The sequence below is a fragment of the Amaricoccus sp. W119 genome (assembly GCF_047275745.1).
Classification (GTDB): Bacteria; Pseudomonadota; Alphaproteobacteria; order Rhodobacterales; family Rhodobacteraceae; genus Amaricoccus.
In genome coordinates, this window is sequence record NZ_JBKQWU010000001.1 from 112,517 (window position 1) to 223,333 (window position 110,817).

Annotated in this window: 107 protein-coding genes, 2 tRNA genes and 1 pseudogene (2 of these 110 only partly in view); 53 read left to right on the forward strand and 57 right to left on the reverse strand. The window is 68.7% G+C overall.

Annotated features, from left to right (window positions below; translation table 11 throughout):
* Nucleotides 1–918 carry the 5' portion of a cysteine synthase A gene (gene cysK / locus ACLJK8_RS00520; RefSeq protein ID WP_413147997.1) on the reverse strand. 168 nt of this gene lie to the left of the window's left edge, so the window shows 918 of its 1,086 coding nt (coding positions 1–918); its start codon is at nt 916–918; the stop codon falls past the left edge of the window.
* A gap of 230 nt (nt 919–1,148) precedes the next feature.
* Between cysK and ACLJK8_RS00525 the strand changes: the two genes are divergently transcribed.
* The gene (locus ACLJK8_RS00525; RefSeq protein ID WP_413147998.1) at nt 1,149–2,138 is read left to right on the forward strand and encodes a glutathione S-transferase family protein; all 990 of its coding nucleotides are present in this window, start codon (nt 1,149–1,151) and stop codon (nt 2,136–2,138) included.
* Between the two features lie 15 nt (nt 2,139–2,153).
* Here ACLJK8_RS00525 and ACLJK8_RS00530 read toward each other — a convergent pair whose 3' ends face one another.
* The 4 genes from ACLJK8_RS00530 to tsaD are packed head-to-tail and all read right to left on the reverse strand — an operon-like array spanning nt 2,154 to nt 4,941.
* Nucleotides 2,154–2,573: an EVE domain-containing protein gene (locus ACLJK8_RS00530; RefSeq protein WP_413148253.1), complete on the reverse strand. Its 420-nt coding sequence runs from the start codon at nt 2,571–2,573 to the stop codon at nt 2,154–2,156.
* The gene (locus ACLJK8_RS00535) at nt 2,573–2,845 is read right to left on the reverse strand and encodes a YciI family protein (protein WP_413147999.1); all 273 of its coding nucleotides are present in this window, start codon (nt 2,843–2,845) and stop codon (nt 2,573–2,575) included. Before ACLJK8_RS00535 ends, ACLJK8_RS00530 begins: the two co-directional genes overlap by 1 nt.
* Nucleotides 2,846–2,866: 21 nt before the next feature.
* On the reverse strand, nt 2,867–3,844 hold the full coding sequence (locus tag ACLJK8_RS00540; protein ID WP_413148000.1) for an NAD(P)H-dependent glycerol-3-phosphate dehydrogenase: 978 nt from the start codon (nt 3,842–3,844) through the stop codon (nt 2,867–2,869).
* Nucleotides 3,841–4,941 (reverse strand): tRNA (adenosine(37)-N6)-threonylcarbamoyltransferase complex transferase subunit TsaD, encoded by a 1,101-nt coding sequence (gene tsaD / locus ACLJK8_RS00545; RefSeq protein WP_413148001.1) that lies wholly within the window; start codon nt 4,939–4,941, stop codon nt 3,841–3,843. The genes ACLJK8_RS00540 and tsaD overlap by 4 nt, the downstream gene beginning before the upstream one ends.
* A gap of 132 nt (nt 4,942–5,073) precedes the next feature.
* Between tsaD and ACLJK8_RS00550 the strand changes: the two genes are divergently transcribed.
* The 3 genes from ACLJK8_RS00550 (at nt 5,074) to ACLJK8_RS00560 (ending at nt 9,124) form a co-directional block, all read left to right on the forward strand.
* Complete coding sequence (locus tag ACLJK8_RS00550; RefSeq protein ID WP_413148002.1) at nt 5,074–5,835, forward strand: uroporphyrinogen-III synthase; 762 nt, start codon at nt 5,074–5,076, stop codon at nt 5,833–5,835.
* Between the two features lie 98 nt (nt 5,836–5,933).
* Nucleotides 5,934–7,649, forward strand: coding sequence for a mitofilin family membrane protein (locus ACLJK8_RS00555; protein ID WP_413148003.1), 1,716 nt, complete (start codon nt 5,934–5,936; stop codon nt 7,647–7,649).
* A gap of 17 nt (nt 7,650–7,666) precedes the next feature.
* Entirely contained in the window at nt 7,667–9,124 is a 1,458-nt protein-coding gene (locus ACLJK8_RS00560) for a heme biosynthesis protein HemY (RefSeq protein ID WP_413148004.1), read from the forward strand.
* Nucleotides 9,125–9,252: 128 nt separating this feature from the next.
* Here ACLJK8_RS00560 and ACLJK8_RS00565 read toward each other — a convergent pair whose 3' ends face one another.
* The 4 genes from ACLJK8_RS00565 to ACLJK8_RS00580 form a co-directional block, all read right to left on the reverse strand.
* Complete coding sequence (locus ACLJK8_RS00565; protein ID WP_413148005.1) at nt 9,253–9,675, reverse strand: hypothetical protein; 423 nt, start codon at nt 9,673–9,675, stop codon at nt 9,253–9,255.
* Entirely contained in the window at nt 9,672–10,298 is a 627-nt protein-coding gene (locus tag ACLJK8_RS00570) for a DUF5671 domain-containing protein (RefSeq protein ID WP_413148006.1), read from the reverse strand. The genes ACLJK8_RS00565 and ACLJK8_RS00570 overlap by 4 nt, the downstream gene beginning before the upstream one ends.
* 5 nt (nt 10,299–10,303) lie before the next feature.
* Complete coding sequence (locus ACLJK8_RS00575; protein WP_413148007.1) at nt 10,304–10,594, reverse strand: DUF1244 domain-containing protein; 291 nt, start codon at nt 10,592–10,594, stop codon at nt 10,304–10,306.
* Between the two features lie 72 nt (nt 10,595–10,666).
* Nucleotides 10,667–11,425, reverse strand: a complete 759-nt coding sequence (locus tag ACLJK8_RS00580; RefSeq protein ID WP_413148008.1) for an N-formylglutamate amidohydrolase — start codon at nt 11,423–11,425, stop codon at nt 10,667–10,669.
* 169 nt (nt 11,426–11,594) lie between these two features.
* On the opposite strand from ACLJK8_RS00580, the gene pyk reads away from it, so the two are divergent.
* Nucleotides 11,595–13,052: a pyruvate kinase gene (gene pyk, locus ACLJK8_RS00585; protein WP_413148009.1), complete on the forward strand. Its 1,458-nt coding sequence runs from the start codon at nt 11,595–11,597 to the stop codon at nt 13,050–13,052.
* Between the two features lie 72 nt (nt 13,053–13,124).
* On the opposite strand, the gene betC is transcribed toward pyk, so the two are convergent.
* Both betC and choX read right to left on the reverse strand, forming a co-directional pair.
* A complete protein-coding gene (betC, locus tag ACLJK8_RS00590; RefSeq protein ID WP_413148010.1) occupies nt 13,125–14,648 on the reverse strand; it encodes a choline-sulfatase in 1,524 nt (507 codons plus the stop codon).
* A gap of 10 nt (nt 14,649–14,658) precedes the next feature.
* Nucleotides 14,659–15,597, reverse strand: coding sequence for a choline ABC transporter substrate-binding protein (choX, locus tag ACLJK8_RS00595; protein ID WP_413148011.1), 939 nt, complete (start codon nt 15,595–15,597; stop codon nt 14,659–14,661).
* Nucleotides 15,598–15,850: 253 nt separating this feature from the next.
* Here choX and ACLJK8_RS00600 point away from each other — a divergent pair, with 253 nt between their 5' ends.
* The 8 genes from ACLJK8_RS00600 to ACLJK8_RS00635 all read left to right on the forward strand — a co-directional run bounded on the left by ACLJK8_RS00600 (nt 15,851) and on the right by ACLJK8_RS00635 (nt 21,442).
* Nucleotides 15,851–16,828: an ABC transporter ATP-binding protein gene (locus tag ACLJK8_RS00600; RefSeq protein ID WP_413148012.1), complete on the forward strand. Its 978-nt coding sequence runs from the start codon at nt 15,851–15,853 to the stop codon at nt 16,826–16,828.
* Nucleotides 16,825–17,586 carry an ABC transporter permease gene (locus tag ACLJK8_RS00605; protein WP_413148013.1) on the forward strand — a complete coding sequence of 254 codons (762 nt, stop codon included), beginning with the start codon at nt 16,825–16,827 and terminating at the stop codon, nt 17,584–17,586. Before ACLJK8_RS00600 ends, ACLJK8_RS00605 begins: the two co-directional genes overlap by 4 nt.
* Before the next feature lie 107 nt (nt 17,587–17,693).
* Nucleotides 17,694–18,908 (forward strand): MFS transporter, encoded by a 1,215-nt coding sequence (locus tag ACLJK8_RS00610; protein WP_413148014.1) that lies wholly within the window; start codon nt 17,694–17,696, stop codon nt 18,906–18,908.
* Nucleotides 18,909–18,934: 26 nt separating this feature from the next.
* Entirely contained in the window at nt 18,935–19,354 is a 420-nt protein-coding gene (locus ACLJK8_RS00615) for a PaaI family thioesterase (protein WP_413148015.1), read from the forward strand.
* Nucleotides 19,355–19,356: 2 nt separating this feature from the next.
* Nucleotides 19,357–19,539 carry a hypothetical protein gene (locus ACLJK8_RS00620; RefSeq protein ID WP_413148016.1) on the forward strand — a complete coding sequence of 61 codons (183 nt, stop codon included), beginning with the start codon at nt 19,357–19,359 and terminating at the stop codon, nt 19,537–19,539.
* 187 nt (nt 19,540–19,726) lie between these two features.
* Nucleotides 19,727–20,191 (forward strand): 50S ribosomal protein L13, encoded by a 465-nt coding sequence (gene rplM / locus ACLJK8_RS00625; RefSeq protein WP_413148017.1) that lies wholly within the window; start codon nt 19,727–19,729, stop codon nt 20,189–20,191.
* Between the two features lie 2 nt (nt 20,192–20,193).
* Nucleotides 20,194–20,679, forward strand: coding sequence for a 30S ribosomal protein S9 (rpsI, locus tag ACLJK8_RS00630; protein WP_413148018.1), 486 nt, complete (start codon nt 20,194–20,196; stop codon nt 20,677–20,679).
* 70 nt (nt 20,680–20,749) lie between these two features.
* The gene (locus ACLJK8_RS00635; RefSeq protein ID WP_413148019.1) at nt 20,750–21,442 is read left to right on the forward strand and encodes an aspartate/glutamate racemase family protein; all 693 of its coding nucleotides are present in this window, start codon (nt 20,750–20,752) and stop codon (nt 21,440–21,442) included.
* Nucleotides 21,443–21,477: 35 nt separating this feature from the next.
* Here ACLJK8_RS00635 and ACLJK8_RS00640 read toward each other — a convergent pair whose 3' ends face one another.
* The 4 genes from ACLJK8_RS00640 to ACLJK8_RS00655 all read right to left on the reverse strand — a co-directional run bounded on the left by ACLJK8_RS00640 (nt 21,478) and on the right by ACLJK8_RS00655 (nt 26,415).
* Nucleotides 21,478–22,332, reverse strand: coding sequence for a D-amino-acid transaminase (locus tag ACLJK8_RS00640; protein ID WP_413148020.1), 855 nt, complete (start codon nt 22,330–22,332; stop codon nt 21,478–21,480).
* 46 nt (nt 22,333–22,378) lie between these two features.
* Nucleotides 22,379–23,344 (reverse strand): N-acetyl-D-Glu racemase DgcA, encoded by a 966-nt coding sequence (dgcA, locus tag ACLJK8_RS00645; protein ID WP_413148021.1) that lies wholly within the window; start codon nt 23,342–23,344, stop codon nt 22,379–22,381.
* Nucleotides 23,341–24,336, reverse strand: a complete 996-nt coding sequence (dgcN, locus tag ACLJK8_RS00650; protein ID WP_413148022.1) for an N-acetyltransferase DgcN — start codon at nt 24,334–24,336, stop codon at nt 23,341–23,343. Before dgcN ends, dgcA begins: the two co-directional genes overlap by 4 nt.
* Before the next feature lie 111 nt (nt 24,337–24,447).
* Nucleotides 24,448–26,415, reverse strand: coding sequence for a transglycosylase SLT domain-containing protein (locus tag ACLJK8_RS00655; RefSeq protein ID WP_413148023.1), 1,968 nt, complete (start codon nt 26,413–26,415; stop codon nt 24,448–24,450).
* A gap of 229 nt (nt 26,416–26,644) precedes the next feature.
* Between ACLJK8_RS00655 and dapA the strand changes: the two genes are divergently transcribed.
* The gene (gene dapA / locus ACLJK8_RS00660) at nt 26,645–27,520 is read left to right on the forward strand and encodes a 4-hydroxy-tetrahydrodipicolinate synthase (protein ID WP_413148024.1); all 876 of its coding nucleotides are present in this window, start codon (nt 26,645–26,647) and stop codon (nt 27,518–27,520) included.
* A 229-nt stretch (nt 27,521–27,749) separates the two neighbouring features.
* On the forward strand, nt 27,750–28,223 hold the full coding sequence (gene smpB / locus ACLJK8_RS00665; protein ID WP_413148025.1) for an SsrA-binding protein SmpB: 474 nt from the start codon (nt 27,750–27,752) through the stop codon (nt 28,221–28,223).
* Between the two features lie 48 nt (nt 28,224–28,271).
* On the opposite strand, the gene ACLJK8_RS00670 is transcribed toward smpB, so the two are convergent.
* The 13 genes from ACLJK8_RS00670 to ahcY form a co-directional block, all read right to left on the reverse strand.
* The gene (locus ACLJK8_RS00670) at nt 28,272–28,709 is read right to left on the reverse strand and encodes a hypothetical protein (RefSeq protein ID WP_413148026.1); all 438 of its coding nucleotides are present in this window, start codon (nt 28,707–28,709) and stop codon (nt 28,272–28,274) included.
* Between the two features lie 3 nt (nt 28,710–28,712).
* Nucleotides 28,713–29,039: a glycine zipper domain-containing protein gene (locus ACLJK8_RS00675; RefSeq protein ID WP_413148027.1), complete on the reverse strand. Its 327-nt coding sequence runs from the start codon at nt 29,037–29,039 to the stop codon at nt 28,713–28,715.
* 117 nt (nt 29,040–29,156) lie between these two features.
* Complete coding sequence (gene xylA, locus ACLJK8_RS00680; RefSeq protein WP_413148028.1) at nt 29,157–30,464, reverse strand: xylose isomerase; 1,308 nt, start codon at nt 30,462–30,464, stop codon at nt 29,157–29,159.
* Nucleotides 30,465–30,467: 3 nt separating this feature from the next.
* A complete protein-coding gene (xylB, locus tag ACLJK8_RS00685) occupies nt 30,468–31,910 on the reverse strand; it encodes a xylulokinase (RefSeq protein WP_413148029.1) in 1,443 nt (480 codons plus the stop codon).
* Nucleotides 31,911–31,935: 25 nt separating this feature from the next.
* Nucleotides 31,936–32,670 (reverse strand): ATP-binding cassette domain-containing protein, encoded by a 735-nt coding sequence (locus tag ACLJK8_RS00690; protein ID WP_413148255.1) that lies wholly within the window; start codon nt 32,668–32,670, stop codon nt 31,936–31,938.
* 38 nt (nt 32,671–32,708) lie between these two features.
* On the reverse strand, nt 32,709–33,971 hold the full coding sequence (locus ACLJK8_RS00695; RefSeq protein WP_413148030.1) for a sugar ABC transporter permease: 1,263 nt from the start codon (nt 33,969–33,971) through the stop codon (nt 32,709–32,711).
* A gap of 106 nt (nt 33,972–34,077) precedes the next feature.
* On the reverse strand, nt 34,078–35,043 hold the full coding sequence (gene xylF / locus ACLJK8_RS00700) for a D-xylose ABC transporter substrate-binding protein (protein WP_413148256.1): 966 nt from the start codon (nt 35,041–35,043) through the stop codon (nt 34,078–34,080).
* 298 nt (nt 35,044–35,341) lie between these two features.
* Entirely contained in the window at nt 35,342–36,463 is a 1,122-nt protein-coding gene (locus ACLJK8_RS00705; RefSeq protein ID WP_413148031.1) for a TAXI family TRAP transporter solute-binding subunit, read from the reverse strand.
* 125 nt (nt 36,464–36,588) lie between these two features.
* Nucleotides 36,589–37,074 (reverse strand): bacterioferritin, encoded by a 486-nt coding sequence (gene bfr, locus ACLJK8_RS00710; protein ID WP_413148032.1) that lies wholly within the window; start codon nt 37,072–37,074, stop codon nt 36,589–36,591.
* A gap of 131 nt (nt 37,075–37,205) precedes the next feature.
* Nucleotides 37,206–37,454, reverse strand: coding sequence for a bacterioferritin-associated ferredoxin (locus ACLJK8_RS00715; protein WP_413148033.1), 249 nt, complete (start codon nt 37,452–37,454; stop codon nt 37,206–37,208).
* A 251-nt stretch (nt 37,455–37,705) separates the two neighbouring features.
* The gene (hemA, locus tag ACLJK8_RS00720; RefSeq protein WP_413148034.1) at nt 37,706–38,920 is read right to left on the reverse strand and encodes a 5-aminolevulinate synthase; all 1,215 of its coding nucleotides are present in this window, start codon (nt 38,918–38,920) and stop codon (nt 37,706–37,708) included.
* Between the two features lie 277 nt (nt 38,921–39,197).
* Nucleotides 39,198–40,166: a DUF808 domain-containing protein gene (locus ACLJK8_RS00725; RefSeq protein ID WP_413148035.1), complete on the reverse strand. Its 969-nt coding sequence runs from the start codon at nt 40,164–40,166 to the stop codon at nt 39,198–39,200.
* Between the two features lie 521 nt (nt 40,167–40,687).
* Nucleotides 40,688–42,079: an adenosylhomocysteinase gene (gene ahcY, locus ACLJK8_RS00730; RefSeq protein ID WP_413148036.1), complete on the reverse strand. Its 1,392-nt coding sequence runs from the start codon at nt 42,077–42,079 to the stop codon at nt 40,688–40,690.
* Between the two features lie 176 nt (nt 42,080–42,255).
* Between ahcY and ACLJK8_RS00735 the strand changes: the two genes are divergently transcribed.
* From ACLJK8_RS00735 to ACLJK8_RS00755, 5 genes are all read left to right on the forward strand, one after another.
* Nucleotides 42,256–43,224, forward strand: coding sequence for a glycosyltransferase family 8 protein (locus ACLJK8_RS00735; protein WP_413148037.1), 969 nt, complete (start codon nt 42,256–42,258; stop codon nt 43,222–43,224).
* Nucleotides 43,225–43,319: 95 nt separating this feature from the next.
* The gene (locus ACLJK8_RS00740) at nt 43,320–43,919 is read left to right on the forward strand and encodes an HD domain-containing protein (RefSeq protein WP_413148039.1); all 600 of its coding nucleotides are present in this window, start codon (nt 43,320–43,322) and stop codon (nt 43,917–43,919) included.
* Between the two features lie 175 nt (nt 43,920–44,094).
* Entirely contained in the window at nt 44,095–44,997 is a 903-nt protein-coding gene (locus ACLJK8_RS00745; RefSeq protein ID WP_413148040.1) for a tetratricopeptide repeat protein, read from the forward strand.
* Between the two features lie 20 nt (nt 44,998–45,017).
* Complete coding sequence (locus tag ACLJK8_RS00750) at nt 45,018–45,686, forward strand: LON peptidase substrate-binding domain-containing protein (protein ID WP_413148041.1); 669 nt, start codon at nt 45,018–45,020, stop codon at nt 45,684–45,686.
* A gap of 104 nt (nt 45,687–45,790) precedes the next feature.
* Nucleotides 45,791–45,991 (forward strand): Trm112 family protein, encoded by a 201-nt coding sequence (locus ACLJK8_RS00755; RefSeq protein ID WP_413148258.1) that lies wholly within the window; start codon nt 45,791–45,793, stop codon nt 45,989–45,991.
* A 60-nt stretch (nt 45,992–46,051) separates the two neighbouring features.
* Here ACLJK8_RS00755 and hemE read toward each other — a convergent pair whose 3' ends face one another.
* Nucleotides 46,052–47,083, reverse strand: a complete 1,032-nt coding sequence (gene hemE, locus ACLJK8_RS00760) for a uroporphyrinogen decarboxylase (RefSeq protein ID WP_413148042.1) — start codon at nt 47,081–47,083, stop codon at nt 46,052–46,054.
* A 134-nt stretch (nt 47,084–47,217) separates the two neighbouring features.
* On the opposite strand from hemE, the gene hemC reads away from it, so the two are divergent.
* Entirely contained in the window at nt 47,218–48,180 is a 963-nt protein-coding gene (gene hemC / locus ACLJK8_RS00765) for a hydroxymethylbilane synthase (RefSeq protein WP_413148043.1), read from the forward strand.
* A 21-nt stretch (nt 48,181–48,201) separates the two neighbouring features.
* Here the strand turns inward: hemC and idi are convergent, their stop codons facing one another.
* The 11 genes from idi to ACLJK8_RS00820 all read right to left on the reverse strand — a co-directional run bounded on the left by idi (nt 48,202) and on the right by ACLJK8_RS00820 (nt 57,703).
* Complete coding sequence (idi, locus tag ACLJK8_RS00770; RefSeq protein ID WP_413148044.1) at nt 48,202–48,723, reverse strand: isopentenyl-diphosphate Delta-isomerase; 522 nt, start codon at nt 48,721–48,723, stop codon at nt 48,202–48,204.
* 92 nt (nt 48,724–48,815) lie between these two features.
* A tRNA-Glu gene (locus tag ACLJK8_RS00775) sits at nt 48,816–48,890 on the reverse strand.
* Between the two features lie 36 nt (nt 48,891–48,926).
* A tRNA-Glu gene (locus tag ACLJK8_RS00780) sits at nt 48,927–49,001 on the reverse strand.
* Nucleotides 49,002–49,080: 79 nt separating this feature from the next.
* A complete protein-coding gene (gene recJ / locus ACLJK8_RS00785) occupies nt 49,081–50,898 on the reverse strand; it encodes a single-stranded-DNA-specific exonuclease RecJ (RefSeq protein ID WP_413148045.1) in 1,818 nt (605 codons plus the stop codon).
* Nucleotides 50,895–51,362, reverse strand: a complete 468-nt coding sequence (locus tag ACLJK8_RS00790) for a hypothetical protein (RefSeq protein ID WP_413148046.1) — start codon at nt 51,360–51,362, stop codon at nt 50,895–50,897. The genes recJ and ACLJK8_RS00790 overlap by 4 nt, the downstream gene beginning before the upstream one ends.
* Entirely contained in the window at nt 51,362–52,327 is a 966-nt protein-coding gene (glpX, locus tag ACLJK8_RS00795; protein ID WP_413148047.1) for a class II fructose-bisphosphatase, read from the reverse strand. The genes ACLJK8_RS00790 and glpX overlap by 1 nt, the downstream gene beginning before the upstream one ends.
* A gap of 84 nt (nt 52,328–52,411) precedes the next feature.
* The gene (locus ACLJK8_RS00800) at nt 52,412–53,698 is read right to left on the reverse strand and encodes a homoserine dehydrogenase (RefSeq protein WP_413148048.1); all 1,287 of its coding nucleotides are present in this window, start codon (nt 53,696–53,698) and stop codon (nt 52,412–52,414) included.
* Between the two features lie 94 nt (nt 53,699–53,792).
* A complete protein-coding gene (ppk2, locus tag ACLJK8_RS00805) occupies nt 53,793–54,689 on the reverse strand; it encodes a polyphosphate kinase 2 (protein ID WP_413148050.1) in 897 nt (298 codons plus the stop codon).
* A gap of 170 nt (nt 54,690–54,859) precedes the next feature.
* Nucleotides 54,860–55,198, reverse strand: a complete 339-nt coding sequence (locus ACLJK8_RS00810) for a hypothetical protein (protein WP_413148051.1) — start codon at nt 55,196–55,198, stop codon at nt 54,860–54,862.
* Entirely contained in the window at nt 55,195–56,430 is a 1,236-nt protein-coding gene (locus tag ACLJK8_RS00815) for an LL-diaminopimelate aminotransferase (RefSeq protein ID WP_413148052.1), read from the reverse strand. The genes ACLJK8_RS00810 and ACLJK8_RS00815 overlap by 4 nt, the downstream gene beginning before the upstream one ends.
* Before the next feature lie 133 nt (nt 56,431–56,563).
* Nucleotides 56,564–57,703: an alginate lyase family protein gene (locus tag ACLJK8_RS00820; protein WP_413148053.1), complete on the reverse strand. Its 1,140-nt coding sequence runs from the start codon at nt 57,701–57,703 to the stop codon at nt 56,564–56,566.
* A gap of 225 nt (nt 57,704–57,928) precedes the next feature.
* Here ACLJK8_RS00820 and murI point away from each other — a divergent pair, with 225 nt between their 5' ends.
* The 11 genes from murI to ACLJK8_RS00875 all read left to right on the forward strand — a co-directional run bounded on the left by murI (nt 57,929) and on the right by ACLJK8_RS00875 (nt 69,758).
* Nucleotides 57,929–58,744 (forward strand): glutamate racemase, encoded by an 816-nt coding sequence (gene murI, locus ACLJK8_RS00825; RefSeq protein ID WP_413148054.1) that lies wholly within the window; start codon nt 57,929–57,931, stop codon nt 58,742–58,744.
* A 94-nt stretch (nt 58,745–58,838) separates the two neighbouring features.
* Nucleotides 58,839–59,870 carry an N-acetyl-gamma-glutamyl-phosphate reductase gene (gene argC / locus ACLJK8_RS00830; RefSeq protein WP_413148055.1) on the forward strand — a complete coding sequence of 344 codons (1,032 nt, stop codon included), beginning with the start codon at nt 58,839–58,841 and terminating at the stop codon, nt 59,868–59,870.
* 13 nt (nt 59,871–59,883) lie between these two features.
* Entirely contained in the window at nt 59,884–60,741 is an 858-nt protein-coding gene (locus ACLJK8_RS00835) for a YihY/virulence factor BrkB family protein (protein WP_413148056.1), read from the forward strand.
* 24 nt (nt 60,742–60,765) lie between these two features.
* A complete protein-coding gene (ccmE, locus tag ACLJK8_RS00840; RefSeq protein WP_413148057.1) occupies nt 60,766–61,227 on the forward strand; it encodes a cytochrome c maturation protein CcmE in 462 nt (153 codons plus the stop codon).
* A gap of 63 nt (nt 61,228–61,290) precedes the next feature.
* Nucleotides 61,291–61,884, forward strand: coding sequence for a DUF1697 domain-containing protein (locus ACLJK8_RS00845; RefSeq protein WP_413148058.1), 594 nt, complete (start codon nt 61,291–61,293; stop codon nt 61,882–61,884).
* Between the two features lie 142 nt (nt 61,885–62,026).
* Nucleotides 62,027–62,632 carry a holin-associated N-acetylmuramidase gene (locus ACLJK8_RS00850; RefSeq protein WP_413148059.1) on the forward strand — a complete coding sequence of 202 codons (606 nt, stop codon included), beginning with the start codon at nt 62,027–62,029 and terminating at the stop codon, nt 62,630–62,632.
* On the forward strand, nt 62,623–63,258 hold the full coding sequence (locus tag ACLJK8_RS00855; RefSeq protein WP_413148060.1) for a holin family protein: 636 nt from the start codon (nt 62,623–62,625) through the stop codon (nt 63,256–63,258). The genes ACLJK8_RS00850 and ACLJK8_RS00855 overlap by 10 nt, the downstream gene beginning before the upstream one ends.
* Before the next feature lie 115 nt (nt 63,259–63,373).
* Nucleotides 63,374–65,353 (forward strand): heme lyase CcmF/NrfE family subunit, encoded by a 1,980-nt coding sequence (locus ACLJK8_RS00860; protein ID WP_413148061.1) that lies wholly within the window; start codon nt 63,374–63,376, stop codon nt 65,351–65,353.
* A gap of 5 nt (nt 65,354–65,358) precedes the next feature.
* Complete coding sequence (locus tag ACLJK8_RS00865; protein ID WP_413148260.1) at nt 65,359–65,814, forward strand: cytochrome c-type biogenesis protein; 456 nt, start codon at nt 65,359–65,361, stop codon at nt 65,812–65,814.
* Nucleotides 65,815–65,954: 140 nt separating this feature from the next.
* A complete protein-coding gene (locus tag ACLJK8_RS00870; protein WP_413148062.1) occupies nt 65,955–68,804 on the forward strand; it encodes a bifunctional [glutamine synthetase] adenylyltransferase/[glutamine synthetase]-adenylyl-L-tyrosine phosphorylase in 2,850 nt (949 codons plus the stop codon).
* Between the two features lie 51 nt (nt 68,805–68,855).
* Nucleotides 68,856–69,758, forward strand: a complete 903-nt coding sequence (locus ACLJK8_RS00875; protein WP_413148063.1) for a histone deacetylase — start codon at nt 68,856–68,858, stop codon at nt 69,756–69,758.
* 48 nt (nt 69,759–69,806) lie between these two features.
* Here ACLJK8_RS00875 and parC read toward each other — a convergent pair whose 3' ends face one another.
* Together parC and ACLJK8_RS00885 are read right to left on the reverse strand one after the other, a co-directional pair.
* Nucleotides 69,807–72,065: a DNA topoisomerase IV subunit A gene (gene parC, locus ACLJK8_RS00880; protein WP_413148064.1), complete on the reverse strand. Its 2,259-nt coding sequence runs from the start codon at nt 72,063–72,065 to the stop codon at nt 69,807–69,809.
* 88 nt (nt 72,066–72,153) lie between these two features.
* The gene (locus ACLJK8_RS00885) at nt 72,154–73,167 is read right to left on the reverse strand and encodes an ATP-grasp fold amidoligase family protein (RefSeq protein ID WP_413148065.1); all 1,014 of its coding nucleotides are present in this window, start codon (nt 73,165–73,167) and stop codon (nt 72,154–72,156) included.
* A 254-nt stretch (nt 73,168–73,421) separates the two neighbouring features.
* On the opposite strand from ACLJK8_RS00885, the gene ACLJK8_RS00890 reads away from it, so the two are divergent.
* From ACLJK8_RS00890 to ACLJK8_RS00970, 17 genes and pseudogenes are all read left to right on the forward strand, one after another.
* Nucleotides 73,422–74,291: an SDR family NAD(P)-dependent oxidoreductase gene (locus ACLJK8_RS00890; protein ID WP_413148066.1), complete on the forward strand. Its 870-nt coding sequence runs from the start codon at nt 73,422–73,424 to the stop codon at nt 74,289–74,291.
* 72 nt (nt 74,292–74,363) lie between these two features.
* A complete protein-coding gene (locus ACLJK8_RS00895; protein ID WP_413148067.1) occupies nt 74,364–74,567 on the forward strand; it encodes a twin transmembrane helix small protein in 204 nt (67 codons plus the stop codon).
* A gap of 3 nt (nt 74,568–74,570) precedes the next feature.
* Nucleotides 74,571–75,155 carry a cob(I)yrinic acid a,c-diamide adenosyltransferase gene (locus tag ACLJK8_RS00900; protein ID WP_413148068.1) on the forward strand — a complete coding sequence of 195 codons (585 nt, stop codon included), beginning with the start codon at nt 74,571–74,573 and terminating at the stop codon, nt 75,153–75,155.
* A gap of 148 nt (nt 75,156–75,303) precedes the next feature.
* Nucleotides 75,304–75,969, forward strand: coding sequence for a PAQR family membrane homeostasis protein TrhA (gene trhA, locus ACLJK8_RS00905; protein WP_413148070.1), 666 nt, complete (start codon nt 75,304–75,306; stop codon nt 75,967–75,969).
* A gap of 330 nt (nt 75,970–76,299) precedes the next feature.
* A pseudogene (locus ACLJK8_RS00910) lies at nt 76,300–76,674 on the forward strand (electron transfer flavoprotein subunit beta/FixA family protein); the annotation flags it as partial.
* Nucleotides 76,675–76,684: 10 nt separating this feature from the next.
* Nucleotides 76,685–77,638 (forward strand): MFS transporter, encoded by a 954-nt coding sequence (locus tag ACLJK8_RS00915; protein ID WP_413148261.1) that lies wholly within the window; start codon nt 76,685–76,687, stop codon nt 77,636–77,638.
* Nucleotides 77,639–77,703: 65 nt separating this feature from the next.
* Nucleotides 77,704–78,462 carry an electron transfer flavoprotein subunit beta/FixA family protein gene (locus ACLJK8_RS00920; RefSeq protein WP_413148262.1) on the forward strand — a complete coding sequence of 253 codons (759 nt, stop codon included), beginning with the start codon at nt 77,704–77,706 and terminating at the stop codon, nt 78,460–78,462.
* On the forward strand, nt 78,462–79,388 hold the full coding sequence (locus ACLJK8_RS00925) for an electron transfer flavoprotein subunit alpha/FixB family protein (protein ID WP_413148072.1): 927 nt from the start codon (nt 78,462–78,464) through the stop codon (nt 79,386–79,388). Before ACLJK8_RS00920 ends, ACLJK8_RS00925 begins: the two co-directional genes overlap by 1 nt.
* Before the next feature lie 338 nt (nt 79,389–79,726).
* Nucleotides 79,727–80,980, forward strand: a complete 1,254-nt coding sequence (locus ACLJK8_RS00930; RefSeq protein WP_413148074.1) for an ABC transporter substrate-binding protein — start codon at nt 79,727–79,729, stop codon at nt 80,978–80,980.
* Nucleotides 80,981–81,097: 117 nt separating this feature from the next.
* Nucleotides 81,098–81,979: a carbohydrate ABC transporter permease gene (locus ACLJK8_RS00935; protein ID WP_413148075.1), complete on the forward strand. Its 882-nt coding sequence runs from the start codon at nt 81,098–81,100 to the stop codon at nt 81,977–81,979.
* Entirely contained in the window at nt 81,976–82,869 is an 894-nt protein-coding gene (locus ACLJK8_RS00940) for a carbohydrate ABC transporter permease (RefSeq protein WP_413148076.1), read from the forward strand. The genes ACLJK8_RS00935 and ACLJK8_RS00940 overlap by 4 nt, the downstream gene beginning before the upstream one ends.
* A 5-nt stretch (nt 82,870–82,874) precedes the next feature.
* Nucleotides 82,875–83,465 (forward strand): DUF624 domain-containing protein, encoded by a 591-nt coding sequence (locus tag ACLJK8_RS00945; protein WP_413148077.1) that lies wholly within the window; start codon nt 82,875–82,877, stop codon nt 83,463–83,465.
* Nucleotides 83,465–84,550, forward strand: coding sequence for an ABC transporter ATP-binding protein (locus ACLJK8_RS00950; RefSeq protein ID WP_413148078.1), 1,086 nt, complete (start codon nt 83,465–83,467; stop codon nt 84,548–84,550). The genes ACLJK8_RS00945 and ACLJK8_RS00950 overlap by 1 nt, the downstream gene beginning before the upstream one ends.
* A gap of 19 nt (nt 84,551–84,569) precedes the next feature.
* Nucleotides 84,570–87,038 (forward strand): glycosyl hydrolase 2 galactose-binding domain-containing protein, encoded by a 2,469-nt coding sequence (locus ACLJK8_RS00955; RefSeq protein WP_413148079.1) that lies wholly within the window; start codon nt 84,570–84,572, stop codon nt 87,036–87,038.
* A 2-nt stretch (nt 87,039–87,040) separates the two neighbouring features.
* Nucleotides 87,041–88,057 carry a LacI family DNA-binding transcriptional regulator gene (locus ACLJK8_RS00960; protein WP_413148080.1) on the forward strand — a complete coding sequence of 339 codons (1,017 nt, stop codon included), beginning with the start codon at nt 87,041–87,043 and terminating at the stop codon, nt 88,055–88,057.
* Entirely contained in the window at nt 88,054–88,728 is a 675-nt protein-coding gene (locus ACLJK8_RS00965) for a D-lyxose/D-mannose family sugar isomerase (protein WP_413148081.1), read from the forward strand. The genes ACLJK8_RS00960 and ACLJK8_RS00965 overlap by 4 nt, the downstream gene beginning before the upstream one ends.
* Nucleotides 88,729–88,943: 215 nt before the next feature.
* On the forward strand, nt 88,944–90,617 hold the full coding sequence (locus ACLJK8_RS00970; protein ID WP_413148082.1) for a pentapeptide repeat-containing protein: 1,674 nt from the start codon (nt 88,944–88,946) through the stop codon (nt 90,615–90,617).
* Here the strand turns inward: ACLJK8_RS00970 and aspS are convergent.
* The 3 genes from aspS to ACLJK8_RS00985 form a co-directional block, all read right to left on the reverse strand.
* A complete protein-coding gene (gene aspS / locus ACLJK8_RS00975; RefSeq protein ID WP_413148083.1) occupies nt 90,580–92,361 on the reverse strand; it encodes an aspartate--tRNA ligase in 1,782 nt (593 codons plus the stop codon). The two genes, ACLJK8_RS00970 and aspS, sit on opposite strands and share 38 nt — an antisense overlap.
* 107 nt (nt 92,362–92,468) lie before the next feature.
* Nucleotides 92,469–93,092 (reverse strand): aminotransferase class IV family protein, encoded by a 624-nt coding sequence (locus ACLJK8_RS00980; RefSeq protein WP_413148084.1) that lies wholly within the window; start codon nt 93,090–93,092, stop codon nt 92,469–92,471.
* Nucleotides 93,089–94,207 carry an aminodeoxychorismate synthase component I gene (locus ACLJK8_RS00985; protein ID WP_413148263.1) on the reverse strand — a complete coding sequence of 373 codons (1,119 nt, stop codon included), beginning with the start codon at nt 94,205–94,207 and terminating at the stop codon, nt 93,089–93,091. Before ACLJK8_RS00985 ends, ACLJK8_RS00980 begins: the two co-directional genes overlap by 4 nt.
* Nucleotides 94,208–94,545: 338 nt before the next feature.
* Here ACLJK8_RS00985 and ACLJK8_RS00990 point away from each other — a divergent pair, with 338 nt between their 5' ends.
* Together ACLJK8_RS00990 and carB are read left to right on the forward strand one after the other, a co-directional pair.
* Nucleotides 94,546–95,382 carry an EamA family transporter gene (locus ACLJK8_RS00990; protein WP_413148085.1) on the forward strand — a complete coding sequence of 279 codons (837 nt, stop codon included), beginning with the start codon at nt 94,546–94,548 and terminating at the stop codon, nt 95,380–95,382.
* 117 nt (nt 95,383–95,499) lie between these two features.
* A complete protein-coding gene (gene carB, locus ACLJK8_RS00995; protein WP_413148086.1) occupies nt 95,500–98,799 on the forward strand; it encodes a carbamoyl-phosphate synthase large subunit in 3,300 nt (1,099 codons plus the stop codon).
* Between the two features lie 34 nt (nt 98,800–98,833).
* On the opposite strand, the gene ACLJK8_RS01000 is transcribed toward carB, so the two are convergent.
* Both ACLJK8_RS01000 and ACLJK8_RS01005 read right to left on the reverse strand, forming a co-directional pair.
* Nucleotides 98,834–99,466: a hypothetical protein gene (locus ACLJK8_RS01000; RefSeq protein WP_413148088.1), complete on the reverse strand. Its 633-nt coding sequence runs from the start codon at nt 99,464–99,466 to the stop codon at nt 98,834–98,836.
* Between the two features lie 23 nt (nt 99,467–99,489).
* A complete protein-coding gene (locus ACLJK8_RS01005; protein ID WP_413148089.1) occupies nt 99,490–99,768 on the reverse strand; it encodes a BrnA antitoxin family protein in 279 nt (92 codons plus the stop codon).
* 164 nt (nt 99,769–99,932) lie between these two features.
* On the opposite strand from ACLJK8_RS01005, the gene ACLJK8_RS01010 reads away from it, so the two are divergent.
* Both ACLJK8_RS01010 and ACLJK8_RS01015 read left to right on the forward strand, forming a co-directional pair.
* Complete coding sequence (locus tag ACLJK8_RS01010) at nt 99,933–100,424, forward strand: hypothetical protein (protein WP_413148090.1); 492 nt, start codon at nt 99,933–99,935, stop codon at nt 100,422–100,424.
* Between the two features lie 132 nt (nt 100,425–100,556).
* A complete protein-coding gene (locus ACLJK8_RS01015) occupies nt 100,557–101,051 on the forward strand; it encodes a cell wall hydrolase (RefSeq protein ID WP_413148091.1) in 495 nt (164 codons plus the stop codon).
* A 34-nt stretch (nt 101,052–101,085) separates the two neighbouring features.
* Here the strand turns inward: ACLJK8_RS01015 and ACLJK8_RS01020 are convergent, their stop codons facing one another.
* The 10 genes from ACLJK8_RS01020 to pcaG all read right to left on the reverse strand — a co-directional run.
* Nucleotides 101,086–101,517 (reverse strand): universal stress protein, encoded by a 432-nt coding sequence (locus ACLJK8_RS01020; RefSeq protein WP_413148092.1) that lies wholly within the window; start codon nt 101,515–101,517, stop codon nt 101,086–101,088.
* 218 nt (nt 101,518–101,735) lie between these two features.
* A complete protein-coding gene (locus tag ACLJK8_RS01025) occupies nt 101,736–102,200 on the reverse strand; it encodes an Hsp20 family protein (RefSeq protein WP_413148094.1) in 465 nt (154 codons plus the stop codon).
* A 153-nt stretch (nt 102,201–102,353) separates the two neighbouring features.
* Nucleotides 102,354–103,163 carry a trypsin-like serine peptidase gene (locus tag ACLJK8_RS01030; protein WP_413148095.1) on the reverse strand — a complete coding sequence of 270 codons (810 nt, stop codon included), beginning with the start codon at nt 103,161–103,163 and terminating at the stop codon, nt 102,354–102,356.
* Nucleotides 103,160–104,446, reverse strand: a complete 1,287-nt coding sequence (glcF, locus tag ACLJK8_RS01035; protein ID WP_413148096.1) for a glycolate oxidase subunit GlcF — start codon at nt 104,444–104,446, stop codon at nt 103,160–103,162. The genes ACLJK8_RS01030 and glcF overlap by 4 nt, the downstream gene beginning before the upstream one ends.
* 1 nt (nt 104,447) lies before the next feature.
* Nucleotides 104,448–105,614: an FAD-binding protein gene (locus ACLJK8_RS01040; RefSeq protein ID WP_413148097.1), complete on the reverse strand. Its 1,167-nt coding sequence runs from the start codon at nt 105,612–105,614 to the stop codon at nt 104,448–104,450.
* A gap of 2 nt (nt 105,615–105,616) precedes the next feature.
* Nucleotides 105,617–107,050 carry an FAD-linked oxidase C-terminal domain-containing protein gene (locus ACLJK8_RS01045; protein ID WP_413148098.1) on the reverse strand — a complete coding sequence of 478 codons (1,434 nt, stop codon included), beginning with the start codon at nt 107,048–107,050 and terminating at the stop codon, nt 105,617–105,619.
* Between the two features lie 213 nt (nt 107,051–107,263).
* On the reverse strand, nt 107,264–107,737 hold the full coding sequence (locus ACLJK8_RS01050; protein ID WP_413148099.1) for a hypothetical protein: 474 nt from the start codon (nt 107,735–107,737) through the stop codon (nt 107,264–107,266).
* Between the two features lie 475 nt (nt 107,738–108,212).
* The gene (locus ACLJK8_RS01055; protein WP_413148100.1) at nt 108,213–109,523 is read right to left on the reverse strand and encodes an adenylosuccinate lyase family protein; all 1,311 of its coding nucleotides are present in this window, start codon (nt 109,521–109,523) and stop codon (nt 108,213–108,215) included.
* Complete coding sequence (locus ACLJK8_RS01060) at nt 109,523–110,359, reverse strand: 3-keto-5-aminohexanoate cleavage protein (protein ID WP_413148101.1); 837 nt, start codon at nt 110,357–110,359, stop codon at nt 109,523–109,525. Before ACLJK8_RS01060 ends, ACLJK8_RS01055 begins: the two co-directional genes overlap by 1 nt.
* A protein-coding gene (pcaG, locus tag ACLJK8_RS01065; RefSeq protein WP_413148102.1) for a protocatechuate 3,4-dioxygenase subunit alpha crosses the window boundary here: on the reverse strand, nt 110,352–110,817 show its 3' portion. It continues 161 nt past the right edge of the window; the window shows 466 of its 627 coding nt (coding positions 162–627); its start codon lies off the right edge, out of view; its stop codon occupies nt 110,352–110,354. Before pcaG ends, ACLJK8_RS01060 begins: the two co-directional genes overlap by 8 nt.

Genomic DNA, 110,817 nt, shown 5'->3' on the forward strand with positions numbered 1-110,817 from the left:
CACGGCGACGGTGGAGCCGCCAGAGACTCCGGTGCAGATCCCCTCCTCGGCCGCGAGACGCCGCGCGACCGCGATCCCCTCCGGCCCCGGCACCGGGATCAGATCGTCGTAGCCCTTGTTGTCGATCGCCTCCTGCAGGACGAGGGGGATGAAATCCGGCGTCCAGCCCTGGATAGGATGCGGCTCGAAGGCGGGGTGGCTCACCGCCGGGCCGCCATCCTCGCCCCGCTCCTGCGGCGTGCCGGAACTCACCAGCGCGGCGTTGGCGGGTTCCGAGAGGATGATCTTCGTATCCGGCCGGTCGCGGCGCAGCACGCGCGAGACGCCCGCCACCGTGCCGCCGGTGCCGTAGCCGGTCACGAAATAGTCGAGCCGGCTGCCGGCGAAGTCGCCGATGATCTCGCGCGCGGTGGTGTTCTCGTGGATGAGCGCGTTGGCCTCGTTCTCGAACTGGCGGGCATAGAACCAGCCGTTGGCATCGGCGAGTTCCTTCGCCTTCATGTACATGCCGAAGCCCTTCTGGGCCTTGGGTGTCAGGATCACCTTGGCGCCGAAGTAGCGCATCATCTGCCGCCGTTCGACCGAGAAGGTCTCGACCATGGTCACGACCAGCGGATAGCCCTTGGCGGCGCAGACCATCGCGAGGCCGATCCCGGTATTGCCGCTCGTCGCCTCGACGACGGTCTGGCCCGGCCTGAGCTGGCCGCTCCGCTCGGCTTCCTCGATGATGCTGACGGCGAGCCGGTCCTTGACCGAGGCGCCCGGGTTGAAGAATTCCCCCTTCACATACATCGTCACATGCTCGGGAGCGATCCGGTTCAGCCGCACGCAGGGCGTGTCGCCGATCGTATCGACGATGCTGTCGTAGAGCCGCCCGCGCCCGGACGTGGTCCGCGAAGCCTTGTCCACCGTCGTCATGCATGTCCTCCAGCGTAATTCGACGAATGCCGCGTGACGCGGCCTTGTCGGGAGCGCGGATCCTAGCATCATCCGCCGCCGCGACCAGAGCGGAGCGCCGCCTCCGGGGTCGGCGACTCGATAAACCGGGGCGGAAGACCGGAAGCCGGGAAACAATGCGGCCACGGCGCCGCGTCTTATCCCGCCCGGCCGCCAGCCTAGATGAAGGAGAGGTGACCGGAGGTGGCGAGATGGGACTGCTCCAGGACGGAAAATGGGTCGATCAGTGGTATGACACCGCCGCCACCGGAGGGCGGTTCGAGCGGCAGCCGACGGCCTGGCGGAACTGGGTGACGCCGGACGGCGCGCCCGGTCCGAGCGGCGCGGGCGGGTTCGCCGCCGAGAGCGGGCGCTATCACCTCTATGTCTCGCTCGCCTGCCCCTGGGCGCATCGCACGCTGATCTTCCGGGCGCTGAAGGGCCTCACGGAGCATATCAGCGTCGATGTGGTGCATCCGGTGATGGGCGAGGACGGCTGGACCTTCGCGACCGATTTCCCCGGCGCCACCGGCGACCGTCTCGGCGGCCATGCCTTCCTGCGCGATGTCTATCTCGCCGCCGATCCGGAGGCTTCGGGCCGTGTCACCGTGCCGATTCTCTGGGACAGGCAGCGCGGCACGATCGTCTCGAACGAATCCGCCGAGATCATCCGGATGCTCAATTCCGCCTTCGACGGGATCACCGGCGACCGCGCGGATTTCCGGCCGCCCGCGCTCCGCGACGAGATCGATTCGGTCAACGCGCGGGTCTATGACGGGGTCAACAACGGCGTCTACCGCGCCGGGTTCGCGACCACGCAAGCCGCCTATGCCGAGGCGGCGGGGATCGTGTTCGAGACGCTCGACTGGCTCGAGGACCGTCTCGCCACGCGCCGCTACCTGCTCGGCGACGCGCTGACCGAGGCCGACTGGCGGCTCGTCACCACGCTCTTCCGCTTCGACGCGGTCTATCACGGGCATTTCAAGTGCAACCGGCGCCAGATCGCGAGCTATCCGAACCTCTGGGCCTATGCGCGCGAACTCTACCAGATGCCGGGGATCGCCGAGACGGTCGATCTCGGCCATATCACCACGCATTATTACGTGAGCCACGGGACGATCAATCCGACCGGCATCGTTCCGGTCGGCCCCGATCTCGACTGGACCGCGCCGCATGGGCGCGAGCGGCTGGCGGCGGCCTGAACGGCCGCCCGGCGCTCAGCCCTCGTAGCCGCCCAGTTCGCAGATCACCGCCCATTCGGCCTCGGTCACCGGCTGGACCGAGAGGCGGCTGTTGTTGACCAGCACCATCTCGCTCAGCCGTTCGTCCGACTTGCAGGTGTCGAGCGTCACGGCGCGCGGCATCGGCGCGACCGCGCGAATATCGACGCATTCCCAGCGCGCATCCTCGGTCGAGCTGTCGTGATGCGCCTCGGCGATCACCTCGACGACGCCGACGATCGCCTTGGCATTCTGCGAATGGTAGAAGAAGCCGAGGTCGCCGACCTTCATCTCGCGCATGTTGTTGCGCGCCTGATAGTTGCGGACCCCGTCCCATTCCTGACCCTCGGCGCCCCTGGCGACCTGATCCTCCCAGGACCAGGTCTCGGCCTCCGATTTGAAGAGCCAGTGGCGCATCAGCCGATCACCTTCTTCCACGGCCGGATCACGACCTGCGCGAAGAGCCCGGCGCCGGCATAGGGGTCATTCGCGGCCCAGGCCTCGGCGGCGGCGAGGTCGGGCACGTCGAGGATCACCAGCGAACCCGCCATGTTGCCATCCGCGTCCAGCAGCGGCCCGGCCTGTGTCACGACCCCGGTGGTCGCGATATAGGCGAGATGCGCCTCGCGCGTCGCCTTGCGGATCTCGAGCCCGCCGGGCTTGTCGTCGCAGATCAGGGCATAGAGCATCGGTTGATTCCTCCAAAGGTTTCATTCGTCGCGCAACGGCCGGGACAGGAGCGCGTCCATCGCGCCGTCGATCGTGAGCCGGCCTTCGAGCACATCGGCCACGGCGGCGGCGATCGGCATCTCGACGCCGTGCCGAGCGCTCAGCGTGCAGGCCGCCCGCGCCGTCGCCACGCCCTCGACGGTGCCGCCGGGCCGGGCCGCGCCCGCGCCCATCGCCTTGCCGAGCGCGAAGTTCCGCGACTGCGTCGAATTGCAGGTGAGCGACAGGTCTCCCAGGCCCGAGAGCCCCGCCAGCGTCTCCGCCCGCGCGCCGAGCGCGACGCCGAGCCGGGTCATCTCGGCGAAGCCGCGCGTCATCAGGGCCGCCCGCGCCGAATGGCCGAGCCCCGCGCCCTCGGCCATGCCGCAGGCGATCGCGATCACGTTCTTCAACGCCCCGCCGATCTGCGCGCCGATGACATCATCGGTCAGATAGAGCCGCAGCCGCCGCGCCGCGAGCCGGGCCTGCAGCGACTGGCCCAGCGCGGCATCGGCGCAGGCGAGCGTCAGCGCGCTCGGCAGGTTGCGCGCGATCTCGCCTGCGAAGCCCGGACCCGTCAGCGCCGCGAGTCGCGCGGCGATCTTGGCCTCGGGCAGCGTATCGGCGGCGATCTCGGTCTGGAGCCGGAGCGTGCCCGCGTCGATCCCCTTGGCGCAGAGCACGAGCGGGACCGGCGGCAGATCCGCGCCGCGTTCCGCGAGAAATGCGCCGGTGTTCTGGGCCGAAACGACGATCAGGAGTACCCGGGCATGGGCGACGCGGCCGATATCGGCGGTGCAGGCGACCCCGTCGGGCAGGACCACGCCCGGCAGCCGGTCCGGATCGCCGCGGTTCGCGTCGAGCGCGGCCATCCGCGCCGGATCGCGGCCCCAGAGCGTCACCCGCCGACCTTCGAAGCCGTGAACGGCGGCGAGCGCCATGCCGAAGGCGCCTGCGCCGAGAACCGCGATCCGACTCATGCCTTGGCTCCCTTGCGCCCCGAGCCGAGCATCGGCGCGGCATCCATATCGAGCGGCCAGCGCGGCCGCGCGGAGAGATCGAGCGCGTCCGGGCCGCGCAGCGCCATCGCCTCCGCCGCCGCCCAGGCGATCATCGCGCCATTGTCGGTGCAGAGCGCCAGCGGCGGCGCGACCCAGCCGAACCCTTCGGCCTCCGCGACGCCCCGGAGCGCCGCGCGGATCGTGCCATTCGCCGCGACCCCGCCCGCGACCGCCAGCGTCGGACGCGCGACGGCGTGCCGTTCGCGGAATTCGGCGCAGGCGCGGCGGGTCTTCTCGGCCAGCGTCTCCGCGACCGCGGCCTGGAAACTCGCGCAGAGATCGGCGCGCTCGGCCCGCGTGATCCCGCCCCGCGCCTCCGCGAGCTTGTCGCGCGCCCGCCGCGCGGCGGTCTTGAGGCCGGAGAAGGAGAGATCGCAACCCGGCCGGTCGAGCAGCGGCCTCGGCAGTGCGAAAGCTGCCGGATCTCCCGCGCGCGCCTCGGCCTCCACCCGCGGCCCGCCCGGCTGGCCGAGGCCGAGCAGTTTCGCGATCTTGTCGAAGGCCTCGCCCGGCGCGTCGTCGATCGTACCACCGAGCCGCGTGAAACTCCCCGGCCCCTCGACGATCAGGAACTGGCAATGCCCGCCCGAGACCAGCAGCGCGAGATAGGGAAATTCCACCGGATCGGTCAGCCGCGGCGTCAGGGCGTGGCCCGCGAGATGGTTGACCCCATAGATCGGCAGCCCGGTCGCCGCGGCCAGCCCCTTGGCGAACATGACCCCCGACAGCACCCCGCCGATCAGCCCCGGACCGGCCGTGACCGCGATCGCGTCGATATCGCCGAGGCTGAGCCCGGCGGCGTCGAGCGTCGCCTCGGTCACGAGGTCGAGCCGCTCGGCATGGGCGCGGGCGGCGATCTCGGGCACCACGCCACCGAAATCGGCGTGCAGCGCGTCCTGCCCCTCGACGCGCGCTGCGAGGATCTCGGCCACGGGCACCCCCGGCCGGGCGCGAATCACCGCCGCCGCCGTGTCGTCGCAGCTGCTTTCGAGCCCGAGGATGATCCGTGCGTCCATTAACCTCTCCCGGACGCCCCGCGTTGCGCGCGCCCTGCCCGGCGGGTACCACTCCGGACGGGGGCGACGCAACGGCGTGCCTGTCGCGGGATGGTTCGCGCGAAGGTGTCGTGGAAACGGGGAAGGCGCGGAATGGGGCGAGGGATGGTGCTGCTTCTGACCCGCCCGGAGCGCCAGTCCGCCGCCTTCGCCCGGGCGCTGGAGGCGGCGCTGCCCGGCCGGTTCGAGATCCTGACGGCGCCGATGACCCGGATCGCGCCGACCGACGCCGCGCTCGATCTCGACGGCGCCTCGGGGCTCCTGTTCACCTCGGCCAATGGCGTCGAGCAATTCGTCGCGCGGGGGGTGAAGACGGACCTGCCGGCCTATTGCGTCGGCGCGATGACGGCGGCGGCGGCGCGCGCCGCGGGCCTGCGGGCCATGAGCGCCGACGGCGACGTGACGGCGCTCGCGGCTCTCGCCCGGGCGGAGCATCGCGAAGGGGACGGGCCGCTCGTCCATATCCGGGGCCGCCACGCGGCGGGCGATCTCGTGGGCCGGCTCACGGCGGCCGGGATTCCGGCGCGGGCGGCGGAGATCTACACCCAGACGACGCGGCCGCTCGGGCCCGAGGCGGCGGCGGGCTTCGCCGCGCACGAAATCGCCGTGGTCACGCATTTTTCTCCCCGCTCGGCGGCGGCGCTCGCGGCCGAGGTCGCATCGGGCGGATGGTCGCTCGATGGCGTCGCCTCGGTCGCGCTCAGCCCGGCGGCGGACGCCGCCTTCGCCGGCGTCGCGCCCGCGCGCCGGATCATCGCGGCGGAGCCGAGCCGGGCGGGCATGATCGCGGCGCTCGCCGAGGTCCGGCGCGGGGGCCCGAAACAGACCTCGGACACGGAACCCAACGAGGGGTAGGCCGCTTGTCGGCCGGATGGCCTTTGCCTAGTATCCCCGGCGGACCCCCCGCCGGCGTGGCTGGCGGGGTCGGAGCGAGCAAGGGTGGAATGAGAGCCATGGCCAACAGAAAGACCGGTTCGACGGGGAAGGACAGCGCAGGGCCTCGGGACGAACCGGTCAGCGAACCACCGCGCGGCTACTCGATCTACAGTGAGAAGGCCGAGAGGCAGGCCGCGGCCGACAACGCGCCGCTCGGAGACGCGGGTGCGCCCCCCGAACCGCGCGGCGAAGGTCCCGGCGACGTTTCCGGCGACCTTTCCGGCGGCGCGCCTTCCGCCGACCCGACTCCGTCCGGCTCGCCCTTCGCCAGCTCTCCCGAGCCGCGGGCGCCCGACCGTCCGCTTTTCGCGGATGCCGACGGGCCGGTCACGCCGATGACCCCCGAGGAAGCCGCCCGGGAGGCATCGGAAGACGCCGAACTTCTCGGAGCGGTCGATGACTCGGACGTGCGCGAGAAGAGCGGCGGGCCGAGGGAGACGACAACCGGCGTCGATGCCCGGCCGGATACCGATCGGGATGCGGGCCTGGAACCGGCAGGGACCGGAGAGAAGCCGATGCCCGAGACAGTGGCCGCCCGCCCCGCGCCGCGACCGAGGCCCGAGCCAGAGCCCAGGCGGGAGGCCGCGTACACCGCCCCGCCCCCGCGAAACGATCGCGCACCCGCGCGTTCGGGAAGCTGGGCCGGCCGCCTCCTGACCGCGCTCCTGCTGCTTCTGATCGGCGCCGGCCTCGCACTCTGGTTCGGCCCCCGGCTCGCGCCCAACCTCCCCGCGCCGATCGCGGAATTCCTCCGGCCCGCCGGCGCCGAGACCGAGGCGCGGATGGCGGAGCTCGAACAGGCCGTGACCGACCTCCGGGCGGAGCTCGCGAACCGTCCGGCCGGCGTGACCGAGGATCAGGTAAGCTCGGCCGTGGCGACCGAAACGGGCCGCATCGACGGCGAGATCACCGCGCTCCGCGACCAGATCGGCGCGGGCGCCGAGGTGCCCGAACGGCTCGCGCGCGTCGAATCGGCGGTCGAGGGCGCCCAGGCCGAGATGACGGCGCTCAGGGACCAGCTCGGGACCAGCGGCGCCGGGGTCGCGGCTTCGCCCGACCTCGATGTCTATCAGGGCGAACTCGACGGGCTCAGGGCCGAGATGGGCACGCTCTCCGACCAGGTCGCCGGGCTCCGCGATCGCGTCGATCAGGTAGGCGCGGAAGCCCGGCGGCAGATCGAGACGGCGCAGGAAACGGTCGCCACGGTTCAGGAGGAGGCGAATCAGGCGGTCGACACCGCCGCGCGCCAGGCCGATGTCGCGGCCGTCGGCGCCGCGATCGCCGCCGGCCAGCCCTTCGCCGAACCGCTCGGCCGCCTCGCCGGGATGCCCGATGTCACGATACCGGCGGGCCTGACAGCGGCGGCGGAGAGCGGCGTTCCCTCGCTTCCCGCGCTCCGCGACAGTTTCCCGGAGGCCGCGCACGCGGCGATCCGGGCGAGCATCGTCGCCGCCGCGGGCGACGGGATGGCCGATCGCGCCCTCGCCCTCGTGCGGTCGCAGTTCGCCACCCGCTCGCTGACACCCGAGGAGGGGAACAGCCCCAATGCGATCGTGTCGCGGATGGGCGACAGGCTCGGCGACGACGATCTCGCCGGCGCCCTCGCCGAATCCGAGGCGCTGCCGAGCGAGGCGCAGGCCGCGATGGGCGACTGGCTCGCCCAGGCCAGGCTCCGTGTCGATGCCAATGCCGGGCTGACCGAGTTGCAGTCCGCCACCCCAGCCACGAACTGACGCGAGGCCGCCCCAAAATGCTCTGGTCCATTCTCAAGGTCATCATCTTCGTCGCCATCGCGGTCTGCCTCGCCTATGGCGCGAGCTACCTGCTCGAAACGCCGGGCGAGGTGCGTTTCGCCTTCGGCAATTACGAGGTGCTGCTCTCGCCGCTCGGCTTCGTGATCGCCCTCGCGGTGGTGCTGCTCGCGGCGTTCCTCCTGATGAAGCTGATCGGTCTCCTCGTCGCCATCATGCGCTTCCTGCTCGGCGACGAGACCGCGCTCAGCCGCTATTTCGCCCGGAGCCGCCAGCGCCGCGGCCTCGACGCGCTCACCGATGCGATGAACGCCCTCGCCTCCGACGATGCGAAGGGCGCGATGAAGTACTCGGCCAAGGCCGAAAGGCTGCTTGCCCGGCCCGATCTGACGCAGATCATGGTCGCCCGCTCGGCCGAGCTTGGCGGCGACAAGGTGAAGGCGCGCACCTACTACAAGGAGATGCTCGCCAACCCGCGCAGCCGCTTCGCCGGTGTCGAGGGCCTGATGCGTCAGGAGCTCGCGGCGGGTGATACCGCGACGGCGCTCGAACTCGCGAAGAAGGCCTTCGCGATCCGCCCCGACAGCCCGAGCATCCTGCGCCAGCTCTTCGATCTGCAATCGCAGCGCGAGGACTGGTCGGGCGCGCGCGCGACGCTGACGGCGGCGACCCAGGCGAAGCTCCTGCCCCGCGACGTCACGGTGCGGCGCGACGCGGTGCTGTCGCTCGCCGATGCCCGCGCCCTGATCGCGAAGGGCGACACCGGCCGGGGCGGCGAGGCCGCGCTGCAGGCCAACAAGCTCGCGCCGACGCTCGTCCCCGCCGCCGCCCTCGCCTCCGCGGTCCATGTCGAGCGCGGCTCGAAGCGCAAGGCCGTGAAGGCGCTGACCACGGCCTGGGCCACCAATCCGCATCCGGATCTCGCCGCCGCCTTCGCGGCCATCGAGCCGGCCGAGACGCCGGCCCACCGCAGGAAGCGGTTCGATACCCTGATCGCAGCCAAGCCGGACGATGTCGAAAGCCATCTGCTGAAGGCCGAGCTCGCCCTCGCGGACGAGGACTTCCCGGCGGCGCGCAAGGCCATGGGCACGGTCGCCGAGACCGACCCGACGACGCGGAGCCTCGCGATCATGGCAGCGGTCGAGCGCGGAACCGGCGCGCCGGACGCGGTGGTGAGCGGCTGGCTCACCAAGGCGCTCTCCGCCTCGCGCGGGCCGCAGTGGACCTGCGAGAAGTGCAACCACGTCCATTCGCAGTGGATGCCGATCTGCGAGAACTGCGGCGCCTTCGACACGCTGGCCTGGAAACCGGCCGCGCATGCCGAGGACGCCTCGCTCTCGCAATCGGCGATGCTGCCGCTCATCATCGGGGTCGGGGACAGCCCCCCCGAGGCGGAGCTCGAGACGGTGAAGCCGATCCGGGACCCGAAGGACGAGGCGAAGGTGGTCGACGCCTGAGCACGCGAACCCGGCTTCCGCGCGCGGAGGCCGGGGCAAGCAGGCCCGCGGGAGACCGGGGCGGACGTTGGCCCCGGCACGGCTTGCCTCAACGCCGCGTATCCCGGCGCGGCCCGTCGCGGCTCTGCTTACCTCAACGCGGCGGTGACGCAGCCGGTGCTGGCGTCGAACGGCGGCCAGCCGCGGGTCCAGGCACGCGACCGGTCTTCCAGTTCACCGCAGACCCGGGCCGTGCGCGCGTCGCTCCAGGTGATCGCGTAGGCCGCGCCGGAGGAAGGGTCGCGCAGATCCGCCGCGTCGTCCGGCGAGAGGCAGGCCGGAGAGATCTCCGCGAGATCCGCGGGCTGCGCCGGGCTCGCCTCCGCGTCGCCCTGACAGATCAGCGCCCGGGCGATCTCGCGCATGTCGGAGAGCCGGTCCGCGTCGCGGCGGTCGCGCCGGCCCGAGCCGGGCCCGCCGATCAGGGACAGCGAGGCGGCGAGCACCGCGGCGCAGACGATACCGGTGACCGCCACCGCGACGCGCGCCCGGTTCAGTCCCGAGAGGCTCATTCCGCGTCCTCCCGCCGCCCGGCGCCGTAATAGGCGAAGATCGCCCCGGCGATGATGCCGACCGAGGCCGCCTTCAGCAGGAACGTGGGCGTCAGATCGCCGCCGAGGAACCCCGCGATCACCGCGACGCCGTTGCCGAGCAGCGTGGTGGCGGCGAGAAACAGCGCCCCCCAGGTCAGCCAGCGCCCGACCGCGCCGCGCCGCTGGCCGGGATCGCGTTCGGCGTCGCGCGCGAGGCCGAGACTCGTAAGCGCCCAGACCGGATAGGCGATGACCAGTCCCGCGATGGCCCAGCGGAGCGCGGCGCCATCGGCGAGATCGGGGTCGAGCGGGTCGGGCAGCCAGCGGTCGATCAATCCGAAGACGAGCAGGTTGAGGTTCACGGCGAGCATGCCGAGCGCGAAGAACATGAGCCCGTGGCGGAAGGCGTCGCGGGCCGAGACGACCGCGCGCGGCCGCGGCACCGGTGGCAGACCGGGCGCGTCGATCCATGCATGGAGCGCGGCCTCGATCTCACCCTCGCTCCAGCCCGCCTCGCGCAACGCCGAGGCGATCGCCGGACGCGACCCGCCCCGGCTCAGCGCCTCGCGCGCATAGGCGGTCAGGGCGTCGGGCGCGCGCATGGCACTCACGAATGCCCGGACTGGAACTTCGCCTTCGCTTCCGGGCTGGCCTCGGTCTGGTGGCGTTCCACCCATTCGGAATAGGGCATGCCGTAGAAGATCTCGCGCGCGGTCTCCTTGGACATCTCGATGCCCTTCTCGGCCGCGGCTTCCTGGTACCACCGGCTGAGGCAGTTGCGGCAGAAGCCTGCGAGGTTCATGAGGTCGATGTTCTGCGCGTCGGTGCGCGCGCGCAGGTGATCGCGCAAGGCGCGGAACGCCGCCGCCTCGAGCTCGATCCGGGTCTGATCGTCCATGATGGTCGCCCTCCGTCCTGTCGAGGCGGGACCATGCGCCTCGCGCGCCGCGGGGGCAAGGGCCGGGGCCGGCTAAGCGATCCCGGCTGAGGAACCCACGATGTCGCCCAGGATCGGTGCCAGCCGGGCCGCCCAGGCCTCCTGTTCCTCCTCCGCGGCGATCAGATCCTGGCGCAGTTCGATCAGCACATGGCGCAGGCCGCGCATCGTGCCGTGGCGGAACATCGTGTCGCCTTCAAGCGCCCCGCGATAGGGTTCGTTATCGCCCACCGCGATGTCGCCCTCCGCCTCCAGCCGCGCGATCAGAGGCTCCGCCATCCGGCGGTCGCGGTCCCAGAGCACGCCGACATGCCACGGCCTGGACGGCCGCGCCCTGAGCCGGGGCGTGAAGGAGTGGATCGAGATCAGCGCCGGCTCGCGGCCGTCGGCGATCATCGCATCGATCTCGGCGGTGATCGCCTGGTGATACGGTCGGTGCCAGGCATCGAGCCGCCGTTCGCGTTCCGCCTGATCGGCGTGGCGATTCCCCGGAATGATCGTCCCGTCATAGAGCCGCATCAGGAGCGTCGGATCGTATTCGCCGCGATTCGGATCGATCACCAGCCGCGAGAAGCGGGTGAGCAGCGCCGGCGCCCCGAGGCGCCGCGCCAGACCGAGCGCGACGCCGCGCGCGCCGATGTCATAGGCGATGTGCCGCTCCATCTCGGCGGCGGGCAGACCGAGATCGCCACCGGCGACCGAGGGCGGAACGCGATTGGTCGCGTGATCGCAAAGCACCAAGATCGGTGCCCGGCCGGCACCGTTCACACGTTCAAAGGCGGGGTCCTGCATTCGGTTTCCGGTTCTGGAGGTGATGCGCGGTGTCGGACCGGGCGGCATTTTCGTTTCGGTTTCAACCGTCACGAAACTTTTTCCTTTTCGCGCGTTTTTTTTCGTTTATCCTCGGCCGCGTTCAGTTATAAGGGAGCCACTCACCCAACGGGATGTGGATGGCTTTCGCATGAACACGCTCCGCCGGCAGCGCAATGTCAAGATCGTTGCAACACTCGGACCCGCGTCCGACACCTACGAGATGATCAAGAGCCTCTGGCTCGCAGGGGCGGACGTGTTCCGCCTCAACATGAGCCACGGGACGCAGGAGGATATCGCCCGGCGTCACGGCATGATCCGCGAGCTCGAGAAGGAGCTCGGCCGGCCGATCGGCATTCTCGCCGACCTGCAGGGTCCGAAGCTCCGCTGCGGTGTCTTCGCGAACGGGCCGGTGCTGCTCCAGGAAGGGCAGAAGTTCCGCTTCGATCTCGATCCGGCCGAGGGCGACGAGAACCGCGTCTGCCTGCCGCATGAGGAGATCTTCGCGGCGCTGGAGCCCGGATCGACGCTTCTCGTCAATGACGGCAAGATCCGGCTCCGCGTCAGCGACTGCGCCGCCGATTATGCGAATACCATCGTCGAGGTCGGGGGCGAGATCTCGAACCGCAAGGGCGTGAACGTGCCCGACGTGGTGCTGCCGCTCGCCGCGCTCTCCGAGAAGGACCGCAGCGACCTCGAATTCGCCTGCGCGCTCGGCATCGACTGGCTGGCGCTCTCCTTCGTGCAACGCGCCCGCGATGTCTACGAGGCGCGGGAACTGGCCGACGGCCGGGCCGCGATTCTGTCGAAGATCGAGAAGCCGGCGGCGGTCAAGGCCTTCGCCGAGATCCTGGAGGCGTCGGACGGCATCATGGTCGCGCGCGGCGACCTCGGCGTCGAGCTCCCCGTTCACGAGGTTCCGCCCATCCAGAAGCGGCTGACCCGCGGCTGCCGCGCGGTCGGCAAGCCGGTGATCGTCGCGACGCAGATGATGGAGAGCATGATCACGGCGCCCGTCCCGACCCGCGCCGAGGTCTCCGATGTCGCGGCGGCGATCTACGAGGGCGCGGACGCGGTGATGCTGTCGGCGGAAAGCGCCTCGGGCGACTATCCGATCGACGCCGTGCGCACGATGAACAACGTCGCGATCTCGGTCGAGAGCGACCCGACCTATCGCCAGATCATCGAGGCCCAGCGCGTGCCGTTCCGCCAGCGCGTCGCCGACGCCATCACCGTGGCGGCGCGCGAGGTGGCCGAGACGACCCATGTCGCGGCGATCTGCTGTTTCTCGCATTCCGGCACCACGGCGCTCCTGACCGCGCGCGAACGGCCGCGGGTTCCGATCATCGCGCTGACCCCGCTGATCGGAACCGCCCGGCGGCTGGTGCTGAGCTGGGGCGTGCATTGCGTGATCACCGAGTCGGTGGACCGGTTCAAGGGCGCCGTGGTCAACGCGGCGCGGGCGGCGCGCGACGACGGTTTCGCGACCGAGGACGACAAGATCGTCGTCACCGCCGGCATCCCCTTCGGCAAGCCGGGCACGACCAACATCCTGCGCGTCGCGCCCTGCAACGAGCAGGCGATCTTCGAGGGCGGCGCCGAGGACTGAGAACGGGCCAGGGTGGGCGCTTCGCTCACCCACCCCTCCTTCGCACCCCCGGCGCGGGGCATATCGCCCGCCTCAGCCCAGCAGCGCGCCGTCCGCGTCCCGCGGGCCGCGCTGGCTTTCCTCGACCACATTGAGATCCATGTGGTTGCGCATGAAGGCCTGCGAGGCATCCGTGCGCGGCTGGAACTCCCACGGGAAATGCACCCCCTCCCGCGAGGCGGCGTAGACGAGCCGGCGGCGCGCCTGGCTTGCCCGGACCTCCGCGTCGAGACGCGACAGGTTCCAGCGATCCCGCGCGAGCGCGGTCAGCCGGGCCAGCGTTTCGGCATGGTCGGGATCGCCGGCGAGATCGCGGAGCTCCGCCGGGTCCGCCTCGAGATCGTAAAGCAGCGGCGGGTCGGCCTCGCAGAGAATGAGCTTGAAGCGGCCATCCCTCAGGCAGACGAGCGGCGCGACCGAGCCCTCGGCCGCGTATTCGAGCGGCACCGGCCCGCGGTCGAGGCTCTCACCCCGAAGCGCCGGGGAAAGATCCACCCCGTCGCAGTCGAGCGGCGCCGCGTCCGCGAGCGCGGTGAGCGTCGGTGCGACATCGAGCGCCGAGACCGGCGTCTCGATCCGGCGGGGGAGAATGCCCGGCCCCGCGAAGAAGAGCGGCACCCGCGCCGAGCCCTCGTGGAACCCCATCTTGAACCAAAGCCCGCGCTCTCCCAGCATGTCGCCGTGGTCGGAGGTGAAGACGATGACGGTCTCGCCGGCCATGCCACTCGCCTCCAGAACCGCGAGGATCTTGCCGATCTCGGCGTCCACGTAGGAGGTATTGGCGAAATAGCCGCGCCGCGCATCGCGGATGTTCTCCCGCGTCACCGGCGTCGCGTCATGCTCGCAGGCGTCGAGAAGCCGTCGCGAATGCGGGTCCTGCCCGGCATAGGGGATCGCCGGGACCTCGGGGTCGAGCGCCGGGCAGTCCTCGTAGAGATCCCAGAACTCCCGCCGCGCGACATAGGGGTCGTGCGGATGCGTGAAGCTGACCGTCAGGCACCAGGGGCGCCGATCCTTGCGCCGCGAGAGGTCGCGCAGCCGGGCCCGGGCGTGGAACGACACCGCGTCGTCGTATTCGAGTTGGTTGGTGATATCCGCCACCCCCGCGCCGGTGACCGAGCCAAGGTTGTGGTACCACCAGTCGATCCGCTCGCCCGGCTTCTCGTAATCCGGCGTCCAGCCATAATCCGCCGGGTAGATGTCGGTCGTCAGCCTCTGCTCGAAGCCGTGAAGCTGGTCGGGGCCGATGAAATGCATCTTGCCCGAGAGCGCGGTCTGGTAGCCGCCCGCCCGCAACGCATGCGCGTAGGTCGGGATGTCGGCGGCGAAATCCGCCGCGTTGTCATAGACGCGTGTGCGGCTCGGCTGGAGGCCCGTCATGAAGGAGGCGCGCGCCGGGGCGCAGAGCGGGCTGGCACAATAGGCATTGGCGAAACGCGCCGATCTCTCGGCCAGCGCGCGCAGGTTCGGCACGCGGAGAAACTCCGCGGGCCCGTCGGGGAACAGCGTCCCGGTCAGTTGATCCACCATCAGGATCAGGAAATTCGGCCTTGGCATCCGGGATGACCTAGAGACCGAGCTCGGCCTTGACCGCCGCCAGGCCGGGTTCGCCCGCGAGCGTCGTCACATCGGCGAGCCAGGCATCGAGCTGGGCGGGATTGGCCGCGATCCAGTCCTGCGCCGCCTCCTCGGCGGACATGCCGTCGTCGAGGATCTTGCCCATCAGCACGTTCTCCATGTCGATCGTGAAGACCAGATTCCTGAAGAATTGCGCCGCGTTCGGGCATTCTCCGGCCCAGCCGGTCCGCGACAGCGTATAGACCTCGGCGCCGCCGAAATCCGGGCCGAAATACTTGTCGCCGCCCGAGAGATAGGTGATGTCGAACTTCGTGTTCATCGGATGCGGCGCCCAGGCGAGGAAGACGATCGCGTTCTCGCCCCGCTCCGCCCGCGCGACCTGCGCCAGCATCGCCTGTTCGCCGGAGTCGACCAGGCTCCAGTCGCCGAGGCCGAAATCGCCGGAGTCGATCATGTTCTGGATATTGGTATTCGCCGGCGCCCCGCTCTCGATCCCGTATATCTCCGAGCCGAAATCCTCGGCCCGGGCGGCGAGATCGGCGAAGTCGCTGACACCGCTCTCGGCGACGTAGCTCGGCACGGCGAGAGTGAATTTCGCCCCGGTCAGGTTCTTCACCAGGACCTCAGCCGCCTGCGCCGAATCGAGGTCGTCGCGGAAACTCTGCTGCGCCGGCATCCAGTTGCCGAGGAAGACATCGGTATCGCCGGCCTTCATCGCCTCGTAGCCGATCGGCACGGAGAGCGTCTTCACATCGGCCTCGTAGCCGAGCGCGGCGAGCAGCACGCTCGCCACGCCATTCGTCGAAGTGATGTCGGTCCAGCCCGGGTCCGACATGCGGATGGTGCCACAGCTTTCGGGATCGGCCGCCAGCGCCTGGACGGCTGGCAGGGCAAGCGCGAGGGTGAGCGCGGGAGCGAGGTGCTTCATGAGGCGGAGTTCCCTTCGATTGGCGGCACAAGGGCCGCTCTGGCAAGGCCTGACAAGGCGCGGGCGTCGGCGCCGCCGGTGCCCGCGCGATAGGATGACCATCGTACCCGCGCTCGGGTTCCGGAACCGGCGTTTCCGCTCCCCTCAGGCGTTCTTGATCGGCGAGTCAACCAAAGAGCCGGCGCGCCGCCTGGTCAACCCTTTCCATTCCCGCCGCCCGCGCTATGTTCGCGCGGGCTTGGGAGGTATCCGCATGTCCAGCATCGTATCCGTCGAACAGGTCCGGAAGACCTATCCGACCGGTCTGACCGCGCTGCACGCGGTCGATCTCGAGATCCGCGAGGGCGAAATCCTCGCGCTGCTCGGGCCGAACGGCGCGGGCAAGACCACGCTCATCTCGATGATCTGCGGCATATCCACCATCACCTCGGGCAAGATCCTCGTCGGCGGGCACGATGTCTCGGTGGATTTCCGCCCGGCGCGCAAGATGATCGGGCTCGTGCCGCAGGAGCTCAACATCGAGATCTTCGAGAAGGTCCGCGACACGGTCGCCTTCACCCGCGGCCTCTTCGGCCTGCCGCCGGACGAGGACTACATGCGCGAACTGCTGACCCGGCTCTCGCTCTGGGACAAGCGCGACGCGCGCATCCGCGAGCTTTCCGGCGGCATGAAACGCCGCGTCCTGATCGCCAAGGCCCTGTCGCACCAGCCGCGCGTCCTCTTCCTCGACGAGCCGACGGCGGGTGTCGATGTCGATCTGCGCCGGGACATGTGGGAGATGATCGACGAGTTGCGCACCCGAGGCACGACCGTCGTGCTCACGACGCATTACATCGAAGAGGCTGAATCGATCGCCGACCGCATCGGCGTGATCAACCAGGGCCGCATCCTGCTGGTCGAGGAGAAGGACAGGCTGATGCGCCGGCTCGGGCGCAAGCGGCTGACCCTCGAACTCGCGGAGCCGCTGACGGCGATCCCCGAGGCGCTGGCGCCCTATGGGCTCGAGCTTTCCGAGGACGGGCGGGAACTTGTCTATGTCTACGACCGCGCGGCGGAGCGGACCGGTATCGCCTCGCTGCTGCGCGACATGGGCGAGGTGGGCATCCGGCTCGCCGATCTCAGGACCGCGCAGGATTCGCTCGAGGACATCTTCGTCGATCTGGTGCGCCGGCGCCCCGAGAATGACGAGCCGACGCCCGAACCCCTGACAACCGCGGAGGCACCGGCATGAACTGGCGGGCCGTCCTGGCGATCTACCGCCACGAGATCGCACGCACGCTGCGCAGCATCCTGCAGAGCATCGTGTCCCCGGTGATTTCCACCGCGCTCTATTTCGTCGTCTTCGGCGCGGCGATCGGCGGGCGCATCCAGGAGGTCGAGGGCATCCCCTATGGCGCCTTCATCGTGCCGGGGCTCATCATGATGACCGTGCTGACGCAGAGCGTGTCTAACGCCTCCTTCGGCATCTACTTCCCGCGCTTCACGGGGACGGTCTACGAATATCTCTCCGCCCCGGTCTCGCATATCGAGATCGTGCTCGGTTTCGTCGGGGCGGCGGCGACGAAATCGCTGGTGATCGGGCTCATCATCTTCGCCACGGCGCATCTCTTCGTGGAACTGCCGGTGCTCCATCCGGTCTGGATGATCGGCTTTCTGGTGCTGACCTGTGTCACCTTCAGCATGCTCGGCTTCATCATCGGCATCTGGGCCGCGAATTTCGAGCAGTTGCAGGTGGTGCCGCTCCTCGTCATCACGCCGCTGGTCTTCCTCGGCGGCAGCTTCTACTCGATCTCGATGCTGCCGGGGATCTGGCAGACGGTGGCGCTGTTCAATCCGGTGGTCTATCTCGTTTCCGGCTTCCGCTGGGCCTTCTTCGGGATTTCGGACGTGAGCCCGGGCATCTCGCTTCTCGCGGTCCTCGGCTTCATGGGCATCTGCCTCGCGATCACCTGGTGGATCTTCCGCACCGGCTACCGGCTCCGGACCTGAGACGGGGCATCGCCTCCGGATGCTCGCTGACCGGGTGACACGAGATTGACAAGCCCGGCGCGGCGGGAGACGGTCTCAACCTCGCCCTCCCCGCCTCCGGGACCATCATGACCACCACCGCCGACTCCCGCCCCGGCACTGACGAGACGCGCACCGCCTATGCGATCCTGTTCGCTCTCTGCGCCTGTCATCTGCTGAACGACACGATCCAGTCGCTGCTTCCGGCGATCTATCCACTCCTGCGCGAGAACTACGCGCTGACCTTCACCCAGATCGGCGCGATGCATTTCGCCTTCCAGGCGACGGCCTCGCTCCTGCAGCCGATGGTCGGGCTCTACACCGACCACCGCCCGAGCTTCCGGCTGTTGCCGCTCGGGATGGCGGCGAGCCTCTCGGGGCTGCTCCTGCTCGCGGGGGCGCATTCCTATGCCATGCTGGTGCTGGCCGCGATGCTGGTCGGGCTCGGCTCCTCGATCTTCCACCCCGACGCCTCGCGCTATGCCCGGGCGGCCTCCGGCGGGCGCTACGGCTTCGCGCAGTCGGTGTTCCAGGTCGGCGGCAACGCGGGCACCGCGCTCGGGCCGCTGCTCGCCGCCTTCATCGTTCTGCCCTTCGGCCAGTCGAGCATCGCCTGGTTCTCGGTGCTGGCCTTCATCGGCATGGCGCTGCTCTGGCGTGTCGGAAGCTGGGCGCGGGCCCAGCATCTCGCCGCCCGGGCCCGGCCCGCGCCGGTCCGCGTCTCGGCGCTCCCGCCCGGAGGCGTCCGCGCCGCGCTCGCGATCCTGCTGCTGCTCATCTTCTCGAAACATGTCTATGTCGCCAGCATGGTGTCCTATTACACCTTCTTCCTGATCGACGAATTCGGCGTCTCGGTCCGCACGGCGCAGCTCCTGCTCTTCCTCTTCCTCTTCGCGATGGCGATCGGCACCTATATCGGCGGGCCGATCGGCGACCGGGTCGGACGCAAGGCGGTGATCTGGGTCTCGATCCTCGGCGTCCTGCCGTTCACGCTGGCGCTGCCGCATGTGCCGCTTGGCGTGGCGGCGGTGCTCTCGGTCCTGATCGGGCTCATCCTCGCCTCGGCCTTCTCGGCGATCATCGTCTATGCCCAGGCGCTGGTGCCGGGGCGGGTCGGGCTGATCTCGGGCCTCTTCTTCGGCTTCGCCTTCGGCGTGGCGGGCGTCGGCGCCGCGCTGCTCGGGATGCTGGCCGACTGGCAGGGCATCGGCTTCGTCTTCCAGCTCTGCGCCTTCCTGCCGGCGATCGGCCTTCTGACGGTGTTCCTGCCCGACGAGGGGAGGCTCACGCGACTGGCGAATTAGGAGCTCAACAGGAGGTGAGGATGGGCATGGAGCTGAAGCTGTCGGCGGATGAGCTCGCCGGCTACATCGACGAGATCTTCCCGCAGGTCGCGGGCCGGTTCGAGATCCTCGACCTGGAACCTCGCCGCATCCGCGTCCGCATGCGCGCCAATGACTCCGACCTGCGCCCCGGCGGCACGGTCTCGGGGCCGAGCCTCTTCATGCTGGCGGACTGCGCCTTCTACATGGGGCTGCTCGCCGCCATCGGCCGGGTCCCGCTCGCCGTCACCACCAACTGCGCGATCGACTTCATGCGCAAGCCGGCACCGGGCGGCCTCATCGCCGAGGCGCGCATCCTGAAGCTCGGCCGGACGCTCGCGGTCGGCGACGTGCTTATCTTCTCCGGCGGCCAGCCGGAGCCGATCGCGCGGGCCGGTCTGACCTATTCGATCCCGAAACCCGAGTAGCGATGCGGATACTCCTTTCGATCATCATCGCCGTGCTGATCGTCGCGCTGGTGACACGGGCTGGCAGCGTCTGGCGGCTCCTGATGATCCTGCTCGGTCTCGTCGCGGTCTACACGGTCCTGAAGCTGACCGGCGTGGTCGATTCGTTCGACCCGCGCGGCGCCTGGGGAATTCTGGGGGGCTGACGTGACACCTTACTTGGGGTAATATAATACCTTTATCACAACAGACTGATTTTAAACAATAAAACACAAGCCATCTCGATTGACGGCGCCGGTGAAATCGCTAGAAAGGCGCCTCGTTCAGAACGGTCGAAAGGTGGCGTGGAGTCCCGGCCGACCCCCGAAGGTCCAGACACGGGATCCAAGCACGATGAAGACCTATTCCGCCAAGCCGGCCGACTTCGACAAGAAGTGGGTCGTGATCGACGCCGAGGGGCTCGTCCTCGGCCGCCTCGCGAGCCTCGTGGCCATGCGCCTGCGCGGCAAGCACAAGGCGACCTTCACGCCGCACATGGACATGGGCGACCATGTCATCGTCATCAACGCCGACAAGGTGCAGCTCACGGGCAACAAGCGCGCCGACAAGCGCTACTACTGGCACACCGGCTATCCGGGCGGCATCAAGCACCGCACCGCCGGCCAGATCCTCGAAGGCCGCTTCCCGGAGCGGGTGATCGAGAAGGCCGTGCAGCGCATGCTGCCGGGCGGCCCGCTCAGCCGCGCCCAGCTTGGCCACCTCAAGGTCTACGCCGGCGCCGAGCATCCGCACGCCGCCCAGAATCCGGAGGCGCTCGACGTCGCCGGCATGAACCCCAAGAACACGCGGAGCGCCTGATCATGGCCGAACTCACCTCTCTCGATCAGCTGAAGGACGCGGTCGCCGAGACGCCGCTCGCCACCGAGGCCGCCCCGACCCGCGAACCGAAGCGCGACAGCCTCGGCCGCTCCTATGCCACCGGCAAGCGCAAGGACGCGGTCGCCCGCGTCTGGATCAAGCCGGGCTCGGGCAAGGTCGTCGTGAACAAGAAGGACATGGACGTCTATTTCGCCCGTCCCGTGCTGCGCATGGTGATCGGCCAGGCCTTCACCGTCGCCGGTGTCGAGGGCCAGTTCGATGTCTACGCCACCGTCAAGGGCGGCGGCCTTTCGGGCCAGGCCGGCGCGGTCAAGCACGGCATCAGCCAGGCGCTGCAGCTCTATGAACCGAGCCTCCGCCCGGCGCTGAAGGCCGCGGGCTTCCTGACCCGCGACAGCCGCGTCGTCGAGCGCAAGAAATACGGCAAGCGCAAGGCACGCCGGAGCTTCCAGTTCTCCAAGCGCTGATCCTTCGCACGATTTCTGCTACGGAAGGCGCCGGGGAAACCCGGCGCCTTTTGGCTTTCGGGAGTGTGGAATGAAGACCATCGGCCTGATCGGCGGCATGAGTTGGGAGAGCTCGGCCGAATATTACCGGATCATCAACGAGGAGACCGCGAAGGCGCTCGGCGGCACGCATTCGGCGCGAAGCCTGATGCTGTCGGTCGATTTCGGCGAGATCGAGGCGGCGCAGCATCGCGGCGACTGGGATGCGCTGGAGGCCGAGATGGTCGCCGCGGCCAGGGCGCTGGCGGCGGGGGGCGTGGATTTCATCGTGCTCTGCACCAATACGATGCACCGTTTCGCCGAGGCGATGGAGCGGGCGGCGGGCATTCCGCTCCTCCACATCGCCGATCCGACGGCGGAGGCTATCCGCGCGGCCGGGCTCTCCCGCGTCGGCCTGCTGGGCACGGCCTTCACGATGGAGCAGGACTTCTACAAGGGCCGGCTCGGCTCTCGCCACGGGCTCGACGTGCTGGTGCCCGAGGCGGAAGACCGCGCGCTGGTGCACCGGGTGATCTACGAGGAACTGGTGCTCGGGACGGTGCGCGAGGCGTCTCGGGCGGATTACGCGGCGGTGATCGGCCGGCTCGTGGATCGCGGGGCCGAAGCGGTGATTCTCGGCTGCACCGAGATCATGCTGCTGGTCCGGCCGGAGGACAGCGCCGTGCCGCTCTATGACACGACGACGCTTCATGCGAAGGCGGCGGTGGGGCGGGCGCTGGCCTGACGGCCTGCGGGATCACCGCTTTCAGATCCTGGCCTTCAGATCGCGCTCTTCCGCGCGTCGGCGACATAAATCTCGCGCAGTCGCGCCGCGACCGGACCCGGCACGCCTTCCCCGATCAACAAGCCGTCGATCTCCACCACCGGCGTCACGAAGGAGGAGGCGGAGGTCACGAAGGCCTCGTCCGCCGCCTTGGCCTCCTCGACGGTGAAGGGACGTTCCTCAAGCCGCATCTGGGCCTCCCGCGCCAGCCGCAGCACGGCGGCCCGCGTGATCCCGTGCAGGATCGAGTTGGAGAGGTCGCGGGTGATGATCGTGTCGCCTGCGACGATATAGGCGTTGTTCGACGTGCCCTCGGTCACGACGCCATCCTCCACCATCCAGGCGTCGTCCTTGCCCACCCGTTTCGCCGCCATCTTGCAGAGCGACGGCGCGAGAAGCTGCACGGTCTTGATGTCGCGCCGGCCCCAGCGGATGTCCGGGACGGTGATGATGCGAAGCCCCTCCCGGCCCGCGGGCTTGTCGACGAGCGGCCCGGCCTGGGTGAAGGCGACCACGGTCCGGGGCGTCTCGGCGGGCGGAAAGATGAAATCCCGGTCGGCGGCGCCGCGCGTCACCTGCAGGTAGACGAGCCCTTCTTCGAGCGCGTTCCGCGCAACGAGCTCGCGATGCATCGCGAGGAACTCGGGCTCCTCCATCGGCGGCGCGATACCGAGTTCCCCGAGCGAGCGGCGCAGCCGCGCCATATGGCCCGGGAAATCGACGAGCCGGCCCTCCAGCACCGACACCACCTCATAGACGCCATCGGCGAAGAGGAAACCGCGGTCGAAGACGCTGACCCGCGCCTCTTCCTCGGGGACGAAATCTCCGTTCACGAATACGGCGCGGCCCATGCTCATCCTCAGACTTATCCCCAGATTCCCGGACTTATGCCCAGAGTTATCCCCAAAGCTCCGACGTGCTCGGATGCACGCCCGAGCCGTCGTATTCGAGCGGATGCGCGCGATCGCGGGCCAGCAGAAGAGGCCCGTCGAGATCCGTCAGCACCGCGCCCTGCGCCACCAGCACCGCGGGCGCCATGGCGAGCGAGGAGCCGACCATGCAGCCGACCATGACCCCGTAACCGGCCGCGCGCGCGGCGTCGCGCAGCGCCAGCGCCTCGGTCAGCCCGCCCGTCTTGTCGAGCTTGATGTTCACCATGTCGTACTTGCCGATCAGCCCGGCGAGCGACGCCCGGTCATGGCAGCTCTCGTCCGCGATCACCGGCAGCGGCCGCGCCATCTCGGCGAGCGCCCCGTCCTCGCCCGCCGGCAGCGGCTGCTCGACCGCCTCGACGCCGAGCCGGACCAGGGCGGGCGCGAGCTGCGCGTAGAGATCCGCGCTCCAGCCCTCGTTCGCATCGACGATGATCCGCGACTTCGGCGCGCCGTCCCGGATGGCTTCGAGCCGCACGACATCGTCCTCGCCGCCGAGCTTGATCTTCAGGAGCGGACGATGCGCATTCTTCCGGGCCTCCGCCCGCATCACCCAGGGCTCGGCGAGCGAAAGCGTATAGGCGGTGATCTCCGGCCCCGGCCGCGCCAGCCCCGCGAGTTCCCAGACCCGCTTGCCGGCCGCCTTGGCCTCCCGGTCCCAAAGCGCGCAATCGACGGCGTTCCGCGCTGCTCCGGCCGGGAGAAGCTCGGCGAGCGCGGCGCGGTCGATCCCCTCCGGCAGTCCGCCGATCTGCTCCGCGACGCTCGCGAGCGTCTCGCCATAGCGGGCGTAGGGCACGCATTCCCCCATGCCCGTCACGCCCCGGTCCTCGGCCCGCACGGTCAGCACCCGCGCCTCGGTCTTCGAACCCCGGCTGATCGTGAAGACCTGCGCGAGCGGAAAGGTGTCTTCGCCGACGCTGATCCTCACTTCAGCGCATCCACCAGACGAGCGGCGCCGTTTCGGAACGGATCGACCGTCGGCAGCCCCATCAGCGTCTCGACCGAGGCGAGGTAATCCTCCGCCTCCCGCTCCGCCAAGCCGGCGGTGTTGATCGAGATCCCCGCGACATAGGCCGCCGGATTGACCATCCGCGCCATGGTGAGGGAGAGATCGCGCAAGGCTTCGAGGCTCGGCAGCGGATAGTCGGGCAGGCCGCGCAGGTGCTTTCGCGTCGGCTCATGGCAGAGCACCAGCGCATCGGGCTGGCCGCCATGGATGAGCGCGAGCGTGACGCCGGAATAGGAGGCGTGGAACAGGCTCCCCTGCCCTTCGATCAGGTCCCAATGATCGGGGTCGTTGTCGGGTGTCAGCCATTCGATCGAACCGGCCATGAAATCGGCGATCACCGCGTCGAGCGGCACGCCCGCGCCGGTGACGAGTATCCCCGTCTGGCCCGTGGCGCGGAAGGTCGCCTTCATGCCACGCGCCCGCATTTCGCGATCCATCGCGAGCGCGGTGTACATCTTGCCGACCGAGCAATCCGTCCCCACCGCGAGGCAGCGCTTGCCGGCGCGTCTCTTGCCGTTCGCGATCGGGTATCTCACATCCGGCACCCGCACGTCATGCAGCTTGCGGCCCGTCGCCATCGCCGTCGCGGTCAGTTCCAGCTCGTCCCGGAGCAGGTTGTGCAGGCCCGACGCGAGGTCGAGCCCGTGTTCCATCGCCGAACGCAGGACCTCGATCCAGGCGGGCGAGATCGTGCCGCCCCGGTTCGCCACGCCCACGACCAGCGTCCTCGCTCCGGCCGCGGCCGCCTCGGCGAGCGTCATGTCCGGCAGGCCCATGTCGGCGCGGCAGCCGGCCATGCGGAACTGCCCGATCGCCGCGTCGGGCCGCCAGTCGCGGATGCCCTGCGCGACCTTCGCCGCCAGCGCATCCGGCGCGTCGCCGAGGAACAGCAGGTACGGACCGTCGATCATCACTCGCTCCATGGCATCGGGAAGACGGCGGGGCGCCATCGGGGGAGCGTTTCTCACCGGAAGTCCGCCGTCAAGGCCTCACCCCGCGCCGGGGCGCGCGGCCCTCGGGGCTCAGCCCGCGCCCCCGATGTCGGCGGCGAGCCGGATCGGCCCGGGCCCGTTCAGCCGCGCGCGGTAGATCTGCATCCCTTCGAGCACCCGCATCACGTAGTTGCGGGTCTCGGCGAAGGGGATCTCCTCGATCCAGACCACGGGGTCGATCCCCGGCTGACGCGGATCGCCGAATTCCGCCACCCACTGCTCGACCCGCCCCGGCCCGGCGTTATAGGCCGCCGTGGCAAGGACATAGGAGCCGCCGAATCGTGCCAGCATCCGCGCGAGATAGCCGGTGCCGAGCCGGGCGTTGTAGATCGGGTCCGCCGTCAGCTTCGCCCGGTCGTAGTCGAGCCCTTCGGATCGCGCGACGGTCTCGGCGGTCGCGGGCATGAGCTGCATCAGCCCGCGCGCGCCCGCGCCGCTGCCGGCGCGCGCGTTGAACTCGGATTCCTGCCGCGCGATCGCCATCGCCCATTCGGTCGGAACCGGCCAGCTTTCCCGCGTCATCCGGTGCGGCGGGTAGTACTGGGCGGGCAGGACCATCCCCTCCGCCGCCGCGTCCTTGGCGACGCGAAGCCCGATATGCGGCCGCCCGCCGTCGATCGCCATCTGCGCCAGCGCGGCGCGCTCCTCGGGGTTCCGCCCCTCGGCGGCCCGGCGGAAGAACCGCGCCGCCGTCGCGTCGTCACCCGCGAGCACGAAGAGCGTCCCGGCCCGCGCCACCGCGCCGCTCGTCGCGGGCGCGGCCTGCCAGTTTTCCGGCTCCGCCACCGTGGCGAGCCCGGGATCGAACTCGACGCCGGCCTCCTCCGCCGCGAGCTGGCCATAGAAGCTCGTCTGATGCCGGGCCCCCTCGCGATAGGCCGCTTCCGCCGCCCGCGCGTCACCCGCCGCCGCCTCGGCCCGCCCGAGCCAGTAGCCCGCGCGGCCGAGGCTGATCGGCGTGCCCACGAGGGTGGCGAATGTCCGGAAATGCCCGATCGCGCGCTCCGGGTCGTTCATCCGGGTGAGCGCGATGAACCCCGCCAGCCATTCGGCATCGGCGTAATCGGCGCCCGAGGTGCCATGACCCGAGGCCGCGAGCCCGTAGGCGGTCTCGACATCGCCCCGGTGCAGCGCGTCGCGCGCGAGATTGGCCCGCCGCTCCATCCACATCTCGGGGCGGCCGAGCGTCTCGGCCGAGGTCGACTGTTCGAGCATGTATTCCGCCGCGTCCTGCCAGCGGCGCTGCTTCACCCGGTAGAGATAGCGCTCATAGGCGAGACCCGGGTCCTGCGCGAGCGGCTCCGGCACCGCCTCGATCAGCGTCATCAGCCCCTCCACGTCGCGCCGCACCCCGATCCGCGCCCGGCCGAGCGCCTGCCAGTCCTCGGGTACGTAAGGCAGCATGGCTTCCGCCTGTTCAGTCAGGCCGCGCCAGAGCAGCATGTCGAGCCGTTCGACATCATGCGGCGCGACGACCGCCTCCCAATCGGCGCGGACCCCGGCCTGATCCAGGCCGTTCATCGCCATCGTCGTCCAGGTCCGGGCGATCAGGTCCCGCGCCTCGCTGTCCCGGCCGAGCGCGGCCAGCGCGTTGGCGAGCCTCAGCGCCCCAGCCGGGGTCAGCGGGGCCGCGTCGCCGAAGAAGGCCAGGACCGCTTCGGGCGCGAGGCTCTCCGGCATCTTCGCCTCCGCCCGGCGCCTGATCCGCTCCAGGCCCGGCCAGTCGTCCTCGCGGGCGAGGAAGTCCCGATATTCCTCGAACCGCGCCACGCCATCGGTCAGCCGGACCCAGAGGATGATGTCGGCGCCGACCTTCGCATCCGCCGCCCGCGCGCGGGCGAGCGCCGTGGTCCAGTCGCCCGCGCGCGCCTCGCCCATCGCCTCGGCGAGCGCGCGGCCATCGGGCGGCGGCGTCTGGGCCGACGGATCGTTGGTCGGAACGAGCGTCAGGGCCGCGAGGACCGCGGCGGCGGGAAGCAGACGGTGGTTCAGGGTCATCAGGTGCCTCGGGACATGCGCGCCCGGGTTGGCCCGGCGCCGCCGGCGTCCCGGTTTCGTGTGAGGCCGACAATAGCAGACCGCCCGCGCCAAGTCAGCCGCGCGCCGGTGCCCGGCGGTCGCGGCGGCGCCATCCGGCGCTTGCGGCGGAAAGGTTTCGCGACTAGGGTCGCGCCGGTTTTCGGGCGGCCGCCCGCGGATGGTCGGCGCCCACTCGGGAGGCTCAGCCATGTTCAGAGGATCGATTCCTGCTCTCATCACCCCGTTTCGCGACGGCGCGGTGGATGAGAAGGCGCTGGTCGATCTGGTGAACTGGCACGTCGACGAGGGCACGCACGGGATCGTCGCGGTCGGCACCACGGGCGAGACGCCGACGCTGACCCACGAGGAGCACGAGCATGTGATCGAGCTCTGCGTCAAGACCGCCGCCGGCCGCATCCCGATCATCGCGGGCGCGGGCTCGAACAACACCGAGGAGTCGGTGCGCCTGATGCGCTTCGCGAAGAAGGTCGGCGCCGAAGCGGCGCTGGTGGTCACGCCCTATTACAACAAGCCGAACCAGCGCGGGCTTTATCACCATTACCGCGCACTGCACGACGCGGTCGAGATCCCGATCATCATCTACAACATCCCCGGCCGCTCGGTCATCGACATGACGCCCGCGACGATGGGCGAGCTGGCCAGGCTGCCCCGGATCATCGGCGTCAAGGATGCGACCGGCGACATCACCCGGGTGTCGGACACGCGAATCGCCTGCGGCGCCGATTTCATGCAGCTTTCGGGCGAGGATGCGAGCGCGCTCGGCTTCAACGCGCATGGCGGCGTCGGCTGCATCTCGGTCGTCGCCAATATCGCGCCCCGGCTCTGCGTCGAGTTCCAGGAGGCGATGCTGGAGGGCGATTACGCCAAGGCGCTCGACTATCAGGACCGGCTCATGCCGCTGCACCGCGCCGCCTTCGCCGAGCCGAATCCCTGCCCGACGAAATACGCGCTGTCGCTGCTCGGCAAATGCACGGAGGAAGTGCGTTCGCCGATGGTTCCGCTCGAGGATGCGACCAAGGAGCGGATGCGCGCGGCGATGCGGCACGCGGGGCTTCTGAACTGAACGTGCCCGCTGCGCGGGCCGAGTTGCCGGCCTGTTGGCCGAAACCGGTTTCTCCCCGCCTGTTGGCGGGGCCCCTCGCTCCCGGACAGGTCCGGGAGCGGACTGCCCGATAGATTTCATGCCAGTATGAAACTCACCGGAAGCGGGTCTCGCCCGGAGCGCCTGGCAGACGCAACAGGGGCGCGCACGGCTGGACAGTGGGCGTTCGGCTCACTACATCGCCGGGATCATGGCCGAGAAGCGCGAAGCAAAACAGAAGATCGTCGCCGAGAACCGCAAGGCGCGGCACAACTATTTCATCGAGGATGATCTCGAAACCGGGATCGTGCTCGAAGGCTCCGAGGTGAAGAGCCTGCGGACCGGCAAGGCGAATATCGCCGAGAGCTATGCCTCGGTCGAGGATGGCGAGCTCTGGCTCATCAACGGCTATATTCCCGCCTATGACCGCGCCCGCGCCTTCGGGCACGAGGAGCGGCGGCGGCGCAAGCTGCTGGTGACGCGGCGCGAGCTGTCGAAGCTCTGGCAGGGCATCGGGCGCGAGGGGATGACGCTGGTCCCGCTCGCGCTCTATTTCAACGAGAAGGGCTATGCGAAGCTGAAGCTCGGGATCGCCAAGGGCAAGAAGATGGCCGACAAGCGCGAGACGGAGAAGAAGCGCGACTGGAACCGGCAGAAGGCCCGGCTGCTGCGCGAGCGCGGGTAGCCGCCCGCGCATCGGGCGGCCATAGGTCGCGAGCGGCTTCCCGGGCCGTCACGCGTCGTCGTCGTTCCGGGTCATGTTTCGCGCCGCGAGCAGCGCGGCGAGACCGACGACGCCGATCCCAGCCATCTTCACGAGCCCCATCCGGCCCCGGCCGCCGAGGGCGGTGACCATCGCAAGTTGCGAGAGCCGGGCGCGCAACTCCTCCTGCCGCAGCTGGGCCTGGCGATGCTTGCGCTCGGCGAGGTTCATCAGGATGAGCACCACCAGCGCGCAGAAGATCGCGCCCCCCATCATGATCAGGAGCGCGTAGAGCCGGCCGAACTCCTCCGTCAGCGCGACCGTCGCGGCGACGAGGCCGAAGACGAGCGCGATCAGGCCGAAGAAGCCGAGCAGCGCCGAATACATGACCCGGCGCCCGGTGTGGACGCGAAGCTCCCCGAGCCGCGCCGTGCCCAGCGCGATGAACAGGCGGAGAATGCCGAACATCGGTCAGCGACGCGCGAGAAAGCCGAGCAGGAAGCCGACCCCGGCCGCGAGACCCAGCGCGCGCCACGGATCGGCGCGGGTCGCCTCGGCGATATCGCGTTCGAGCGCGCGAAGTTCCCGCGTCGCGCCGTCGATCGCGGCATCGCCGGCGGCGAGGCCCCGCGTCACCCGCTCGTCCTGCGCGATCGCGTTCATCCGTTCGCGGCCGATCTGCCCGGCGCTCTCGACCAGACCCGCGAGTTCTGACCGGAGCCGGCTGACTTCCTCGGTGACGGCTTCCACGCCTTGTTCGACAGCCTTTCCGGCCTCGCTCCGCGTCTCGGTGTTCATGCACATCCCTCCTGCAAGCCCGCGCGAGGCTAGGCGCGTCGCGCGGGCGCGGTCAACATTCGCCGGACAAACGTCCACGCGCGCGGCCGGTTCCCCCGGATCGGGCCTCGATCGGCCTCAGACGAACCGGTTCACGAGGTTCTCGAGCATCTCCTGCTTGCCCGACCGGGGCTCCGGTTCGATGCCTTCCGTCTCGACCCAGTCGGCGATCGCACCCAGATCCGCGTCACCGCCGAGCATGTTGCGCGCTTCCGTATCATCCCAGCCGGCGTAACGGTCCGCCAGCGCGCGATCGAAGCTGCCATCCTCGATCAGCGCGGCTGCCGAGAGCAGTGCCCGGGCGCAGACATCCATGCCGCCGACATGCGCGGCGATCAGATCCTCCGGGTCGAGCGACTGACGCCGCAGCTTGGAGTCGAAGTTGAACCCGCCGTCGTAGAAGCCGCCGGCCTTCAGGATCTGGTACATTCCGAGCGTCATCTCGGGGTGGTTGTTCGGGAACTGATCGGTGTCCCAGCCCGACTGGTAGTCGTTTCGGTTCGCATCGACGCTTCCGAAGATGCCGAGCGCGGAGGCGAGCGCGATCTCGTGCTCGAAGGAATGGCCCGCGAGGACGGCATGGCCGACCTCGATGTTGACCTTCACCTCCTTTTCGAGCTCGAAGCGCCTGAGGAAGCCGTAGACCGAGGCGACATCGTAATCGTACTGGTGCTTGGTCGGCTCCTGCGGCTTCGGTTCGATCATGATCGTGCCCTGGAAGCCGACGCGGTGCTTGTAATCAACCACCAGCGACAGGAACCGCCCGAGCTGTTCAAGCTCGCGCTCCATGTCGGTGTTGAGCAGCGTCTCGTAGCCCTCGCGCCCGCCCCAGAGCACATAGTTCGCCCCGCCGAGGCGATGGGTCGCGTCGAGCGCCGCGCGGACCTGGCCCGCGGCATAGGCGAAGACCTCCGGATCGGGGTTCGTCGCCGCCCCGGACATGTAGCGGCGGTTGGAGAAGAGGTTCGCCGTACCCCAGAGGAGCTTCTTGCCGGTCTTCTCCATCAGTTCGCCGAAGATATCGGTGATCTCGCGGAGATTGCGGTTCGATTCGGCGAGGCTCTGGCCCTCCGGCGCCACGTCGCGGTCGTGGAAGGTGAAGAACGGGGCGTCGAGAATGTCGAGCATCTCGAAACAGACCTCGGCCTTCAGCCGCGCGGCCTCCATGCCGCCGTCGAACCACGGGCGCAGGAAGGTCCGGCCGCCGAAGGGATCGCCGCCTTCCCAGGCGAAACTGTGCCAGTAGGCGACGGCGAAACGCAGCTGGTCCTCCATCCGCTTGCCGAGGACGAGCCGGTCGCGGTCGTAATAGCGGAAGGCGAGGGGGTTGGCGCTGTCTGGGCCTTCGTACTTCACGGGGGCGATGCCCTGGAAGAAGTCGCTCATCGCTCAGATCTCCTTGATCGCGGGATAAAGCGCCCGGTAGCGGGCATAGGCGTCGGCGTAGCGGGCGACCGCGGCCGGGTCGGGCTCGACCACCGCGCGGATCGCCGGGGGCGCGCAGACGGCAAGCGGATCGGCGCCCTCGGCGGCGCAGATCGCGAGACGCGCGGCGCCGAGCGCGCCGCCCACGTCGGCGTCGGCCGGTATTTCGAGCGGCCGGTTCAGCACGTTGGCGATGATGCCGAGCCAGGTCTCGGAGCGCGCGCCGCCGCCGACCGCGAGCGCCGAAGCGAAATCCGTGCCCGCCGCGCCGAGCGCGGCCTGGCAATCGGCGAAGGCGAAGGCCACGCCCTCCATCACCGCCTGCGTCAGATCGGCCGGCCCGTGGCTCTGGGCGAGCCCGATGAAGGCGCCCCGGGCATTGGCGTCGTTATGCGGGGTCCGTTCGCCCGAGAGATAGGGCAGGAAGGTGACCGGCGAGGGGCCGTCGATCCTGCCGAGCGCGCCCGCGAGGTCCGCCGGGCGCCGTCCGGTAATCCGCGACAGCCATTCGAGACTGTCGGAGGCGGAGAGGATCACGCCCATCTGGTGCCAGGTCGCCGGGATCGCATGGCAGAAGGCATGCACCGCCCCGCTCGTGTTGGGCGAGAAGGCGGCGTTCGAGACGAAGAGCACGCCCGAGGTGCCGAGCGAGACGAAGGCGGAGCCGGGCGTCACGACGCCGACGCCGCAGGCCGAGGCCGCGTTGTCGCCCGCGCCGCCCGCGACGGTGACCGTGCCCCTGATCCCCCAGCGCGCGGCGAGTTCCGGCCTGAGCTCGCCCGAGGCTTCCGAACCCTCGACCAGACGCGGCATATGCGCCCGCGTGAGCCCGGTCGCGTCCAGCAAGTCGTCCGACCAGTCCCGCGCCGCGACATCGAGCCAGAGCGTGCCGGCGGCGTCCGACATGTCCGAGACATGGTGCCCGGTCAGGCGGAAGCGCAGGTAGTCCTTCGGCAGCAGAACCGTGTCGATATGGGCGTAGACCTCCGGCTCGTGGCGTTTCAGCCAGAGGATCTTCGGCGCGGTGAAGCCCGGCATGGCGATATTGCCGGAGATCTCGCGCAGCCGCGGTTCGGCCGCCTCAAGGGTCGCGCATTCCGCCGCCGCCCGTCCGTCGTTCCAGAGGATCGCCGGTCGCAGCGGCTTGTCGTCGTGATCGAGGCAGACCGCGCCATGCATCTGCCCCGAGAGACCGATGCCGCGCAGCCCGTCGAGCGGCCGTTCGGCGGCGAGCGCGTCCATCGTCTGTTCGACCGCCGCCCACCAGGCCTCGGGGTCCTGCTCCGACCAGCCGGGGTTCGGCCTTTGCACGCTGAGCGCCACGCTCGACTGAGCGAGGATCTTCTGCGCGTCGTCGAAGAGCACGGCCTTGACCGATGAGGTGCCGATGTCGATCCCGATATACATGCTTTCTCCCGAGGTATCCCGCGCGTCAGGTCGTGGCCCTGGGCGCGGGTTTCTTTCCGAGGATGATCATGCCGAGAATGTCATCCTCGGTCACGTCCTCGACCCGCTCGGTGCCGACGAGCTGGCCGTTCTTCATCACCGTGATCCGATCACAGAGATCCATCACATCGTGAATGTCGTGGGAGATGAGAAAGATCCCGATCCCCTCGGATTTCAAATGCTCGATGAGCTCGCCCACCATCTGCGTCTCCCGAACGCCGAGCGCCGCGGTCGGCTCGTCCATGATGAGGATGCGCGCGTCGAAATAGACCGCGCGGGCGATCGCGACCGACTGCCGCTGACCGCCCGAGAGCGCCTTCACGGGCGCGTGGAACTTCTGGAAGTTCGGATTGAGCCGCTTCAGGATCTTGCGCGTCTCCGCCTCCATCGCATCGTCGTCGACGAAGCCCATCGGCGTCACGATCTCGCGCCCGAGAAAGAGGTTCGAGGCGGCGTCGAGATTGTCGGCGAGCGCGAGCGTCTGGTAGATCGTCTCGATATTGTAGCGCCGCGCATCGCGAGGCGAGCGGATCTCGGCCTTCTCGCCGTTGATGAGGATCTCTCCCGAATCGGCCTGGTAGGCGCCCGAGAGCACCTTGATGAGCGTGGATTTGCCCGCGCCATTGTGGCCGAGCAGGCCGACGACCTCGCCGGGGTAGAGATCGACGCTCACGTGATCGACGGCGTGCACACCGCCGAAACTGACGCGGATGTCGCGCATCTCGACGAGCGGGGTTTCCCCTGGGCGCGCGGCGGCGCTCACAGGCCGAACCTCCGCCGATAGAGGATGTCGACCAGAACCGCGATGACCAGCACCACGCCGACGACGATGGACTGCAGCGGCGCGTCGACGCCGACCATGGCCATGCCCGACTGCAGGCTCTGCATGATGAGCGCGCCGATCACTGCGCCGTGGATCGTGCCTATGCCGCCCGAGAGCGCGGTGCCGCCGATCACCGCCGCGGCGATCACGCGAAGCTCGTCGAGCGTGCCGAGGTCGTTGCCGACCGAGCCGAGGCGCGCCGAGGCGATCACCGCCGCGATCGCGGTCAGCGCGCCCATCAGCGCGAAGATCTTGACGGTCAGGAGCCGGGTGTTGATGCCCGACAGTTCCGCCGCGTCCGGGTTGCCGCCGGTGGCGAAGACGTAGCGGCCGAAGCGCGTGCGCCGCGCGATCACCGTCATCACCACCGCGACGACAAGCAGGATCACCACCGGGATCGCGATGCCCTGGGCCATGTCGATCGGCCCCTCCGGAACCGGCTCGCCCCGCGCCTCCAGAATGCGCCGCGCCGCGGTCTCAGGCACCTTGTAGGCGTTCATCAGCGCCACGAAGCCGAGGATGCCGGCGCTCACGATGCCCGCGAGCGCGAGTTCCGCCGGGAAGGGCTTCACCGGGAAGCCGTGGCGCGCGCGGCGCTTGCGGGCGTTGAAGATCATCGCGACGGCGGCGGCGACGGCGGCGATGCCGATGATCCAGCTCCAGGTCGCGCCGAGCGAGCCTCCGGTCCCTCCGCCGAGCCGCTTGAACGTCTGGTCGAGCGGCGCGACCGTCTGGCCGCTCGTCACCCACCAGGCGGCGCCGCGCCAGACCAGCAGCCCCCCCAGCGTGACGATGAAGGCCGGCACATTGAGATAGCCGATGATCCAGCCCTGGAACCCGCCGAGCAGGACGCCGCAGAGAATTCCGGCGAGCACGGCGACGATCCAGACCGCCGCCGTGCCATGGCCGAAGATCCCGGGCAGGTAATGCAGCTGCAGCGTCCCCATGATCATGCCGAGGAAGCCGAGGAGCGAGCCGACGCTGAGGTCGATATGTCGGGTCACGATCACGAAGACCATGCCCGTCGCCATGACCGCGACCGAGGCGGTCTGGACCGAGAGGTTGAAGAGATTGCGCGGCGTCAGGAACCGGCCACCGGTGAAGAGGTCGAACAGGAGCCAAATCAGGAAGAGCGCCCCGATCATGCCGGCGAGGCGCAGGTCGATCCCGAGATGCTTGAAGGCCTTGCCGAGGCTCATGTGGGAAGTCTCCGGTCACACGGGGACCAGGCGGGGCGGCCCCGGAAGGTTCGGAGCCGCGGGGGATACGGGATGGAGCGCCCGGGCCGGCGCCCCCTGGGAGGGATCAGTCGCAGGCGGTGACGCTGCCGGCCGGGACGCCGGCGCAGAGCGCGTCCTTGGTGATCCATCCCGCCTCGACGACGAGGTTGAGGTTCTCCTGCGTGATCGGCACCGGGGTGAGGAAGATCGAATCGAGCTCGATCCCACCGGCGGAGGTCCATTTCTCCGCCCCCTCCACCGCGCCGTCGCCGCCGGCCAGCGCCACGGCGATATCCGCGGCCGTCTTGCCGAGTTCGCGCGAATCCTTCCAGATCGTCACGGTCTGCGTGCCGAGCGCGATCCGGTTCAGCGCGGCGGTATCCGCGTCCTGACCGGAGACCGGGATGCCCGCCATGCCCTGCGCGTTCAGGGCCGCGATCGCCCCGCCCGCCGTGCCGTCGTTGGATGCGACCACCGCGTCCACCTTGTTGTCGTTCGCGGTCAGGATCTGCTCCATGTTCCGCTGGGCATTCGCGGGCAGCCAGCCATCGGTATAGGCTTCGCCCACGATGGTGACATCACCCGCGTCGATCGCCGCCTGCAGCACTTCCTGCTGCCCCGCGCGCAGGAAATCGGCGTTCGGATCGGTGGGCGAGCCCTTGATCATCACGTAATTGCCCTTGGGCGCCTCGGCGAAGACGGCCGCGGCCTCCATCCGGCCGACCTCGACATTGTCGAAGGTCAGGTAGAAGGCGCGCGGGTCCTCGATCAGCCGGTCATAGCCGACGACGGGGATGCCCTCGGCCTCCGCCGCGTCGAGCGCGGGCGTGACGGCGGCGCTGTCCTGGGCGAGGATGATGAGCGCGTTCGCGCCCTGGGCGATCAGGCTCTCGATATCGGCGAGCTGCTTCGACGGCGAGCTCTGCGCGTCCGCCGAGACATAGGTCGCGCCGAGCTTCTCGAGTTCGGCCTTGATCGCCGCCTCGTCGGTCTTCCAGCGTTCTTCCTGGAAATTGGACCAGCTGACGCCGACGGTGAGTTCCTGGGCCATCGCCGATCCCGCGAGCGCGGAGCCGAGCAGCGCCGCCGTGAGCCTTGTCGTGAGCGCCGTCGTGAGCAGGTGTTTCATGTCGTCCTCCCTCCGCGGCTCAGGCCGCTTCTCGCCGCGCCATCGAATCCGGGGACGCGGCCGCGTTGGCGGCAGATTTCCCGCAATAGATTCACTTGTCAATTTTGACGTGGACGGGCGCCCATCCGGCACCCATCTTCGCCAGCCCGGAAAGGCGCGATGCATAGCGCCGGTCGCGGACCGGCAGCCGGCGCGCAAGGCGCTCCGCGCGCGACTAGACCTAAGGCATCAGGCCGGCTTCGCGATAATAGCTCTCGGCTCCGGGATGCAGCGGCGCGGCGAGCCCTCTCGTGACCGAAGCCTCGCGGCTGAGCCCGGCCAGCGCGGGATGGAGGCCGGAGAGCATGTCGAAATCGCCAAAAATCCCCGCGACGATGGCGCGCACCTCCGCCTCCGGGGTCTCGGCGCGGGCGAAGAGCGTGGCGCCGGGACCGAAGCTCGGGGTCGGATCGGGATTGCCGCGATAGACACCGCCCGGAATCTCGGCGGTGACGAGCGCGGCCGTCCCGCTCACGAGGCCATCCACCGCCGGCCCTGTCACGGGGACGAGCCGCGCGTCGCAACCCCGGGTCGTCTCCCGCACCACGAGCGCCGGATGCCCGATCGTGACGAGATAGGCGTCGATCTCGCCGCCACAGAGCGCCGCGGCGAGGTCCTCGGTCGGCAGATCCGGCGTCTCGGCGAAGCTGGCGGCGTCCCAGCCGAGAGCGCCCATCAGCGCGTCGGCCAGCGCGCGCTGGCCCGAGCCGGCCTGGCCGAGCGAGATCCGCTTGCCCTGAAGATCGGTGAGGGAGGCGATGCCGGAATCGGCGCGCGCGACGATGGTCACCGGCTCGGGATAGAGCGACATGACCGAGCGGAGCCCGTCCATCGGACCGGCGTCCGCGAAGGCGCCCTCGCCTGCGACCGCGTCGGCCGCGGTATCGGTCTGGGCGAGCGCGAGATCGGCCTCGCCGGCGCGGAGCGCCTCGATATTCGCGACCGAACCCTCGCTCGGCACGGCGGCGCAGCGCAGGCTGGTCTCGGGGCGATGCTGGTTGGGCAGCCGGCAAAGCGCGACGCCGACCGGGTAGTAGACGGCGGCGAGACTTCCGGTTTCGAGACGGAGCACGGTCGGCCCGTCCTCACCCGCCTGATCCTCTCCGCCCTGGCTGGCTGGCGTCTGGCTCGCTGGCGCGGGGCTGGCTGGCGGCTGGCTGGCTGGCGACTCGGCCGGGGTCGAGTCCGGCGGCGTCCCCTCGTTCGGCGCGGTGTCCTGGGCCTGAACCGGTCCGGAGACCAGGCCGAAGAGCAGCGCGACACCGAGCAACGGGGCGAGGATGGGAGCGCGAAGGGGCTTCATACGGTCTCTCCAGCGGGCGAATGCCCTTGGGAGACTAGCCCTCGCGCCCCAGTCCGGCAATCGCGCGCTGGGCGCGCGATCGAATCGACGGGAACGGGTCGCCGAAACACACGACCCGCGGGAGCTCACTCGGCCGCTGGCGCCGGCTCGGCGTTGAGCTGTTCGTAGTTCTGCGTGCCGATCCGCCCGAGCAGGTCGAGCTGCGTCTCGAGGAAATCGACGTGGCCTTCCTCATCCGTCAGCAGTTCTTCGAACAGGTTCTTCGACACGTAGTCGCGCACGCTCTCGCAATAGTCGCGCGCTTCCTTGTAGAGCTTCACCGCGTCCATCTCGCCCGCGAGATCGCATTCCAGCGTCTCCTTGGCATTCTCGCCGATACGGAGCGGGTCGAGGGTCTGCAGATTGGGATGGCCCTCAAGGAAGATGATCCGGTCGATCAGCTTGTCGGCGTGGTTCATTTCCTCGATGCTCTCGACGCGGGATTTCTGCGCCAGCTTGCCAAGGCCCCAGTCCGACTGCAGCCGGTAGTGAAGCCAGTACTGGCTGACCGCCGTCAACTCGGCGCGCAGCGCCTTGTTGAGGAAATCGATGACGCCCTCGTCACCCTTCATGAGCTTGCCCTCCGAGACACCAAGACGGGCAGGACCGCCCGCCTACGTATCGAAACTTAGGCAAGCGGCTCGTGGGGCGCAATATGGAATCGTTCTAAACTAGGCGAAAAAATTGTCTCCCGCGCGGGGTCTCATTCCGATACGACTGTCAGTCGCGAGCGACGCCGCAGGCTCCTGAGTTCCGCCGGAACCCCGAGCTTGTCGTTGCAGCGCATTTTTTCGATGAACAGACGGATGCAGGCCCCGCATTCCGGCGTCTTGCCGAGGGCGCGGTAGATCTTGCCGGGTGTGATGAGCGTATAGGCGTCGGCGTCGCGCATCCAGTCGATCGCCTGGTGGATGTCCCGGTCACTGATCTTGGCGCAGGAACAGATGATCATGGCTGAACAACCATTTCACGGTGGCGATCAAGGTCTGTCTCGAAGTCGGGCATTTCGATGTCGGGCATGGCGAGTCGCTCTCGGGCAGCGGGCACTCCCTTACCTGACAAGGATAGTCAGAATTTTCAAGAGCCGCGATCGCCCGGATCAGTGAAATGAGGCGATCTGATCAGGATTGCCGGGTATCACCTGATACCGAAAGCGCCCGAGGCCGCTCCACCGGCCCCAAGCCGCCCGGCTGAGCCACCCGCTCAGGCCACCGCGCGGGAGAGCGCGCAGCGGCTCCAGAGATCGCCGAGCGCGCCGATCAGGTGATCGATATCCGCGTCGCTGTGATAGGGAGTCGGAGTCAGCCGCAGCCGCTCGCCGCCCTTCGGCACGGTCGGATAGTTGATCGGCTGGACATAGACGCCGTAGTCGCGGAGCAGGATGTCGGACAGCATCTTGCACTTCACCGGGTCCTTCACCATCACCGGGACGATGTGGCTCGGGTTCGGCAGATGCGGGATTCCGATCGCGTCGAGCCTGGCGCGGACCTTCGCGACATTGGCGCGCTGGCGCGCGCGTTCGATCCCGCTTTCCTTCAGGTGCCGGATGCTCGCGCGGGCGCCGGCGGCGACGGCCGGCGGCAGCGCGGTGGTGAAGATGAAGCCGCTCGCGAAGCTGCGGATGAAATCCACGAGATCGCGCGAGCCGGTGACATAGCCGCCGACGACGCCGAAGGCCTTGCCGAGCGTGCCTTCGATCAGGGTCACGCGGTCCATCAGCCCCTCGCGCTCGGCGACGCCGCCGCCGCGCGGCCCGTACATCCCGACCGCGTGCACCTCGTCGAGATAGGTCATGGCGCCGTATTTCTCGGCGACCTCGACGATCTCCGCGATCGGGGCGATGTCGCCGTCCATCGAATAGACGCTCTCGAAGGCGACGACCTTCGGCGCGGCGGGATCGAGCGCGGCGAGATGCCGTTCGAGATCGCGCGGATCATTGTGCTTCCAGATCCGCTTTTCGCAGCGGGAATGACGGATGCCCTCGATCATGCTGGCGTGGTTGAGCGCGTCGGAGAGAATCACGCAGCCGTCGAGCTTCGCACCGAGCGTGCCGAGCGCGGCCCAGTTCGAGACATAGCCCGAGGTGAAGAGCAGCGCCGCCTCCTTGCCATGCAGGTCGGCGAGCTCGGCTTCGAGCAGGACGTGGTCGTGGTTGTTGCCGGAGATGTTGCGCGTGCCGCCCGCCCCCGCGCCGCAGCGGTCGATCGCCTCGTGCATCGCGGCGAGAACCGCCGGATGCTGGCCCATGCCGAGATAATCGTTGGAACACCAGACGGTTACGCCGCTGGTCCGGCCGTCCGCGTGACGGCGTGCGCGCGGGAAGGCGCCGTTCTCGCGCTCCAGTTCCGCGAAGACGCGGTAGTTGCCTTCGGCGCGGAGCGCGTCCAGATGCTGGCGGAACAGGGAATCGTAGTCCATCTCGCTTCCTTCGGCATTGGCGCGCCCACCCCGGGCACGACAGGGCGAGACGGAGGGCTCCGCCCGGATCGCCCGGTTCTCGGCCACCGGAAGCGCCAGGCGCGTCCTCGTGCCTTAGCATTTTTCCGGCTTCGGGAACCAGCCCCGACGAAAGCCGCATCCCGTTGGAACGCGGGGGAATCCCGGCGCGCCGATTGGAACGATTCTAGCCCGGTCCGGCCGATCGTCGCAAGCGCGGGCTGGAACGGAAATGCCTGAAAGTCCTTCAGGCGAAGCTTCAGTCCGCCGGCTGGCCTTTCAGGCGCGCGGCCAGCGGTTCGATGACGAAACCGACGAGCGGGATCAGCGCGAAACCGACCGCGAGGCCGATCACGCCGAAGCACGCCGCCTCGACCACCCAGCCGAAAAGCCCCGGAGCGAAGGGCGCGGCTTCGTGCGCCGCGACGGACAGCGCGTGGATCGTATGCCCGGGCTCGGAGACGCCGAGGCTTTCGAGCGCATGGGTAAGGATGCCGCCCCCGACCCAGATCATCGCCGCCGTCCCGATGGCCGCCAGCAGCTTCAGGAAGGGCGGTGTCGTCTTGACGATCGCGAGCCCGATCCGGCGGCGCATCCCCTCGCCGCCCTTCGCCATCGCAAGGCCGATGTCGTCGGCCTTCACGATCAGCGCGACGACGCCATAGACGGCGACCGTGATGATGAGCGCCACGACCGCGAGCACGGCGGCGCGGCTCCAGAACCCCTGGTCCGGGATCGAGGAGAGCGCGAGGACCATGATCTCGGCCGAGAGGATGAAATCGGTCCTGACCGCGCTCGCGACCTTGGCATCCTCGAGCTTGTCGGGGGTCGCGGCCTCCGGTTCGGGCTTGTCGTGATGGCCTTCGCCCCGGTGGAAGAGGATCTCGTAGACCTTCTCCGCCCCCTCATAGGCGAGATAGCAGCCGCCGAGGATCAGGAGCGGCGGGATCGCCCAGGGCGCGAACTGGCCGAGCAGGAGCGCGATCGGCAGCAGGAACACGAGCTTGTTGATGAGCGAGCCCCTGGCGATCCGGCCGATGATCGGCAGTTCGCGGCTCGGGTCCAGGCCGACGACATAGCGCGGCGTCACGGCGGCGTCGTCGATCAGGATTCCCGTCGATTTCACGCTGACCTTGGCCGCGTGGCCGACCACGTCGTCCACCGAGGCGGCTGCGAGTTTCGCAAGGCCCGCGATGTCATCGAGCAGGGCGATCAGTCCGACGCTCATGCCTGTTCCTCATATCCGCTTCCGTCCCGGAGTCTGCCCCGGAACCGGGAACGAGACCACCCCGACGCAACGCCCGATTCCCGCCCGCGTTCCGGAACCCCGCGGAAACGGCCCCGCGGGGCTTCGTCGGTAAAACGTCGTCGGGGAAGCCCTCCCCTCAAAGAGCTTCCCCGGCGCGCGCGCGGCTTTCCCCCGGCCCGGCCGCCGCGCCCATGCCCGCGCCATCCGGACCCCACACCGGACGGAGCGCGCGATCGGGCGCGAAGGCTGAGAGCCTTGCCACGCATGGTCCCGGGACCGACAGGGCCCGCGCGGGACGCAAACTGAAACCTGGAGGAAACGGCGGGTCTGTCGGGCGCTTCTGCCTCGGCCGCCGTGGGGATCACTATGCCAGCACGAGCGCGCAAGGCAAGAAGATCATGCGAAGGAATTGAGGTGACTCAGAGCCTTGTTCGACGAAAACCCGAGACATCGCCGCGCCCGGAAGAAACCGGGCGCGGCGGGGACGATCAGGGAAATGATCAGTAGCGGTAATGATCGGCCTTGAACGGGCCATCGACCGCGACGCCGATGTAATCGGCCTGCTCCGGCAGCAGTTCGGTCAGTTTCACGCCGATCTTTTCGAGATGCAGCCGCGCCACCTTCTCGTCGAGATGCTTCGGCAGAATGTAGACCTTGTTTTCGTACTCGTCACCCTTGGTGAAGAGCTCGATCTGCGCCAGCACCTGGTTGGTGAAGGAGGCCGACATCACGAAGGACGGATGACCGGTCGCATTGCCGAGGTTCAGAAGCCGGCCCTGGCTCAGCAGGATGATCCGCTTCCCGTCCGGGAAGCCGATCATGTCCACCTGATCCTTGATGTTGGTCCATTTCAGGTTCTTGAGCGCGGCGACCTGAATCTCGTTGTCGAAATGACCGATATTGCCGACGATGGCCATGTCCTTCATCTCGCGCATGTGCTCGAGCCGGATCACGTCCTTGTTGCCGGTCGTGGTCACGAAGATGTCGGCCTTGCCCGCCACATCCTCCATGCGGACGACCTCGAACCCGTCCATCGCCGCCTGAAGCGCGCAGATCGGGTCGATCTCGGTCACCTGCACGCGCGCGCCGGCGCCGCGCAGCGAGGCGGCGGACCCCTTGCCCACGTCGCCGTAGCCGAGCACGACGGCGGTCTTGCCAGCCATCATCGTGTCGGTCGCACGCCGGATGCCATCGACGAGCGATTCCTTGCAGCCGTACTTGTTGTCGAATTTCGACTTGGTGACGGAATCATTCACATTGATCGCCGGGAAGGGCAGCCGGCCCTTCTCCATCAGCTGATAGAGGCGGTGAACGCCGGTCGTCGTCTCCTCGGAGACGCCCTTGATCTTGTGGCGCTGCTTGACGAACCAGCCCGGATCGGCGGCGAGGCGCTTCCTGATCTGGGCAAAGAAGTAGATCTCCTCCTCCGAGCCGGGCGTCTCGATCAGATCGGTCTCGCCTTCCTCGACCCGCGCGCCGGTCAGGATGTACATCGTCGCATCCCCGCCGTCGTCGAGGATCATGTTGGCGCCGTCATCGAAATCGAAGATCCGGTCGGTATAGGCCCAGTATTCCTCCAGCGTCTCGCCCTTCACGGCGAAGACCGGGATGCCGCTCGCCGCGATCGCCGCCGCGGCGTGATCCTGCGTCGAGAAGATGTTGCAGGACGCCCAGCGGACCTCGGCGCCGAGCGCGGCCAGCGTCTCGATCAGGACCGCGGTCTGGATCGTCATGTGCAGGCTGCCCGCGATCCGCGCGCCCTTGAGCGGCTGCGCCGCGCCGAACTCGGCCCGGAGCGCCATCAGCCCCGGCATCTCCGTCTCGGCGATATCCAGTTCCTTGCGACCGAACTCGGCCAGATTGATGTCCTTGACTACGTAATCAGTGCTCATGCGAAAAACTCCGAACGACATTGGCCGAACTCGAACCCAGCCCGCGTTTAGCAGCCGATCCCGCCCTCGACAACCGCGGGCCGCGCAGTCTTAGATGCGGTGCTTAATTCCGGCGGCTTCACGCTCCCGCCCGCCTGGGTTGACCGCGTGGGTTGACGGTCAACGGGAGACCTCGAGTGACGATCCGCCTCATCTCCGACATGGGCCCGGCGCACGACAAGGCGATCGTCTTCGCCTGCGACGGCAACTACATGCCTTTCGCCTGGCTCGCGGCCTTCCTCATCTCCGCGCTGTCGCCGGGGCGCGATTTCGACATCTGCCTCGCGTCGATGGAGATGCCGGAAATCCCGGCGGGCCTCGAGCCGATCGGCGCCCGCCCCTGCCGCGTCGAGACGGGCGGCGTCTTCGCCGCGCTTTGCCGCGACGCTCGCCGGACGGAGACCGCCTATCTGCGCTACGCCCTGCCCCGCGCCTTCGCGGGGCAGTACCGCCGCCTGCTCTATCTCGACGCGGACACCTTCCCGCAGGCGGGCGATTTCTCGGCGCTCCTCGACATCGACCTCCGCGGCCACGCGCTCGGCGCCGTCCGCGACAATTCGCAGTGGCGCACGCCGGGACGGCTGCCCCGCTCCAGCAAGCGGCTGGGCCTGCCGCGCGCGCCCTATTTCAACAGCGGCGTGCTTCTGATCGATACCGCCGCCTATGAGGAGCAGAAGGTGCTGGACCGCTGCCTCGAACTCGGCGCGAGCCATCCGCCGGAGCAGATCGGTCTCGACCAGGACCTGATCAACGCCACTCTGCGCGGCGACTGGGCGGAACTCTCGCCGCTCTGGAACTGGCAGTACACCTGGGCCACGCGGCTGCTGGAGGGGATGGTCGGGGCCAATGTCGTGCATTTCATCGGCCACAAGAAGCCCTGGAAACACGATGGCGGCGAGTTGCCTCCGCGGTTCCGCCGCGCCTATCGCGCCTTTCTCGCGACGCATTTCCCCGATTTCCCCGCGATCGGCCCCGATGGCACGCCGCCGCACGCCAACCCCGGCTTTCTCTACAAGCTCTACCTCAAGCACCTCCTCAGCACCCGGCCGATGATCTCCTACCTCTCGCGCTTCCCCGACGATCTCACGGTGCGCGACCCGGAGTGACCCCGCTCCCGCCCATGGCCACGCGTCTCGACAAGGACGGCGGCGGGGGCTAGCACCGGGAACCCACGACGAGGCGCACGACGCGGGAGGCGGAGATGGCGCAGGCGCGCGCATGGCAGAGGATGTTGTCGGGGCGCAGGCTCGACCTGCTCGACCCCTCGCCGCTTGACATCGAGATCGAGGACATCGCTCATGGCCTCGCCTTCGTCGCGCGCTGGAACGGGCAGACGATCGGCGACTTCCCCTATTCGGTGGCCGAGCATTCGCTGCTGGTCGAGGAGATCTACGGGCAGCTAGACCCGAGGCCCCAGGCGCGCTGGCGGCTCGCGGCGCTGCTCCACGACGCGCCGGAATACGTGATCGGGGACATGATCTCGCCGGTGAAGGCGGCGGTCGGCGGCGGCTACGCCGCGCTCGACAAGCGGCTCGCGCAGGCGGTGCATGTCCGCTTCGGCCTGCCCCCGGTCCTGCCGCCTTCGATCAAGGCGCGGATCAAGCGGGCGGACCGGATCTCCGCCTGGATCGAGGCGGTGCGGCTTGCCGGGTTCACGGTGAGCGAGGCCGACCGGTATTTCGGCGACGCCCGGGCGGCCGGGCTCGAAGGCCATGCGCTGACGCCCCGTCCGCCGGCGGAGGTCAAGCAGGCGTTCATCGCGCGGTTCCGCGACCTCATGGCGCGGTGCGAGACCGTCTGAACGTCGCGGGCGGCGCTCCGTTGGGCGCAGCGGCTGCCGGATCGAGGCCAGGTAGGGGGCCAAGCGGGGCCGGGAACGACAAATGGCCGGGTTTTGGCTTGACGCCCGCGGCCCGCTCACCCACCTAGTTCGGCAACCGGACGCAGCCCGCGCGCGTCGCATGAGGATAGTCGCAATGGATCTCACACCCCCCAAGCAGCCCCCTTCGGACCTCGTCAAGGACGGGAACGAAGCCAGCTTCATGGCCGATGTGATCGAAGCGTCGATGGAAGTCCCGGTCATCGTCGATTTCTGGGCGCCCTGGTGCGGCCCCTGCAAGACGCTCGGCCCCGCGCTCGAACAGGCGGTGGCGGCGGCGAAGGGCAAGATCCGCATGGTCAAGGTCGATGTCGACCAGAACCAGCGGCTCGCCGCCCAGCTCAGGGTGCAGTCGATCCCCGCCGTCTTCGCCTTCTACCGCGGCCAGCCGGTGGACGCCTTCATGGGCGCGCAGTCGCCGGCGCAGATCAAGGCCTTCCTCGACCGGCTCATCGCAGAATCCGGCGGCAATGCCGGGCTCGAGGACGCGCTGGCGATGGCCGAGGAGATGCTTGAAGAGGGCGCGGTCGCGGATGCCGCGCAGACCTTCTCGGCGATCCTCGTCGAGGATGAGGGCAACCCCGCCGCGCTCGGCGGGCTCGCGCGTGCGCATCTCGCGCTCGGCGAGATCGACAAGGCGAAGGCGATCCTCGGCCTCGCGCCGAAGGAAAAGCTCAACGACCCCGCGATCCTCGCCGCCCGCGCCCAGATCGAACTGGCCGGAAGCGGCGCCGACGCGGGCGAGGCCGCCGAGCTCGCCGCCGAGGTCGAGCGCGATCCCGCGAACCACCAGGCGCGGTTCGATCTCGCCGACGCGCTCTATGCCAAGGGCGACGCGGAAGGCGCGATTTCCCAGCTGCTCGAGCTTTTCCGCCGCGATCGCGAGTGGAACGAGGGCGCGGCGAAGGCCCGGCTCTTCACGCTCTTCGACAGCCTCGGCCCCAAGGACCCCGCGGTGCTGAAGGGCCGGCGCAGTCTCTCGTCGATGATCTTCGCCTGACGGCTCCGGGGAGGCGCGGCATGGCGAAGGCGATATTCACCCTGGCTGATCTACCGGACTGCATCCCGGTCTTTCCGCTGCCGGGCGCCCTGCTGCTGCCCCGCGCGCGGCTGCCGCTCAACATCTTCGAGCCACGCTATCTCGCGATGCTCGAGGACACGCTCAAGACGCCGCACCGGCTCATCGGCATGGTACAGCCGGTGCCGGTGCCCGGTGGACGGCCGGGCGCCGATACGGTCCGGCTGCACCAGATCGGTTGCGCCGGCCGCGTCACCGCGCTGCAGGAGACCGAGGACGGACGCTACCTGATCACGCTCTCGGGCGTCTGCCGGTTCCGGATGGGCGATCAGCGCGAGGGGTTCACACCCTATCTCCGGGCCGAGGTGGACTGGTCCGATTTCGAACGCGACCTTGCCCGGGTGGAGCGCGATCCCGGCTTCGACCGCGACGCCTTTCTCGAGGTGCTGGCCCGGTTCTTCGCCGCCGCCCAGCTCAATTCCGACTGGGACAGCCTGAAGGAAGCGGAACCGGAGCTGCTCATCAATTCGCTCTCGATCCTCTGCCCCTTCGATCCCGAGGAGAAACAGGCGCTGCTCGAAGCGCCGACGCTCGAGACGCGGCGCGAGACGCTGGTGACGCTGATGGAATTCGCTCTCAGGAGCGGTGGCGACGAGGGACAGATCCAGTGACCGACACGCCCGACGACCACCCCGGCCCCGAGATTCCGGGCCCGGAACGTCCCGGCCCGGAACTCCCTCGCTCCGATGCCACCGATGCGGCGACCACCGATCCGATGACCAGCGATGCCGAAGCCGCCGCGCCGCCGATCGACAGGCGGATGCTCGAATATCTGGTCTGCCCCGTCACCCGTGGATCGCTGGTCTATGATCCCGCGCGGCGGGAACTGATCTCGCGCGGGGCGCATCTCGCCTTCCCGATCCACGGCGGCATTCCGGTCATGCTCATCGACGAGGCACGCCGCCTCGACGATTGAAACTGGGCGGGCTGAGGCCGCCCTGCGCGGGCCGTCCGGTCAACCGGAATCTCGGCGCGGCTAACCCCGGATCGCCCGCAGCATCCGCTCGACATTCGCAGGGTCCGCGTCCGGCGTGATCCCGTGGCCGAGGTTGAAGACATGCGGGCCGCCGCCGAAGGCCGCGACACAGGCGCGGGTCGCCGCGTCGAGCGCGGCGCCGCCGGTCACGAGCAGCAGCGGATCGAGATTGCCCTGCAGGCAGACGCCTGGCATCGCACGCCGCGCCCAGGCCGGATCGACGCTGGTGTCGAGCGCGATCGCCCGGACGCCCGTCGCCTCGGCGAAGCTCTGGTAGCCGCCACCCGCGCCGCGCGGGAAGCCGATCACCGGCACTTCGGGGGCCACCGCCCGCAACGCCGCGACGATCCGTCGGGCGGGCCCGATGCAATAGGCCTCGAATTCCGCCCCCGGCAGCGCGCCCGCCCAGCTGTCGAAAAGCTTCACGACTTCGGCGCCCGCCTCGATCTGGCGCGTCAGATAGGCGATCGTCGCCTCGGTGATCCGCTCGATGAGCGCGTCGAACACCGCGCGGTCGGAATAGATGAGCCGCCGCGCCGGCGCCTGGTCCGGCGTGCCGCGGCCCGCGACCATATAGGTCGCCACCGTCCAGGGCGCGCCGGCGAAACCGATCAGCGCCGTCTCCGCGGGCAATTCGGCGCGAAGCCTTCGCACGGTCTCGTAGACCGGCGCCAGCGTCTCGTGGATCGCATCCGCCGGGCCGAGGCGTGCGAGATCCTCCGCGCCCGTCACCGTCGAGAGCCGCGGCCCCTCGCCCTCCACGAAGCGGAGGTCGGCTCCGAGCGCCTGCGGCACCAGCAGGATGTCCGCGAAGAGGATCGCAGCGTCGAAACCATAACGCCGGATCGGTTGCAGCGTGACCTGGGTCGCGAGGTCGGGATCGTAGCAAAGATCGAGAAAACTTCCCGCCTTCGCACGCGTCGCGCGGTATTCCGGCAGATAGCGCCCGGCCTGGCGCATCATCCAGACCGGCGGAACCGCCAGCGTTTCGCCCGCGAGAGCTCGCATCAGCCGTTTCTCCGCCGTTCGCATCGCATCCCCCGCTGGCCGGTTTTTCATTGTCCCGCGGCGACCTAGCGGATAAAGCGGGCGGTGAAAAGCCAGCGGCCGCCAGATCGGGCGCCCACGCCGCGAGCGACCGCCACATTTTCATGACCGATCCCACGATGACCGATCTTTCCCCGAGCGACCCCCCGGACTCCTACCGCCCGCTCCGCATCGGCACCCGCGGGAGCCCGCTGGCACTCGCCCAGGCGCATGAGACCAAGATCCGGCTCATGGCCGCGCATGGCCTGCCGGAAGCGGCCTTCGCCATCGTTCCGATCAAGACGACCGGCGACCGGGTTCAGGATCGCCCGCTGTCGGAACTGGGTGGCAAGGGGCTTTTCACGCGCGAGATCGAGGACGCGCTGCTCGCCGGCGAAATCGACATCGCCGTCCATTCGATGAAGGACATGCCGACCGTCCAGCCGGATGGGCTCGCGATCACCTGCTACCTGCCGCGCGAGGATGTGCGCGACGCCTTCATCGCGCTTGGCGGGCTCGGGACCGGGAACCTCGCCGATCTCGAACCGGGATCGGTCGTCGGCACCTCCTCGCTCAGGCGTCGCGCGCAGCTCTGCCACCGGCGGCCGGATCTCGAAGTGGTGGAGTTCCGCGGCAATGTGCAGACGCGGCTCCGGAAGCTCTCGGAGGGCGTCGCGCAGGCGACCTTCCTCGCGATGGCCGGGCTGCGCCGGCTCGGCCTCCGCGACGTGGCGCGCGCGCCGATCCCGGTGGAGGAGATGCTGCCCGCGATCGCCCAGGGCGCGATCGGGGTGGAGCAGCGGCTCGGCGATGCGCGGGTCACGGCGATGCTCGCCCGGATCAATGATGCCGACACGGCGCACCGGCTCCGGGCGGAGCGGGCACTGCTCGCGGGGCTCGACGGCTCCTGCCAGACGCCGATCGCGGGGCTGGCGACGCTTTCCAGCGGCACGCTGCGGCTCCGGGGCGAGATCCTGCGGCCGGACGGGTCGGAATGCCTGACCGGGGAGGTAAGCGGCGGCGTGGCCGAGGCGGAGGCGCTCGGCACCGCGCTCGCCGCCGACCTCAGGGGCCGCGCGGGCGAGGGGTTCTTCGACGCCTGAACTGGCCGTCAGGCCTGTTCGTCAGGTCGAGCCGAAGATCGCGTCCGAATGGCGCGCGAGATAGAGCCGGAGCCAGGGCGTGAAGCGTTCCGGGGCCTCGGCGATCTCCCCACGCAGTTCCGGCACGCTCAGCCAGCGCCAGTCCATCACCTCGTCGGGGTCCGGCCGGATCGCGAGCCCGCGCCGCCAGTCGCCGGTGAAGAGGCGGACCCTCTCGTGCTCGACCATCCCGCCGCCGACATCGGCGCGGTACTCGACCTCGCCGCGCGGGCGGAGCGCGATCCCGGTCACGCCAAGCTCCTCGCCGAGCCGCCGCGCCGCGCAATCGTCCGGCGCCTCGCCCCAGCGCGGATGGGTGCAGCAGGCATTCGCCCAGAGCCCCGGCGTATGGTATTTGCCGAGCGCGCGTCGCTGGATCAGGAAACGGTCGCCGTCGAGGAGAAACACCGAGACCGCCGGATGCCGCAGGCCGCGTCGATGCACGTCCAGCTTGTCGAGCGGGACCAGATCTCCATCGACCCATGCGGGAATCAACTGCGTCATGGCGCCTTTTCCGCCGCCGCGCGGGCGGGGTCAACCAACGCTCGAAGGCACGCGGGCGATGGCGTGGCTAGTGTGGTCTTGTCGAGTGTTGCTGGCAGTCCCTACGGGAGTCGAACCCGTCTTTCCAGATTGAGAATCTGATGTCCTAACCGATAGACGAAGGGACCGTCCTTAGTGCGCGGCCACCGCGGTGAAGCGGCGGATGGCAGTCCCTACGGGAGTCGAACCCGTCTTTTCAGATTGAAAATCTGACGTCCTAACCGATAGACGAAGGGACCAGCGGGGGGCTATGTAGCGACGGCCCAGCCGGGGATCAAGCATATTCTGAAGCTTCGATCCCGAAAGTTCCGCGCAGGCTCAGACCGGCGCGGCATCCTCGACATGGAGCTTCGCCCGCGTGCTTCCGGCCCAGTCGTCGCGCTCCAGCCGACCGGCGAAATGCATCCGGGTCCCAACCGAGCGTTCCATGAGCTCGCCGAGCGGCGAGGCGAAGGCGCGGAAGAGCATCGCGTCGAGCCGGCCGGCGCCGTCCCCGAGGCGGAGCGCCAGATGGCCGTCACCGACCCGGCGGACGCCTGCGATGAGCGTTTCGGCGAGCACGATCCGGGGCGCCGGGCTTCCCGCGCCGTAGGGGCCAGCGGCGGCGATCAGTGTCGCGAGCTCCGGCGTGGCGCCGGAGACGCCGATCATGCCCTCCACCGTCAGGTCGCGCGGCTCGCCACCCTCCACACCGCCCAGGGAGATGAGTTCGCCCAGCCGCTCCATGGCGGGTTCGAGCTGAGCGCGCGAAAGGCTCAGCCCGGCTGCCATGCGATGTCCGCCGCCCTTCTCGATCAGGCGCTCGCGCATCAGCCGTGCGACGGCCGCCCCGAGGTCCACGCCTGCGACCGAGCGCGCCGATCCCTTGCCGGCATCGCCGTCGAAGCCGATCACGACCGAGGGACGGCCATGCGCCTCCTTCAGCCGCGCGGCGACGATGCCGACCACCCCGGGGTGCCAGCCCTCGCCCGCCGCCCAGACCAGGGGTGCTTTTCCCCCCGGATCCGCCTCCCCCCCGGTCTCAACCCCGGCCTCAACCCGGGCTTCAATCCGGGCCTCGACCTGCGCTTCGGCGGCGGCAAGCACCGCCGCCTCGATCTCCCGGCGCTCGCCGTTCAACCGGTGCAGCCGCTCCGCCAGCGCCGTCGCCTCGTCCGCGTCGCGTGTCGCGAGCAGCCGGGCGCCGAGATCCGCCGCGCCGATCCGTCCGCCGGCGTTCACCTGCGGACCGAGCACGAAGCCGAGCGTATAGGGCGTCGGCGCCCCGTTCGCCCCCGCGACGCGCGACAGCGCCTCGATCCCCGGGCGCCCGCGCTGCGCCATCACGCGCAGCCCCTGCCGCACGAAGGCGCGGTTGAGCCCGGTCAGCGGCGCCACATCGGCGACGGTGGCGAGGGCGACGAGATCGAGGAGCCCCATCAGATCCGGCCCGGCCATGCCTTCTGCCCTGAGCAGCCGGTTCGCGGCCACGAGCAGCATGAAGACCACGCCCGCCGCGCAGAGATAGCCGAGCCCCGAGGTCTCGTCCTGGCGGTTCGGGTTCACGACGGCGAGCGCGTCGGGTAGCGTCTCGCCCGCGAGATGGTGGTCCACCACGACCACGTCGCAGCCCGCGGCCGCGATCGGCTCGAAGCTCAGCGTGCCGCAGTCGACGCAGATGATCAGATCGTGCTCCGCGCCGAGCGCGCGCATCGCGGGGACGTTCGGGCCATAGCCCTCGTCGATCCGGTCGGGGATGTAGAGGCTCGCCCCGATCCCGAGCCCCCGGAGCCAGTCGATGATGAGCGCCGCCGAGGCGCCGCCGTCCACGTCGTAATCCGCGAAGACCGCGATCCGCTCGCGCCGCCTGACGGCCGCGCAGAGCCGCTCGGCGGCCCGGTCCATGTCGCGCAGCCGCGAGGGGTCGGGCATGAGGTCACGCAGCGAGGGCGCGAGATAGGCCGCCGCCTCGGCGGGCTGGACTCCCCTGCGCGCGAGGACGGCGGCGACGATCGCGGGCGTCCCCGCGGCCTGGGCGATCGCCCGGGCGAGCCGGTCCTCCTCAGCTCCGGGCCCGACCCAGCGCCGTCCCGTCGCGGAGGCGGTCACGCCGAGGAAGGCGGTTCCGGGATTCTCGAAGCCGCGGACGTGGTTCATCGCGGCTCACTCCCATCCGTGTCTCGCGGGAGTGGCGGCGGCGGTGGCGCATCCGGGGGCGCCGACGGGGGCGCCTCGGACGGTGGCGAGGCGCGGCCCGGCATCCCGTCATTCCAGGTCCGCCCCACCGGGACCCGCGGCTCAGGCGCGCCCTCCCAGGTGGCATCCATCGGTTCGAGCTTCGGGCGCTCCGTCATCCCGTCATGCCAGGGCTGGCTCGTCGGCGGCCGCCTCGGTTGCCCGTCGCGCATCAGCAGCGTCCTGAGCTGGCGCCCCGCCCGGTAGAGGCCGAAGCCCGCGGCGACGAGCCAGACGATCATGAAGATCATCGGCGCGACATCCCCCGCCATCGCCGCCCCGCCCAGCGCCAGCACGACGAGCAGCATGCCGCCCCCCCAGAAGATCATCCACACGACGAGGAAGCCGATGGAAGTCTTCTCCTTCCGGGAGAGCGGTCGCGTCATCAGTTGTTGCGCTGGCGATAGAGCAGGCGCCGCGCCGATCCGGTCTTGGAGCGCATGAGGATGGTCTCGGTCTCCATCCACTCGCCGTCGCGCCGCGCGCCGTGGACCAGCGAGCCGTCGGTCACGCCGGTCGCCGCGAAGATGACATCCTGCGTCACCATCTCGTCGCGGTTGTAGACCTTGTCGAGATCGGTGATGCCGGCGGTCTTCGCGCGGCCCTTCTCGTCGTCGTTGCGGAACAGGAGCTTGCCCCACATCTGCCCGCCCATGCATTTGAGCGCAGCCGCCGCGAGCACACCCTCAGGCGCGCCGCCCGAGCCCATGTACATGTCGATGCCGGTCTTGGCGCTTTCGGCGCAGTGGATCACGCCCGCCACGTCGCCGTCGGTGATGAGCCGGATGCGCGCGCCGCTCTCGCGCAACTCGGCGATCATCGCCTCATGGCGCGGACGCTCCAGCACGCAGCACATGACGCCGCCCGCGTCCGTGCCCTTGGCCTTGGCGATCGCCTGGACCCGCTCGGTCGGCGTCATGTCGAGGCTGACCACGTCCTTCGCATAGCCGGGTCCGATCGCGAGCTTTTCCATGTAGACATCCGGCGCATGCAGCATCGAACCGCGCGGACCCATCGCGATCACCGCGAGCGCGTTCGGCATGTCCTTGGCGCAGAGCGTCGTGCCTTCGAGCGGGTCGAGCGCGATATCGACGCCCGGTCCGGTGCCGGTCCCGACCTCCTCGCCGATATAGAGCATCGGAGCCTCGTCGCGCTCACCCTCGCCGATCACCACGACGCCGGCGATGTCGAGCAGGTTCAGCTGCGTACGCATCGCATCGACCGCGGCCTGGTCGGCCGCCTTCTCGTTGCCGCTGCCGATCAGCTTGGCCGAGGCGATCGCCGCGGCCTCCGATACGCGCGCGAGACCCAACGAGAGCATCCGGTCGGCGAAGAGTTGGTCAACGGACATCTGGTACCCTTTCAAGCAGCTGCCTGGGTTGGTTCTAGTGCATTCCTCCTGCCCCGCGAAGCCGTTTCGCCCGGGCGGGGCGCATCAAACGTCCTCGATCCGGATGGCCACCGGCGCCGCGCGGCAGACGTCGAGCGCGGCGATTCGCTCGAGCGCACCGTCGAGCGCCGCGCGCCTGCCGCGATGCGTCACGATCAGGACCGGGGCTTCCTCGCCCGCGTGCTCGTACTGCCGCATCCGGTTGATCGATATGCCCGCCGCGCCAAGCTCGGCCGCGACCTTGGCGAGCACGCCCGGCGCGTCCGTCACCGCGAAGCGCAGGTAATAGGCGGCGGGCGCGCCCTCGTCGGTCCGGTTCGCGGCGGCAAGGCCGCTCGCGGGCTGGCCGAAGGCGGGGATCACGAGGCCGCGCGCCACGTCGATCACATCGCCGAGGATCGCCGAGGAAGTCGCGCCCTCGCCCGCCCCCGGCCCCTGGCAGACCACCTGACCGACGAAATCGCCCTCGACGAGCACGAGATTGGTCACGCCTTCGAGCTGGCCGATCGAGGATTGCGCCGGCACGAGACAGGGCTGCATCCGCGCCTCGAGTCCGTCCGCGTTCGCCTGGGCCACGCCGAGGAGCTTGATCCGGTAGCCCATGTCCGCCGCGTGCTCGATATCCGTGAGGCTGACGCGCTCGATCCCCTCGATCGCCACGGCGTCGAAATCGACCCGCGTCCCGAAGGCGATCGAGACGAGAAGCGCGAGCTTCTGCGCCGCGTCGATCCCGCCCACGTCGAAGCTCGGATCAGCCTCGGCGTAGCCGAGCCGCTGCGCCTCCGCCAGCACCGCCTCATAGGAGGCGCCGGTCTCCTCCATCTGGGTCAGGATGTAGTTGCAGGTGCCGTTCATGACGCCCATGACGCGGTGGATGCGGTTCCCCGCCAGCCCCTCGGTCAGCGCCTTGACGATCGGTATGCCGCCCGCCACCGCCGCCTCGAAGCGGAGCGCGACGCCCGCCTCCTCGGCGGTCTCGGCGAGCATCTGCCCGTGGCGCGCCATCATCGCCTTGTTCGCGGTGACGACATGCTTGCCGGACTGGAGCGCCGCGAGCACCGTGGCCTTGGCCGGCCCGTCCTCGCCGCCCATCACCTCGACCACGAGATCGACATCCTCGCGCCGGGCGAGCGCGACGGGATCGTCTTCCCAGTCATAGCCGGAGACATCGACGCCGCGATCGCGGGAGCGCGACCGCGCGCTGATCGCGGCGATCTCGATCGGCCGTCCGGCGCGCGCGGTGATCAGCCCGGCATTGCCCTGGAGCAGCTTGACGACGCCCGCGCCAACCGTGCCGAGGCCTGCGATGGCGACGCGAAGGGGTTTGTTCATGGCGGTCTCCGAAGTCCCGGACGTGGCGCCCCCTCGTAGTGGAGCGACGGCGGCATCGCAATCGCGAAGTCGCCGCGCCCCTCCCGACTGCCCCTCAATAGACCTCGGGCACCCAGCGCTGGTCCTCCTTCGGCGGCCGGACATAGCCCTCATCCGATGGCCGCGGCGACAGCTTCACCTCGCGCCGGGGGATCTCCTCGTAGGGGACCCGGGTCAGAAGATGGCTGATGCAGTTGAGGCGCGCCCGCTTCTTCACATTGGCATCCACCACATGCCACGGCGAGAGCTCGGTATCGGTATGGCGCAGCATCTCGTCCTTGGCGCGCGAATACTCGACCCACTTGTCCCGCGATTTCAGGTCCATCGGCGAGAGCTTCCAGCGCTTGATCGGATTCTCGATGCGCTGCTGGAACCGCTTCTCCTGCTCCTCGTCGGAGACCGAGAACCAGTACTTGACGAGGATGATCCCCGAATTGATCAGCATCTCCTCGAAGAGCGGGCAGGCGCGGAGGAACTCGCGGTATTCCTCCTCGGTGCAGAAGCCCATGACCCGCTCGACCCCGGCCCGGTTGTACCAGGAGCGGTCGAAGAGCACGATCTCGCCCTCAGCCGGCAGATGCGGGACGTAACGCTGGAAGTACCACTGCCCGCGCTCCCTGTCGGTCGGGGTGCCGAGCGCCACGACGCGGCAGACCCGCGGGTTGAGGCTCTCGCTGATCCGCTTGATGACCCCGCCCTTGCCGGCGGCGTCGCGGCCCTCGAAGAGCACGACGACGCGGAGGCCCTGCTCCTTCACCCAGTCCTGCAGCTTGATGAGCTCGAACTGCAGCCGAACCAGCTCCTCGATGTACTTGTAGGGCTTCCCGCGCGGCGGCTTCTCCTTCGGCTTCGGCCCGCGCTTCCAGACGATCTCGCGGTCGCTGTGTTCATGCGCGTTGGTCCGCAGTTCGGCCTCGCGCGCGTCATCCTTCGCCTTCGACTTCCTGGCCATGACCCGTCCTTCCCCCTGATCGCGATCCTCGCAACGGGCGGCGAGGCGCGGTCACGGAGCGTGGGCTCTTGACCCGCCGGGGGCAAGAGCCGGGCGCGACCTCAGCGGGAAGTGACTGGAAACTGCACGAAAAAGCGTCATTCACGACGCCCTCGTGCCAGAAATCCCGTTCAGGGCTCCCAGAAACCCCATCCGTCAGGAACGAAGCCGCGGGCGAGCGCGATCTTCGTCGTCCGTTCCTCATGCGTCCAGATCGCCTCGGCCGAGAAGGGGATGTCGAGCACCGAGGCATCGACCCGCCCGCCCTCGTCGGTCGCGCTGGCGAGATAGCCGAAACTCTCCAGCGCCTTGACGAAGGCCTCGGTATCCGCCTCCTCCGTCTCCGGCATGAATTCGAGATCGAGCGTGATCACGCTCTCCGCGGTCAGTTCCGTATCGGCGAGAAGCTCGGCCACCGTCATCTCGGTGTCGGCGCGCTGCTCCTCGAAGTCCCATTCTTCCTCGGTCACGCGGCCACTTCCTCGGCATGGTACTTGTCGAGCAGGGTTTGCGCGTTCTGCATGACGCGCTTCACCCCGCGCGCGGCCTGGCGGATGCGCTGCTCGTTCTCCACGAGGCCGAGCCGGACGTAGCCCTCGCCGTATTCGCCGAAGCCGATGCCGGGTGCCACGGCGACCTCGGCCTCCTTCAGAAGAATTTTCGAGAAGCCCATCGACCCGATCGACCGGAACGGCTCCGGCACCGGCGCCCAGGCGAACATCGTCGCCGGCGGCGAGGGGATGGTCCAACCCGACCGGCCCATCGTCTCGACGAGCACGTCGCGGCGCTGCCTGTAGGTCTCGCGGATCTCGGCGACGCAGTCCTGCGGCCCGTTCAGCGCGGCGGCCGCGGCGACCTGCACCGGGGTGAAGGCGCCATAGTCGAGATAGCTCTTGATCCGCGTCAGCGCGTCGACGAGCCGCGGGTTCCCCACCGCGAAACCCATCCGCCAGCCGGGCATCGAATAGGTCTTGGAGAGCGAGGTGAATTCGACGGCCACGTCCTTCGCACCCTCGACCTGCAGGATCGAAGGCGGCGGATTGCCGTCGAAATAGATCTCGGCATAGGCGAGATCGGACAGCACCCAGAGATGGTTCTTCTTCGCGAACGCGATCAGCTCGCCATAGAAGTCGAGGTCGCAGACCTGCGCCGTCGGGTTCGACGGGAAGGAAACGACGAGCGCGACCGGTTTCGGCACCGAATGCATCACCGCCCGGTCGAGGGCGCGCAGGTATTCCTCGGGATCGAACACCCCGTCATGCAGCGCCGGCACATGGCGAAGCGTGCCGCCCGCGATCATGAAACCGTAGGGATGGATCGGATAGCTCGGGTTCGGGACGAGCATCACGTCGCCCGGCCCGGTGATCGCCATCGCGAGATTGGCAAGGCCCTCCTTCGAGCCGAGCGTGGCGATCACCTCGCGCTCGGGATCGAGCTTCACGCCGAAGCGGCGCTCGTAATAGCCCGCCTGCGCGCGTCGCAGGCCGGGAATGCCCTTCGACGCCGAATAGCGGTGCGTGCGCGAACGCCGCACCGTCTCGACCAGCTTCTCGACGATATGCGCGGGCGTATCCATGTCCGGATTGCCCATGCCAAAATCGATGATGTCCATCCCATCGGCGCGGTACTTTGCCTTGAGACGGTTCACCTCGGCGAAGACATAGGGCGGAAGGCGCTTGATTCGGTAGAATTCTTCGGACATGGCGTGAGCTCCGAGGGCGGCCGGTCGCGCTTGTTATACCCCTCACCGGCGGCTCGCAACAGCCTTGGCCGGCGCGCGGCCAAGGCATCCGGGCATTCCGCGCCGTTCCGGCCGGGCGCCGCGGTCCGACCCGTCAGACATCCCCCGCGTAGCAGGTGACGGTGCCGCCCACGGTATCGGCGGTGATCCGCGACGGAAGCTCGATCCGGGCGAGCAGGGCCTCGGAGAGTTCCGTTCCCGGGAAACGGTCGGTGTAGAGCTTGACCCAGCCGCGCGACGGGTTGCCATAGGGCGAGACCTGCGCGTTCGGGCGGAACGGCGGCGTTCCGGGGCTCGGGTTGCGGTCGCCCTTCGCATAGACATCGACGAGCGCGTTGTCGTCCGCGGCCCGCACGAGGAAGGACACCGCGTCGTGCAGGCTCTTGCCATCCACCTCGGTCGCGTAGAGATCGACGCCCTGCGACAGGCCGATCTCGGCCGAGTAGACCATGAGGGCGACATTGCGGCTGGAGTTCTCCAGCGCCTTCACGCCCCGGTCGGTCTCGAGCGGGAAGCTGCCGTCCGGACGCATGTCGCGGAGCTGGCGCATGAAGCCCTGGTCGATCCCCTTCTGGAACCGCGCCCGGTCGCCCGACATCGCGCCCCAGAGCATGTCGTTCGCGCCCCGGAACGTACCGCCGTTGTTCTCGCCCGGATGGGTGTCGGTATATTCGGAGGCGCGTTGAAGCCAGCCGTCGATCAGCGCCCTGTCCTCCGCCGTCGCGACCGCGGTCTGGCGCAGGATCTGCCAGGCGGGCAGAACCGATCCAAGACCCTCGATCACCGCGCTCGCGGCGGCGTTGCTCTGGACCGGCGGCACCCAGGAATTGCGCTCGGCATGGGCGCGCAGCGCGTCTATGTCGGCGCGAGCCCGGCCCATGTCCTGCGTGAGCAGCACGCGATAGGCGCTGGTGTTGAACGCGCGGCCGAAATCGCGCGGCGCCCGGGTGTATTCCGGTTTCGGCGACGGCGGGAAGGCGTTGAGCGAGGGGTTGAGCAGCGGCTGCCAGTCGGTGAGATCGCGCTCGCGCGGGCAAACGCCAACCCCCATCATCTGGCCCGTGCTGCCATTGTTGCGATGCAACTCGTCGCTCCGCCGGGCGACCGGGAACAACGCCTCCGCGCCGGTGACCGCCCCGGACTGATTGAAAGACCCCTCACTGCTCGGCGAGACCGCGCATCCGGCGAGGACGAGAGCCGCCCCGGCGGCCAGGATTCCATTCCAGCGTCGCATTCTTCCGCTCCCTCGGTCGTTCGGCTCCGTCATTCGCCCCTGATAAAGACGCCGGGCCGGTTTTGGAACCCGTCGCTCCGGCGCATGGTTGCTTCCGGCCGCCTTCCGCTCCTGCTCGGTTGTGTCCGCCGCCGGGGCCGATATGATGGCGCCCGGGCGCGATGCCCGGGTATCGCTCATGCATCGCCCACGTATCGGTCACTGGTCGGAGACGGCTCGAACATCATGGCCATAGGTGTCTTCGACAGCGGACTCGGGGGGCTCACCGTTCTCCAGGCGGCGCGAAACGCGCTACCGGATCAGGATTTCGTCTATCTCGGCGACAATGCCAGCGCGCCTTATGGGCCTCGCCCGCCAGTGGAAATCTACGATCTCACCATCGCGGGCGTGACTCGGCTGTTTCGCGAGGGCTGCGGGCTCGTGATCCTCGCCTGCAACACCGCCTCGGCCGTCGCGCTCCACGATCTGCAGGTGAACTGGCTCAACCCGGAGGCGCACCGCGTGCTCGGCGTCTTCGTGCCGGTGATCGAGCATCTGACCCGGCGCGACTGGGGCGACAACACGCCGCCCACCCATACCGGGCTTCGCGATGTCGCGCTCTTCGCCACGGCGGCGACGGTGCAGAGCGGTGCCTTCCCGCGCGAGCTGAAATTTCGCGCCCGCGACGTGACGGTGGTGCCGCGCGCCTGCGTCGGCCTCGTCGAAGCCATCGAGGCGGGCGACCTCGCCGCCGCGGCCGCCGTCGCCCGCGACCATGTCGAGGCGCTGCTCCAGCACCTGCCGCGGCCGCAATCGGCGGTGCTCGGCTGCACCCACTATCCGCTGGTCGAGGAGGCCTTCCACGCCGCCCTGCCCGCATCGACCACGCTCGTCTCGCAGCCGGCGCTGATCGCCGCGAGCCTCGCGGATTACCTCAAGCGCCACCGCCGTTTCGCGGGAGGAACCGGCGCCGTCACCTATCTCACCACCGGCGACCCGGCGGCCGTCGGCTCCCGCGCGCGCGTCTTCACCGGCACGGAACTGCCGTTCCGCCGGGCGTGATGCCTCCGGCCGATCGTCCGCGAAACGGACCGGCTGATTGATCGCAGGGGCGCTTTGTTCTAATCCCGATTGAAACCGTCCTCACGGGAGCGTCATGACCAGGACCTTCAACGTCGCCATTCTGGGTGCCAGCGGCTATACCGGCGCGGAGCTCGTCCGGCTGATCGCGACCCATCCCTCGATCCGGATCGCCGCGCTCACCGCCGATCGCAAGGCCGGCCAGAGCATGGGCGAGGTCTTCCCGCACCTGCGCCATCTCGACCTGCCCGTTCTGACGACGATCGACGCGGTGGATTTCTCCGGCATCGATCTCGCCTTCTGCGCGCTGCCGCATGCGACGAGCCAGGAAGTGATCGCGAAACTGCCGCGAACGCTCAAGGTCGTCGATCTCTCGGCGGATTTCCGGCTCCGCGATCCGGCGGTCTATGCGAAATGGTACGGGCACGAGCATCTCGCGCTCGACCTGCAGGCGGAAGCCGTCTACGGGCTGACCGAGTTCTACCGCGACGAGATCAAGGGCGCCCGGCTGGTCGCGGGCACCGGCTGCAACGCCGCGACCGGGATCTATGCGATCCTGCCGCTGCTGCGCGCGGGCGTCATCGATCCCGAGATGATCATCATCGACCTCGCGACCGGCGTCTCCGGGGCCGGCCGCTCGCCCAAGGAGGGCTCGCTCCATTCGGAGGTCTCCGAAGGCTTCCACGCCTACAACGTCGCCAAGCATCGCCACCTCGCCGAATTCGACCAGGAATTCACCAGAGCCGCCGGGCGCGAGGTCCAGGTGACCTTCACGCCGCACCTCCTGCCGCAGAACCGCGGCATCCTCGCCACGGTCTATGTGCGCGGCGAGGCCGAGGCGGTACACAAGGCGCTCGCCGACGCCTACGCGGACGAGCCGTTCATGGTCGTGCTGCCGCTCGGCGAGGCGCCGGCGACGCGGCATGTCCGGGGCTCGAACTTCGTCCATCTCGGCGTGATCGCCGACCGGCGGCCGGGCTGGGTCATGGTCTTCTCGACGCTCGACAACCTGACCAAGGGCTCCTCGGGGCAGGCGCTGCAGAACGCCAACCTGATGCTCGGCCTTCCCGAGACGGCGGGCCTCATGGCCGCCCCGCTCTTCCCGTGAGGCAGCGGCGCGTGTGAGGAAACGGCGGAAAGTCTGGGAATCCTGCGTCACGCTCTGGAACACGATGAACCGGTTCCAGAACAACGACGGGGCGGCGATGGCCGGCTACATCGCCTTCTCGGGGCTTCTGTCGATCTTTCCCTTCCTCATCTTCGCCGCGACCCTGACCGGTATCCTCGTCGGCGAGAGCCGGTCCGAGGGCATCATCGACGCGCTGTTCCAGATCGCGCCGGAGCACGTCGCGCTGACGCTGGAGCCGGTGGTGGAGGAAGTGCTCAACAAGCAGAGCAGCGAGGTGCTGACCCTCTCGGCGCTCTTCGCGGTCTGGGTCGCCTCGAACGCGGTCGAGGCCTTCCGGATCGCCTTCGACCGCGCCTATGGCATCATCGACCCGCGGCATTTCGTCATGAACCGGGCGATGGCGATCGGCATCGTGCTGCTCGGCGCGGTGGTCGCGGCGCTCCTCGGGGTCTCGATCCTCCTGAGCCCGATCATCATGCGCGTGCTGTCGGAGCGGGCGAATATCGCCATTCCCTCCCTCGCCGGCTATGTCACCTACGGGTTCGGGATCATGGTCTTCGTCGGATTCGTCTCGCTGATGCATCGCTGGCTGCCCGGCCGCCGCCACGCGCCCGGGACGCTGATCTGGCCGGGGGTGATCATCTCGGCCCTGATCTGGCTCATCGCGGCGGGGGGATTCACGATCTATCTGAGCTTCACGCCGACCTATACGGTGACCTACGGCACGCTGGCGGGCGTTATCATCACGTTGATGTTCTTCTACCTGACGGGGGCCACCATTATATTCGGGGCGGAACTGAACGCGGAACTGAACAAGCTGGCGCCCATACAACGCCAGCTCGTGACCTGAACCGCCGCGCAAGAGGAAAGCAAGATGGCCGTCGGCCTGAAGAAACGACGCCGGATCCAGCTCATGGCGCTCGGCGGCGCGATGCTCGTGATTGCCACGGGGATCATCGGCTATGCGATGCGCGACGGGATCGAGTTCTTCCGGAGCCCCTCCCAAATCGTCGATGAGCCGCCCGGAGCGGGCGAGCGGTTCCGCCTCGGCGGTCTCGTCGCGGAGGGCTCGGTCGTGCGCGGCACCGATGGCGTGATCACCTTCGACATCACCGACGGCGGCGCGACTCAGGCGGTCGTCTTCGAGGGCATCCCGCCCGACCTCTTCCGCGAGGGCCAGGGCGTCATCGCCTCCGGAGCGATCGAGAACGACACCTTCATCGCGAGCGAGATCCTCGCGAAGCATGACGAGAACTACATGCCGAAGGAGGTCGCGGACGCGCTCAAGGAACAGGGGCTCTACCGCCCGGAGGGTGACGAAGACCCCGGAAGCTAGGGCGATCCCTTCCGAAAGCACCATCGGGAGAGCACCATCGAGCGAGGCAGGACCCGGCCAGTCATGACACCCTCCGACGCGCCCAGGCTGCATGTCGCTCTGTTCAGGAACCTGAACCTCGGCCACAAGGGCAGTCCGACGAAGGACGAGCTCCTGTCCGCCTTCGACGGGGCGCTTCGCGTCCGGAGCTTCCAGACCAACGGCACCGTCATCTTCTCCGCGACCTCCGCCCGGGCGACCTGCGACCAGGCGCTCCACGTACTGCGCGCCCGCGGTTTCGAGCATCCGGTCATGCTCCGTACCATCGAGGAGGTCGCGGAGGCCGTCGCGGCGACACCGGCCGCCGACCCGGCCGAGGGGGTCCACAGGTCGGCGATCTCGTTCTTCGATACCGGTCGTCCCGGTGCCAGGCCTTCCGATGCCAAGCCTTCCGATGCCGGGCCGCCGCCCGATCTGACCCTGCCCCTGCGCGGCGCGAACGGGCTGGTCGAACTGCGCCGGCTGGACCGGGGCAGCGCGAGCACCGTTTGCTGGATGCGCCGCGGGGCGCCGGGCGATGTGACCGGGTTTCTCGAAAGACTGCTCGGCGTGCCGGTGACGACCAGAACCCTCGGCACGCTCCAGCGACTGCTCAAGGCGGCCGCCGAGATGGGCTGAGCCGGTCGGCAAGGCATCCTTAGCGATTTCATGCCAGCTTCCCCGGCGCGGGGGCGGGATTCGCCCCAAGGACGGACCGAGCAGCCCTGGGGCGCTCCACCCGTCCCGGCTCCGATCCAGTGCAAGGGAGCCTCATTCGACCATGGATGCAGTGGAGATGATCGCGCGGGACATCGTCCGGCGCGAAGGCGGGTATGTGAACGACCCCGACGATCCGGGCGGCGCCACGAATTTCGGCGTCACCATCGGTACCCTGCGCGCGCTGAGACGCGAGAGCGGCCAGGGCGCCGATCTCGACGACCTGCGGGCACTGACCGCCGAGGAGGCCGCGGCGATCTACGTGCGCCATTACTACGAGAAGCCGCGGCTCGACCTGCTGCCCGAGCCGCTCCGGCCCAGCGTCTTCGACATGCAGGTCAACGCCGGGGCCAACGCGGTGAAAATCCTGCAGCGGCTGATCACCGCCTTCGGTCTCGCGCTCCGCGACGATGGCGTGGTCGGCCCCGGAACCGCCCGGGCGGCGGCGAAGGCCATGGCGATGGCACCGCGCCATCTCGCCGACGCCTACGGCATCGAACGGCGCAACTACTACTACCGTCTCGGCGATCTCCGGCCCGCGAGCCGGAAATTCGCGCGGGCGAAGAACGGCGGCAAGGGTGGCTGGATCACCCGGGCCGAGGAATTCATCTCCGCGCGCTTCCATTTCACCCGCGCGCAGCATGACGAAAGGGTCAGGTCATGGGGCTGATCGGCACGGTTCTGGGCGCGCGCGAGGTCGCGGGCGCCGTCGGCGAACTCGCCGAGGTCTTCGCCGGCAACCGTGCCGAGCGCGAGGCGGCCGAGGCCGCGATGGGACAGGCGGCGCTCAGCCAGTACGAGGCCGAGTTCCGGGAGGCGCCGCAAGGCTGGTTCGACGGTTTCGTGAATGGGCTAAACCGCCTGCCCCGGCCGCTTCTCGTCGGCGGCACCTTCGGGCTCTTCGGCTATGCGATGATCTCGCCCGAGGAATTCGCGCGGCGCATGGAATCGCTCGCGCTGGTTCCCGAGCCGCTCTGGTGGCTGCTCGGCGCCATCGTCTCATTCTACTTCGGGGCGCGCGAACTGCACTACACCCGCAACCGGCGGAGCACCGCGACCGCGGTCGTCACCGGCGCGACGGCCGTTGCGAAGGAGACCCGGAGGAAGCCGGCGCGACAGGCGATCACCCCGAAGGCGATCACCGCGAAGGCGACGAGGACGCCCCAGCCGGCGCTCGGCGGGCTCTTCGCGCCGCGCAAGACAACGGCGCCGGCACCGGCACCGGCGATCGAGGTCAAGGCCGGCGATCCCAGGTTCAACGCCGCGCTCGAGGAATGGCGCGCGCTCCGGCGCTGAGGCGAGCATCCGCGGGATCCGAGGGGCGCGACTCCGCCGCGCCCCTCACGCGCCCGCGAATTGCCCCCGGCCAGGTTTCGGATCATAGTGCGGCCCGTCTAGCCGGAGCGGAGCCATGATCGTCGAACTGGGCCATTTTTCCCTGATCCTGGCCTTTCTGGTCGCGATCGCGCAGATGATCGTGCCGATGGTCGGCGCCCACAAGGGCTGGACCGACTGGACGCGGACCGCGGTCCCGGCGGCGACGCTGCAGTTCCTCCTGACCGCCTTCGCCTTCGCCGCGCTCATGCACGCCTTCGTGGTCTCGGATTTCTCCGTCCGCCTCGTCGCGCAGAACTCGAATTCGATGAAGCCGATGCTCTACAAGATCGCCGGCACCTGGGGCAATCACGAGGGGTCGATGATGCTCTGGATGCTGATCCTGACGCTCTTCGGCGCGATGGTCGCCTGGGGCGGTGCGAACCTGCCGCCGACGCTCAAGGCCCGCGTGCTCTCGGTGCAGGCCTCGGTCGCGGTCGCCTTCTTCGCCTTCATCCTCTGGACCTCGAACCCGTTCATCCGGCTGCCGAACCCGCCGATCGACGGCAACGACCTCAATCCACTGCTGCAGGACCCGGGCCTCGCCTTCCATCCGCCGTTTCTCTACCTCGGCTATGTCGGGCTCTCGATGGCCTATTCCTTCGCCATCGCGGCGCTGATCGAGGGGCGGGTGGACGCCGCCTGGGCGCGCTGGGTGCGGCCCTGGACGCTGCTCGCCTGGGTGTTCCTCACCATCGGCATCGCCTTCGGCTCGATCTGGGCCTATTACGAGCTCGGCTGGGGTGGCTGGTGGTTCTGGGACCCGGTCGAGAACGTCTCCTTCATGCCCTGGCTCATCTCCTGCGCGCTCTTGCATTCGGCGATCGTGGTCGAGAAGCGCGACACGCTGAAAAGCTGGACGATCCTGCTCGCGATCCTCGCCTTTTCCTTCTCGATGGTCGGCGCCTTCATCGTGCGTTCCGGCGTTCTCACCTCGGTCCATGCCTTCGCCAACGATCCGGACCGCGGTGTGTTCCTGCTCCTGATCCTCGGCGCCTTCACCGGCGGTTCGCTGATGCTCTATGCGATGCGCGCGGCGGAAATGCGCTCGAGCGCGGTCTTCGGGCTCGTCAGCCGCGAGACCGGCATCGTCTTCAACAACGTGCTGCTGGTCGTGGCGACGCTCGTCGTCTTCTTCGGCACGCTCTGGCCCTTGATCGTGGAGGTGGCGACGGGGCGCAAGATCTCCGTCGGGCCGCCGTTCTTCAACCTCGCCTTCACCCCGTTCATGATCGCGATCGCCGTCATCCTGCCCGTCTTCGCCACGCTGCCCTGGAAGCGCGGCATGCTCGGCCGGGCGATGCGGCCGCTCTGGGGCGTCGCGGTGCTCGCGCTGGTGCTCGGCGCGCTCACCTGGCAGGTCCAGACCGGACGGTCGATGCTCGCCCCGATCGGCGTCACGCTCGCCGCCTGGCTGGTCCTCGGCGCCTTCGCCGACCTCGGCAACCGCGCACGCCTCGGCGACGTGGCGCTCTCCGAAACCGCGCGGCGGCTGCGTAACCTGCCGCGCGCCGACTGGGGCAAGGCGCTCGCCCATTCCGGGCTCGGGCTCTCGATCTTCGGCATCGCCTGCATCACCGCCTGGGCGCTCGAGGACATCCGCGTCGCGCGGCTCGGTCAGAGCTGGCCGGTCGGCGACTATACGCTCCGTCTCGACAGCGTGGAGACGGCGCAGGGACCGAACTACCAGACCGAGACCGCGACGATCGCGATCCTGCGCGACGGGGAGGAGGTTGGGGCCCTGCACCCGCAGAAGCGGTTCTATCCTGTGCAGCGGATGCCGACGACCGAGGCGGCGATCGACCGCGGCCTGACGCGCGATCTCTATGTCGCGCTCGGCGACGCGCAGAGCGACGGCGGCTGGGCCGTGCGGACCTATGTGAAGCCCTACGCGAACTGGATCTGGATCGGCGCGCTGGTGATGGCGATCGGCGGCGTGGTCAGCCTCACCGACCGGCGCTACCGCGTCGGCGCCCCCGCGCCCCGCGCGCGCCGGGGCGCGGTTCCCGCGGAGTGACCATGATGCGCCTGCTCCTGATCCTCGCGCTCCTGACCGCCCCGCTCATGGCGAGGGCCGTTCAGCCCGACGAGATGCTGCCCGACCCGTCGGAGGAGGCGCGGGCGCGGGCGATCACCAAGGAACTCCGCTGCGTCGTCTGCCAGAGCGAATCCCTCGACGAAAGCAACGCGGATATCGCCCGCGACCTGCGACTCATGGTGCGCGAACGCATCGTGGCGGGCGACAGCGATCCCGAGGTCATGGACTACGTGGTCGACCGCTACGGCGAGTACGTACTGTTCAGGCCGCGGTTCTCGGCCTTCAACGCCGCGCTCTGGTTCTCGGGCCCGGTCTTCCTGCTGATCGGCGGCGGGCTCGCGCTCGCCTTCATCCGCCGCCGGTCCCGGGCACCCGACCCGCCGCCTCCCGGGCTCACGGAGGAGGAGCGACGGCGGCTCGCGCGGCTCACGGAAGAGTAGGCTCCGCCCGGCCACCGCGTCTTTCCAAAGACCGCCCGGCGCGGCTATCGTCGCCGCGACCCGCCGCCAGCCGGGAAGGATGCGCCCATGCCGAACTCCGTCCGACGCCTCGCCCCGACCTCACGCGGTGGGCCGGGGAGATGATCAGCGAGCCGCTCGCCTCCTCGATCGTCACCGCGCCGCGCCCCCATGACAGGGACCGCGCCCGCGAGATCGCCGAGATTTTCGCCGACGTTCCGGAGACGCCGCGCGAGCTTCTCGTCGGGACCGCCGGCTGTTCCGGATTTCTCGACGGGCTGATGCGGCGCGAGGCGGACTGGCTGCGCGGCGCGCTCGGACAGCCGCCGGGACGGACGATGAAAGAGGTCCTCGCCGCGATGGATGCCGAGGACGGCGGACCGCTCGGCGCCCGGCTGCGGATCGCCAAGCGCCGCGTCGCGCTCCTCGCCGGGCTCGCCGATCTCGGCGGGGTCTGGCCCGTCCTGACCGTGACGCAGGCGCTGACGGATCTCGCGGATCGCGCGGTCGCGCTCGGGCTGCGGGATCTCGTCGCCGAGGAGGTCGCGCGTGGCAAGCTCAAGGTCGATCTCGCGGAGGTGGGCGAGACGGCGGGCATGTTCGCCCTCGCCATGGGCAAGATGGGGGCGGGCGAACTCAACTATTCCTCCGACATCGACCTCGTGATGATGTTCGACGAGAGCCGCTACGACCCGGACGACTACGCGGACGTGCGCAAGGTCTTCATCCGCGTCACCCAGAGGCTCGTGAAGCTGCTCTCGGAGGCGACCGTCGAGGGCTATGTCTTCCGCGTCGATCTCCGGCTGCGGCCCGATCCTTCGGTGACGCCGGTCTGCATCGCGACCGATCCGGCGGAGAACTACTACGAGAGCGTCGGGCGGACCTGGGAACGCGCCGCCTTCATCAAGGCGCGGCCCTGCGCCGGGGCGATCGAGGCGGGATGGGATTTCCTCGAACGGCTGCGCCCCTTCATCTGGCGACGCCATCTCGATTTCGCGGCGATCGAGGACGCGCATGACATGCGCCTCAGGATTCGCGAGCACAAGAAGCTGACCGGGCCGCTCGAACTGCTCGGCCATGACGTGAAGCTCGGCCAGGGCGGCATCCGCGAGATCGAGTTCTTCACCCAGACCCGCCAGCTGATCACCGGCGGCCGCGACCCCGACCTGAGGCAGCGCGACACGCTCGGGGCGATGGAGGCCCTGACGGCGAAGGGCTGGGTGGAGCCCGCGACGGCGGCGATCCTGAGCGACGCCTATCTCGCCCACCGCGCGCTGGAACACCGATTGCAGATGCTGGAAGACCAGCAGACCCACAGGATGCCGACGACCCGGGAAGGGCTCGCCCGGCTGATGGACTTCTGCGCCGCCGACCCCAAACGGTTCGAAAAGGAACTGCTCGACCGGTTCCGCACCGTGCATGAGCTGACGGAGCCCTTCTTCAGCCACGGCGCCGAGGCTCCGGAAGCGCCGCCGGAGGTCGAATTCGCCGATCCCGAGGCGGCGGAGAAAGTGATGCAGGGCTGGACCAGCCTGCCCGCGCTCCGCTCCGAACGGGCGCGGGAAATCTTTCGTCGCCTGCTGCCGCGTATCCTCGGCCAGATCGCCAAGTCGGCGAGCCCGGATCAGGCGCTGAACCTCTTCGACGGCTTTCTCCGGGTGCAGCCGGCCGGCGTGCAGCTCTTCTCGCTCATGGAGGCCAATCCGAAGGTGCTCGACCTGATCGTCGACATCTGCGGCTCGACGCCGGAGCTTGCGCGCAGCCTCGGCCAGAACGCGGGTGTGCTCGACGCCGTGCTGTCGCGCGACTTCTACCGTCCGCTGCGCGGCGCGGCCGACCTCCGCCACGAACTCGCGGGAAAGCTGGCCGAGATCGACGATTACGAGACCGCGCTCAACCTCGCCCGCGTCTGGACCAAGGAGCGGCGCTTCCGGATCGGCGTGCATCTCCTGCGCGGCATCGCGAGCCCGGAGGAAGCGGGAGACGCCTATTCCGCCGTCGCGGAGGCGGTGCTCGCGGCCCTCGGCCCGCTCGTCGCGCATGATTTCGCGAAACGTCACGGGCCGCCGCCCGGCGCGGGCGCGGTGATCGTCGCGCTGGGCAAGCTCGGCAGCCGCGAGATGACCGCGAGTTCGGATCTCGACCTGATCGTCATCTACGACGCGGAGGGGGTGGAAAGCTCCGAGGGCAGGCGGCCGTTGCCGGTCTCGACCTACTATGCCCGGATGACCCAGGCGATCATCTCGGCCCTGAGCGCGCCGATGGCCGAGGGAATCCTCTACGAGGTCGACATGCGGCTCCGCCCCTCCGGCCGGCAGGGGCCGCTCGCCACGAGCATCTCCTCCTTCGCCACCTATCAGGAGAAGGAGGCCTGGACCTGGGAGCATCTCGCGCTGACGCGCGCGCGGGTCGTCGCCGGTCCGCACCTGCTGGCGGGCCGGGTGAGCGAGGCGATCGACGCGGTGATGGCCCGGGCGCATGATCCGGAGAAGGTGCTCGCCGATGTGCGCGACATGCGCCGCCGTCTCGCCGAGGCGAAGGAGGCCGCCGCCGCCAACCCCTGGGAGGTGAAGCTCGGGCCGGGCCGGCTGATGGACATCGAGCTTCTGGCGCAGGCCGGCGCGCTCATCAACGGGCTCGCCCATCTGCACCGGCCCCGGCGGATGCTCTCGCGCCTCGCCCGCGTCGGCTGGCTGACCGGACCCGAGGCCGATACGCTCGAAGGCGCGCACGCGGCCCTGACCGCGACGCAGCAGATCCTGCGGCTTGCGAGCGACCGGACCCGCGATCCCGCCGAGATGGGCCAGGGTCTGGTCGATCTGCTGCTCGCAGCGACGGACCAGCCCGACCTCGACAGCCTGCGCGAGTCGCTCTCGATCTCGGCCGAGGCGGCGGATGCGATCATCCGCCGGAAGCTCGGAGGCGAGGCGGAGGAACGACCGGACGCGGCGGCATCGAAGGCCGGAGAATGAAGGGCGCGAATGAAGGCCCGAGAATGAAGGCCCGGAAATGAAGGCTGGGGAATGACGCCGCCGATCGTCTATCATCCCGATTACATGGCGCAGCTGCGGCCGGGCCATCGCTTTCCGATGTCGAAATACGGCTATCTGCGCCAGGCGCTCACCGCGCGGGGTCTGCTGCCCGAGAGCGGCGGCTATCTCGCCCCGGCGCCGGCGCCCGCGCGGATCGTCGCCGCGGTTCATGCGATCGAATATGTGGAGCGGGTGGCGAACCAGCGGCTGACGCGGACGGAGGAGCGGCGCATCGGCCTGCCCAACACCGCCGCCGTCGCGCGCCGCGCCTTTCTCTCGGCGGCGGGGACCCTGCTCGCCGGCAGGCTCGCGCTGGAGCACGGGCTCGCGCTCAACATGGCGGGCGGGTCGCACCACGCGGGGCCGGAAGGGGGCGCGGGTTTCTGCGTCTTCAACGATGTCGCCGTGGCGGCGGAGGCGCTGCTGAGCGAAGGGCAGGTGCCGCGGGTGCTGATCGTCGATTGCGACGTGCATCAGGGCGACGGCACGGCGGAGATCTTCGCCGGGCGGGGCGACGTGCTGACGCTCTCGCTCCATGCCGAACACAATTATCCGGCGCGCAAGGCTGTCTCGACGCTCGATTTCCCGCTCCCCGACCGGCTGGCCGACGAACCCTATCTCGAAGTTCTGGGCCATGCGCTGAGGCGAACTGCGGATTTCCGGCCGGGCATCGTTTTCTACAACGCGGGCGTGGACCCGCATCGTGACGATCAGCTGGGACGGCTTCATCTGTCGAGCGAGGGGCTTCGCGCGCGGGACGCGATGGTGATCGGCTGGGCGCGGGCGCGTGGCCTGCCGCTCGTGGGCGTGCTCGGCGGCGGCTACGACACGGACCCTGAACGCCTCGCCGCGCGCCATGCGATCCTGTTCGAGGAAGCGGCGCGGGCCGCGTAAGGCGATCTCCGGCGCGACGCCGCCCGGTCCGTCGCCGGGATGCCCGCCCTACGTGAAGCGGTTGTTCTGCGGAAATCCCCGTGGTGCCATCCGGCCGGCATCGGCGCGCTTGCCGGTCCATTCCGCGAGATCCGCCGCCGTGACCGTCCGGGTGCGCCCGGCCGGGTCCTTCCAGCTGAGCCCGCCCGAGAAATCGAAGGTCGTCGCGTCCGAAAGCCCGCCATCCTTGTAGCGTTGCAGCCGGGTGCCCTTGCCGCGCGCCATCTCGTCGAGTTCCGCGACCGGGAAGACCAGAAGCTTGCGGTTCTCGCCGACGACCGCGACATGATCGCCCGCGACCGCGCGGCAGACCCGGGCGCGCGTCTCGCCTCGGAGGTTCAGGACCTGCTTGCCGCCGCGCGTCTGCGCCAGCGCCTCGTCCTCCGGCAAGATGAAACCGTCCCCGGCGTCGGAGGCGACGAGCAGCCTGCCGCCCGGCCGATGCACGCGCAGTGCCACCATCGCCGCCTCGTTCGGCATGTCGGCCATCAGCCGCACCGGCTCGCCCATGCCGCGCCCGCCGGGCAGGTTCGCGCAGGAGAGCGTGAACATCCGGCCGTTCGATGCGAGAAGCAGCAGCCGGTCAGTGGTCTCGGCGCGCAAGAGGAAGCCCGGCCCGTCGCCGTCCTTGAACTTCAGCTCCGCGTCGTCGGGCAGGTGGCCCTTCATCGCGCGAATCCAGCCCATCTTCGAGCACACGACCGTGATCGGCTCGCGTTCGATCATCGCCTCGAAGGAGACCTCCTCGACATCGGGCATGTCCTCGAATTCGGTCCGGCGCGCGCCGCCCGGCGCGTCGCGGCCGAAGGCCTTGCGCGCCTCGCGAAGTTGGTCCCCGATCCGGCTCCACTGCGCCTCCTCCGAACCGAGGAGCGCGATCAGCTCCTCGCGCTCGACGGTCAGCGCGTCGCGTTCGCCCCGGATCTCCATCTCCTCGAGCTTTCGCAGGCTGCGCAGGCGCATGTTGAGGATCGCCTCGGCCTGGGTGTCGGTCAGATGGAATTCCGCCATCATCACCGCCTTGGGCTCGTCCTCGGTGCGGATGATCTCGATCACCCTGTCGAGGTTGAGATAGGCGACGAGATAGCCTTCGAGGATCTCGAGCCGCGCGTCGATCTTCGCCAGCCTGAAGCGGGAGCGGCGGATGAGAACCTCGCGCCGGTGATCGAGGAAGGCGCGCAGCACCTCCTTCAGCGAACAGACCTTCGGCGTGCGCCCGTCGAGCAGCACGTTCATGTTCATCGCGAAGCGGGTTTCGAGGTCGCTCGCCTTGAACAGCATCTCCATCATCACCGCCGGATCGACGGTCCGCGCCCGCGGTTCCAGCACGACGCGGAGGTCCTCGGCGCTCTCGTCGCGGACATCGGCGAGGATCGGGATCTTCTTCGCATTGATGAGATCGGCGATCCGCTCGATCAGCTTGCCCTTCTGGACCTGATAGGGGATCTCGGTGATGGCGACCTGCCACTGGCCCCGGCCGAGATCCTCGACCGCCCACCGCGCGCGGAGGCGGAAACTTCCGCGGCCGGTGCGATAGGCTTCCTTGATGTTCGCCCGCGGCTCGACGATGACGCCGCCGGTCGGGAAATCCGGCCCCTGCACGAAGTCGAGCAGCTTCTCGTCCGAGGCGCCGGGCGTCTTGATGAGATGCAGGCAGGCCCGGCACAACTCGTCGATGTTGTGCGGCGGGATGTTCGTCGCCATGCCGACCGCGATCCCGCTCGCCCCGTTGGCGAGCAGGTTCGGGAATCCGGCGGGCAGAACCACCGGCTCGCGTTCGGAACCGTCGTAATTGTCGCGGAAATCGACCGCGTCCTCGGCGAGCCCGTCCATCAGGGCGGCGGCCGCGGCGGTCAGCCGCGCCTCGGTGTAACGCTGCGCGGCGGGGTTGTCGCCGTCGATGTTGCCGAAATTCCCCTGCCCGTCCACGAGCGGATAGCGGACCGCGAAATCCTGCGCGAGACGGGCGAGCGCGTCATAGATCGCCTGATCGCCGTGCGGATGATAGTTGCCCATCACCTCGCCGACGATCTTCGCGCATTTGCGGAAGGCGGTTCCGGGATCGAGCCTCAGCCCGCGCATCGCATAGAGGATGCGGCGATGGACCGGCTTCAGCCCGTCGCGGGCGTCCGGCAGCGCGCGGTGCGTGATCGTCGACAGCGCATAGGTGAGATAGCGGTCCCCGAGCGCGGTCGACAGCGCCTCGAAGGTGATGTCACCGGGCATGTCTCCGGGGGGAAGATCGGGGTCGTCGGTCGGGTCGGCCATGGCGACCTGTCGTAATCACCTCGGCTCCACCCGTCCAGACGAAAGCGATTCGCGCCCCTCGGGGTCCCACGCGTATCCGCGGCGAATCCTATCGGGATTCCAGCGAGGACCTCGCAACCGACGCCACCCGGGCCCTCGGCGAGGCTTTCGGGGGAGTCTTCGCCGGACAGGTCGCGGGCCAGCCGAGTTCCGCGGCGATCCGCCGTCCCCGCTCGAGATATTCCTCCGAGCGCGAGAGATCGACCATGTCGCCGAGCCGGACGTTGGCCGGGTCCGGCGTGAAGGGCACGCGCGCCGCGGCGCTCGCGAAGGTGAGTTCGGAGAAATCGACACGGCCGCCGGTGCTGAGGAAGAAGTCCACCCGGACGCTCATGAAGTCCTGCGAGTAGAGCCGCGCATCGGCCAGCATGTCGTCGAGACAATCCGGTCGGGCCACCGGATTGGGGTCGATCGGATAGCCCTTCCAGTGAAAATCCGCCGGTGTCCAGTCCGGCCAGAGGATGTTGCTGCGCCGGTTCTCCTTCCGGTCGCGGCCCTTCATCACGAGGATGAACACGGGCTCGCCCATCATGCAGAAGATCTTGCACTCGACCTGATCGCCGGGAACCGAGGGCACGTATTCCTCGACCATCCAGCGCTTGGGCACGTTGCGGTAGTGAAATTCCCCGGTGCTGCGCCACTGGTCATAGTTCATCCAGCGCGCGACCAGTTCGATCAGTTCGGCGCGGGGGGTCGGCTTCTCGCCCCGTTCGACATGGTTCTGCCCGCTGCCGAAGCTCGACTTCAGCACGAACCGCGGCGGAAGCTCCACCCCGGCCAGTTCCCCCGGCGTCCAGCCATGCGCGATCATGCGCGGCGGCTTGATCCGGCCGGCGCGATAGTGCAGATAGTCCCGCACCGCGATCTTGTCCGCGACGAGACTCATCAGCGGATTGGGATGATTCAGGAATTGCCAGCGCACCTTCTCGTTGTACCAGGTCGGGTTGACGAGGTCGGGAAGGTGGTCGTTCTTGCGCGCATAGGCGTAGCTCAGCATTTCCGTCTCGGAAGAGAAGATCCGCTCGTAGACCGCCTCCTGAATCGGACGTTTGAGGACCCCCAAAGCCTTGAGGACCTTCGCACCCCTTCCAAGCCATCGTCTCTGCCGGTCGATTCGGGACACGAATTCGTCCCGATCGGCATCATACCGAGGCATCGGTTCTCCCCTCGCTACTCGCCAGCGGCCATGCAAGCACGGCCGCCACTCCTCAACCCGATCCATTTAGACCAAGCACGGGCGCGCGTGAAGGCCCCGTTTCAACATGGTAAGCGTGTAATTTGCCAGAGCGTCCCGCGTGCAACAATCAGGCGGAGTCCATGCCCCGACCCCATACCGCGACCGGCGAGGACGCCTCCGCGCCGCGCTCCATCCTCATCACCGGGTGCTCCTCGGGAATCGGCCTCGACGCCGCGCACGCGCTCGCCGCGCGAGGCTGGCGGGTCCTCGCGACCTGCCGCGACCCGGCCGATTGCGCGCGACTCGGGACCGGGGGGCTCGAGAGCTTCCCGCTCGACCTCGCCTCGGAGGCGAGCATCGCCCGCGCGGTGGACGAGGCCGGAACGCGGCTCGGGGAGATGCCCGACGCCCTCTTCAACAACGGCGCCTTCGCGATCCCCGGCGCGGTGGAGGACATGCCCCGCGCCGCGTTCCGCGAGATCTTCGAGACCAATCTCTTCGGTCAGATCGACCTCACGAATCGGGTCCTGCCCGGCATGCGCGGCCGCGGATCGGGGCGGATCGTGATGAACTCCTCGGTGCTCGGCCTCGTGGCCGCGCCCTGGCGGGGCGCCTATGTCGCGAGCAAGTTCGCCCTCGAAGGTCTGACCGACACGCTGCGTCTCGAACTGCGCGGCAGCGGGATCGCGGTCACGCTGATCGAGCCGGGGCCGATCGGCACCCCGTTCCGCGCCAAGTCCATCCCTCGGTTCGAGCGCCACGTCGACTGGCGCGCCTCGCCCCACGCGGCGCGTTACGAGAGCGAGCTGCTGCCCCGGCTCTACGGACAGCACAAGCGGAAGGACCGGTTCGAACTGCCGCCCGGCGCCGTCACCGCGAAGCTCATCGCGGCCCTCGAAAGCCCCCGGCCCGCCGCCCGCTACACTGTGACGCACCGCGCGCGCGCGGCCGCGGCGCTCAGGCGGCTCCTGCCCACGGGCTGGCTCGACCGGGTGCTGGCGGGACGATAGCCATTCCGCCGCTTTGCAAAACCGGCGCCGATCCGATACCGATGGAGGCTCGCAACGGAGCCGCGGGCCGCCATGATCAATGATCCCCTGTTCATCATCGCGGGCATCGCCTGCCTCATCACGGTCGGCGTGCTCCTCGTCGGTGTCGGCAGCTTCGGCAAGGGCGGAGATTTCAACCGCAAGTACGCGAACAAGATCATGCGGCTCCGCCTGCTCGCGCAGTTCATCGCCGTCGTGCTGATCGTGCTGTTCGTCTATCTCTCCAGCGGAGGCTGAGCCATGGTGGTGCTGAACCGTATCTATACCCGGACCGGGGACAAGGGCGAAACCGGACTCGGCGACGGATCACGGGTTCCGAAACATTCGGCCCGCGTCTCCGCCTATGGCACGGTGGACGAGCTCAACGCGACGCTCGGCCTCGCGCGGCTACACGCGACGGCCGGTATGGACGGGGACATGGACCTGGCCCTGTCCCGCATCCAGAACGACCTCTTCGACGTCGGCGCCGATCTCAGCGTGCCCGATATCGAGAACGATGCGACGGCGAAATATCCGCGGCTGCGCATCGTCGCGGAGCAGGTCGACCGGCTGGAGCGCGAAATCGACGCCTTCAACGCCGAACTGTCGCCGCTGCGAAGCTTCATCCTGCCCGGCGGCTCGGCGCTGTCGGCGCATCTGCACCTCTGCCGGACGGTCTGCCGCCGGGCCGAGCGGCTCGCGACCGAGCTCATGGGCACGGAGACGGTGAACCCGGAGGCGGTGAAGTATCTCAACCGGCTCTCGGACTGGTTCTTCGTCGCGGCGCGGATCGCGAACGACAAGGGCGCGGCCGACGTCCTCTGGGTGCCCGGCGCCAACCGTTAAGCAAGCCCTCCCCTCCCCGGAGTAGCGCGATGGTTTACCATTCGTGAATTGCGACCTCGTGAACGGTTTGGAGACTCGCCATTTTGCGCTATATTTGTATCGAGGTCGTGCATATTCGGGGCCGGCCTCGTGTGAGGGGAGCCGAACTATGGAGAACGGTCGTGAAAGCGGCGCGTACTCGCGCGCCGAGATAATATCGGACGCGGTGGTGCATGCCACCGCCATTCTCGCCGCCCTCATCGCGGTACCGGTCCTGGTGACCCTCGCCGCGGTCTGGGTCGGGGACGGGCCGACGATCACCGCGCTGGTGGTCTACGGAACCACGCTGATCGCGATGCTCTGTTGCTCGGCGATCTACAATTTCGTGACCTGGCCCGGACGGCACGACAGCTTCCGGCGGATGGACCAGTCGGCGATCTATCTCAAGATCGCGGGCGCCTATACGCCCTTCGCCGTGCTCACCGGCACCTCCGCCGGTCTGTTCCTCGCCGGAGTCTGGACGGTCGCGCTCGCGGGCGTGACGATGATCCTCTTCGGCCCGCCGAAACCGCGCTGGCCCGCGCTCACCCTCTACCTCCTGCTCGGGTGGGCGGGGGTGCTGGTGGGTCAGCAGATGATCACCGCGCTCACCCCCGCGGGGCGCGACCTCGTGCTGCTCGCAGGCGCGCTCTACAGTTTCGGCCTGGTGTTCTTCCTCTGGGAACGGCTGCGGTTCCACAACACGATCTGGCACGTCTTCGTCGTGACCGCGAGCGGGCTCATCTACGCCGCCGTCGTCCTCGAACTCTGGAGCCGGGCGCCCGCCCCCGTCTGAGAGCGTCCGAATCCCCCATCGGGGCGGCCGTCCGAGGCCCCGTGCGACGGGAGGCATCCAACGGGCCTTACGTTCAGGCTTCCGGCCAGCTTCCGCTCAGGTTCCGCCCACGTTCCGCGAAGTCATCGCGCATGATGTCGTCATTGGCCGCGGGAGGTCGCGAAATGTTATTGCGCCGCTCCGAGGCCACCCTTAGACCACATTCTGTCGCACGCGCTGCCCGGCGGCGTCGCCAGATCGGCGCCAGAAACGGCGCCGGAAACGGCGCCGGACCGGGCCGCGATGATCGAGACGGAACCGCCTGAGCGGGCGGAAGAAGGGGAGCACGCGATGAAGATCCTGGTGCCCGTGAAGCGGGTGATCGACTACAATGTGAAGGTTCGGGTGAAGGGTGACGGCTCCGGCGTCGACCTTGCGAATGTGAAGATGAGCATGAACCCGTTCGACGAGATCGCCGTCGAGGAGGCGATCCGGCTGAGGGAGAAGGGCGCGGCGGAGGAAGTGATCGCGGTCTCGATCGGGGTCAAGCAGGCGCAGGAGACGCTCCGGACCGCGCTCGCCATGGGCGCCGACCGCGCGATCCTCGTCATCGCCGCCGATGACGTGCACCAGGACATCGAGCCGCTGGCGGTGGCGAAGATCCTGAAGGCGGTGATCGATCAGGAGCAGCCGAAGCTGGTCATCGCCGGCAAGCAGGCGATTGACNACCGCCCAGATGGCGGAATTCGCGCCCGGGAAGCTCCGCTCGCGGCTGGTGACGCTGGTCTTCGCCGGCTATTCCATCGGCGGCATCCTCGTCGCCGCCGTCGGCAAGCAGCTGATCGAGAGCTGGGGCTGGGAGTCGGTCTTCTACACCGCGGGCCTGCCGGTTCTCCTGATCCCGTTCATCATCAGGACCATGCCGGAATCGATGCCCTTCCTGATCAAGACCGGGCGCATCGACGAACTGCGCGGCACCGTCGCCCGCCTCGCCCCCGAGGCGCATGTGACCCGGGAGACGGTCTTCACCGCGCCGGCGGGACGGGGCGACGCGCCGATCTCGGGTCTCTTCCAGGACGGCCGCGGCTTCAGCACGGTGATGATCTGGCTCGCCTTCTTCATGGGCCTGTTCATGACCTACGCGCTCAGCTCCTGGCTCACCAAGCTGATGGCGCTCTCCGGCTACAGCCTCGGCTCCGCGCTCAACTTCGTCATCGTCTTCAATCTCGGCGCGATGATCGGCGCGGTGTTCGGCGGCTGGCTCGGCGACCGCTACAACATCAAGACCGTCCTCATCATCTTCTACGCGGTCGGGGCGATCTCGCTGACCCTGATGGGCTACACCCGGTCGACGGAACTCCTGTTCCTCGTCGTCTTCGTGGTCGGCGCCTCGACGCTGGGTACCCAGCTTCTCGCCTATGCCTATGCCGGCTCGTTCTACCCCGTCGAGATCCGCTCGACCGGCGTCGGCTTCGCCTCCGGCGTGGGCCGCGCGGGCGCCATCCTCGCCCCGATCGTGATCGGCGTCATCGTCAGCCTGAACCTGCCGCTGGAGCAGAACTTCATGGTCATCGCCCTCGCCGGTCTGCTTGGAATGATCGCGGTCATCATGATCGATCACCGCCGGAGCGCGATCGTGGTCGAGGCCGACATGCCTCCCGCCACCGCGCCGAACGAGAAGCTCGCCTGAGGAAGCGACCTGGATCGCGGACCGGGATGGTCCGCGGACCCCACTGGAAACCGAAGGAGGAAATCATGAAGATCCTGGTGCCCGTTAAGCGGGTGATCGACTACAATGTGAAGGTTCGGGTGAAGGGTGACGGCTCCGGCGTCGACCTTGCGAATGTGAAGATGAGCATGAACCCGTTCGACGAGATCGCGGTCGAGGAGGCGATCCGGCTGAAGGAGAAGGGCGCGGCGGAGGAAGTGATCGCGGTCTCGATCGGGGTCAAGCAGGCGCAGGAGACGCTGCGGACCGCGCTCGCCATGGGCGCCGACCGCGCGATCCTCGTCGTCGCCGCCGATGACGTGCACCAGGACATCGAGCCGCTGGCGGTGGCGAAGATCCTGAAGGCGGTGATCGATCAGGAGCAGCCGAAGCTGGTCATCGCCGGCAAGCAGGCGATTGACAACGACATGAACGCGACGGGCCAGATGCTGGCGGCGCTCATGGGCTGGCCGCAGGCCACCTTCGCCTCGGAGGTCGCGATCGAGGGCGAGAGCGCCAGGGTCACCCGCGAGGTCGATGGCGGGCTGCAGACGATCGAGGTCAAGCTGCCGGCGATCGTCACCGCCGACCTGCGCCTCAACGAGCCGCGCTATGCGAGCCTCCCCAACATCATGAAGGCGAAGAAGAAGCCCTTGGAGGAGAAGACCGCCGCCGATTACGGCGTCGACGTGACGCCCCGGCTCGAGATCGTCAAGACCGCCGAGCCGCCGACGCGGCAGGCCGGGGTCAAGGTCGGCTCGGTCGACGAGCTGGTGTCGAAACTCAAGGAAGCGGGGGTGCTCTGATGGCCGTTCTTCTGCTCGGTGAAGTGACCAACGGCGAATTGAACCGCGATGCGACGGCGAAGGCGGTCAATGCGCTGAAATCCCTCGGCGATGTGACGGTGCTCTGCGCCGGCGCGCATGCGAAGGACGCTGCCGGCGAGGCCGCGACGATCGACGGCGTGGCGAAGGTGCTGGTCGCCGAGGATGCGCGCTACGGCCACCGGCTGGCGGAGCCGACGGCGGCGCTCATGGTGAGCCTCGCCGGCGACTACGATCATGTGGCGGCACCGGCGACGACGGATGCGAAGAACGTGATGCCGCGCGTCGCGGCGCTCCTCGACGTGATGATCATCCCCGATGTCTCGGGCGTCATCGACGCCGAGACCTTCGAGCGTCCGGTCTATGCCGGCAATGCCTTCCAGACGGTGAAGTCGCGGGACGGAAAGAAGGTGATGACGGTCCGGACCGCGAGTTTCGAGGCCGCCGGCGACGGCGGGTCGGCTTCGGTCGAGGACGCGAGCCTCGCGGATGATCCGGGGCTCTCGTCCTGGGTCTCGGACCAGGTGGCGGAGAGCGACCGTCCGGAGCTCACCTCGGCCAAGCGCGTGGTCTCGGGCGGCCGGGGCGTCGGCTCGGAGGAGAACTTCGCGCTGATCGCGGCGCTCGCCGACAAGCTCGGCGCGGCGGTCGGCGCCTCGCGCGCGGCGGTGGACTCGGGCTTCGCGCCCAACGACTGGCAGGTCGGCCAGACCGGCAAGGTCGTGGCGCCGGAGCTCTACGTCGCCGTCGGCATCTCGGGCGCGATCCAGCACCTCGCGGGGATGAAGGATTCCAAGGTCATCGTCGCCATCAACAAGGACGAGGAGGCCCCGATCTTCCAGGTCGCCGACCACGGGTTGGTGGGCGATCTGTTCCAGGTCGTCCCAGATCTCACCGAAAAGGTCTGACAGGACCGGCCCGCCGGGGCACCGGCGCGCGGCCCGGACCGGTTTCCGCGAACTCACACCGACACCCGAGGCCCCGCCTTCTCCGACCAGAAGGCGGGGCCTTTTCGCGAGCGATTCGCCGCCTGCCTGCCTCCGACGCCCCTCGCGATCGACGTCACACCGGGCTTCGGGGGCGGCGCGGGTCGGGCCAAGTCCTTCGATTCCCCCGCGCAATCGCGACTTGATGTAACGATGCACCAAGAAACTTGACTTCCAAATCCATGCTGGTATGAATTTGGTACAACGTTACACCAGTCAATGTCACATCAATCGGGTGCGACCCGAACGGGAGGAGAATGATGGCAGTGCTTCGGAATTTGCCCGTGCTTGCCCTGGCGGGCGTGGTGACCGCGGCGGGCGCGGTTCACGCGCAGGACGGCGAAATCGGGGGGAAGATCACCTTCTACACCCATTTCACGAATTTCGTCGACAACGGCAAGTGGGCCGAATGGTCCTCGACCTTCGAGGAGAAGTATCCCGGCACGGAAGTCGAGGTCGTCGGCGTGTCCAATTACGCCAAGGAGATGCCGACGCGCATCGCATCGGGCGATTACGGCGATGTCCTGAACGTGCTCGGCAATATCCCGACCTCGGACTATCCGAAATATTACGCGCCGATCTCCGACCTCGGCCTCGCGAAGACGAATTCCTTCGTCGACCGCTACAGTTTCGACGGCGAGGTCTACGGCTACATCTACGGCGTCAACGCCGAGGGCGTCGTCTACAACAAGCGGGCCTTCGAGAAGGCCGGGATCACCGAGCCGCCGCGAACCAGGACCGAGCTCTTCGCCGCCTGCGAGAAGCTGACCGAGGCCGGGCTGACGCCGATGCTGCTCAACATGGGCGCGGGCTGGCCGATGCAGCAATGGGACAAGGCGGCGCTCATGTTCGCGGGCGACGGCGATTACTACGAAACCATGCTCACAGAGCCCGCCCCCTACGCGGCGGACCAGCCCTACGGCAAGTCGGTCCGCTTCGTGAAGGAGCTGTTCGACGCCGGCTGCGCCGAGCGCGATCACACCGCGAACAACTGGGCGGAGTCCCAGATGCTGCTCGGCGCGGGCGAGGCCGGGATGTGGTTCATGGCGAACTGGTCGGTGCCGCAGGTGATCACCGCCGCCGAGGCGCTCGGGATCGAGAACGCGGGCGATGACCTCGGCATGTTCCCGCTGCCGACCGACGACAGCCGCGAGCCCTCGATCGTGCTCAACCCCGACTGGGCGCTTGGCGTCTCGGCCAAATCGGACAACAAGGCGACGGCCAAGGCCTTCATCGAGTTCATCCTGACCGAGACCGATGTCGCCGAGGCCGCGGGCTTCATCCCCGCCGATCCGAGCCGCGAAATCACCATGCCGCAGCTCCGGGAACTCTTCGACGCCCATCCGGTGGAGATCCGCGCCGGCACGCCCTCGTCGGAATTCACGCAAGCGATGGCCGATGCGCGGCTCGACTTCATGAACGGCACCTATATCCGCGATCTGGTGCTGGCGTCCGATTTCGACGCCGCCGTCGCCGCGGTCAACGACCGCTGGGCCAAGGCCATCGGCCAGTAGCCCCGTCGAAGGCCCGGCCGCCCGACGAACATCCCGTCGCCGGGCCTTCCACCGAATTTCCCGAACCTCATCCCCACCTCGCGCCTCGTGCCACCCGCACCGGAGGAGTGCCCGCTCATGCCCATATTGACTGCGCAGACGCAGCGCCGCCTGGTGATCATCTCCTTTCTGATCGCGCCGCTGACGCTTCTGACCGTCTTCTCGCTCTGGCCGGCGATCCAGCTGGTCTGGCTGTCGCTGACCGACTGGGACGGCCTGTCTCCCGACAAGAACTTCGTCGGCCTCGCCAACTACCGCCGCGTGCTCATCGAGGACCGCGAACTGCTAAGCCCGCTCGTCAATTCGCTCTACTATTTCGTGGGCGGCGTGATCCAACTGGCGCTGGCCACCTATTTCGCCGTGATCCTCAGCCGCAGGATGCCGGGCTCCGACCTCTTCCGGATGATCCTGTTCTTGCCCTTCGTGCTGAACTCGGTCGCGACCTCGATCGTCTTCCGCGACTTCCTGCAGATCGACGGCGGCCTCGACGCGCTGATGGCGCTGGTCGGTCTCGGCGCCTTCACGCAGGAATGGGTACAGGACCCGGATGTCGTCAAATGGTCGCTCGTCTTCGCCTCGGTCTGGCGCTACCTCGGCTTCCAGCTGCTCATCACCTATGGCGCGCTGCAGGCGGTGCCACAGGACCAGTACGAGGCGGCCCATATCGAAGGCGCCTCCGAATGGCAGCGGTTCCGGCACATCACGCTGCCGACCATCGCCCCGGTCCTCGGATTGCAACTGATCCTCGCGACGGTCGGGGCGCTCGAAGTCTTCGACGTGCCTTTCCTCATCACCGCCGGCGCCAATGACACCAAGACCTTCGTCATGGCCACGCTCGAGGAAGCCTTCGAATTCCGCCGTGTCGGCATGGCCGCGGCCATGGCCGTGATCCTGCTCTGCTTCGTCATGCTGGCCATCGTCGTCCAGCGCGCATTGTTCGAGAGAGGAGCCCGCGCATGACCGCCGTCGTCGACATTCCCGCCGCGAAACCCGCCCGCCGGCGCCGCCGGCACCTGACCCCGGCCAAGGTCTTCTGGACCTCGTTCCACTACGGAGCCCTGATCTTCGCCTCGATCCTGGTGATCGCGCCCCTGCTCATCGTCTTCATGAGCTCGTTCAAGACGCCGCTCGAAATGCTGCGCGGCGCCAAGACCGACCTGCCGGCGGACTGGACCAATCTCGCCAACTACGCCGACTTCATCGCGCGCCAGCCGATCGGCCTCGCCTTCTGGAACACGATCTTCGTCATGGTCGTGTCGCTCGCGATCATCATTCTCGTCGGCACGATGGCCGCCTATGTGATCGACCGGTTCCGCTTCCCGGGCCGCCGGCTGATCCTCTTGACCTATGTGATCGTCATGGCGGTGCCCGCGATCACGACGCAGGTCTCGCTCTATCAGGTGATGCTGGGCCTCGGCCTCGTGAACTCGAAATGGGCGCTGATCGTACTCTATTCCGGCGCCGACATCGTGTCGCTCTACATCTTCATCACCTTCCTCGGCTCGATCAGCCGCGAGGTCGATGAGAGCGCGCGGATCGAGGGGGCGAGCTATTTCCAGATCTACTGGAAGATCATCCTGCCGCTGATGACGCCCGCGATCGCGACGGTCGTGATCCTGCGCACGATCGCGATCTACAACGACTTCATCATGCCCTATCTCTACACGCCCCGGGTCGAGCAATCGACGGTGTCGATGCTGCTCTACAAGGCCTCCGACATGATGTCCTCGGCGACCGAGGCGATCCTGATGGCCGGTATCGTCATCGTCATCGCGCCGACCCTGGTGATCTTCATGGTCCTGCAGCGCCAGATCGTCTCCGGCATGATGCGCGGCGCGGTGAAGGGGTGACGGCGATGAACGGATTTGTCGTCACCCTCACCACCCGCCTCTGGCAGCTGGCCGCGATCAACCTCGCCGCGCTCGGCCTGACGGTGCTCGGGCTCGGCCTCCTCGGACTCGCCCCCGCGCTGGTCGCGGCGCTCTGGGCCACCGCGCGTCTCGATCGCCTCACCGCCGGAGAGCTCGTGCGCGGCATGTGGCAGCAGTACCGGAGCGAATTCGCCACGGCGAACCTCTCGGCGCTCCCGGTCCTGGCGGTGGTCGCCGGGACGCTGGCGCTGGCGCTGGTCCTGCCGGTCATCGCCTCGGCCTTCCTCCTGCCCGCCGCGCTCCTGATGTCGGGCTTCGCGCTCGCCACGCTCGTCGTCGTCGCGAAGCTGCGCGGCGGCGCGGGGGACGCGCTCGCCAATGCCCGCGCCGGGTTCGGACTGGCGCCGCTCCGCCATGTCGCGCTCGCACCGCTCTTGCCGCTCGCCCTCTGGGCCGGCTCCCAGCAGCCGCTGATCCTCGTCTATTTCGGTCTCTCCATCCCCTGCCTTCTCATCAACCAGACGCTCGCGCCGGCGCTCGCCGCCGCCATGCCCGCCCAGAGGGAGTTCGCCTGATGCCCGGTCTTCACATCAACAATGTCAGCAAGTCCTTCGGCGCCGTCCAGGTGCTCCGCGACATCGAACTGTCGATCGGCAAGGGCGAGTTCCTCGTGCTGCTCGGCGAATCCGGCTGCGGGAAATCGACCCTGCTCCGGCTGATCTCGGGGCTGGAGCTGGAGCATGAAGGCGCGATCCGCATCGCCGGCCGCGACGTCACCCATCTCGACCCGAAGGACCGCGACATCGCGATGGTGTTCCAGTCCTACGCGCTCTATCCGCACATGTCGGTCTTCGACAACATCGCCTTCGGCATGCGTATCCGCAAGACGGGCCGCGATGCCATCAAGGCCGAGGTCGATCGTGTCGCCGCGATCCTGAAGCTCGACCAGCACCTCGACCGCAAGCCCGGCCAGCTCTCCGGTGGCCAGCGCCAGCGCGTCGCCATCGGCCGCGCCATGGTCCGCCACCCCGCGCTCTTCCTCTTCGACGAACCGCTCTCCAATCTCGATGCGAAGCTCCGCGCCGAGATGCGCACCGAGTTCAAGCGCATCCACAAGGTGCTGGGTGCCACCATCGCCTATGTGACCCACGACCAGATCGAGGCGATGACGCTCGCCGACAAGATCGTGCTCCTGAACGGCGGCCGGATCGAGCAGCTGGGTACGCCCGACCAGCTCTATTCGCAGCCCGACACGCTCTTCGCCGCCCGCTTCATCGGCACGCCCGAGATCAACGCGCTCCGGGTGAGAGTCGAGCCCGCCGCGGGCGGTTACGCCGCGCGCGCCAGCGGCCGGGTTCTCCCCCTGCCCGCCAGCGTGGCGCGCAGGCCGATCACCGCGCCGCGCGAGGCGATCCTCGGCGTCAGGCCCGAGTTCCTGACCATCGGGGCGACCGAGGCGGGCATCGTCACCAGCGGCCATGTGGTCGAGCTCTGCGAGCCGATGGGATCGGAGACCTCGGTCGAACTTTCCTTCAGCGACCAGAGCTTGCGCCTGCGCGTGCCCGGCCTGCATCATCTCGAAACCGGCGGCGAACAGTCCATCACCTGGGACTTCTCGAACGCCCATCTCTTCGACACCGACACCGGCGCCCACCTCTGACGCCCGCGGGGATCCTGCCATGAACATTCAGAACAGCCTGACCGACATCTGCCTCGACACTGGCTGGAGCCTCGCACGCATCGGCGGCGAGGAGCGGCTCGCCATCGACTTTCCCGGCGACGTGCATTCGGCGCTCCTGGCGGCGGGGCTGATCGAGGACCCCTACATGCGCGACCGCGAGCCGGATCTGGACTGGGTCCATGAGAGCGAATGGCTCGTCGAGCGGAGCTTCGATCTGCCGGGGCCGGTCACGGGCCGCCACACGCTGACGCTCGACCGCGTCGATTGCCACGCGGTCGTCAGCCTGAACGGACAGGAGATCGGCCGGCTCGGCAGCGCCTTCCTGCGCCACGACCTCGACGTGACCGACGCGCTTCTGGCCGGGCCCAACCGCCTCTCGATCCGCTTCCTGTCGAATTCCGCCGTGGCGGCGGAGAAGGCGGAGGCCTTCCCCTTCCCGGTCCCGTATCTGACCTGGAACAACCGGCTGCCGCATTACAATTTCCTCCGCAAGCCGCAGTGCGACGCCGGCTGGGACTGGAACATCGCGCTGAGCCCGATCGGCGTCCACGGCGGCATCCGCCTGCGGCGCACCGATCCGATCCGGCTCGACGATGTGATGATCCGCCAGCACCACGAGGGCGGCGCGGTCCGGGTCGAGGCGATCCTGACCGCCGATGCCGCCCGCCCGGCGACGGTGCGCGCGCTGCTGCGCATCGACGGACAGGAGATCCTGCGCGAGGTCCAGCTCTGGCCCGGCGAGAACCGCGTGACCCTCGGCGCGACGATCGAGACCCCGCGTCTCTGGTGGCCCGCCGGCCATGGCGCGCAGGAGATGTACGATGTCGAGGTTCGCCTCGGCGATCAGGCGCGCCAGTTCCCGATCGGGCTGCGCTCCGTCGAACTCGTGACCGACGCCGACGAGATCGGCCACCGCTTCGCCTTCCGCGTCAACGGCCGCGAGATCTTCATGCGCGGCGCGAACTGGATCCCCGCCGACGCCCTGCCGGCGCGCGCGACACCGGAAGCCGTCGCCGATCTGCTCGCGAGCGCGGTCGAGGCCGGGATGAACATGCTCCGCGTCTGGGGCGGCGGCTCCTACGAGCCGGACTGGTTCTACCGGCAATGCTCCGAGCGCGGACTGCTGGTCTGGCAGGACTTCATGTTCGCCTGCAACCTCTACCCCGCCGCCGACCGCGACTGGCTCGACAGCGTGCGGCGCGAGGCACGCCAGCAGATCCGCCGCCTCTCAGCCCATCCCTGCGTGGCGCTCTGGTGCGGTGACAACGAGCTCATCGGCGCGCTCAACTGGTACAAGGAGAGCAAGGCCGACCGGGATCGCTACCTCGCGATGTACGACCGGCTGAACCATGCGCTCGAGGAGGCGATGCGGGACGAAGCTCCCGACGCGCCCTGGTGGCCCTCCTCGCCCTCGGTCGGGCCGCTCAACTTCGGCGACGGCTGGCATGACGACACCTCCGGCGACATGCATTTCTGGGACGTCTGGCATTCGGCCAAGGACTTCGAGCATTACCGGACGGTGCGCCCGCGCTTCTGCTCCGAATTCGGCTTCCAGTCCTTCCCCTCGATGCGCGTGATCGAGAGTTTCACCGATCCGGCCGACCGCAACGTGTCGTCGCGGGTCATGGATGTCCACCAGCGCAACCCCGGCGGCAACAGCCGGATCGTCGAGACGCTGGCCCGCTATTTCCGCTTCCCCGAGGGGTTCGCGGACATGGCCTGGCTCAGCCAGATCGGCCAGGCGCTCGCGATGAAGACCGCGATCGAGTTCTGGCGCGCGAACAAGCCGCGCTGCATGGGCACGCTCTACTGGCAGCTCAACGACACCTGGCCGGTGGCGAGCTGGTCGGGTCTCGAATATGGCGGCGGCTGGAAGTCGCTGCACTACGTGGCCAAGCGCTTCTACGCGCCGGTTCTGGTCACGGCCCAGCCCGACGCGGAGAGCGGCGCGATCGTACTCTGGGCGGTGAACGACACGCCCGCGCCGGTGACGCTCCGCGTCTCGGCGCGCGCGGTCCGGGTAAGCGGCGAGAGGACCGATATCGGCGCCTGGACGGCGGAATGCCCCACCGACCGCGCCGTCGAACTGGCGCGGCTGGAGCCGGGCACGCTGGCGCGAGACGCGTTTCTGCACTTCGACTGGAGCGCCGAGGGCGATCCGTCCGGTCAGAATTCGGGTGAGCACTCGGGCGAGAACGAATACCTGCCCCTGCGGCCGAAGGACTATGATTTCGGCACGCCCCGGATCACGGCGACACGGTCCCGGGGGGCCGATGGCCGGGAACAGGTGACGCTCTCGACCGACCGCCCCGCGCCCTGGGTGACGTGGGATCACGGCGGCGATACAGTCTGGTCCGACAACTGTATCACGCTGCTTCCGGGCCGGCCGCGCACGCTGACCGCGCTTCGGACCCGAAGCTCGCACCTGCCGCCGCGCGAACCCGGGGTCGGGGTGCTGAAAGGATGAACATGGCGCGAAAGCCCGGCCCGCCCGCGACGCTGAAATCGATCGCGGCCGAGATGGGCGTTTCGGTCACCACGGTCGCGCGGGCCCTGAAGGACGGCCACCGGATCAGTCCGGAGATGGTCCGCAAGGTCCGCGAGACCGCGGAGCGCATGGGCTATGTCCGCAATCTCGAAGGTGCCAAGCTCAGGACGGGCAAGACCTTCGTGGCCATGGCCTTCCTCGGCTTCTCCGAGGAGGTGGGCGATTCCGGCTCCGTCGGTCTTCTGAACGGCATCCATCACCGTTTCGCGGGGACCGACTACGCCGTGCGCGCGGTCCCCGTCGATCCGGGCGGGCAGGCGCTCGACCGGGTGCGCGAGGTCGTTCGCGGCAGGCTGGCCGACGGCATCATCCTCGATCACACCGAACTTCAGGATGATCGCGTCAAATACCTGCTGGAAGAGGGTTTCCCCTTCGTGACCTTCGGCCGGACCGAACTTCTGTCGGACCATCCGTGGTTCGACATCGACAACGAATTCGCCGCCTGGCAGGGCACCGACGCGCTGCTGCGCGACGGTCACCGCCGGATCGCGCTGATCGACGGCGACCCGCGTCACACCTTCGTGCGTCAGCGCGTGCGCGGCTATGAACGCGCGCTCCGCGACCACGGACTCGAGCCCGATCCCGGGCTGCGCCACCATTCCGAACCGGCCGCCGACATTGCCCGGCAGGCCAGCGCCGAGCTGCTGGATCGGGGCGCCGACGCCTTCGTCTGCGTGAACGAACTCGCCTTCCTCGGCGCCCGCGCCGGCGTCCGCGACCATGCCCGCGCCGATCTCGACCGGATCGGCTTCTCGCTCCGGTCCGGGACCAATCTGGCCAGCTATGTCGCGAGCCGCGTCCACGCCTCGCATTTCTCGCGCACACGGGCGGGGTGGGCGCTCGCCGACCTGCTGCTGCGCGTGATCGACGGCGCCGACGCCACCTCATGCCAGCAGCTGGCGAAAACCGAACTCATCACCACGGGTGACCTCACATGAAACGCTCCGAGATCAACGACATCATCGCCGAGGGCGATGCCTTCATCCGCTCCCACGGCATGATCCTGCCGCCCTTCGCCTACTGGACGCCCGAGCGCATCCGCGGGCGGGAAGCCAGCCTGATCCGGGCGCGCGGCCTCGGCTGGGACATCACCGATTACGGCGACGGCCGGTTCGAGGAGATGGGGCTCTTCCTCTTCACCACCCGCAATGGCGCGCTCGCGGATCTGCGGCAGGGGCGCGGCATGCTCTACGCGGAGAAGGTGATGATCTCGCGCGAGAACCAGCTGTCGCCGATGCATCGCCACGACCTGAAGGCCGAGGACATCATCAACCGGGGCGGCGGCGACCTCGTGATCGAACTCTTCGCGCCGACCGCCGATGGCGGCATCGACGAGACCGCCCGCGTGGCCGTGCCCTGCGACGGCGTCATGCGCGAGGTCGACGCCGGCGGGCGCATCCGCCTGACGCCGGGAGAGAGCGTGACTCTGATGCCCGGGATCTGGCACGCCTTCTGGGCCGAGGGGAAGGACTGCCTGGTCTGCGAGGTCTCGACGGTCAACGACGACCGGACCGACAACGTGTTCCGCGAGCCCATCGGCCGTTTCGCCGAGGTCGAGGAAGACAGCGCCCCGACCCGCCTGCTGGTCTCGGACTACCTCGACGGCTGATCCACCAGCCGGGCCCGAGGTCTTCCTCGGCATGGCGCGGCATCGTCTCGGACCGGTCGAGCACACCGATGAGGACCGGCACCGAGGCCGTGTCGAAGGGCGGATGTTTCTGGTCCATTCCGGCGTCCCTCGCGCTTCGCTTGTCTCGGGACGGGGCCCGGCCTAAGCTGAGACGGCCCACGTTTTCAATGCGCTTTTGCCGACCCGGATTTGCCATGGCCGCCAGCGGATCGCCCCCGATTGAGCCCGAGACGAAGAAGGCCCGGATCGAACGGATCAACGAACTCTCGCAACTTGCCCGGACGGCGTGGTTCACCCTCATGGGCTATCTCGTCTTCGTCGGCATCACGCTTCTCGGCGTCAGGGACGCGGATTTCTTCGTCCCCTCGCGCCAGACCGACCTGCCGCTCGTCAACGTCGCGATCCCGACCGCGAGCTTCTTCTGGACCGCCCCGGTCCTCGGCGCGGCGCTCTACATCTACCTGCACCTGTTCCTGATCAAGCTCTGGGACGCCCATGGCGAGGCCCGGACCGAGGACGCGGATGCGACGCACCACTGGCTCGTCAACGACTTCGCCCTGATCCGACGCGGTGACCCGATCACCCGCGCGCGACCTTTGTGGTGGCTCAACGACTGGGTGACGCGCCTGCTTGTCTGGGCGGCGGGGCCATTCGTGCTCGCCTTCGCGTGGTGGCGCTCGATGCCGGCGCATGAGGAATGGCTGACGCTGGTAATCGGAGCGTGCCTCTGGCTCAGCCTCGTTGTGGGGTTCACCAGTTGGTGGCACGCCGAAAACACGCTCGGCGCGACATCGCCGCTTGGCTGGTCGCGATTCCTTCGTGGAGAAACCGCGGTTCTGGCAGGAGCTTTGCTGGCACTCATGAGTTGGGCTCGTACCGAGGAGGGGATCTTTCTTGCCCGCACCAATCTCAATGGCGTGACGCTCCCTCCGCGATTCGATCTCGCTGGCCGTGACCTGCGTCGTGCTTCGGCGGCCGGCGTCTCACTCGTCGGGGCGGACCTTCATGGAGCTAGGCTGCAAGGGACAGATCTTAGCGGTGCTCATATGGAGGACGTAAATCTCCAGCAGGCCAAGATGGATTGGGCAAACCTGGGCGGGACTCAGATGGACGGGGCGAGCCTTTGGAGAGCACAGATGACGGGTGCGAACCTCTCGGCGTCACGAATGAAGAACGCGGACCTCCGAGATGCGCGATTGGACGATGCGAACCTCAACGGTGCGCAATTGGAATCGGCCGACCTTACCGGGGCGCACATCGAGCAGGCAAACCTCCGAGGGGCGCGGATGGCTGGCGCGCGGCTTTGGCGCACCAGTCTGCAAGATGCGGATCTTAGGGAGGTAGATTTCGAACGCGCGGACCTTTGGAACTCCCAAATGCAGGGAGCAGTCCTTTGGTGGGCACGGTTTCGGGACGCGCACCTACGCGATGTGCGTCTAGAAGGCTCTGACCTCAGCGCGGTTGATTTTCGAGGAACGAGGTTCTCCGATAAACTGATGGGTGCTTCCCTTGCTTACTCCGCCGATCTTCGCGGAGCACTGGGTCTGACCCAAGCCCACCTCGACCAGTGGATCGGCGACGTGCATACCCTGCTTCCGGAAGGCATCGCCCCCGACACGGGCGAGCCTTACCACATTTGGAATTGCTGGAAGGCACCGCCAATCGCATTTGAAGCGCTCATTGATAGTTTGGGAAAGCACTATGGCGGGCCTGCCCGCCTCCGCGACAGGGTTTTGTGTGGAAGTAACGCCCGTCAGAAGCTGAGAAATGGTCGCTCTCTCGATGCGCCGTACCCGAACGACCATCCTATTGCGAAGCGCCAGCCTCGCCTCACCCCTTCGGCGCCACCCGCAGCCCCAGATCCCTGAGCTGTTCGTTCGTCGGCTCGCTCGGGGCGCCCATCATAAGGTCCTCGGCGCGCTGGTTCATCGGGAACATGATGACCTCGCGGATGTTCTCGGCGCCTGCGAGCAGCATGACGATCCGGTCCACGCCCGGCGCGATCCCGGCGTGGGGGGGCGCGCCGTAGCGGAAGGCGGAGAGCATGCCGCCGAAATGGGCGTCGACGAAGGCGCGGTCGTGGCCGACGACCTCGAAGGCGCGGTACATGATCTCGGGCTTGTGGTTTCTCACCGCGCCCGAGGAAAGCTCCACGCCGTTGCAGACGATGTCGTACTGATAGCCGAGCACGTCGAGCGGATCGCCGCTTTCGAGCGCCTCGAGCCCGCCCTGCGGCATCGAGAACGGGTTGTGGCTGAAGTCGAGCTTGCCGGTGTCCTCGTCGCGCTCGTACATCGGGAAATCGACGATCCAGGCGAAGTCGAAGCGGTCCTCGAGCGTGTGGCCAAGTTCCTTGCCGATCACGTTGCGCGCCTTGCCCGCGACCGCCTCGAATTTCGAGGGCTTGCCGCCGAGGAAGAAGGCGGCGTCGCCCTCGTTCAGTCCGAGTTGCAGCCGGATCGCCTCGGTCCGCTCCGGGCCGATGTTCTTCGCAAGCGGCCCCGCGGCTTCCATCGCGCCGCTCTCGCCCTTGCGCCAGAAGATATAGCCCATGCCGGGCAGCCCCTCGCCTTGGGCATAGGCGTTCATCCGGTCGCAGAACTTGCGGCTGCCGCCGCCAGGCGCGGGGATGGCGCGGACCTCGGTGCCGGGCTGTTCCAGGAGCGAGGCGAAGACCTTGAAGCCGGAGCCCGCGAAATGCTCGGAGACGATCTGCATTTTGATCGGGTTGCGCAGATCCGGCTTGTCGGAGCCGTACCAGAGCAGCGCGTCGCGATAGGCGATGCGGGGGAATTCCTTCGTGACCGGGCGCCCCTGCCCGAATTCCTCGAAGACGCCGCGCATGACCGGCTCGATCACCGAGAACACGTCCTCCTGCGTCGCGAAGCTCATCTCCATGTCGAGCTGGTAGAACTCGCCCGGCGAGCGGTCGGCGCGCGGGTCCTCGTCGCGGAAGCAGGGCGCGATCTGGAAGTAGCGGTCGAAGCCCGCGATCATCGTGAGCTGCTTGAACTGCTGCGGCGCCTGCGGGAGCGCGTAGAACTTGCCCGGATGCAGCCGCGAGGGCACGAGGAAGTCGCGCGCACCCTCGGGTGAGGAGGCGGTCAGGATCGGCGTCTGGAACTCCGTGAACCCTTGAGCGCGCATCGCATCGCGGAGATAGGCGATGACTTGGGCGCGGAGCATGATATTCGCGTGCAGCCCCTCGCGGCGGAGGTCGATGAAACGGTACTTGAGCCGGGTTTCCTCCGGGTATTCGGTCTCGCCGAAGACCGGCAGCGGCAGGTCGTCGGCGGCGGAGAGCACCTCGACCTCGCGGGCGTAGACCTCGATCTCGCCGGTCTCGATCTTCGGGTTCACCAGTTCGGGGGCGCGCGCCTTCACCTCGCCGTCGATCCGGATCACCGATTCCGCCCGGACCTTTTCCAGCACCGGAAAGGCGGCGCTGTCGCCGTCGCAGATCACCTGGGTGATGCCGTAGTGGTCGCGCAGGTCGATGAAGAGCACGCCGCCATGATCGCGCACGCGATGCACCCAACCCGAGAGACGGACGGTCTCGCCGACATTGGCGGCGCGGAGGGCCGCGCAGGTATGGGAGCGATAGGCGTGCATGAGCCGGTTCCTGACTGAAATGGAGGGCCGCGAAAGACGCGCCGACTTATACCGGGCATCCCCCCGCGCGCAAGCTTCGCCACCGCGAAACGCACTGAGACGATCCCCTACATGCGCGCGAGCGTCGCCGCGGGCCGCACGAGACGCGCCGGACAGAGGCCGCGCAGCGAATTGCCGAGCATGACCGTGCCGCCGCTCAGATCCTCGGGCCGCAGCACGGCCTCGCGCGCCCGGCCGCTTCTGAGCAGGCTTTCACGCAGCACCCCCGGCAGCAGGCCGCAGGAGAGCCGCGGTGTCAGGAGTTCGTCCCCGAGCTTCACGAAGATGTTGAAGATCGTGCCCTCGCAGACCTCGCCGCGATGGTTGAGGAAGATCATCTCGTGGATCTCGGGCGGAAGATTGGCCCGTGTCCGGTCGTAGAGCGCGCGCTGCGTCGTCTTGACCCGGAGCCAGGGGTCCGCCGGGTCGAGCCGGTCGCGGGCGACGGCGATGTTCCAGATCGGCGGGCCTTGCGTGAAGGCCTGCGCCGAGACCTCGAGCAGGTTGTCCCGCCCGAGCGTCAGCCGCACCCTGAGCGGCGTCGAGCCGCGCGTCACCTCCTCGAGCGCGGCATCGATGCGGAGACGGTCGAAGCCGAAACCGAAGAGTCGCGCGCCCCGCTCCATCCGCGCGAGATGCATCTCAAGGTTCAGGAAGCCCGGGTTGCGGCGCCAGGCGAATGTCTCGATCAATCTGAAGTCCCTGGGCAGGCCTGGACGAATCGCGCTTTCCACAGAGCCTCCTCGTATTCGCTCCGAGCCAGGCTGTCCGCCACGACCCCACCTCCGACATTCAGCACGGCTGTCCCGCCCGAATGGAGCGCCAGAGTCCGGATCGCGACATTGAAGGCCGCGCGTCCGTCCGGCGCCATCCAGCCGATCGCGCCGCAATAGGCGTCGCGGGGCCATGGCTCCAGCTCGCGGATGACCTCCATGGCACGGACCTTCGGTGCCCCGGTCACGGATCCACAAGGAAAGAGCGCGCCGAGAATGCCACCGAGCCGCGTCCCCGGCAACAGCCGCCCGGTCACCCGGCTCACCATCTGATGCACGGTCGCATAGGTTTCGACGGCGAAGAGCTCCGGAACCGCGACCGAGCCGATCTCCGCGATGCGCGAGACGTCGTTGCGAAGGAGATCGACGATCATCAGGTTCTCGGCGCGATTCTTCTCGTCGACTTCGAGCGCGCGGGCCAGGCCCGCGTCCTCCGCCGGGTCCTCGGCGCGCGGCGCGGTGCCCTTCATCGGCCGGGTCTCGATCCCGCCGGCGCCATCGAGGGCGAAGAAGAGTTCGGGCGAGCGCGAGATCAGCGTCACCGGGCCGAGCGTGACCAGCGCGTCATGACCGACCTTCTGGTGCGCGGCGAGCGCGGCCGCGATCGCAGCCGGATCGCCCTCCCAGCGCCCGTCGAGCGGGAAGGTCAAATTCGCCTGATAGATGTCGCCCGCGCGGATGTACTCGGCGACCCGTGCGAAGGCCCGCGCATAGGTGGCATAGTCCCACCTTGGGGTGAAGGGGCCGAGCCGGCCTCCCGGCTCCGCGGGGGGCGCGGGGCGGGGCGCGTCGAAGACGCCGAGGCAGATGAGCGGCGTTCGCCGTTCGGCCGGCATGAGCGGCGCGAGTTTCGGCTCCAGCACATAGCCGAGTTCGTAGCTGGCGTAGCCCGCGATCCATTTCCCGCGCGCCAGCATCGCCTCCGCCCGTGCGATGGCGCCGGGCACCTCCTCGTGCCGCGTGGCGATCAGGGCCTCGGCCGGCGCCGCGAACAGCGCCCGCGCGCCATCCGGTCCGAACCCGACCTCGATCATTCCGTGCCGCGTCAAGATCCGCCGCTCCGCCCGCTCCGCCTGCCGGCGCCTCATGGCCCGATGCGCCCCGAGGGTCAATCGCCCGTCCACGCGTCTCCTTCTTCGAATCGGGGAGCCGGTTGCCAAGCCGGACTTTCATACAGCATGCGCGCCTCGACCGGACCCCGCCCGCCGCTCAACGGTCCGAGGGCGGCGCGTCCCGGTGTCGCGCCAACGCCCGAAAACGGCCGCGCCCCGGCGACCGCGTGGGCCGGTCCGGCGTCCAGCGGCGGGCATTTCCTTTCCCGGGCGGAGGGGGTAATGCGCCGAAACCCACCGCGCCGGCTCCGGAGAACCGCATGCCCCTCTCGGTCTTCGCCGCCGTCCTCGTCGGCGCGGCGCTTCACGCGAGCTGGAACGCCATCGTCAAGGCCGGTTCCGACAAGGTGCTCTCGGCCGTCCTCGTCGCGGGCGGCTCGGCGCTCATCGCCCTGCCCTTCCTCTTCTTCCTCCCCGCGCCAGCCCCGGAGAGCTGGCCCTTCCTCGCCGCCTCGACCGCGGTGCAGACGCTCTATTTCATCCTCGTCGCCCTTGCCTATCAGGCGACCGAGATGAGCCTCGCCTATCCGCTGATGCGCGGCTCGGCGCCCGTGCTCGTGGCGCTCGCGAGCATCCTGATCCTCGGCGAGCGCATCGAGCCCGCGGGCTGGCTCGGCATCGCGCTGGTGTCGGGCGGCGTGCTGGCGATCGCGGGAGCGGGCCGCGCCCGCGCGTCGCGCTCCGGGGTCGCCTTCGCCCTCGCCAATGCCTGCGTGATCGCAACCTATACGCTGATCGACGGAGTCGGGGTCCGGCTCTCGGGCGCGCCAGTCTCCTATGCGCTCTGGCTCTTCGTCGCCAATGCCGCGCCGCTCCTCGCCTGGGCGATCGTGACCCGCGGCCCGGCGCTCCGGGCCTATGCCCGCGCCCATGCACGGGTCGCGCTGATCGGCGGCGCGGGCAATCTCGGCTCCTACGGCCTCGCGCTCTGGGCGATGACGCATGCGCCGGTCGCGCTCGTGGCCGCGTTGCGCGAGACATCGATCTTGTTCGGCCTCGCCATCGCCGCCCTGGCGCTCGGCGAGCGCGTGGACCCAAAACGGCTCGCGGCGGCCATGCTCATCCTCGCCGGGGCGATCGGCCTCAGGCTCGGCTGAGGCAAATCTCCTTGCGCCCGGGCCAGCCGCCTCTATAACCACCGGGAATTTGCCGCCCGTTCTCGAATCCACCTGACCGGCGCGCCGCCCGCGCCGGACGAAACCGCAGGCCCCACCATGCCGAAAAGAACCGATATCCAGTCGATCATGATCATCGGCGCGGGTCCAATCGTGATCGGCCAGGCCTGCGAATTCGACTATTCCGGCGTTCAGGCCTGCAAGGCGCTCCGCGAGGAAGGCTACCGCGTCATCCTGGTCAATTCGAACCCGGCGACGATCATGACCGATCCGGAGATGGCCGACGCGACCTATATCGAGCCGATCACGCCGGAAGTCGTCGCGAAGATCATCGAGAAGGAACGCCCGGACGCGCTCCTGCCGACCATGGGCGGGCAGACCGGGCTCAACACCTCGCTCGCGCTCGACGACATGGGGGTGCTCGAGAAATTCGGCGTCGAGCTCATCGGTGCCAAGCGCGCCGCGATCGAGATGGCCGAGGACCGCAAGCTCTTCCGCGAGGCGATGGACCGCATCGGCCTCGAAAATCCGAAGGCCACCATCGTCACCACCATGGCCGAGGCGATGGACGCGATCGAATACGTCGGTCTCCCCGCGATCATCCGCCCCGCCTTCACGCTCGGCGGCACCGGCGGCGGCGTCGCCTACAACCGCGAGGATTACGAGCGGATCTGCAAGACCGGCCTCGACGCCTCGCCGGTGAGCCAGATCCTCATCGACGAAAGCCTGCTCGGCTGGAAGGAATTCGAGATGGAGGTGGTCCGCGACAAGGCGGACAACTGCATCATCGTCTGCTCGATCGAGAACATCGACCCGATGGGCGTGCATACCGGCGATTCGATCACCGTCGCCCCGGCGCTGACGCTGACCGACAAGGAATACCAGATCATGCGCAACGCCTCGATCGCGGTCCTGCGCGAGATCGGGGTGGAGACCGGCGGCTCCAACGTGCAGTTCGCGGTGCATCCGGATACCGGCCGGCTCGTGGTGATCGAGATGAACCCGCGCGTCTCGCGCTCCTCGGCGCTCGCCTCGAAGGCCACGGGCTTTCCGATCGCGAAGATCGCGGCGAAGCTCGCCGTCGGCTATACGCTCGACGAGCTCGACAACGACATCACCCAGGTCACGCCCGCCTCCTTCGAGCCGACGATCGACTATGTCGTGACCAAGATCCCGCGCTTCGCCTTCGAGAAATTCCCCGGCACCGAGCCGCTTCTGACGACCGCGATGAAGTCGGTCGGCGAGGCGATGGCAATCGGGCGGAGCTTCCACGAATCGCTGCAGAAGGCGCTCTGCTCGCTCGAAACCGGGCTCACCGGTCTCGACGAGATCGAGATCCGGGGCGCCGACGGGCCGGATTCGCTCGCGGCGATCACCTCGGAACTGGCGAGACAGACGCCGGACCGGCTCCTGATCGTCGCGCAGGCGATGCGCCACGGACTGACCGACGACCAGATCCACGCGGTCACGAAATTCGATCCCTGGTTCCTCGCCCGTATCCGCGAGATCATCGGCGCCGAGGAAGCGGTGCGGGCCAACGGCCTGCCGACCGCGGCGCCGGATCTCAGGCGGTTGAAGATGATGGGCTTCTCCGACGCCCGGCTCGCGAAGCTCACGGGTCGCTCGGAGGCGAGCGTGCGCGCGGACCGGCATCACGCCGGCATCCGCGCGGTCTTCAAGCGCATCGACACCTGCGGCGCCGAGTTCGAGGCGCAGACGCCCTACATGTATTCGACCTACGAGGCCGAGCACGGCGGCTTCACCGAATGCGAGGCGCGGCCGACGGAGGCGAAGAAGGTCGTGATCCTCGGTGGCGGCCCGAACCGGATCGGCCAGGGGATCGAGTTCGACTACTGTTGCTGCCACGCCTGTTTCGCGCTGACCAAGGCGAGCTACGAGACCATCATGGTCAACTGCAACCCGGAGACGGTCTCGACCGACTACGACACCTCGGACCGGCTCTATTTCGAACCGCTGACGCTTGAGCATGTCCTTGAGATCCTCCGGGTAGAGCAGGAGAACGGCACGCTGCATGGCGTGATCGTGCAGTTCGGCGGCCAGACGCCGCTGAAGCTCGCCAACGCGCTGCATGACGCCGGCATCCCGATCCTCGGCACCACGCCCGATGCGATCGACCTCGCCGAGGATCGCGAACGGTTCCAGCAGCTTCTCGGCCGGCTCGATCTGCGCCAGCCGCGCAACGGCATCGCCCGCTCGCCGGGACAGGCGCTCGCGGTCGCGACCAATCTCGGCTACCCGCTGGTGATCCGGCCCTCCTATGTGCTCGGCGGCCGGGCGATGGAGATCGTGCGCGACGAGGAACAGCTTCGCCGCTACATCCGCGAGGCGGTGCATGTCTCGGGCGACAATCCGGTTCTGCTCGACGGCTATCTCTCGAATGCGACCGAGGTCGACGTGGACGCGCTCTGCGACGGCGAGCGGGTGCATATCGCGGGCGTCATGGAACATATCGAGGAGGCGGGCGTCCATTCCGGCGACAGCGCCTGCTCGATCCCGCCCTATTCGCTCAGCCCCGAAATCGTCGCGCGGATCGAGGAGCAGACCCGCGCCATGGCGCTGGCGCTCGGCGTCGTAGGTCTCATGAACGTGCAGTTCGCGATCCAAGGCGAGGAAATCTTCGTCCTCGAAGTGAACCCGCGCGCCTCGCGCACCGTGCCCTTCGTCGCCAAGGCGACCGACAGCGCGATCGCCGCGATCGCTGCCCGGATCATGGCGGGCGAGAAACTGACCGATTTCCCCGAGCGACCGCCCTATCCGGAGGGCATCGGCCCGGACGATCCGCTGCCCTTCGCCGATCCGCTGACGCTGGCCGATCCCCGGACGCCGTGGTTCTCGGTCAAGGAGGCGGTCATGCCCTTCAACCGCTTCCCCGGCGTCGATACGCTGCTCGGGCCGGAGATGCGCTCGACGGGCGAGGTCATGGGGTGGGACCGCTCCTTCCCGCGCGCCTTCCTCAAGGCGCAGCTTGGCGCCGGCACGCTCCTGCCCGAGAAGGGAGCGCTCTTCCTCTCGGTCAAGGATGCCGACAAGACCGAGGCGCTGCTCGAAGCGGCGCGGCTGATGCGCGATCTCGGCTTCACGCTGGTCGCGACCGGCGGCACGGCGAGTTTCCTGAAGGAGAACGGGATCGAGGCGACGCGGGTCAACAAGGTCTACGAGGGCCGGCCGCATATCGTCGATGTGATGAAGGACGGCGGCGTGCAGATCGTCTTCAACACCACCGAGGGCCGCCAGTCGATCGCCGACAGCCGCGCGATCCGCGCGCTCACGCTCTCGACCAAGACGCCGTATTTCACCACCGCCGCCGGCGCCCATGCCGCCGCGCTCGCGATGAAGAGCCGTCTGGAAGGCGATCTGGCGGTGCGCTCGCTGCAGTGAGTCCGGAAGCAAGGACTGCTCAATGCGGGGGACGCTACCAGTCCAAACGGAGCAATTGCCATAGCCTCATCGGTGCCCAGCAGTGGGCACGAACCTTGCCAAACTGCTTCGATGCCTGATTCCGCTGTAGGTAAGTCAGGGCGGTATGAAAGCGTCCGTTTCTAAAAATCAGTATTGGAGCAGCTTCGTCCGCTCTACCATCGATCGTAAGAAACTCAAACTTCAAATCAAATATGATGGCCCCATTGTTCGGAATATCTACAATGTGAAGATTTTCTAGACATGCCCTGATAGCCTGACTCCTTCCACCACCACCAATCGCAATGTCACAGTTTTTTACATACAGTCCGCTTTCCTTATGTGTTTGTCCTTCTTGTAGATCTACACTCTCTATCGCCGATGGATATGCTCCATCTTCATAGATTCCCCAACGTCGATATATTTTTCTAACTATAGCTGTGCCCTTTCCGTTATTTAATACCGAGAACCAAATCTCCTCGACCTCATTATTATCGATAAAAAACTTACCGTTATCGTATGATAATTTTGAGTCATTTTCTATTTCAACGCTAAGTAACGGAAAATTCTCAATCTTTAATCTGACGTAATTTATATACAAAGTAACGAATGAGACCGCCAAAGCAACGAAAGCTATCACAACAGACATACTCTGATTTCCCTTCTTCTGGGCTATGCTTGCCCACTGACCTCCCGCGCATAGACCCTGAGCACAGCGTTCATCCGAGAAAGGTGCAGAGGCCCCAACGTCTTGAACCATTTCGCCACGTCGACGTCGATCTCGATCTCCACGTCCTCGGGCTCGGCGGCGTTCGAGCGGTTGGCGCCGAAGGCGGGCAGGCTGCCGCCCGCGTCGCGAAACCCGCGCAACCAGCGTTCCTGCGCCGCGAGGCCGGTCAGCAGTTCCGCATAGACCTTCTCCTCCGCCTTCGTGCGTTTCACATCGTCCATCCCGTTCCCCCGGCGCGGATACATCGAAGGCCCGGACCTTGGCGCGAAGCGGGTTAACGAGGGATGGATCGCCGGATGGTGGCCGATCGGCGCGCGCTGCATCCGCCCGATGTGACACGCCGCCCCATTGACCCGAGGCAGGCCGCGCGGCGAGCGTCGCGCCCATGCCACATCACCGCCTCCTCCCGCTCGTCCCGCTCCTGATCGCCGCCACGGCCGCCGCCGCGCAGGATCAGCCGGCCTATCTCGACGACCGATCGGACGGGCCGGCGCTCATCCGATCCTATTACAATGCGATCGATCGCGGCGAGTATCCGCGCGCCTACGCCTATTTCGGCGACAGCCCCCCGGTCGCGACCTATGAGGCTTTCGCGAAAGGCTACGCCGACACGGTGAAGACGGACCTGCGCCTCGGTCCGGATCTGCCGGACGCGGCGGCGGGCAGCGTCACCCATCACGTGGGCGTCGTCCTGCGCGCGACGCGCAAGGGGGGCGGGAGCGCGGTCTATGCCGGATGCTACCGCGTGGTTCAGCCGAACTGGTGGAATACCGATCCCCTGGTCTTCGAGCCGCTGCGGATCAGACATGCGAGGCTCGCTCCGGTCAGGGAGGCGTTCGAGCGCGCGGTCCTGCCGGATTGCGCCGACGACAATTAGTTTCAGGAGCTTGGCGGAGGTTGTTCAGCGGGGCTTACCCGCAGGATTCCGCCTATCTGGCACCAGGCTCTGGACTTTGCTGCGGCGCAGCATGTATAGTGCCTGCCTCGTCAACGACCAAGGAGCGCCGACTTGCGCCCGACCCTGCGAACCGCCCGCGCCGCGCTCACCGGCACCGTCGTGACCGGCCACCTCATGGCGCTCATGCTGGCCATGCCCGCCTCCGCCGCCGAGCCAAGCGGCAGGAACGCTCCGGCTCCGCGGCCCGCGGAACTGAGTTGCCTCGCGGAAGCGGTGTATTTCGAGGCCGGCGGCACGGGATCGAAGGCCGAGGCCGCCGTGGCCCATGTCATCGTGAACCGCGCGGAGAGCGACGAGTTCCCCGGCACGATCTGCGGCGTGGTGAGCGAGGGCTGCCAGTTCTCCTATCGCTGTGACGGACGCTCCGACGCGCTCGCGGACGCTGAGCGGCGCGATGACGCCTACGCCGCCGCCCGCGCGGTTCTGAGGGGCGAACCGGACATCACCGACGGGGCGCTGTTCTTTCACGCGGCGACCGCCAAGCCCGGATGGTTCAGCACGCGCGACCGCGTCGGCAAGATCGGCGGCAACGTCTTCTATCGTTAGGCAAGCGCCGGGAGCTCGGTCGCGGGCAGCGCCGTCAGCGCGCCACCATGACCGGTATCTTCGATTCCGTCACGATCCGGGCAGCCTGACTGCCCATGGTCTCGGCGCTCCAGGAGCTCTGGCCCCGCGCGCCCACGACGATGAGATCGCAGCGCCGCCGTTCCGCCTCGGCGAGGATCGCCGTGCTCGGGCTCGCCGATGTGACAAGCGCCGCGTCGGTCCTGAATCCGACCGAGAGCGCCTTCGCCTCGGCCTCCGCCAGGACCCATTCCGCGCGCAGTTCCCGCACCGAATACGGTAGCGGGCGCAGCGGGCCCGGCCGTGACCGATCATCATCCGGATCGGGTTCGATCACCGTCAGGAAGGTGAGCCGCGCCCCCATGCCCGCCCCGAGCCCCATCGCCGCTTCGACCGCGCGCTCGGCCCGCGCGGACCCGTCCGTCGCCACCAGGATGTGGATATACATGCGCCTCGGTTCCCCCCGAGGCCCGGAATAGCACCGCTCGCCACCGCGATTCCTTGATCGAGCGCAAGACCGCCGATCCGGCGCGAGAATTTCAGGCGTCATCCGCGGGTTCCGGCGGCCGAACAGGCGAAAACCGCCGGAGCGGATGCTCCGGCGGTCCATGCTCATCTCACACGAGGTGATCGCACGCGGCCCGGTTCCGGGTCCGCCTGGCCGGATCAGGCCTCGGCGGCTTCCGGCTTCGCCTCGATGGTGTTCTTCGTGGCAATCTCGATCCGGCGCGGCTTCAGCGCCTCGGGCACTTCACGCACGAGGTCGATGTGGAGCAGGCCGTTCTCGGTCACCGCGTCCTTGGCCCGCACGTGATCGGCGAGCTGGAAGCGCCGTTCGAAGGCGCGGGTCGCGATGCCGCGATGCAGGTAGTTCCGCTTGGTTTCGCCCTCGGCCTCGGCCTTGCGGCCGGTCACGACCAGCTGGCCCTCACGCGCCTCGACATTGAGTTCGCCGTCCGCGAAACCCGCGACCGCGATGGTGATGCGGTAGGCGTTCTCGCCGGTCTTCTCGATGTTGTAGGGCGGATAGCTCGCCTGGCCCTCGGCCAGGGAAACCTGCTCGAGAATATTGGCGAGACGGTCGAAGCCAACGGTCGAGCGATAGAGCGGGGAAAGATCAAAGTGACGCATGATGCATCCTCCATTGGAAGCGATACAAATAAGCTCGGGTCCTCGCTGCCGGACGGACCCTCCAGTTCTATCCAGCCCGATGACCGGCGCCGGATGATGGTCAGTTGGGAGATCAGCGCCGCCGTTTCAACCCCGGCCGGCGCGAAGGTTTCGCTAATCCTTCGCGCGCCGCCGCCGGTCCCGCTCCGCGTCCTGCTCGGCCACGCTCATGACCGGCCGGGCCGACAGCGCGGCGCGGAGCGCGGCGATCCGGGGTGGGGCGACGACGGTCAGCGCGACGTCGCTTCCCCGCGTGTCGCGCGCCATCGCCGAGACCACGGCGACCACCCGGCGGGCACCGGGCCGGCCTGCGAGGACCGGCGCGCCGGAGACACCGGCATTGACCCCGCAGGCCAGCATCGCGACCCCGGCCCCCGTCACCCCGCGCGGCGCGCAGGGCCCCGCGATCGAGGGCGCATAGGCCCGGTCGCGCGCGTAGGAAACGATGATCCCGCCACTCTCGCCGCCCGAGGCCGCGACCGGCAGCGGGCCGGCCGCCGAGCGCGGGATCGGTCGGTCGAGTTCGAGGAGCGCCATGTCGCGCGACACATCGCCGAGATTGGCGGCGGCGGTGAAATCGAACCCCGGCAAGGTCGCCATCCGCACCACCCGTCGCGCCGCGGCGTATTCGTCCCGGTACTGCCCCGCGACGAAGGTGAGCCCGTGAAGCCGCACGAGCCGCTTGGTGATCGGGCTGTAGAGACAATGCGCCGCCGTCAGCACGTGGCTCGCATCGATCAGCGTCGCGGTACAGAAGCGCGAGCCGTAGACATTGAGCCGTCCCACGCCCCTGAACTCGCCCGCTTCGGGAGCCGAAAGCAGGCGCCGCTCCGTCTGTGCCCGCGCGCCCTGGCCGTCCGGAAGGATGGCTGCGAGCAGGACGGCGAGAAGCAGTCCGATCCAGCGCCGGGACGGATGTCTCACACCCGCCCCTCGAGCGTGCGCGGCTTCGGCCCGCCGGTCGCCCAGTCGAGCAGTTCGGCGGTATGTGCGACCGGCACGTCGATCCCGGCCCCGATCTGTGTCAGGCAGCCGATATTGCCCGCCGCGATCACCTGTGGCGCCAGTTCCCGCAGCGTTTCCACCTTGCGGTCCCTGAGCTTGCCCGAGATCTCCGGCTGGGTGAGGTTGTAGGTCCCGGCCGAGCCGCAGCAGAGATGGCTGTCGCGCGGCTCCACCACCTCGAATCCCGCCTGGCGCAGCAGCGTCTTCGGCGCGTCCCGCACCCGCTGCCCGTGTTGCAGCGAACAGGCGGCGTGGTAGGCGACGCGGAGCCCGGTGCCCTTCGGCTCGCGCAGGCCGAGCTCCGCCATGACCTCGCTCAGATCCTTCGCCCGCGCCGCGACCTCGCGGGCCTCCGCCGCCTCCGGCTCACGCGCGAAGAGATGGCCGTAGTCCTTGATCACGGTGCCGCAGCCGCTCGTGTTGATGACGATCGCATCGAGGCCCGCCCCCCGGATCTCCCGCGTCCAGGCCGCGACATTGGCCCGCGCCGAACCCCGCGCCGCTTCCTCGCGCCCCATGTGATGGGTGAGCGCGCCGCAGCAGCCCATGCCCTCGGCGATCACCACTTCGGCGCCATGCCGCGTCAGGAGCCGGATCGTCGCCGCGTTGATGCCGGGATCGAGCACCCTTTGCGCGCAGCCGGTCAGGAGCGCGACCCGCATCCGCCGTTCGCCCTCCGCCGGAAAGACCTGGGGCCCGTCGTCACCCTTCGGCGGCACCCGCGCCGGGGCGAGGTCGAGCATCGCGCGCAACCGCTCCGGCATCACGCCCTTGAAGGGCCGCCCGAGCCTCGCGAGCATGAGCATCCCGCGGAACCGCTCGGGATAGGGCAGCACCCGCGCCAGCATCTCGCGGACCGCCCGCTCCGCGAAAGGCCGTTTGTACGTCCGCTCGATATGGATGCGCGCATGATCGACGAGATGCATGTAATCGACGCCCGAGGGGCAGGTCGTCATGCAGGAGAGGCAGGAGAGGCAGCGGTCGATATGCTTGACGGTCTTCTCGTCGGCGGGCCGGCCGGCCTCCAGCATGTCCTTGATGAGATAGATCCGGCCCCGGGGTGAATCGAGCTCGTCGCCCAGAACCTGATAGGTCGGGCAGGTCGCGGTGCAGAAGCCGCAATGCACGCAGGTCCGCAGGATCTTGTTCGATTCCGCGATCTCCGGATCGGCGAGTTGTTCTTCAGTGAAACTGGTACGCATCTCAGGCCATCGCCACGGTCGCGGCCGCCTGGGTCGGGGCCATCCGACCCCGGTTCAGCACGCCCTTGGGATCGAACTTCGCCCGGAGCGCGGCGGAGAGCGCCGCGACGGGCGCGGGTTCCGGATGGAACACGCCGAACCGCGCCTTCGCCGTCTCCGGCCCCTTGATCAGCGTCGCATGTCCCGGCACCCCTTCCATGGCGGCGCGGATGTCCACCGCCGCGTCGGCGCGCAGGCTCAGGAGCCCGCCGGCCCAGTCGCAGATCACCACCTCCGCCCCCACCGCTTCGAGTGTCGCGCCGAGCCCCGGCCCGTCGGACGGTTTGACCGAGATGCGCCAGACCGCGCCCGGCGATCCGGCGAGCGGAGCCAGGTCGCGCAGCCCCGCCCAGTCTCCCGGCCCCTCGACCACCCGCGCCGTGCCGAATTCGGCCAGAGCCCCGGTCAGGGCGGCGGTCCGGTGCGCGACCGCCCCGTCGAACCCCTCGACGCGCAGCAGCGTCACGGGTCCACCGCCCAGCGCGGAGGGTACATGCGCCGCCCCTGTCACCTCATAGGGAGTCGCCACCGCCGCCCGCATCGCCCGGCCCGCCGCTTCCGGCGAGAGACCGTCGAGGACCAGCGTCGCGGTGCGGTGCGCGACCGGCAGCACCTTGAACGCCACCTCGGTCAGCACGCCGAGTGTCCCATGCGATCCGGCGAGCAGTTTCGCCAGATCGAGCCCGGTCACGTTCTTCATCACCCGGCCGCCGTTACGCACCACCGTCCCGCCGCCATCGACGAAGCGGACCCCGATCAGGCTGTCGCGGCAGGCGCCGGCCTGAAACCGTCGCGGGCCCGAGGCATTGACCGCGACCATGCCGCCCAGCGTCGGAATGCCGTTGGCGCCGGTGAGCGCGCGTCCGTCCCAGGGCTCGAAAGGCAGCCGCTGGCCCTCGGCGGCCAGCGCCGCCTCGACCTCCGCGACCGGCGTCCCAGCCCGCGCGACCAGCGTCAGCGCACCCGGCTCGTAGAGCGTGATCCCGGTAAGCCCGCCCAGCACGAGCGGCGCCCCCTCGACCGCGTGGCCCAGCCCGCGCGTGCCGCCCCCGAGGATCTCCAGCGGCTCGCCCCGGGCGGCGGCGCCCCGCACCGCCTCGGCGACATCGGCTTCGTCCCTGGGTTCCATGCTCACGCCGCCCGCCGCCCCTCGCTCGCGGCGAGCGGGAAGACCTTCGCGGGGTTGAGCAGCCAGCGCGGATCGAACACGTCCTTCACCCGAAGCTGCGCCTCCAGGTCGTCGCGGGTGAACTGCACATCCATCAGGTCGCGCTTCTCGACGCCGACGCCATGCTCCCCGGTGAGGCAGCCGCCGACCTCGACGCAGAGGCGCAGGATATCGGCGCCGAGATCCTCCGCCTTTTCAAGATCGCCGGGCTTGTTCGCATCATAGAGGATCAGCGGATGCATGTTGCCGTCGCCGGCGTGAAAGACATTGGCGACGCCGAGCCCGTAGCTCTCGGTCAGCTCGCCGATGCGCCGCAGCACGTAGGGCAGCTCGCCCACCGGGATCGTCCCGTCGAGGCAGATGTAATCCGCGATCTGCCCCATCGCGCCGAAGGCCGACTTGCGCCCCTTCCAGATCAGCGCCGATTCCTCGGCGGAGCGGCTCTCGCGTATGACCTCCGGCGCGTGCCGTTCGGCGACGGCGAGGATCTTCCCGAGCTGCTCGGCGATCTCGGTCTCGGAACCCTCGACCTCGACGATCAGCAGCGCCTCGACATCCGGGTACCCCGCCCCGGCGAATTCCTCGCAGGCACGGATGCAGGGCCTGTCCATGAACTCGATCGCGACCGGCAGCACGCCCGCGCGGATGATATCGGCGACACAGGCCCCCGCGACCTCGTTGGAGCCGAAACCCATCAGCACCGGCCGCGCCCCCTCGGGCTTGCGCAGGATGCGAAGCGTCGCCTCGGTCACGATGCCGAGCTGCCCCTCCGAGCCGCAGATGACGCCGAGCAGGTCGAGGCCGGCCGCGTCGAGATGCGCGCCGCCGATCTCGATGACGGTGCCGTCCATCAGGACCATGGTGAGCCCCAGCAGGTTGTTCGTCGTCACGCCATATTTCAGGCAATGCGCCCCGCCCGAGTTCATGCCGATATTGCCGGCGATGGCGCAGGCGAGCTGGCTCGACGGATCGGGGGCGTAGAAGAAATCCTGCCCCTCGACCGCGCCGGTGACCGAGAGATTGGTCCGGCCCGCCTCGACGCGGATGAAACGGTTCGCGGTGTCGATCTCGAGCACGCGGTTCATCCGGCCGACGCCGAGTACGACGCAATCCTCGGTCGGGAGCGACCCGCCCGCGAGACTCGTGCCCGCGCCGCGCGGAACGATCTTGACGCCTTCCTCGAAACAGACCCGCGCGATCGCCGCGACCTCGGCGGTCGAACCCGGCAGCGCGACGGCGAGCGGAGGGCAGCGATAGGCGGTCAGCGCGTCGCATTCATAGACGCGAACCTCCTCGGGCGCGTCGATCACCAGCGCGTCGGGCGCCGCCTTCCTGAGCTTCGCGACGATCGCCTCCTTGCGCGCGATGACGTTTCGGTCCGGCTCCGGCATCCGCATTGGCTGACCTCCCCTTCGCGGCCTCGTCGCGGCCCTTTCGTAAAGAGATAGGCCGCTCGCCCAACGAAGCCAAGCATGGCGTCAGCCTCCGGGCCCGAGTCGGCGCCGCGATCGGGTCGCCCGCGTCGAGCACCGCGCAACCCGCCTTCGTACCGACCCGGAGGTCGTAGTGCAAAGATGTGGGTCCGGATTGGCCGGATCGATCCGCCGGCCTCAGTCCTCGGGGTGGTCGCTCGCGAAGGCGATGATCGTGCCATCTGCCATGTGCGCCCGGACCCAGTGGTCCATGAAGCCATCGAAGCTTTGGCGCGGGGCCAGCGTGATCGCGCGGGCCGCGCGGAGCGTGCGCGTGACCGCGTCGGGGAGCGCGTCGCAGCCTGCCTGACCCGCGAACATATGGATGCTCCCGTCCGCTCCCCGGCGAAGCAAGCTCAGCGCCTCGTTCGGCGTGAGACGCGAGAAGCCGGGCGCGGGATCGTCGTCGTGGTCGCGGGTCCCGCCCCGGGCGATGACATAGCGCGAACGGATGTCCTCGACGCGCAGGTCGGTCTCGCTCTCGGTCTCGCCCGCCAGCGCCTTGGCCCGGGCCTCGTCATCATCGGCGGCGCGCACCGAGAGGAGCAGGCGCACCTCCCGCAGTTCGGTGACCTCGATCTCGTAGTCGCGGTCGCGGCCCGATCCGTCCATCGCGGGCCCTACGGGCGGACGGGCGCGGTGGCGCGGGCGCGGCTGGTTCTGGTGGTCATGATGCTGGCTCCAATGTGTTGATGCGGGCGTGACGTGGCCCCTAGGCGCCCGGTACGCGGCGGGCCGGGCGTCGCGGGCGTGCCGTCCTCAGGAACCAGCCTGATGGATTGCCACCTCAGTTGCCGATGAACGCGCCGATGATGCATCTCTCACAACTAAAAGATGAATCATGAGTCTTGCAAGTGCCGTTATGCGCGCATGACACCAGTCTCCGCGCGAAGCGCGCGCAGAGTTGAGACGGCGCCACGACCGCGAGGAGGACCGTCGCGCGATGCCGGCGGGAATGCCGCGGGATCGGCCAGCCGGGTCCCGAGCGCTTCCAGGACATCACCGGGGGCGCGCCGGGGCGCCGACGGCCACCCACGTTCGACGCGATGCGCGCACGCGGGCGCGGTTCGCGCGAAGGTCCGCTGCTTCAGATCCTCGCGAGGAAGGCGTCGACGATCGCGCCCGCGTCACCGGTCTGGCCTGCGGGATCGAGCGTTGGCCGCCAGTCGATCCCCTCCGCCGCCGGAAGCGCCTCGGCGAGCGTGCCGCCCTGGTCGCGGACCCGCTTCACCGCTTGCTTCACCAGCGCCGCCGCCTCGGGGCGCGGCATCCGCTCGGCGAGCGCGAAGGTCGCCGCCTCGGCCATCATGAGCCCGCCATCGGCCATCAGCGCCTTCGCCATCCGCTCGGGATTGGCACGGAGGCTGCCGGCGAGACCGGTCGCGGTCCGGAGACCAGCGCCCGCCGCCGCCGCGAGGGCGGGCAGCACGAACCACTCGACCGGCCAGGCAGCGCCGTCGCGCTCCTGCGCGCCGAGCATCGCGGCGTAGAGGCCGCCGACCTGGGTGCCGCTCACCCGCGCCAGCGTCACCAGCGCCTCGGCTGAGACCGGATTCGACTTCTGCGGCATCGTCGAAGAGCCGCCGCCGGTACCCGCCTGAACCTCGCCGACTTCGGACTGGCCGAGCAGGATCAGGTCGGTGCCGATCTTGCCGAGCGAACCGGAGACGAGCGCGAGCCAGCCGCCGAACTCGGCCATCCCCGAGCGGTCGGCGTGCCAGGGAACCTCGGCCGGTTCCAGCCCGAGTTCGCCCGCCAGCGCGCGCATGACCTCCGGCCCCTTCCCCGCCAGGGCGGCGTTGGTCCCCGAGGCCCCGGCGAGCGAGACGCGCAGCAGCCGAGGGCGGAGCGCGGCGAGACGTTCGCGATGCGTGACGAGCGGCGCGGCCCAGACCGCGATCTTGGCGCCGAGCGTCGTCGGCGTCGCGATCTGGTTGCGGGTGCGCGCGGCCATTACCGTGTCGCGGTGGAGCTTCGCCTGCTCCGCGAAGGCGGCGACGAGGCTCGCGAGCCGGGCGTCGAGCAGGTCGCAGAGATCCCGGAGCCGGAGCACGAGCCCGGTATCCACGATATCCTGGCTGGTCGCGCCCCAGTGAAGCCAGGCACCGTGCTCCTTCGGGAGCGCCGCGCGGAAGCCCGCGACGAGGGCGGGGACCGGAACCCCCGCCTCCGCCACGCCGAGGCCGATCGCCGCCGGATCGAGCTTCGCCGCCCCCGCGGCCCCGGCGATCGCCGCGGCGCTTTCGCTCGGAATGATCCCGAGCGCGCCCTCGACCTTCGCCAGCGCACCCTCGACGCGGAGCATGGCGGCGATCGCCGCCTCGGTGCCGAAGAGCGCCGCGACCTCGGCGTCGCCATAGAGCGGCGCCGTCAGCGGATCGTCGAAGGGGGAGAACATCAGGCCGCCTTGAGCCCGAGGATCTCCCGCGCCTGCTGGTACGTCGCGACCGGGCGCTCGTATTTCTCGCAAAGCTCGACCACGCGGCGAACCAGCGCCGCGTTCGAGGGCGCGAGGGTGGACTTGTCGAGCCTGAGGTTGTCCTCGAGCCCGGTCCGCGCATGGCCGCCGGAGGAGACGCACCATTCGTTCAAGACGATCTGGTTCGGCCCGATTCCGGCGCCGCACCATTCGGACTCCGGCGAAAGCCGCCTCAGCGTCTCGATGTAGAAGTCGAACACCTCGCGATCGACCGGCATCGCATTCTTCACGCCCATCACGAACTGCACATAGGCCGGTGCCTTCAAGCGCCCGTCCTTCTGCATCGCGATCGCCTGGAAGATATGGCTCAGGTCGAAGGCCTCGATCTCCGGCTTCACGTCGTAGGTCAGCATCTCCGAGGCGAGCCAGTCCACCAGATCCGGGCTGTTCTCGTAGACCCGGGTCGGGAAGTTGTTCGAACCGACCGAGAGCGAGGCCATGTCGGGGGCGAGCGAGAGCATTCCGCCCCGTTCCCGCCCGGCGCCGGAACGGCCGCCGGTCGAAAGCTGCACAATCATTCCGGGGCAGTGCTCGCGGAGCCCTTCCAGCAGCCGCCCGAACTTCTCCGGGTCGGAGGTGGAGCTCTGGTCGTCGTTGCGCACATGGCAATGCGCGATGGACGCTCCCGCCTCGAAAGCTTCCTGCGTGCTCTCGATCTGTTCGGCGACCGTGATCGGAACGGCGGGGTTGTTCTCCTTGCGCGGCAGGCTGCCTGTGATCGCGACGCAGATGACGCAGGGTTTGTTCTCAGACATCGAGGAACACCGTTTCATTTTCGCCCTGAAGGCGGATATCGAAGCGATAGACGACCTTGCCGTCACGGTCCTCGCGCGTGGCGATGAGCGTGTTCCGGCGGTTCACCTGTTCGATCAGGTTCAGGACCGGGTCCTTGGCATTGGCGTCGGTTTCGTCGCCGAAGTACATCCGGGTGTTGAGCCCGATGTTGATGCCGCGGGCGACGATCCAGAGGTTCAGGTGCGGCGCCATCGGCCGGGCGTTGCGGCCCGGGACGATGCCCGGCTTCACGGTCTCGAAGCTGAAGAGCCCGGTGTCGAAATTCGAGATGATCCGGCCCCAGCCGCGGAAGCCTTCCTCGACCTCGGAGGACCGGCGGTCGGCGGGATGGGCGTAGATGCCGGCGGAATTCGCCTGCCAGACCTCGATCAGCACGTCCTTCAGGGGCGCGCCCGCGCCATCGGTGACGATGCCCTCG

Excerpts from the sequence above, each read along its gene's own strand:
- ACLJK8_RS00525 (WP_413147998.1), top strand. The coding sequence starts at position 1,149 with ATGGGACTGCTCCAGGACGGAAAATGGGTCGATCAGTGGTATGACACC.
- ACLJK8_RS00530 (WP_413148253.1), bottom strand. The coding sequence starts at position 2,573 with ATGCGCCACTGGCTCTTCAAATCGGAGGCCGAGACCTGGTCCTGGGAG.
- ACLJK8_RS00535 (WP_413147999.1), bottom strand. The coding sequence starts at position 2,845 with ATGCTCTATGCCCTGATCTGCGACGACAAGCCCGGCGGGCTCGAGATC.
- ACLJK8_RS00540 (WP_413148000.1), bottom strand. The coding sequence starts at position 3,844 with ATGAGTCGGATCGCGGTTCTCGGCGCAGGCGCCTTCGGCATGGCGCTC.
- tsaD (WP_413148001.1), bottom strand. The coding sequence starts at position 4,941 with ATGGACGCACGGATCATCCTCGGGCTCGAAAGCAGCTGCGACGACACG.
- ACLJK8_RS00550 (WP_413148002.1), top strand. The coding sequence starts at position 5,074 with ATGGGGCGAGGGATGGTGCTGCTTCTGACCCGCCCGGAGCGCCAGTCC.
- ACLJK8_RS00555 (WP_413148003.1), top strand. The coding sequence starts at position 5,934 with ATGGCCAACAGAAAGACCGGTTCGACGGGGAAGGACAGCGCAGGGCCT.
- ACLJK8_RS00560 (WP_413148004.1), top strand. The coding sequence starts at position 7,667 with ATGCTCTGGTCCATTCTCAAGGTCATCATCTTCGTCGCCATCGCGGTC.
- ACLJK8_RS00565 (WP_413148005.1), bottom strand. The coding sequence starts at position 9,675 with ATGAGCCTCTCGGGACTGAACCGGGCGCGCGTCGCGGTGGCGGTCACC.
- ACLJK8_RS00570 (WP_413148006.1), bottom strand. The coding sequence starts at position 10,298 with ATGCGCGCGCCCGACGCCCTGACCGCCTATGCGCGCGAGGCGCTGAGC.
- ACLJK8_RS00575 (WP_413148007.1), bottom strand. The coding sequence starts at position 10,594 with ATGGACGATCAGACCCGGATCGAGCTCGAGGCGGCGGCGTTCCGCGCC.
- ACLJK8_RS00580 (WP_413148008.1), bottom strand. The coding sequence starts at position 11,425 with ATGCAGGACCCCGCCTTTGAACGTGTGAACGGTGCCGGCCGGGCACCG.
- pyk (WP_413148009.1), top strand. The coding sequence starts at position 11,595 with ATGAACACGCTCCGCCGGCAGCGCAATGTCAAGATCGTTGCAACACTC.
- betC (WP_413148010.1), bottom strand. The coding sequence starts at position 14,648 with ATGCCAAGGCCGAATTTCCTGATCCTGATGGTGGATCAACTGACCGGG.
- choX (WP_413148011.1), bottom strand. The coding sequence starts at position 15,597 with ATGAAGCACCTCGCTCCCGCGCTCACCCTCGCGCTTGCCCTGCCAGCC.
- ACLJK8_RS00600 (WP_413148012.1), top strand. The coding sequence starts at position 15,851 with ATGTCCAGCATCGTATCCGTCGAACAGGTCCGGAAGACCTATCCGACC.
- ACLJK8_RS00605 (WP_413148013.1), top strand. The coding sequence starts at position 16,825 with ATGAACTGGCGGGCCGTCCTGGCGATCTACCGCCACGAGATCGCACGC.
- ACLJK8_RS00610 (WP_413148014.1), top strand. The coding sequence starts at position 17,694 with ATGACCACCACCGCCGACTCCCGCCCCGGCACTGACGAGACGCGCACC.
- ACLJK8_RS00615 (WP_413148015.1), top strand. The coding sequence starts at position 18,935 with ATGGAGCTGAAGCTGTCGGCGGATGAGCTCGCCGGCTACATCGACGAG.
- ACLJK8_RS00620 (WP_413148016.1), top strand. The coding sequence starts at position 19,357 with ATGCGGATACTCCTTTCGATCATCATCGCCGTGCTGATCGTCGCGCTG.
- rplM (WP_413148017.1), top strand. The coding sequence starts at position 19,727 with ATGAAGACCTATTCCGCCAAGCCGGCCGACTTCGACAAGAAGTGGGTC.
- rpsI (WP_413148018.1), top strand. The coding sequence starts at position 20,194 with ATGGCCGAACTCACCTCTCTCGATCAGCTGAAGGACGCGGTCGCCGAG.
- ACLJK8_RS00635 (WP_413148019.1), top strand. The coding sequence starts at position 20,750 with ATGAAGACCATCGGCCTGATCGGCGGCATGAGTTGGGAGAGCTCGGCC.
- ACLJK8_RS00640 (WP_413148020.1), bottom strand. The coding sequence starts at position 22,332 with ATGGGCCGCGCCGTATTCGTGAACGGAGATTTCGTCCCCGAGGAAGAG.
- dgcN (WP_413148022.1), bottom strand. The coding sequence starts at position 24,336 with ATGATCGACGGTCCGTACCTGCTGTTCCTCGGCGACGCGCCGGATGCG.
- ACLJK8_RS00655 (WP_413148023.1), bottom strand. The coding sequence starts at position 26,415 with ATGACCCTGAACCACCGTCTGCTTCCCGCCGCCGCGGTCCTCGCGGCC.
- dapA (WP_413148024.1), top strand. The coding sequence starts at position 26,645 with ATGTTCAGAGGATCGATTCCTGCTCTCATCACCCCGTTTCGCGACGGC.
- smpB (WP_413148025.1), top strand. The coding sequence starts at position 27,750 with ATGGCCGAGAAGCGCGAAGCAAAACAGAAGATCGTCGCCGAGAACCGC.
- ACLJK8_RS00670 (WP_413148026.1), bottom strand. The coding sequence starts at position 28,709 with ATGTTCGGCATTCTCCGCCTGTTCATCGCGCTGGGCACGGCGCGGCTC.
- ACLJK8_RS00675 (WP_413148027.1), bottom strand. The coding sequence starts at position 29,039 with ATGAACACCGAGACGCGGAGCGAGGCCGGAAAGGCTGTCGAACAAGGC.
- xylA (WP_413148028.1), bottom strand. The coding sequence starts at position 30,464 with ATGAGCGACTTCTTCCAGGGCATCGCCCCCGTGAAGTACGAAGGCCCA.
- xylB (WP_413148029.1), bottom strand. The coding sequence starts at position 31,910 with ATGTATATCGGGATCGACATCGGCACCTCATCGGTCAAGGCCGTGCTC.
- ACLJK8_RS00690 (WP_413148255.1), bottom strand. The coding sequence starts at position 32,670 with ATGCGCGACATCCGCGTCAGTTTCGGCGGTGTGCACGCCGTCGATCAC.
- ACLJK8_RS00695 (WP_413148030.1), bottom strand. The coding sequence starts at position 33,971 with ATGAGCCTCGGCAAGGCCTTCAAGCATCTCGGGATCGACCTGCGCCTC.
- xylF (WP_413148256.1), bottom strand. The coding sequence starts at position 35,043 with ATGGCCCAGGAACTCACCGTCGGCGTCAGCTGGTCCAATTTCCAGGAA.
- ACLJK8_RS00705 (WP_413148031.1), bottom strand. The coding sequence starts at position 36,463 with ATGAAGCCCCTTCGCGCTCCCATCCTCGCCCCGTTGCTCGGTGTCGCG.
- bfr (WP_413148032.1), bottom strand. The coding sequence starts at position 37,074 with ATGAAGGGTGACGAGGGCGTCATCGATTTCCTCAACAAGGCGCTGCGC.
- ACLJK8_RS00715 (WP_413148033.1), bottom strand. The coding sequence starts at position 37,454 with ATGATCATCTGTTCCTGCGCCAAGATCAGTGACCGGGACATCCACCAG.
- hemA (WP_413148034.1), bottom strand. The coding sequence starts at position 38,920 with ATGGACTACGATTCCCTGTTCCGCCAGCATCTGGACGCGCTCCGCGCC.
- ACLJK8_RS00725 (WP_413148035.1), bottom strand. The coding sequence starts at position 40,166 with ATGAGCGTCGGACTGATCGCCCTGCTCGATGACATCGCGGGCCTTGCG.
- ahcY (WP_413148036.1), bottom strand. The coding sequence starts at position 42,079 with ATGAGCACTGATTACGTAGTCAAGGACATCAATCTGGCCGAGTTCGGT.
- ACLJK8_RS00740 (WP_413148039.1), top strand. The coding sequence starts at position 43,320 with ATGGCGCAGGCGCGCGCATGGCAGAGGATGTTGTCGGGGCGCAGGCTC.
- ACLJK8_RS00745 (WP_413148040.1), top strand. The coding sequence starts at position 44,095 with ATGGATCTCACACCCCCCAAGCAGCCCCCTTCGGACCTCGTCAAGGAC.
- ACLJK8_RS00750 (WP_413148041.1), top strand. The coding sequence starts at position 45,018 with ATGGCGAAGGCGATATTCACCCTGGCTGATCTACCGGACTGCATCCCG.
- ACLJK8_RS00755 (WP_413148258.1), top strand. The coding sequence starts at position 45,791 with ATGACCAGCGATGCCGAAGCCGCCGCGCCGCCGATCGACAGGCGGATG.
- hemE (WP_413148042.1), bottom strand. The coding sequence starts at position 47,083 with ATGCGAACGGCGGAGAAACGGCTGATGCGAGCTCTCGCGGGCGAAACG.
- hemC (WP_413148043.1), top strand. The coding sequence starts at position 47,218 with ATGACCGATCTTTCCCCGAGCGACCCCCCGGACTCCTACCGCCCGCTC.
- idi (WP_413148044.1), bottom strand. The coding sequence starts at position 48,723 with ATGACGCAGTTGATTCCCGCATGGGTCGATGGAGATCTGGTCCCGCTC.
- recJ (WP_413148045.1), bottom strand. The coding sequence starts at position 50,898 with ATGAACCACGTCCGCGGCTTCGAGAATCCCGGAACCGCCTTCCTCGGC.
- ACLJK8_RS00790 (WP_413148046.1), bottom strand. The coding sequence starts at position 51,362 with ATGACGCGACCGCTCTCCCGGAAGGAGAAGACTTCCATCGGCTTCCTC.
- glpX (WP_413148047.1), bottom strand. The coding sequence starts at position 52,327 with ATGTCCGTTGACCAACTCTTCGCCGACCGGATGCTCTCGTTGGGTCTC.
- ACLJK8_RS00800 (WP_413148048.1), bottom strand. The coding sequence starts at position 53,698 with ATGAACAAACCCCTTCGCGTCGCCATCGCAGGCCTCGGCACGGTTGGC.
- ppk2 (WP_413148050.1), bottom strand. The coding sequence starts at position 54,689 with ATGGCCAGGAAGTCGAAGGCGAAGGATGACGCGCGCGAGGCCGAACTG.
- ACLJK8_RS00815 (WP_413148052.1), bottom strand. The coding sequence starts at position 56,430 with ATGTCCGAAGAATTCTACCGAATCAAGCGCCTTCCGCCCTATGTCTTC.
- ACLJK8_RS00820 (WP_413148053.1), bottom strand. The coding sequence starts at position 57,703 with ATGCGACGCTGGAATGGAATCCTGGCCGCCGGGGCGGCTCTCGTCCTC.
- murI (WP_413148054.1), top strand. The coding sequence starts at position 57,929 with ATGGCCATAGGTGTCTTCGACAGCGGACTCGGGGGGCTCACCGTTCTC.
- argC (WP_413148055.1), top strand. The coding sequence starts at position 58,839 with ATGACCAGGACCTTCAACGTCGCCATTCTGGGTGCCAGCGGCTATACC.
- ccmE (WP_413148057.1), top strand. The coding sequence starts at position 60,766 with ATGGCCGTCGGCCTGAAGAAACGACGCCGGATCCAGCTCATGGCGCTC.
- ACLJK8_RS00845 (WP_413148058.1), top strand. The coding sequence starts at position 61,291 with ATGACACCCTCCGACGCGCCCAGGCTGCATGTCGCTCTGTTCAGGAAC.
- ACLJK8_RS00850 (WP_413148059.1), top strand. The coding sequence starts at position 62,027 with ATGGATGCAGTGGAGATGATCGCGCGGGACATCGTCCGGCGCGAAGGC.
- ACLJK8_RS00855 (WP_413148060.1), top strand. The coding sequence starts at position 62,623 with ATGGGGCTGATCGGCACGGTTCTGGGCGCGCGCGAGGTCGCGGGCGCC.
- ACLJK8_RS00860 (WP_413148061.1), top strand. The coding sequence starts at position 63,374 with ATGATCGTCGAACTGGGCCATTTTTCCCTGATCCTGGCCTTTCTGGTC.
- ACLJK8_RS00865 (WP_413148260.1), top strand. The coding sequence starts at position 65,359 with ATGCGCCTGCTCCTGATCCTCGCGCTCCTGACCGCCCCGCTCATGGCG.
- ACLJK8_RS00870 (WP_413148062.1), top strand. The coding sequence starts at position 65,955 with ATGATCAGCGAGCCGCTCGCCTCCTCGATCGTCACCGCGCCGCGCCCC.
- ACLJK8_RS00875 (WP_413148063.1), top strand. The coding sequence starts at position 68,856 with ATGACGCCGCCGATCGTCTATCATCCCGATTACATGGCGCAGCTGCGG.
- parC (WP_413148064.1), bottom strand. The coding sequence starts at position 72,065 with ATGGCCGACCCGACCGACGACCCCGATCTTCCCCCCGGAGACATGCCC.
- ACLJK8_RS00890 (WP_413148066.1), top strand. The coding sequence starts at position 73,422 with ATGCCCCGACCCCATACCGCGACCGGCGAGGACGCCTCCGCGCCGCGC.
- ACLJK8_RS00895 (WP_413148067.1), top strand. The coding sequence starts at position 74,364 with ATGATCAATGATCCCCTGTTCATCATCGCGGGCATCGCCTGCCTCATC.
- ACLJK8_RS00900 (WP_413148068.1), top strand. The coding sequence starts at position 74,571 with ATGGTGGTGCTGAACCGTATCTATACCCGGACCGGGGACAAGGGCGAA.
- trhA (WP_413148070.1), top strand. The coding sequence starts at position 75,304 with ATGGAGAACGGTCGTGAAAGCGGCGCGTACTCGCGCGCCGAGATAATA.
- ACLJK8_RS00915 (WP_413148261.1), top strand. The coding sequence starts at position 76,685 with ATGGCGGAATTCGCGCCCGGGAAGCTCCGCTCGCGGCTGGTGACGCTG.
- ACLJK8_RS00920 (WP_413148262.1), top strand. The coding sequence starts at position 77,704 with ATGAAGATCCTGGTGCCCGTTAAGCGGGTGATCGACTACAATGTGAAG.
- ACLJK8_RS00925 (WP_413148072.1), top strand. The coding sequence starts at position 78,462 with ATGGCCGTTCTTCTGCTCGGTGAAGTGACCAACGGCGAATTGAACCGC.
- ACLJK8_RS00930 (WP_413148074.1), top strand. The coding sequence starts at position 79,727 with ATGGCAGTGCTTCGGAATTTGCCCGTGCTTGCCCTGGCGGGCGTGGTG.
- ACLJK8_RS00935 (WP_413148075.1), top strand. The coding sequence starts at position 81,098 with ATGCCCATATTGACTGCGCAGACGCAGCGCCGCCTGGTGATCATCTCC.
- ACLJK8_RS00940 (WP_413148076.1), top strand. The coding sequence starts at position 81,976 with ATGACCGCCGTCGTCGACATTCCCGCCGCGAAACCCGCCCGCCGGCGC.
- ACLJK8_RS00945 (WP_413148077.1), top strand. The coding sequence starts at position 82,875 with ATGAACGGATTTGTCGTCACCCTCACCACCCGCCTCTGGCAGCTGGCC.
- ACLJK8_RS00950 (WP_413148078.1), top strand. The coding sequence starts at position 83,465 with ATGCCCGGTCTTCACATCAACAATGTCAGCAAGTCCTTCGGCGCCGTC.
- ACLJK8_RS00955 (WP_413148079.1), top strand. The coding sequence starts at position 84,570 with ATGAACATTCAGAACAGCCTGACCGACATCTGCCTCGACACTGGCTGG.
- ACLJK8_RS00960 (WP_413148080.1), top strand. The coding sequence starts at position 87,041 with ATGGCGCGAAAGCCCGGCCCGCCCGCGACGCTGAAATCGATCGCGGCC.
- ACLJK8_RS00965 (WP_413148081.1), top strand. The coding sequence starts at position 88,054 with ATGAAACGCTCCGAGATCAACGACATCATCGCCGAGGGCGATGCCTTC.
- ACLJK8_RS00970 (WP_413148082.1), top strand. The coding sequence starts at position 88,944 with ATGGCCGCCAGCGGATCGCCCCCGATTGAGCCCGAGACGAAGAAGGCC.
- aspS (WP_413148083.1), bottom strand. The coding sequence starts at position 92,361 with ATGCACGCCTATCGCTCCCATACCTGCGCGGCCCTCCGCGCCGCCAAT.
- ACLJK8_RS00985 (WP_413148263.1), bottom strand. The coding sequence starts at position 94,207 with ATGATCGAGGTCGGGTTCGGACCGGATGGCGCGCGGGCGCTGTTCGCG.
- ACLJK8_RS00990 (WP_413148085.1), top strand. The coding sequence starts at position 94,546 with ATGCCCCTCTCGGTCTTCGCCGCCGTCCTCGTCGGCGCGGCGCTTCAC.
- carB (WP_413148086.1), top strand. The coding sequence starts at position 95,500 with ATGCCGAAAAGAACCGATATCCAGTCGATCATGATCATCGGCGCGGGT.
- ACLJK8_RS01000 (WP_413148088.1), bottom strand. The coding sequence starts at position 99,466 with ATGTCTGTTGTGATAGCTTTCGTTGCTTTGGCGGTCTCATTCGTTACT.
- ACLJK8_RS01005 (WP_413148089.1), bottom strand. The coding sequence starts at position 99,768 with ATGGACGATGTGAAACGCACGAAGGCGGAGGAGAAGGTCTATGCGGAA.
- ACLJK8_RS01010 (WP_413148090.1), top strand. The coding sequence starts at position 99,933 with ATGCCACATCACCGCCTCCTCCCGCTCGTCCCGCTCCTGATCGCCGCC.
- ACLJK8_RS01020 (WP_413148092.1), bottom strand. The coding sequence starts at position 101,517 with ATGTATATCCACATCCTGGTGGCGACGGACGGGTCCGCGCGGGCCGAG.
- ACLJK8_RS01025 (WP_413148094.1), bottom strand. The coding sequence starts at position 102,200 with ATGCGTCACTTTGATCTTTCCCCGCTCTATCGCTCGACCGTTGGCTTC.
- glcF (WP_413148096.1), bottom strand. The coding sequence starts at position 104,446 with ATGCGTACCAGTTTCACTGAAGAACAACTCGCCGATCCGGAGATCGCG.
- ACLJK8_RS01040 (WP_413148097.1), bottom strand. The coding sequence starts at position 105,614 with ATGGAACCCAGGGACGAAGCCGATGTCGCCGAGGCGGTGCGGGGCGCC.
- ACLJK8_RS01045 (WP_413148098.1), bottom strand. The coding sequence starts at position 107,050 with ATGCGGATGCCGGAGCCGGACCGAAACGTCATCGCGCGCAAGGAGGCG.
- ACLJK8_RS01050 (WP_413148099.1), bottom strand. The coding sequence starts at position 107,737 with ATGGACGGATCGGGCCGCGACCGCGACTACGAGATCGAGGTCACCGAA.
- ACLJK8_RS01055 (WP_413148100.1), bottom strand. The coding sequence starts at position 109,523 with ATGTTCTCCCCCTTCGACGATCCGCTGACGGCGCCGCTCTATGGCGAC.
- ACLJK8_RS01060 (WP_413148101.1), bottom strand. The coding sequence starts at position 110,359 with ATGTCTGAGAACAAACCCTGCGTCATCTGCGTCGCGATCACAGGCAGC.